The sequence below is a fragment of the Micropepsis pineolensis genome, assembly GCF_055392125.1.
In genome coordinates, this window is the sequence record NZ_AP042408.1 from 2,071,113 (window position 1) to 2,186,455 (window position 115,343).

General features: G+C 57.3%; 101 protein-coding genes, 1 tRNA gene and 2 riboswitches (2 of these 104 cut by a window edge). Of the genes, 56 read left to right on the plus strand and 46 right to left on the minus strand.

Translation table 11 applies throughout. From position 1 onward, the window contains the following. Positions 1-1,466: the 5' portion of a DPP IV N-terminal domain-containing protein gene (locus tag ACZ5RI_RS09210; protein WP_464511635.1), read on the minus strand. It extends 718 nt beyond the left edge of the window; 1,466 of the gene's 2,184 nt are visible here — the first part of the coding sequence; it begins with the start codon at positions 1,464-1,466; its stop codon lies off the left edge, out of view. Between the two features lie 165 nt (positions 1,467-1,631). Next, a complete protein-coding gene (locus ACZ5RI_RS09215; protein WP_464511639.1) occupies positions 1,632-2,444 on the minus strand; it encodes a ChbG/HpnK family deacetylase in 813 nt (270 codons plus the stop codon). 136 nt (positions 2,445-2,580) lie between these two features. Here ACZ5RI_RS09215 and ACZ5RI_RS09220 point away from each other — a divergent pair, with 136 nt between their 5' ends. From ACZ5RI_RS09220 to ACZ5RI_RS09230, 3 genes are all read left to right on the plus strand, one after another. Continuing rightward, positions 2,581-3,585 (plus strand): glycosyltransferase family 2 protein, encoded by a 1,005-nt coding sequence (locus tag ACZ5RI_RS09220; protein WP_464511643.1) that lies wholly within the window; start codon positions 2,581-2,583, stop codon positions 3,583-3,585. A gap of 135 nt (positions 3,586-3,720) precedes the next feature. Further along, on the plus strand, positions 3,721-5,493 hold the full coding sequence (locus ACZ5RI_RS09225) for a DUF6311 domain-containing protein (protein ID WP_464511647.1): 1,773 nt from the start codon (positions 3,721-3,723) through the stop codon (positions 5,491-5,493). A gap of 57 nt (positions 5,494-5,550) precedes the next feature. Beyond that, complete coding sequence (locus ACZ5RI_RS09230; RefSeq protein WP_464511651.1) at positions 5,551-6,846, plus strand: Y-family DNA polymerase; 1,296 nt, start codon at positions 5,551-5,553, stop codon at positions 6,844-6,846. A gap of 25 nt (positions 6,847-6,871) precedes the next feature. On the opposite strand, the gene ACZ5RI_RS09235 is transcribed toward ACZ5RI_RS09230, so the two are convergent. After that, entirely contained in the window at positions 6,872-7,045 is a 174-nt protein-coding gene (locus ACZ5RI_RS09235; RefSeq protein WP_464511656.1) for a hypothetical protein, read from the minus strand. 221 nt (positions 7,046-7,266) lie between these two features. On the opposite strand from ACZ5RI_RS09235, the gene ACZ5RI_RS09240 reads away from it, so the two are divergent. Next, positions 7,267-8,502 carry a sensor histidine kinase gene (locus ACZ5RI_RS09240; RefSeq protein ID WP_464511660.1) on the plus strand — a complete coding sequence of 412 codons (1,236 nt, stop codon included), beginning with the start codon at positions 7,267-7,269 and terminating at the stop codon, positions 8,500-8,502. On the opposite strand, the gene ACZ5RI_RS09245 is transcribed toward ACZ5RI_RS09240, so the two are convergent. Further along, a complete protein-coding gene (locus ACZ5RI_RS09245; protein ID WP_464511664.1) occupies positions 8,496-9,077 on the minus strand; it encodes a nitroreductase family protein in 582 nt (193 codons plus the stop codon). The genes ACZ5RI_RS09240 and ACZ5RI_RS09245 overlap by 7 nt on opposite strands. A 112-nt stretch (positions 9,078-9,189) precedes the next feature. Between ACZ5RI_RS09245 and cysE the strand changes: the two genes are divergently transcribed. The 7 genes from cysE to metE all read left to right on the plus strand — a co-directional run bounded on the left by cysE (position 9,190) and on the right by metE (position 16,605). Then, positions 9,190-10,044: a serine O-acetyltransferase gene (gene cysE, locus ACZ5RI_RS09250; RefSeq protein ID WP_464511667.1), complete on the plus strand. Its 855-nt coding sequence runs from the start codon at positions 9,190-9,192 to the stop codon at positions 10,042-10,044. A 191-nt stretch (positions 10,045-10,235) separates the two neighbouring features. Beyond that, the gene (locus ACZ5RI_RS09255; RefSeq protein ID WP_464511671.1) at positions 10,236-10,466 is read left to right on the plus strand and encodes a DUF3126 family protein; all 231 of its coding nucleotides are present in this window, start codon (positions 10,236-10,238) and stop codon (positions 10,464-10,466) included. 163 nt (positions 10,467-10,629) lie between these two features. Further along, entirely contained in the window at positions 10,630-11,277 is a 648-nt protein-coding gene (locus tag ACZ5RI_RS09260; RefSeq protein WP_464511676.1) for a hypothetical protein, read from the plus strand. Positions 11,278-11,312: 35 nt separating this feature from the next. Beyond that, positions 11,313-12,416, plus strand: a complete 1,104-nt coding sequence (alr, locus tag ACZ5RI_RS09265; RefSeq protein ID WP_464511679.1) for an alanine racemase — start codon at positions 11,313-11,315, stop codon at positions 12,414-12,416. Continuing rightward, positions 12,413-13,180: an MlaE family ABC transporter permease gene (locus ACZ5RI_RS09270; protein WP_464511683.1), complete on the plus strand. Its 768-nt coding sequence runs from the start codon at positions 12,413-12,415 to the stop codon at positions 13,178-13,180. The genes alr and ACZ5RI_RS09270 overlap by 4 nt, the downstream gene beginning before the upstream one ends. A gap of 9 nt (positions 13,181-13,189) precedes the next feature. After that, positions 13,190-13,954, plus strand: a complete 765-nt coding sequence (locus tag ACZ5RI_RS09275) for an ABC transporter ATP-binding protein (RefSeq protein ID WP_464511688.1) — start codon at positions 13,190-13,192, stop codon at positions 13,952-13,954. A 67-nt stretch (positions 13,955-14,021) separates the two neighbouring features. After that, a riboswitch (cobalamin riboswitch) is annotated at positions 14,022-14,218 on the plus strand. Positions 14,219-14,322: 104 nt separating this feature from the next. Beyond that, positions 14,323-16,605, plus strand: a complete 2,283-nt coding sequence (metE, locus tag ACZ5RI_RS09280; protein WP_464511692.1) for a 5-methyltetrahydropteroyltriglutamate--homocysteine S-methyltransferase — start codon at positions 14,323-14,325, stop codon at positions 16,603-16,605. 62 nt (positions 16,606-16,667) lie between these two features. Here the strand turns inward: metE and purF are convergent, their stop codons facing one another. The 5 genes from purF to ACZ5RI_RS09305 all read right to left on the minus strand — a co-directional run bounded on the left by purF (position 16,668) and on the right by ACZ5RI_RS09305 (position 21,873). Beyond that, a complete protein-coding gene (gene purF, locus ACZ5RI_RS09285) occupies positions 16,668-18,131 on the minus strand; it encodes an amidophosphoribosyltransferase (RefSeq protein WP_464511696.1) in 1,464 nt (487 codons plus the stop codon). After that, positions 18,128-19,048 carry a CvpA family protein gene (locus ACZ5RI_RS09290; protein ID WP_464511701.1) on the minus strand — a complete coding sequence of 307 codons (921 nt, stop codon included), beginning with the start codon at positions 19,046-19,048 and terminating at the stop codon, positions 18,128-18,130. Before ACZ5RI_RS09290 ends, purF begins: the two co-directional genes overlap by 4 nt. Positions 19,049-19,081: 33 nt before the next feature. Continuing rightward, positions 19,082-20,509, minus strand: a complete 1,428-nt coding sequence (gene radA, locus ACZ5RI_RS09295) for a DNA repair protein RadA (protein WP_464511704.1) — start codon at positions 20,507-20,509, stop codon at positions 19,082-19,084. Positions 20,510-20,581: 72 nt separating this feature from the next. Next, positions 20,582-21,184 carry a DNA-3-methyladenine glycosylase I gene (locus tag ACZ5RI_RS09300; RefSeq protein ID WP_464515580.1) on the minus strand — a complete coding sequence of 201 codons (603 nt, stop codon included), beginning with the start codon at positions 21,182-21,184 and terminating at the stop codon, positions 20,582-20,584. A 2-nt stretch (positions 21,185-21,186) separates the two neighbouring features. Further along, positions 21,187-21,873, minus strand: a complete 687-nt coding sequence (locus ACZ5RI_RS09305; protein WP_464511708.1) for a VOC family protein — start codon at positions 21,871-21,873, stop codon at positions 21,187-21,189. Between the two features lie 187 nt (positions 21,874-22,060). On the opposite strand from ACZ5RI_RS09305, the gene ACZ5RI_RS09310 reads away from it, so the two are divergent. The 5 genes from ACZ5RI_RS09310 (at position 22,061) to msrB (ending at position 28,350) form a co-directional block, all read left to right on the plus strand. Then, positions 22,061-23,383, plus strand: coding sequence for a dihydroorotase (locus ACZ5RI_RS09310; protein ID WP_464511712.1), 1,323 nt, complete (start codon positions 22,061-22,063; stop codon positions 23,381-23,383). 453 nt (positions 23,384-23,836) lie between these two features. Further along, a complete protein-coding gene (locus ACZ5RI_RS09315) occupies positions 23,837-24,499 on the plus strand; it encodes a LysE family translocator (RefSeq protein ID WP_464511717.1) in 663 nt (220 codons plus the stop codon). Positions 24,500-24,538: 39 nt separating this feature from the next. Further along, complete coding sequence (locus tag ACZ5RI_RS09320; RefSeq protein ID WP_464511721.1) at positions 24,539-25,111, plus strand: FKBP-type peptidyl-prolyl cis-trans isomerase; 573 nt, start codon at positions 24,539-24,541, stop codon at positions 25,109-25,111. An 82-nt stretch (positions 25,112-25,193) separates the two neighbouring features. Next, a complete protein-coding gene (locus ACZ5RI_RS09325; protein ID WP_464511726.1) occupies positions 25,194-27,845 on the plus strand; it encodes a glycosyltransferase family 2 protein in 2,652 nt (883 codons plus the stop codon). A 22-nt stretch (positions 27,846-27,867) separates the two neighbouring features. Then, positions 27,868-28,350 (plus strand): peptide-methionine (R)-S-oxide reductase MsrB, encoded by a 483-nt coding sequence (gene msrB, locus ACZ5RI_RS09330; protein WP_464511730.1) that lies wholly within the window; start codon positions 27,868-27,870, stop codon positions 28,348-28,350. Here msrB and ACZ5RI_RS09335 read toward each other — a convergent pair. Continuing rightward, positions 28,347-28,772 carry an Rrf2 family transcriptional regulator gene (locus ACZ5RI_RS09335; RefSeq protein WP_464511734.1) on the minus strand — a complete coding sequence of 142 codons (426 nt, stop codon included), beginning with the start codon at positions 28,770-28,772 and terminating at the stop codon, positions 28,347-28,349. The two genes, msrB and ACZ5RI_RS09335, sit on opposite strands and share 4 nt — an antisense overlap. A 127-nt stretch (positions 28,773-28,899) precedes the next feature. Here ACZ5RI_RS09335 and ACZ5RI_RS09340 point away from each other — a divergent pair, with 127 nt between their 5' ends. The 3 genes from ACZ5RI_RS09340 to ACZ5RI_RS09350 all read left to right on the plus strand — a co-directional run bounded on the left by ACZ5RI_RS09340 (position 28,900) and on the right by ACZ5RI_RS09350 (position 31,530). Next, on the plus strand, positions 28,900-30,129 hold the full coding sequence (locus ACZ5RI_RS09340) for an argininosuccinate synthase (protein ID WP_464511737.1): 1,230 nt from the start codon (positions 28,900-28,902) through the stop codon (positions 30,127-30,129). 215 nt (positions 30,130-30,344) lie between these two features. After that, positions 30,345-30,707: a ferritin family protein gene (locus ACZ5RI_RS09345; RefSeq protein ID WP_464511742.1), complete on the plus strand. Its 363-nt coding sequence runs from the start codon at positions 30,345-30,347 to the stop codon at positions 30,705-30,707. A 22-nt stretch (positions 30,708-30,729) separates the two neighbouring features. Next, positions 30,730-31,530 carry a family 1 encapsulin nanocompartment shell protein gene (locus ACZ5RI_RS09350; protein ID WP_464511748.1) on the plus strand — a complete coding sequence of 267 codons (801 nt, stop codon included), beginning with the start codon at positions 30,730-30,732 and terminating at the stop codon, positions 31,528-31,530. A gap of 150 nt (positions 31,531-31,680) precedes the next feature. On the opposite strand, the gene greA is transcribed toward ACZ5RI_RS09350, so the two are convergent. The 7 genes from greA to ACZ5RI_RS09385 all read right to left on the minus strand — a co-directional run bounded on the left by greA (position 31,681) and on the right by ACZ5RI_RS09385 (position 41,707). Beyond that, positions 31,681-32,154, minus strand: a complete 474-nt coding sequence (greA, locus tag ACZ5RI_RS09355; RefSeq protein WP_464511752.1) for a transcription elongation factor GreA — start codon at positions 32,152-32,154, stop codon at positions 31,681-31,683. Positions 32,155-32,256: 102 nt separating this feature from the next. Next, positions 32,257-35,625 (minus strand): carbamoyl-phosphate synthase large subunit, encoded by a 3,369-nt coding sequence (carB, locus tag ACZ5RI_RS09360; protein ID WP_464511757.1) that lies wholly within the window; start codon positions 35,623-35,625, stop codon positions 32,257-32,259. A gap of 229 nt (positions 35,626-35,854) precedes the next feature. Continuing rightward, positions 35,855-36,928, minus strand: a complete 1,074-nt coding sequence (locus tag ACZ5RI_RS09365; RefSeq protein WP_464511761.1) for a DUF4340 domain-containing protein — start codon at positions 36,926-36,928, stop codon at positions 35,855-35,857. Then, positions 36,925-38,772: a GldG family protein gene (locus tag ACZ5RI_RS09370; protein WP_464511765.1), complete on the minus strand. Its 1,848-nt coding sequence runs from the start codon at positions 38,770-38,772 to the stop codon at positions 36,925-36,927. Before ACZ5RI_RS09370 ends, ACZ5RI_RS09365 begins: the two co-directional genes overlap by 4 nt. Further along, positions 38,772-39,509, minus strand: coding sequence for an ABC transporter permease (locus ACZ5RI_RS09375; protein ID WP_464511769.1), 738 nt, complete (start codon positions 39,507-39,509; stop codon positions 38,772-38,774). The genes ACZ5RI_RS09370 and ACZ5RI_RS09375 overlap by 1 nt, the downstream gene beginning before the upstream one ends. Further along, positions 39,506-40,450 carry an ABC transporter ATP-binding protein gene (locus tag ACZ5RI_RS09380; RefSeq protein ID WP_464511773.1) on the minus strand — a complete coding sequence of 315 codons (945 nt, stop codon included), beginning with the start codon at positions 40,448-40,450 and terminating at the stop codon, positions 39,506-39,508. Before ACZ5RI_RS09380 ends, ACZ5RI_RS09375 begins: the two co-directional genes overlap by 4 nt. Positions 40,451-40,945: 495 nt before the next feature. Continuing rightward, positions 40,946-41,707: a Bax inhibitor-1/YccA family protein gene (locus ACZ5RI_RS09385; protein ID WP_464511777.1), complete on the minus strand. Its 762-nt coding sequence runs from the start codon at positions 41,705-41,707 to the stop codon at positions 40,946-40,948. A gap of 267 nt (positions 41,708-41,974) precedes the next feature. On the opposite strand from ACZ5RI_RS09385, the gene murJ reads away from it, so the two are divergent. Both murJ and thpR read left to right on the plus strand, forming a co-directional pair. Continuing rightward, positions 41,975-43,501 (plus strand): murein biosynthesis integral membrane protein MurJ, encoded by a 1,527-nt coding sequence (murJ, locus tag ACZ5RI_RS09390; protein WP_464511782.1) that lies wholly within the window; start codon positions 41,975-41,977, stop codon positions 43,499-43,501. Further along, positions 43,501-44,052 carry an RNA 2',3'-cyclic phosphodiesterase gene (thpR, locus tag ACZ5RI_RS09395; RefSeq protein WP_464511786.1) on the plus strand — a complete coding sequence of 184 codons (552 nt, stop codon included), beginning with the start codon at positions 43,501-43,503 and terminating at the stop codon, positions 44,050-44,052. Before murJ ends, thpR begins: the two co-directional genes overlap by 1 nt. Here thpR and ACZ5RI_RS09400 read toward each other — a convergent pair. The 4 genes from ACZ5RI_RS09400 to ACZ5RI_RS09415 all read right to left on the minus strand — a co-directional run bounded on the left by ACZ5RI_RS09400 (position 44,049) and on the right by ACZ5RI_RS09415 (position 50,598). Next, positions 44,049-44,204: a hypothetical protein gene (locus tag ACZ5RI_RS09400; RefSeq protein WP_464511790.1), complete on the minus strand. Its 156-nt coding sequence runs from the start codon at positions 44,202-44,204 to the stop codon at positions 44,049-44,051. The genes thpR and ACZ5RI_RS09400 overlap by 4 nt on opposite strands. A 196-nt stretch (positions 44,205-44,400) precedes the next feature. After that, positions 44,401-45,036, minus strand: a complete 636-nt coding sequence (locus ACZ5RI_RS09405) for an OmpW/AlkL family protein (protein WP_464511794.1) — start codon at positions 45,034-45,036, stop codon at positions 44,401-44,403. Positions 45,037-45,278: 242 nt separating this feature from the next. Next, positions 45,279-47,894 (minus strand): TonB-dependent receptor, encoded by a 2,616-nt coding sequence (locus ACZ5RI_RS09410; protein ID WP_464511798.1) that lies wholly within the window; start codon positions 47,892-47,894, stop codon positions 45,279-45,281. A 187-nt stretch (positions 47,895-48,081) separates the two neighbouring features. After that, positions 48,082-50,598, minus strand: a complete 2,517-nt coding sequence (locus tag ACZ5RI_RS09415; RefSeq protein WP_464511802.1) for a TonB-dependent receptor — start codon at positions 50,596-50,598, stop codon at positions 48,082-48,084. Positions 50,599-50,870: 272 nt separating this feature from the next. Here ACZ5RI_RS09415 and ACZ5RI_RS09420 point away from each other — a divergent pair, with 272 nt between their 5' ends. After that, positions 50,871-52,211, plus strand: a complete 1,341-nt coding sequence (locus tag ACZ5RI_RS09420; protein ID WP_464511806.1) for an alkaline phosphatase family protein — start codon at positions 50,871-50,873, stop codon at positions 52,209-52,211. A gap of 71 nt (positions 52,212-52,282) precedes the next feature. Here ACZ5RI_RS09420 and ACZ5RI_RS09425 read toward each other — a convergent pair whose 3' ends face one another. Continuing rightward, on the minus strand, positions 52,283-52,675 hold the full coding sequence (locus tag ACZ5RI_RS09425) for a hypothetical protein (RefSeq protein ID WP_464511810.1): 393 nt from the start codon (positions 52,673-52,675) through the stop codon (positions 52,283-52,285). Between the two features lie 114 nt (positions 52,676-52,789). Then, a riboswitch (TPP riboswitch) is annotated at positions 52,790-52,899 on the plus strand. Here ACZ5RI_RS09425 and thiC point away from each other — a divergent pair. After that, a complete protein-coding gene (thiC, locus tag ACZ5RI_RS09430) occupies positions 52,890-54,716 on the plus strand; it encodes a phosphomethylpyrimidine synthase ThiC (protein WP_464511814.1) in 1,827 nt (608 codons plus the stop codon). (Overlaps the previous riboswitch by 10 nt.) A 361-nt stretch (positions 54,717-55,077) precedes the next feature. On the opposite strand, the gene ACZ5RI_RS09435 is transcribed toward thiC, so the two are convergent. After that, positions 55,078-56,172, minus strand: coding sequence for an NADH:flavin oxidoreductase/NADH oxidase (locus ACZ5RI_RS09435; RefSeq protein ID WP_464511819.1), 1,095 nt, complete (start codon positions 56,170-56,172; stop codon positions 55,078-55,080). 26 nt (positions 56,173-56,198) lie between these two features. After that, positions 56,199-57,194 carry a zinc-binding dehydrogenase gene (locus tag ACZ5RI_RS09440; RefSeq protein WP_464511823.1) on the minus strand — a complete coding sequence of 332 codons (996 nt, stop codon included), beginning with the start codon at positions 57,192-57,194 and terminating at the stop codon, positions 56,199-56,201. Between the two features lie 315 nt (positions 57,195-57,509). Here ACZ5RI_RS09440 and ACZ5RI_RS09445 point away from each other — a divergent pair, with 315 nt between their 5' ends. From ACZ5RI_RS09445 to ACZ5RI_RS09485, 9 genes are all read left to right on the plus strand, one after another. Further along, positions 57,510-58,394, plus strand: a complete 885-nt coding sequence (locus ACZ5RI_RS09445; RefSeq protein ID WP_464511827.1) for a LysR family transcriptional regulator — start codon at positions 57,510-57,512, stop codon at positions 58,392-58,394. An 86-nt stretch (positions 58,395-58,480) separates the two neighbouring features. Beyond that, positions 58,481-58,786, plus strand: coding sequence for an ArsR/SmtB family transcription factor (locus ACZ5RI_RS09450; protein ID WP_464511832.1), 306 nt, complete (start codon positions 58,481-58,483; stop codon positions 58,784-58,786). A gap of 53 nt (positions 58,787-58,839) precedes the next feature. Further along, positions 58,840-59,826: a permease gene (locus tag ACZ5RI_RS09455; RefSeq protein ID WP_464511836.1), complete on the plus strand. Its 987-nt coding sequence runs from the start codon at positions 58,840-58,842 to the stop codon at positions 59,824-59,826. Positions 59,827-59,837: 11 nt separating this feature from the next. Beyond that, positions 59,838-60,074 carry a thioredoxin family protein gene (locus ACZ5RI_RS09460; RefSeq protein WP_464511840.1) on the plus strand — a complete coding sequence of 79 codons (237 nt, stop codon included), beginning with the start codon at positions 59,838-59,840 and terminating at the stop codon, positions 60,072-60,074. A gap of 4 nt (positions 60,075-60,078) precedes the next feature. Next, positions 60,079-60,453, plus strand: coding sequence for a putative zinc-binding protein (locus ACZ5RI_RS09465; protein ID WP_464511844.1), 375 nt, complete (start codon positions 60,079-60,081; stop codon positions 60,451-60,453). A 40-nt stretch (positions 60,454-60,493) separates the two neighbouring features. Then, a complete protein-coding gene (gene arsN2 / locus ACZ5RI_RS09470; protein ID WP_464511848.1) occupies positions 60,494-61,342 on the plus strand; it encodes an arsenic resistance N-acetyltransferase ArsN2 in 849 nt (282 codons plus the stop codon). An 8-nt stretch (positions 61,343-61,350) separates the two neighbouring features. Continuing rightward, positions 61,351-62,379, plus strand: coding sequence for an ACR3 family arsenite efflux transporter (gene arsB, locus ACZ5RI_RS09475; protein ID WP_464511853.1), 1,029 nt, complete (start codon positions 61,351-61,353; stop codon positions 62,377-62,379). A gap of 49 nt (positions 62,380-62,428) precedes the next feature. Then, positions 62,429-63,355, plus strand: a complete 927-nt coding sequence (locus tag ACZ5RI_RS09480; RefSeq protein ID WP_464511857.1) for a DUF1848 domain-containing protein — start codon at positions 62,429-62,431, stop codon at positions 63,353-63,355. A 192-nt stretch (positions 63,356-63,547) separates the two neighbouring features. Beyond that, positions 63,548-64,672 (plus strand): substrate-binding domain-containing protein, encoded by a 1,125-nt coding sequence (locus tag ACZ5RI_RS09485; RefSeq protein WP_464511861.1) that lies wholly within the window; start codon positions 63,548-63,550, stop codon positions 64,670-64,672. Between the two features lie 44 nt (positions 64,673-64,716). Here the strand turns inward: ACZ5RI_RS09485 and ACZ5RI_RS09490 are convergent, their stop codons facing one another. Continuing rightward, positions 64,717-65,469, minus strand: a complete 753-nt coding sequence (locus ACZ5RI_RS09490; RefSeq protein WP_464511865.1) for a pyridoxamine 5'-phosphate oxidase family protein — start codon at positions 65,467-65,469, stop codon at positions 64,717-64,719. A 178-nt stretch (positions 65,470-65,647) separates the two neighbouring features. On the opposite strand from ACZ5RI_RS09490, the gene ACZ5RI_RS09495 reads away from it, so the two are divergent. The 7 genes from ACZ5RI_RS09495 to ACZ5RI_RS09525 all read left to right on the plus strand — a co-directional run bounded on the left by ACZ5RI_RS09495 (position 65,648) and on the right by ACZ5RI_RS09525 (position 73,233). After that, positions 65,648-67,324 carry a sigma 54-interacting transcriptional regulator gene (locus ACZ5RI_RS09495; RefSeq protein WP_464511870.1) on the plus strand — a complete coding sequence of 559 codons (1,677 nt, stop codon included), beginning with the start codon at positions 65,648-65,650 and terminating at the stop codon, positions 67,322-67,324. A 360-nt stretch (positions 67,325-67,684) separates the two neighbouring features. After that, positions 67,685-68,512, plus strand: a complete 828-nt coding sequence (nifH, locus tag ACZ5RI_RS09500; RefSeq protein WP_464511873.1) for a nitrogenase iron protein — start codon at positions 67,685-67,687, stop codon at positions 68,510-68,512. Between the two features lie 114 nt (positions 68,513-68,626). Then, a complete protein-coding gene (gene anfD / locus ACZ5RI_RS09505) occupies positions 68,627-70,195 on the plus strand; it encodes a nitrogenase iron-iron protein, alpha chain (RefSeq protein WP_464511879.1) in 1,569 nt (522 codons plus the stop codon). A gap of 5 nt (positions 70,196-70,200) precedes the next feature. Further along, positions 70,201-70,551, plus strand: coding sequence for a Fe-only nitrogenase subunit delta (gene anfG / locus ACZ5RI_RS09510; protein ID WP_464511883.1), 351 nt, complete (start codon positions 70,201-70,203; stop codon positions 70,549-70,551). Between the two features lie 11 nt (positions 70,552-70,562). Further along, on the plus strand, positions 70,563-71,951 hold the full coding sequence (gene anfK, locus ACZ5RI_RS09515) for a Fe-only nitrogenase subunit beta (RefSeq protein ID WP_464511887.1): 1,389 nt from the start codon (positions 70,563-70,565) through the stop codon (positions 71,949-71,951). Positions 71,952-71,973: 22 nt separating this feature from the next. Beyond that, the gene (gene anfO / locus ACZ5RI_RS09520; RefSeq protein WP_464511891.1) at positions 71,974-72,666 is read left to right on the plus strand and encodes a Fe-only nitrogenase accessory protein AnfO; all 693 of its coding nucleotides are present in this window, start codon (positions 71,974-71,976) and stop codon (positions 72,664-72,666) included. Between the two features lie 9 nt (positions 72,667-72,675). Next, on the plus strand, positions 72,676-73,233 hold the full coding sequence (locus ACZ5RI_RS09525) for a gamma-glutamylcyclotransferase family protein (protein ID WP_464511896.1): 558 nt from the start codon (positions 72,676-72,678) through the stop codon (positions 73,231-73,233). On the opposite strand, the gene ACZ5RI_RS09530 is transcribed toward ACZ5RI_RS09525, so the two are convergent. Beyond that, positions 73,230-74,051, minus strand: coding sequence for an NAD(+)--dinitrogen-reductase ADP-D-ribosyltransferase (locus ACZ5RI_RS09530; RefSeq protein ID WP_464511900.1), 822 nt, complete (start codon positions 74,049-74,051; stop codon positions 73,230-73,232). The two genes, ACZ5RI_RS09525 and ACZ5RI_RS09530, sit on opposite strands and share 4 nt — an antisense overlap. Positions 74,052-74,235: 184 nt before the next feature. Here ACZ5RI_RS09530 and ACZ5RI_RS09535 point away from each other — a divergent pair, with 184 nt between their 5' ends. Both ACZ5RI_RS09535 and ACZ5RI_RS09540 read left to right on the plus strand, forming a co-directional pair. Further along, a complete protein-coding gene (locus ACZ5RI_RS09535) occupies positions 74,236-74,574 on the plus strand; it encodes a hypothetical protein (RefSeq protein WP_464511904.1) in 339 nt (112 codons plus the stop codon). Between the two features lie 192 nt (positions 74,575-74,766). Next, on the plus strand, positions 74,767-75,402 hold the full coding sequence (locus ACZ5RI_RS09540) for a phosphatase PAP2 family protein (RefSeq protein ID WP_464511910.1): 636 nt from the start codon (positions 74,767-74,769) through the stop codon (positions 75,400-75,402). Between the two features lie 141 nt (positions 75,403-75,543). Here the strand turns inward: ACZ5RI_RS09540 and ACZ5RI_RS09545 are convergent. Continuing rightward, positions 75,544-75,631: transfer RNA gene (locus ACZ5RI_RS09545), tRNA-Ser, on the minus strand. 226 nt (positions 75,632-75,857) lie between these two features. Here ACZ5RI_RS09545 and ACZ5RI_RS09550 point away from each other — a divergent pair. From ACZ5RI_RS09550 to ACZ5RI_RS09575, 6 genes are all read left to right on the plus strand, one after another. Continuing rightward, positions 75,858-76,778, plus strand: coding sequence for a septal ring lytic transglycosylase RlpA family protein (locus tag ACZ5RI_RS09550; RefSeq protein ID WP_464511913.1), 921 nt, complete (start codon positions 75,858-75,860; stop codon positions 76,776-76,778). Between the two features lie 68 nt (positions 76,779-76,846). Then, positions 76,847-78,016: a D-alanyl-D-alanine carboxypeptidase family protein gene (locus ACZ5RI_RS09555; protein ID WP_464511917.1), complete on the plus strand. Its 1,170-nt coding sequence runs from the start codon at positions 76,847-76,849 to the stop codon at positions 78,014-78,016. A gap of 2 nt (positions 78,017-78,018) precedes the next feature. After that, positions 78,019-78,654, plus strand: a complete 636-nt coding sequence (gene tmk / locus ACZ5RI_RS09560) for a dTMP kinase (protein ID WP_464511920.1) — start codon at positions 78,019-78,021, stop codon at positions 78,652-78,654. Positions 78,655-78,681: 27 nt separating this feature from the next. Then, the gene (locus ACZ5RI_RS09565) at positions 78,682-79,737 is read left to right on the plus strand and encodes a DNA polymerase III subunit delta' (protein WP_464511924.1); all 1,056 of its coding nucleotides are present in this window, start codon (positions 78,682-78,684) and stop codon (positions 79,735-79,737) included. Positions 79,738-79,742: 5 nt separating this feature from the next. After that, positions 79,743-80,522, plus strand: a complete 780-nt coding sequence (locus ACZ5RI_RS09570) for a TatD family hydrolase (protein WP_464511927.1) — start codon at positions 79,743-79,745, stop codon at positions 80,520-80,522. Further along, positions 80,519-81,340: an MBL fold metallo-hydrolase gene (locus tag ACZ5RI_RS09575; protein WP_464511931.1), complete on the plus strand. Its 822-nt coding sequence runs from the start codon at positions 80,519-80,521 to the stop codon at positions 81,338-81,340. Before ACZ5RI_RS09570 ends, ACZ5RI_RS09575 begins: the two co-directional genes overlap by 4 nt. A gap of 74 nt (positions 81,341-81,414) precedes the next feature. On the opposite strand, the gene ACZ5RI_RS09580 is transcribed toward ACZ5RI_RS09575, so the two are convergent. After that, positions 81,415-81,948, minus strand: coding sequence for a hypothetical protein (locus tag ACZ5RI_RS09580; RefSeq protein ID WP_464511935.1), 534 nt, complete (start codon positions 81,946-81,948; stop codon positions 81,415-81,417). Positions 81,949-82,461: 513 nt separating this feature from the next. Here ACZ5RI_RS09580 and ACZ5RI_RS09585 point away from each other — a divergent pair. Together ACZ5RI_RS09585 and ACZ5RI_RS09590 are read left to right on the plus strand one after the other, a co-directional pair. After that, complete coding sequence (locus ACZ5RI_RS09585; RefSeq protein ID WP_464511939.1) at positions 82,462-84,471, plus strand: rhamnogalacturonan lyase; 2,010 nt, start codon at positions 82,462-82,464, stop codon at positions 84,469-84,471. A gap of 32 nt (positions 84,472-84,503) precedes the next feature. Then, positions 84,504-85,514, plus strand: coding sequence for a glycoside hydrolase family 43 protein (locus ACZ5RI_RS09590; protein WP_464511943.1), 1,011 nt, complete (start codon positions 84,504-84,506; stop codon positions 85,512-85,514). A gap of 22 nt (positions 85,515-85,536) precedes the next feature. Here ACZ5RI_RS09590 and ACZ5RI_RS09595 read toward each other — a convergent pair whose 3' ends face one another. Continuing rightward, positions 85,537-85,929 carry an RNA polymerase sigma factor gene (locus ACZ5RI_RS09595; protein ID WP_464511947.1) on the minus strand — a complete coding sequence of 131 codons (393 nt, stop codon included), beginning with the start codon at positions 85,927-85,929 and terminating at the stop codon, positions 85,537-85,539. 224 nt (positions 85,930-86,153) lie between these two features. On the opposite strand from ACZ5RI_RS09595, the gene ACZ5RI_RS09600 reads away from it, so the two are divergent. Both ACZ5RI_RS09600 and mazG read left to right on the plus strand, forming a co-directional pair. After that, a complete protein-coding gene (locus tag ACZ5RI_RS09600) occupies positions 86,154-87,452 on the plus strand; it encodes a DUF2264 domain-containing protein (protein WP_464511950.1) in 1,299 nt (432 codons plus the stop codon). Positions 87,453-87,531: 79 nt separating this feature from the next. After that, entirely contained in the window at positions 87,532-88,350 is an 819-nt protein-coding gene (gene mazG / locus ACZ5RI_RS09605) for a nucleoside triphosphate pyrophosphohydrolase (protein WP_464511954.1), read from the plus strand. A 56-nt stretch (positions 88,351-88,406) separates the two neighbouring features. Here the strand turns inward: mazG and hflX are convergent, their stop codons facing one another. The 6 genes from hflX to ACZ5RI_RS09635 form a co-directional block, all read right to left on the minus strand. Further along, the gene (gene hflX / locus ACZ5RI_RS09610; protein WP_464515581.1) at positions 88,407-89,780 is read right to left on the minus strand and encodes a GTPase HflX; all 1,374 of its coding nucleotides are present in this window, start codon (positions 89,778-89,780) and stop codon (positions 88,407-88,409) included. Then, complete coding sequence (gene hfq, locus ACZ5RI_RS09615; protein ID WP_464511959.1) at positions 89,777-90,025, minus strand: RNA chaperone Hfq; 249 nt, start codon at positions 90,023-90,025, stop codon at positions 89,777-89,779. The genes hflX and hfq overlap by 4 nt, the downstream gene beginning before the upstream one ends. Positions 90,026-90,162: 137 nt before the next feature. Next, the gene (gene ntrX / locus ACZ5RI_RS09620) at positions 90,163-91,557 is read right to left on the minus strand and encodes a nitrogen assimilation response regulator NtrX (protein WP_464515582.1); all 1,395 of its coding nucleotides are present in this window, start codon (positions 91,555-91,557) and stop codon (positions 90,163-90,165) included. Further along, positions 91,547-93,787 carry a sensor histidine kinase NtrY-like gene (locus tag ACZ5RI_RS09625; protein WP_464511964.1) on the minus strand — a complete coding sequence of 747 codons (2,241 nt, stop codon included), beginning with the start codon at positions 93,785-93,787 and terminating at the stop codon, positions 91,547-91,549. The genes ntrX and ACZ5RI_RS09625 overlap by 11 nt, the downstream gene beginning before the upstream one ends. A gap of 244 nt (positions 93,788-94,031) precedes the next feature. Continuing rightward, entirely contained in the window at positions 94,032-95,477 is a 1,446-nt protein-coding gene (ntrC, locus tag ACZ5RI_RS09630; RefSeq protein ID WP_464511968.1) for a nitrogen regulation protein NR(I), read from the minus strand. Next, positions 95,470-96,525 carry a two-component system sensor histidine kinase NtrB gene (locus tag ACZ5RI_RS09635; protein WP_464511971.1) on the minus strand — a complete coding sequence of 352 codons (1,056 nt, stop codon included), beginning with the start codon at positions 96,523-96,525 and terminating at the stop codon, positions 95,470-95,472. The genes ntrC and ACZ5RI_RS09635 overlap by 8 nt, the downstream gene beginning before the upstream one ends. Before the next feature lie 311 nt (positions 96,526-96,836). On the opposite strand from ACZ5RI_RS09635, the gene ACZ5RI_RS09640 reads away from it, so the two are divergent. From ACZ5RI_RS09640 to ACZ5RI_RS09655, 4 genes are read left to right on the plus strand one after another with little or no spacing between them, the layout of a single operon-like run. After that, the gene (locus ACZ5RI_RS09640; protein ID WP_464511975.1) at positions 96,837-97,922 is read left to right on the plus strand and encodes a bifunctional 2-C-methyl-D-erythritol 4-phosphate cytidylyltransferase/2-C-methyl-D-erythritol 2,4-cyclodiphosphate synthase; all 1,086 of its coding nucleotides are present in this window, start codon (positions 96,837-96,839) and stop codon (positions 97,920-97,922) included. Further along, on the plus strand, positions 97,919-98,371 hold the full coding sequence (locus ACZ5RI_RS09645; protein ID WP_464511979.1) for a phosphatidylglycerophosphatase A family protein: 453 nt from the start codon (positions 97,919-97,921) through the stop codon (positions 98,369-98,371). The genes ACZ5RI_RS09640 and ACZ5RI_RS09645 overlap by 4 nt, the downstream gene beginning before the upstream one ends. After that, the gene (locus ACZ5RI_RS09650) at positions 98,368-98,865 is read left to right on the plus strand and encodes a CinA family protein (protein ID WP_464511983.1); all 498 of its coding nucleotides are present in this window, start codon (positions 98,368-98,370) and stop codon (positions 98,863-98,865) included. The genes ACZ5RI_RS09645 and ACZ5RI_RS09650 overlap by 4 nt, the downstream gene beginning before the upstream one ends. A 14-nt stretch (positions 98,866-98,879) precedes the next feature. Continuing rightward, on the plus strand, positions 98,880-99,881 hold the full coding sequence (locus ACZ5RI_RS09655) for an alpha/beta hydrolase fold domain-containing protein (protein ID WP_464511987.1): 1,002 nt from the start codon (positions 98,880-98,882) through the stop codon (positions 99,879-99,881). A gap of 54 nt (positions 99,882-99,935) precedes the next feature. On the opposite strand, the gene ACZ5RI_RS09660 is transcribed toward ACZ5RI_RS09655, so the two are convergent. Next, complete coding sequence (locus ACZ5RI_RS09660) at positions 99,936-101,393, minus strand: alpha/beta hydrolase-fold protein (RefSeq protein ID WP_464511990.1); 1,458 nt, start codon at positions 101,391-101,393, stop codon at positions 99,936-99,938. 272 nt (positions 101,394-101,665) lie between these two features. On the opposite strand from ACZ5RI_RS09660, the gene ACZ5RI_RS09665 reads away from it, so the two are divergent. Then, entirely contained in the window at positions 101,666-102,676 is a 1,011-nt protein-coding gene (locus ACZ5RI_RS09665; RefSeq protein ID WP_464511994.1) for a P1 family peptidase, read from the plus strand. Between the two features lie 56 nt (positions 102,677-102,732). Here ACZ5RI_RS09665 and ACZ5RI_RS09670 read toward each other — a convergent pair whose 3' ends face one another. From ACZ5RI_RS09670 to rnr, 10 genes are all read right to left on the minus strand, one after another. After that, a complete protein-coding gene (locus ACZ5RI_RS09670) occupies positions 102,733-104,031 on the minus strand; it encodes an O-acetylhomoserine aminocarboxypropyltransferase/cysteine synthase family protein (protein ID WP_464511998.1) in 1,299 nt (432 codons plus the stop codon). Between the two features lie 23 nt (positions 104,032-104,054). Beyond that, entirely contained in the window at positions 104,055-104,594 is a 540-nt protein-coding gene (locus tag ACZ5RI_RS09675) for a carboxymuconolactone decarboxylase family protein (RefSeq protein ID WP_464512002.1), read from the minus strand. Positions 104,595-104,609: 15 nt separating this feature from the next. Further along, positions 104,610-106,007: an aminotransferase family protein gene (locus ACZ5RI_RS09680; protein WP_464512006.1), complete on the minus strand. Its 1,398-nt coding sequence runs from the start codon at positions 106,005-106,007 to the stop codon at positions 104,610-104,612. A gap of 100 nt (positions 106,008-106,107) precedes the next feature. After that, the gene (locus ACZ5RI_RS09685) at positions 106,108-106,245 is read right to left on the minus strand and encodes a hypothetical protein (RefSeq protein ID WP_464512010.1); all 138 of its coding nucleotides are present in this window, start codon (positions 106,243-106,245) and stop codon (positions 106,108-106,110) included. Positions 106,246-106,370: 125 nt separating this feature from the next. Then, on the minus strand, positions 106,371-107,945 hold the full coding sequence (locus ACZ5RI_RS09690; RefSeq protein WP_464512013.1) for a dipeptide ABC transporter ATP-binding protein: 1,575 nt from the start codon (positions 107,943-107,945) through the stop codon (positions 106,371-106,373). 9 nt (positions 107,946-107,954) lie between these two features. Beyond that, a complete protein-coding gene (locus tag ACZ5RI_RS09695) occupies positions 107,955-108,767 on the minus strand; it encodes an ABC transporter permease (protein ID WP_464512016.1) in 813 nt (270 codons plus the stop codon). After that, positions 108,764-111,319 (minus strand): ABC transporter substrate-binding protein, encoded by a 2,556-nt coding sequence (locus tag ACZ5RI_RS09700; RefSeq protein ID WP_464512019.1) that lies wholly within the window; start codon positions 111,317-111,319, stop codon positions 108,764-108,766. Before ACZ5RI_RS09700 ends, ACZ5RI_RS09695 begins: the two co-directional genes overlap by 4 nt. Positions 111,320-111,332: 13 nt before the next feature. Then, positions 111,333-112,316, minus strand: a complete 984-nt coding sequence (locus ACZ5RI_RS09705; protein ID WP_464512022.1) for an alpha/beta fold hydrolase — start codon at positions 112,314-112,316, stop codon at positions 111,333-111,335. A gap of 61 nt (positions 112,317-112,377) precedes the next feature. Then, on the minus strand, positions 112,378-114,615 hold the full coding sequence (locus ACZ5RI_RS09710; protein ID WP_464512025.1) for a TonB-dependent receptor: 2,238 nt from the start codon (positions 114,613-114,615) through the stop codon (positions 112,378-112,380). 246 nt (positions 114,616-114,861) lie between these two features. Next, positions 114,862-115,343 carry the 3' portion of a ribonuclease R gene (rnr, locus tag ACZ5RI_RS09715; RefSeq protein ID WP_464512029.1) on the minus strand. It continues 1,771 nt past the right edge of the window, so only the last 482 of its 2,253 coding nucleotides appear in the window; its start codon lies off the right edge, out of view; it ends in the stop codon at positions 114,862-114,864.

A 115,343-nucleotide genomic window follows, 5' to 3' on the forward strand; every position in this document is an offset into this window, starting at 1 on the left:
ACCAGCGCATCAAACCCGCGTGCGCCCACGGTCAGATATTCCACGCCCGGAATGAAGGGCGGGGCTTCGGCGGCGCTGGGAACGCGGGCGAGTGTCTTGCCGTCCAGCGTGCGGATGTCGGTGCCGGTGGTGCCGTCGATCAGGTCATAGCTGTGCGCATAAACGCTATGCTGGTCGCCGAATTCGGCACCGTTCAGGCCCCGGTCCGCCGCCAGCGCCACCGGTGTGCCGCCCGTGATGGCAGCGCGGTAAACCCCACGCGAAATCCGTTCGGTTCCGCCCGTGATGACGATGGTGCCGGTGTCTTCGTTGATGTCCTCGATCGCGTCAAAGCGAAATCCCGCCGGGGTTATCGGGCCGATCAGGCTGCCATCGGCGCGATGATGTTCCAGCTGCCAGTCACCCGACCGCTCGCTGGCCCATAGATAGCTGCCATCCTTCAGATAGCGCGGATAGCTGTCGCCCTTGGGTAGCTCGATCCAGGCGGCATCGCGTTCGGTCCATAGCAGTTTGGTCTGACCGGTTTTGGCATCGGCGGCGAGCAGCTTCTGCTCGGTCACCGCGCGGTTCATCACCGACAGGCTCAGCGCCCCGTGTTTGGCCCACACCACCCGGTTCAGATAGGGATAGGCCTTGTTGTCCCACGGCACCCAGACGGTTTTGCCGCCCTTTGCCGCCACAACGCCCAGCCGCACAATGGCGTTGTTGGTGCCGGCGCGCGGATAGCGGAACGCGGCGGGTGGGGCCTCCGGGTGCAGCGGGTCGGCGATATAGTGCATTTCGACCGGCGACAGATCGGCCTCTTCATAGGCGATAAACTGCGAATCCGGCGACCACCAGAAGCCATCGCGGCGGTCCATTTCTTCCTGTGCGGCGAATTCCGCCTCGCCATGGCGCAGGGTTTCGCTCGCCCCATGGGTCACTTGCACCACTTTTGCGGCGGCAAGGTCGATCACAAAAACCTCGCCATCTTTGAGCGCGGCGACCTTTTTGCCATCGGGCGAGAATTTGGGCGCGATCCAGCCTTCGCCGGGCAATTGCTTCGGCTTACCGCTGGCCAGATCAACGGCATAGAGCTTGCCGCTTAATGCCAGCAGCAGGGTTTTGCCGTCATGGGTCAGATCAAAGCCGACAAAGCCGCGCGCGGTGATGCGCATGCGCTCGCGCCGGGCCTTTTCGGCGACGCTTACATGTTCTTCCTGACCGCCCAGCAGCGCAGCGGGGGTAATCAGCTCGCGTTCGGTGCCGGTGGCAATGTCAAAGCGGTAAAGCCGCTGATTAAAATCGCGCGGGCCGCTGCGCAAATAGAGCACCGCTTTGCCATCGGGCAGCGGGGTAACCCGCGTCGGCGCACCCAGCGTGTAATTGCGCGTGGCGGCCAGTTCCTGAAAACAATTTTCTGCGGCGTGTAAGGGCTGCAACAGCATGATTGCTCCGGCAATCAGGGCCAGGACTTTGGCGGACATCAAAAACTCCGTAACGGATTACGCCGGGGCTTCGTCTGCCCCGTTTCGATGCGAGTGTGCTGTCCCCCGCGCCAGAAATCAAATCGGAATATGTGTGTGGGGGGGGGGCTATGAGCCGTTTCCTGCCGTGTAATTATTCGAGGCGTGAAGCCGATAATCGCGGTCTCATTGTGGTCGTCGGGTCAGGGTTAATCCGGCAGGCCAATGTGCGGGATCGGACAAGACGGCGTATTCGTTCTCTCTTGCGTCCGTAACCGCATCGAGACTCTGTAAAACGGAATCAACATGGCCGGGGTGGCACATGATTAGCGCATGCTTATCGAGAGGTTGAGAAAAACGCTCTAGCAGGCGGGCATAATCACTATGCGGAGACAAATTGTACACGCCACGAAAGCTACGGTTACCAGGCCGCCCAAGCCGTCTGCCGGTGCGGGAAAAACGCCATCCTAAAAGGCTGATGACCGATGCTTTGACCGGCGACACACCCCGCCGAGCGATGGACCACAGCGGCTCGTCGCAATATCGTACCCAGCAATCTGGTCGCAAGCGCTCGTTCATTGCTTCGAGGACTATCGGACCAATCCATGGCATTTGATGAACATGTTTATGCCCGTCAACGTAAGACGGTAGCCTGCCAAAAGCCGCAACGAACGCAGTAATCTGACGATGCAATTCATCCCGTATTTCATCTCTTACGACGTGACTGAACTGGGCCTGCCACAATAGTTTCCTTAACGTAGGTAAGCGGCCGGACAGTGCCAGCCGAGGCATCGGGCCCAAAGGTTGCATATCTGTTAGGGTGAGGTGTAGCCCAACTTCAATTCCGTCCGCCAGCGGTATCAGTTTTGCGGCTTCGTCCGGCCAGCTGGCGGAAATCGTCATACAGCTGACGGCACTTAGTCTGGATATCCGAACCAAATCGCGGATTGCAGCCCCGACCCCTGGCGACAGTCCGTAATCATCTGCGCATAAGATCACAGTTTCTATCCTAAATTTAATTGGTTTTTTGTTTTTATGTGTACTGATTAGATATGGCGATGTTCAAGTGGCTAATGACAAAATATACGGAAGCGATATAAGTCTTTAGCTCGTGGAGACTATCTTGGGGAAGATTATGGCTGCCACAGTGACGGTGGATGATTCATGCTGCACGCATCGTGAAGTGGGGGGCGATGCGTTAATTTCAATCGTTATCCCATGCTATAACGAAAGCGCAAATATCGACCCCTTGTTAGGGTGTCTCATTCCGGTACTTGAAGAAACCAGAATGGAATGGGAAATCGTTTTCATCAATGATGGCAGTGAAGATGATACCCTTCTGCGTTTGGTATCAGCCCGCAAAAAAAATCCACGGATTCGGATTATCTCCTTGTCGCGCCGTTTCGGTAAAGAAGTTGCTTTGACCGCCGGGTTGATAAATAGCCAAGGTAATGCGGTTATTCCAATGGACGCAGATCTTCAGCATCCGCCGGAAGTGATACATGATATGCTTGCCAAATGGCGCGCCGGCTACGAGGTCGTTTATGCCGTTCGTCAGCAGCGCCATGAAGGATCTTTGGTAAGGCGCTGGCTGGTTAAGAGTTTTTATTGGTTTTTCGACCGGCTTACAGGGATGCAGTTACCTCATGAAGCCGGCGACTTCCGCTTGATGGATCGTAGTGTCGTTGACATCATTAATCAGATGCCCGAGCGAAATCGATTTATGAAAGGAATCTACGCCTGGGTCGGTTTCCGCCAGACGGGCATTCCTTACGTCCAGGAATCCAGGAGCTTCGGTAAGTCGAAGTGGGGAATAAAACATCTGCTGAATCTGGCGTTTGACGGGCTTACGGCATTTTCAAATATTCCGCTGCGCATAGCCGGTGGTGTAGGCCTTCTGATCGCAGGGGGATCATTTTCTTATATGGTATTCAGATTGGTACGCGCCGCAATCGTCGGCATTGATGTGCCAGGGTATGAATCAACATTGGTGATTATTCTTTTTATGGGCGGCGTTCAGTTAATCACTCTTGGCATTATGGGTGACTATATCGGTCGTGTGTTTGACGAAGTTAAACAGCGGCCGTTATTTATAGTTCGTGAAAAGTACGGGTACGATGACGCTGAGGCAAAGCGATAACTTCTACTTTCGCCTCATGCCAATGGCATTATGTGAGCGTCTCGAAAATAAAATAGTGGCAGGATCGCACAAATCACACTCGTTTTTTTACGTGAGTGCGCGGCTCCCCCCCCCCCCGAACATCTGAGTGTCTTAATGTCTAAACATATCGATTTTTTTCGTAAAAACACCCCGCTGCGGGAGTTCGGAATATTTTTCCTGGTTCTAGCGGCGTTCAGCATAGTAACGGCCGCTTGGTTCCATATTTACATCGGGCATTTATCTACAATGTTGATCGGTCCGCCTGAGGATAATCAACAGGATTTCTGGAACAGCTGGTATGCCGTTATTGCTGCTGACTACAGGCATTTTTTTCAAACCTCGCAGATTCAATTTCCAGAAGGGACCCCTCTGAATTTTCATTCTTTTGCCTATCCGCAAGTGTTTGTTCTGGTGGCGTTAAGCCGCGTATTTGGCACTGACCACGCTACGCTTCTGACAATACAGAATCTGACGCTGCTTTCTTCGTTTCCGCTGACGGGGCTGGCAGGTTTTTATTTGTCGAGGCATTTTACACATAAAAATTGGGCAGCCCTGATTGGGGCCTATATTATTGCCTTTTCTCCCATGCATATTGCGCAAAGCCAGCATCATATAGGCGTAATGCATATCGAATTTATTGTGTTCTTCGTCTTATTCTATCTAAAAAGTTACCAGGGCAGGAATGCCTATTGGCTGCTTGCCGCTATTGGCAGCTATGCGCTGAGTGCGCTCTTCTGCTGGTATTATCTTATTTATTGTGCCTATTTTATTATTTTTCACAGCCTGTACCGCCATTACCGGCAGGGTATACCCTTGCATGGTTGGGAGATCCGTATACCGCTCATTTGTCTGGGAGGGGTATCCCTGATCCTGCTGCCGTTGCTGCTACCAATGCTTTTGCAATCCGGTTCACCCGATACGAGCCTTTGTGGTCATGGCACATTCGTTGCGGATATTGTGGCGCTGTTTTCTTTTCCCCAATATCATTTGTTTGGAGATTGGTTCGGGCAGCTTTATCCCAAAAATACCGCGCGCGCCACAGAGTGCGTTGTTTATCTGGGGTTGATTAATGTTGCGGTATTAACGTGGCTTACCTGGTCGAGATGGCGTTGTAAGGACAGTATTGTAGATTATGTTTTATGGAGTGGTGGGGTGTTTCTTGTCCTGGCAGCGGGTGAAACGCTCCATGCTTTTGGTCATCCACTGATTGTTCCAATGCCTGGTATCGTGCTGTCGCATATTCCATTGTTATCGATTGCCCGTGTGCCCGCACGGCTAATCGTATTCGTCTATATTTTTATGGGTATCGGGGTAGCTCATGCTTTTGTATTGGCGCAGCAGACTTTGCGCGGCCGGTGGGGGATATATCTGCTGTATGGGCTGGCGGGACTTATCGTCCTGGATTTTTGTCCGTCGCATCTGGAAATGACAGATGCCGTTTGTCCGGCTTGGCTTAGCGTCATCGATCAAGATAAAGAAAAAAACTTTGGGATACTCAATCTACCGCATTCCTATGAGGGGGGCGATAACGCGATGCTTTGGGCAACGTGTCATGATCGCCCGATCGTACATGCGGAAGTTTCGCGCTTCATCACGCCGAGCCTAATCGATGTATTAGAAATGCGTGACCTCGAAAAGCAGCACGAACAGTTACGCAAGGCTAACGTCAAGTACATCATTCTGGATAAGCGGGTGGTCTGGAGTAACACGGCACATTTTGGCAAATCCAATAAGTTTAAAACGGATGTGCGTTGGGGGGGGGCATTCCCGTGGGTCAGAATTACCAAAACGCCGATACGGCCACCAGAATCCGCCCCCATGTCTGCGTATATGAAGAATTATTCGGTGATCTACAGTAATGATACTGTAACACTCTTGCGGGTTTGATGTTATGGGCACATTCTGTGCGTTGCCCCGCTCAAATGTTCTTGCTATGTTCGCCCTATGTCAGGCGTGGGTATCATCAAGCTGAGGCCGGGCAAGGGGCAGGACGCCGCTTGTCTCAACTGGCTGTTTCTTGACCTCAACAGCTATTTTGCCTCGGTCGAGCAGCAGCTGGCCCCGCGCCTGCGCGGCAAGCCGATCATCGTCACCCCGGTGGAGTCCGACGCCACCTGTGCCATTGCCGCCTCGTACGAGGCCAAGGCTTTTGGCATCAAAACCGGCACCCGGGTTTACGAGGCCCGACAGATGTGCCCCGGTCTGATCTGCGTTCCGGCCCGCCACAACGTCTATGTCGATTTCCACCACCGCATCATCGACGAAATAGAAAAACACTTACACGTCAACAAGGTATCGTCGATTGATGAAGTGGCGTGCGAGCTGATGGGGCAGGAGCGCCAGACCGAAAACGCCATCGCCATCGCCCGGCGGGTTCAGGCCGACATCCTGAAAAACGTCGGCTGCTGTTTGCGCTCCTCGGTCGGGCTGGCCCCCAGCGTGCTGCTGGCCAAGATCGCCAGCGATATGATGAAGCCCGCCGGGTTGACCGTGCTGGGTGCCGACCGCTTGCCTGAAGCCATTCTGGGGCTGGATCTGATCGATCTGGCGGGCATCGGCAAGAACGTGAAGCTCCGCCTCTATCAGGCTGGAATATTTGATATAAAAAGCTTTTGGGAATTGACCCCGCCCGCGGCGCGGCGGGCCTGGGGCTCGATCAATGGCGAACGCTTCTGGTACGCCCTGCATGGCATCGACCCGCCCGACATTGTGACCGAGACCCAGTCGATCAGCCACAGCCATGTGCTGGGGCCGGAGCTGCGCCATGCACCCACCGCCCACATCGTGGTGCGTAAGCTGACCGCGCGGGCGGCCAGCCGCCTGCGCCGGGCCGGTTACAAGGCCGGGCGGGTTACGGTGTGGCTGAAAACCGAAAGCGGCGAGAAGCGCGAGGCCACCGTCGACATGGCCCATACCGCCGACAGTTTTGCCATTCTGGCCGCGCTGGAATTGGGCTGGGCGCGCATTGTCGCCCCGGACGAGGTGCTGGCCGTGCGTCAGACCGGGCTTTATTTAAGCAATCTGATCGAGACCGACACCATCGCCCCGGATCTGTTCGGCTGGCGCCCGGATGCCGCAGAAAGCCAGAAGCATCTTAAATTGTCGGAAGCGATTGATGCGCTGAACCAGCGCTATGGCCGCGACGCGGTGGCGATCGGTCCGCAGCCCAAATGCATGTCGCCCTATGCCGGGGCCAAAATCGCCTTTAACCGCATCCCCGAGCGCAAAGATTTTTCCTGATCTGTGACCCGAATTCGGGCCCGGATCAGTGCCGCAGGGTCAGCAAGCGGCGCCAGCACATCGCCTCGGTAATGAAGGCGCGCAACTGGGCAAGGGACAGGGTTTCGGAAAAGTCGGTAGCCGCGGCATAAATGCGATCTTCGCTGGCGCGGCAAGCGGCCTGGCGGGTTTGAGGACCTGTCGGCGGTGGGGTCGGCATGGCGTTCTCGATCGCTTTTGAATACGGTTACAGAGTATGCGCCAGTGTCTGGCTTTTTTATGAACTGAGTGGTCCGCATTCTATTCAATTTATGTATCGGGTTATTTCTTTTGCGTGATTTTTCCCTATTCAAAAAAGGTTCGTAAATAATCCGTATAACGATGCTGGTGATTTCGTCATAATTTCTTAAACATGCGTTCGGTTTAGCGGGACATCCTTTCATGAGTTCGATCGGTACGGTGGTGCCGGATTTCCTGCCTGAAGCTGCATCCGACGACGAATGGCGGGCAGGGCATCTGGCTTTAGCAATGCCGGCATTTCCCCTCAGCATGAACTGTGCCGAGGCCTATGAGCGTTTTCGTCTGTCGCCCGATCTGGCTGCGGCGGCGGTGGTGGATGGTGGTCAGCGCGTCGTTGGTCTGGTCAACCGATTGAAATTTCTGGCCCATTACGCCCAGCGCTATGTCCCCGAACTGTATGGCCGCCGCTCGATCCTGCAACTGTCCAATCAGGATGCGTTTCAGGTCGATGAAAACACCACCATCACCGAGCTGGCGACGATGATCACCTTCGATCACCCCGAAGCGCTGCGGGAATGCTTTGTGGTGACGCGCGAGGGGCGCTATCTCGGCATTGGCACCAGCGAGGCGCTGGTGCGCGCCAAGGTCTCGCTGCTGACCATCCGCGAAAAGCAGCTGCACAAGGCGCTGATGGCGGCGCAGGATGCCTATCGCTCCAAAAGCGCCTTTCTGGCCCTGATGAGTCACGAGCTGCGCACCCCGCTGAACGCCATTATCGGCTTTTCCGAGGTGTTATCCTGCGGTCTGTTCGGGCCGCTTGGCTCGACGCGCTACACCGAATACGCCAACGACATTCACAGTGCGGGCAAGCATCTGCTCAATCTGATCAACGATATCCTTGATCTGTCCAAAGCCGAGGCCGGGCGGCTGGAGCTGGGCTGCGAAGATATTGCGTTACCGGGCTTTTTCGAGGATTGCCTGCGCTTTGTCGCCGAGCGGGCGCGGGAAAACACCCTGACCATCAGCCATTATGTGCCGCCGGATTTCCCGGTCATTGATGCCGACCGCTTGCGGCTGAAACAGATCCTGCTCAATCTTTTAAGCAATGCGGTCAAATTTACGCTGCCCGGCGGTAAGGTTACGGTGACGGCGCGCATGGGCGGCGATGGCGGCATCATCATCTGCGTCTCTGACACCGGCATCGGCATGGCGCCCGAGGCGATACCGCAGGCGCTGGAACCGTTCCGCCAGATTGCCTCGCCTTTGTCGCGCAAGGTCGAGGGCACGGGATTGGGCCTGTCGCTGGTCAAAACCCTGATGGAGCTGCATGGCGGGCGGCTGGTCATTCAAAGTGCCCTCAATGTCGGCACCACGGTCGAGCTGCATTTTCCCGCCGTCCGTACCCGCAAGCTGGTGACCAGGCCGACGCTTCAGTAGTGGCTGACGATGGTGGCAAGGTCGGGGCGGGGGCGATCCTGGGGCATTTCGCTCATATGGCCGATGAAGATGAAGCCCGCAACGCGTTCGGCTTCCGCCAGCCCAAGCTTTTGCAGGATTTCCCGGTCATAGGCGTACCATTCGGTTAGCCAGGTCGCGACATAGCCTAGGGCATGCGCCGCCAGAATAAGGTTCTGGCACACCGCGCCAGCGGACAGAATTTGTTCCCATTCCGGCACCGGCACATCGCTTCGCGGGGTACTGATGACGCCGACGATTTCCGGGGCGCGCAGGAAGCGGGCGGCTTCCTGTGCCTGACGGTCGGGGCTTAAAGGTCCGCGGGCTTGCAATGTGTCCACCAGCACCTGGCCGACGCGCCCCCGGGCATCGCCACAAAAACGGATGAAGCGCCAGGGCGCCAGCTTGCCATGGTCGGGCACCCGGGTTGCGGCGGTCAGGATCTGCGTCATTTGCGCGTCGTCCGGGCCGGGGCCGGTCATGGTTTGCGGCTTGACCGATTTACGGCGGAGCAGCAAATCCAGGGTTTGCGGGATGTGGGGATTGAGATTGCTCATGAATTTTCTCCAACCGTTTATGCCACAATCTATCAGGAAAGTGTCGGGGTGATGCACAGGAAGGTTTGGCACGGCCGGTAAATCCTGTACAAGGTGAGTAGGAGACTTTCAAATGTCCGCAACGGTAGAAAAAATCGTCCCTAACGATCCGGCGCACAAGATGGCGTGTGATCCAATCTGGCGTGACCTGTGCAATCAGGCGGCGGAACTGGCGGCGGGCGAACCCGCCCTGGCCAGTTTTGTCCATGCCACCATTCTCAATCACAACCGGCTTGAGGATGCCTTAAGCTATCATCTGGCCAAGAAGATTGGCGGCGAAGACATCGATCAGATGCTGGTGCGCGAAATCTTCGACGAGGCCATGCGGGCCGATCCTGAAATCGGGGCGGCGGTGCGCGCCGATCTGTCGGCGGTATTCGACCGCGACCCGGCCTGCCACGCCTATATCGAGGCGTTTTTGTACTTCAAGGGTTTCCATGCGCTGGAAAGCTATCGCATTGCCCACTGGTTGTGGGGCGTTGGGCGGATCGGCCTGTCGCTGTTCTTCCAGAGCCGGATTTCCCGCATGTTCGACGTCGATATTCACCCGGCCGCCCGTATCGGTCGCGGCATCCTGATCGACCATGCCACGGGCGTGGTGATTGGTGAAACCGCCGTGGTCGAAGACGATGTTTCCATGTTGCACAATGTGACGCTGGGCGGCACTGGCAAGGCCGATGGTGATCGGCACCCCAAGATCCGCCGTGGGGTTCTGTTGTCGATGGGGGCCAAGATTCTGGGCAATATCGAAATCGGCGAATATTCCCGCATTGGTGCCGGTTCGGTGGTGCTGAAGTCGATCCCGTCGCATTGCACGGCGGTCGGCGTGCCGGCCAAAGTGGTCAATTGCATGGGGTGTGACCGGCCATCGCTGGAAATGAACCAGTTGATTGACGACCCTGAACTGGACATCAAAGCTGGTATCTAACTATACCGGCGGCGTAAAGGCGCTTGACCCGGATGCTGGCGGCATGGCAGTTCCAATGCCTTGAAGTTCCCCCGGTTCGGGGGGCGGCATCGGTGCCGTTTTTCTTTTGGTTCTGCGACAGGGCCGCCGTAAGGCGGCAGTTTTTGTGACGGCAGAAACTAACGCCGAAACGTCAGACGATGGAGGCTTTTTTGACGCGTACTGAACTTTGGCAGGTTGAGAAATATCTGCGTAACCTGTTCCGGCTGGACACCATCACGCTGGTCGAGCGGCCCAAGCAGGATGATTCCGTTGAAGTGCATATCGCCGGTGAATTTATCGGCGTCATCTTCAAGGACGAAGAGGACGGGGAGGTGTCTTACGCCTTCAACATGGCCATTCTGGCGATGGACCTGCCCAATCCGCCAGCGAATCGCAAATAAGCGCGCGGTAAGCGTTGCGCCTGCAGTTTCGCGGGGGCGGCCTTAAGGGTAATTCCCCTCTGCTTGCCAATCATGCTATAGCCTGAACCGCTGCCGCTATAAAAATGGTGGCCGTCATTCTTTCAGGCAGCATGATTGACTATAGGTTCGAGGTACAACATCGGTGGCGGGCGCATATCTCATCGATGAGACCAATACGGCAGTTGCCGATATTTTGTCCCGTCTCGAAAAACGTCGTAAGGCCAAGCGCCATCGCTTGCGCCGCTTGTGTGTGGCGCTTTTCGTAACCGCAGTCCATTTCGTGGTGATCTACTATCTGGTGCAGGTACGACTCAGCGCGCCGCCACCACAGAAGGCGCCCCCCCGCACCGAACTGTTGTGGCTTTTGCTGCCCAAGGCGTCGTTCTCGCGCGGAACCCAGAACGATCAGGAAACTGAGAAAATGATCCGCAACGCCTATAAGGCGGTGCAACTCATGCCTGAAGTGATCCGGCCGCAATCGCCCAACGCCATTACCGTCAATCCGGGGCTGGCCATCGGTCAGGCGTTATCGTGCGGTGCGGGTAAATTCGAATATCTCACGCCCGAAGGGCAGCGCCGCTGCCGCTATAAGCCGTGGGATTTTGTTTATGATCGTTATGGCTATGTTATTCTGGACCCCAGTGGGGCCCCGGCCCAGAAACAGCCGGAAAAGAAAGTCCGGCCCAGCGATGCCATGGCGCACGAACGTAACACCCGCCCACATTGCGCCAGTTACATCGATCCCAATGCCCCCTGCCTGGAAAACTACGTTCCGGGTGGTAACAACTAATCATTCGCACTATGTTCTCATCTATGAATACTGACATGACTGCTTCGGCTGCTTCCGCCGCGCATTTGACCGTGCGCCTAGGGGCGATTGCTGAAAATTTCCGCCTTGCTCAGGCGATGGCTGGCCCGGCTACGGCTGCCGCCGTGGTCAAGGCCGATGCCTATGGTCTGGGGGCGGGAACAATCGTTCCGGCTTTGGTTGCCACTGGGGCCGAGAATTTTGTCGTCGCCCGGCTGGAGGAGGCCATTGCGCTGCGCTGCCTGTCGGTGCGGGCGCGGATTTTTGTGCTCGATGGTGTGGCCGATGGTACCGCGGCGGCTTACGCCCGGTATCACCTGATCCCGTGCCTGAATTCGCTGGAACAGATTGCGCGCTATTCCAAGGCGGCGCTGGCGGCGGGCAGTGTTTACGAGGCTGCCATTCACATCGATACCGGCATGAACCGGCTGGGGCTTTCCCAGACCGATGTTTCGCTGCTGGCCGGTGAAAGTGCCAAACGGCTGGCCGGGCTGAATGTTGTGCTGTGGATGAGCCATCTGGCCTGTTCTGACGAGCCGGATTCGCCGATGAATGCGGCGCAGCTCAAACGCTTCAGGGCGGCGCTGGCACTGTTGCCACCGGCCCCCGCCAGTCTGGCGGCTTCGGGTGGTCTTCTTCTGGGTAAGGACTATCATTTTGATCTGGTCCGTCCCGGCATTGCGCTTTATGGCGGTAACCCGATCCCTTGTCGGCCCAATCCCTTTGGCGTGGCGGTGCGCTGCACCGCGCCGATTTTGCAGGTGCGTGAAACCCCGGCGGGCGAAACCGTCGGCTATGGTGCCAGTTTTCAGACCAAGCGGGCGAGCCGTCTGGCCATTGCGGCCTATGGCTATGCCGATGGGCTGATGCGCACCGTTTCCAACCGTGGCTTTGGTGCCGTTGGCGGCGTTAAGGTGCCGGTGGTTGGTCGCATTTCGATGGATCTGGTTATCTTCGATGTGACCGATCTTACCGTGCCCCCCCACGCCGGGATGGACGCGGAACTGTTTGGCGATGTTGTATCGCTGGAAGAACTGGCCGGTGCGTCCGGCACGATTTCGTACGAGATTTTGACACAGGTTTCACCCCGCGCCGCGCGCGTCTATCAGGAGGCCGCATGAACGTCTTTGCCGCCATCGGGAAAATCACGCTTGGCTTTTTGCAGGAGATCGGTCGGCTGTGCATGTTCACCGCCACCGCGGTGATCAGCATCGTGCGACCGCCGATCTATTGGTCGTTGCTGTTCAAACAGTTCATGCGCGTCGGCTATTTCTCGCTGCCGGTGGTTGGGCTGACGGCCTTCTTCACCGGCGGTGCGCTGGCCTTACAGATTTATATCGGCACCGCCCGTTATGGTGCCGAAGTCTACATGCCGGTGGTGGTGCTGATCGGCATCACGCGCGAGCTGGGGCCGGTGATCGCCGGTCTGATGGTGGCGGGGCGCGTTGCGGCGGCCATCGCTGCCGAGCTTGGCACCATGCGGGTGACCGAACAGATTGATGCGCTGACCACGTTGGCCACCAACCCGATGAAATATCTGGTGGTGCCGCGTCTGGTGGCGGCGGTGATCGCCATGCCGCTTCTGGTGGCGGTGGCAGATGCCATCGGCATTTTCGGTGGTTACGTCGTCTCTACCAGCAGTCTGGATTTCACCGGTACGATCTATTTGCAGCACACCATCAATGCCCTCGATTTCAAGGATGTCGCTTCCGGCCTGATCAAGGCGGCGGTGTTCGGTTTTCTCATCGCGCTGATGGGGTGCTATCACGGCTTCCATTCCAAGGGCGGGGCGCAGGGCGTCGGCAGCGCCACCACCAGTGCGGTGGTGTCGGCGTCGATCCTGATTTTGGCTTCCAACTACATCCTGACCAACATCCTGTTCTAAGAGATCGCCATGGCAAAAATCGAACTCAAGGGCGTGAAAAAACGCTTCGGATCCAAGGTGGTTCTGGATGGCGTCGATCTGACCATCGAGCAGGGGGAATCTCTGGTCGTCATCGGTGGCTCGGGCACCGGCAAATCGGTGACGATCAAATGCGTTCTGGGCATTCTGCGCCCCGACGAAGGCGAGATCTTTGTGGATGGCGAGCCGGTGACGCGCCTGCGTGGCCGGGCCCGCGAAGCCTATTTGCGTAAATTTGGCATGCTGTTTCAAAACGCTGCCTTGTTCGACAGTCTGCCGGTCTGGGAAAATGTCGCCTTTGGTCTGATCCAGGGCCATGGCATGGGCCGTAAAAAGGCGAAGGACATCGCCATTGAAACCCTGGCCAAGGTCGGGCTGACGGCGGATGTTGGTGCACTGTCGCCGTCGGAACTGTCGGGCGGCATGCAAAAACGCGTCGGGCTGGCGCGTGCCATTGCCACCAAGCCCGAGATCATCTTCTTTGACGAGCCGACCACGGGCCTCGACCCCATCATGTCGGACGTCATCAACAATCTGATCGTCGATATGGTCAAGGATGTCGGGGCCACTGCGCTGTCGATCACCCATGACATGGTCAGCGCCCGCAAAATCGCCGACCGCATCGCCATGCTCTACAAGGGCAAGATCGTCTGGGCGGGGCCGACGGTCGAAATTGATACTGCCGACAACCCCTATGTCGATCAGTTTATCCATGGTCGCAAGGATGGCCCGATCCAGATGGAAGTGCGCGGGTAAAAACATAATGGATATGCAGACATAAAGATTTCTTTATGTCTTTATTGACACCCATTGAGCCCGCCGATAGTGTCGGTGGGCTTAAGGTTCTTTTGGGCGTGCTTTTTGCTCAAAAGCTAAGAGGGAAGCCGGTGCAAGACCGGCGCTGCCCCCGCAACTGTCAGCGGTGAGCGACTGTTCAAAAGCCACTGGGGTATCCCTGGGAAGGCGGGCAGCCGTGACGACCCGCAAAGCCAGGAGACCTGCCTTACAGCAACAGATCGTCCACGGGCGGGGTGTCCCGGCGGGTTGCGCATGGTGTGCGTGCCGTGAACCGGTACGTCTTGCGCCCGCTTGGCCTTTGCTCCAACCATTTTGGAGTATTGCCGATGTCTTTGTTAGCTGTTGCAAGTCTGGGGGGGCCATCGATCGGCCCCAGACGCGAGCTGAAATTTGCGCTGGAAAGTTACTGGGCCGGAAAAACGGATGCCGAAGCGCTGCTCAAAACCGCTGCCGGTCTTCGTGCCGCGTCCTGGGCGCAGCAACAGGCGGTGGGGGTTGAAATTCTGCCCAGTAATGATTTCTCGCTCTATGATTCCATGCTTGATACCGCGGTCATGGTCGGTGCGGTTCCGGCCCGTTATGGCTGGCAGGGTGGGGCGGTGCCACTCGACACCTATTTTGCCATGGCGCGCGGCACCCATGGCCGGGCGCAGGATGTTGCGGCGCTGGAAATGACCAAATGGTTCGACACCAATTATCACTACATGGTGCCGGAATTTACTGCCGATCAGTCCTTCACGCTGTCCACCTTAAAGCCGGTCGAGGAATATCTCGAAGCCTGTGCGCTGGGGTACAATACGCGCCCGGTGCTGATCGGGCCGGTGAGTTTTCTGCGCCTTGGCAAATGCAGTGGTGCCGATACGCTCAGCCTGTTGCCGCGGCTGCTACCGGTTTATGGCGAGTTGCTACAGCGTCTGGCCAAGGCCGGGGCGAAATGGGTCCAGATCGACGAGCCGGTGCTGGCCACCGATCTGGATGCCGGGGCGCTGGCGGCGCTGGTGCAAAGCTATGCGGCGCTGAGCCATGCCGCCCCCGGTCTGAAAATTCTGCTGGCGAGTTATTTTGGCGATTTCGGCACGGCACTGGATACGGTGGTGCATTTGCCGGTGGCGGGTTTGCATCTTGATCTGGTGCGCGGCCACGAACAGCTGGGCGAAGTGCTGGCCAAAGCGCCCAGGGATCGGGTGCTGTCGCTGGGGGTGATCGACGGGCGCAATATCTGGCGCGCCGATCTGGAAAAGCTGATCTTCGGCTTAAAGCCGGTGCTGGCCGCCTGGGCACCGGAACAGTTGCAACTGGCACCGTCCTGCTCGCTTAAGCATGTGCCGATTGATGTGACGGTGGAAACCGAACTGGCCGAAGATGTCAAAAGTTGGCTGTCTTTTGCCGTGCAGAAAATGGGCGAGCTGGCCAGCTTGCACACCGCGCTCACGGCGGGGGAAAGTGCGGTGGCGGACAAGCTGGCGGCGGCATCGGCTGCGCTGGCGGCACGGCGGCTTTCCGCCACGGTGCACCGCGCGGATGTGGCCGCGCGCATGGCCCATGTCACCCCGGCGATGGCAACGCGCAACAGCCCCTTTGCCGACCGCATTGCCCGGCAGCAGGCGCATCTGAAACTGCCGGCGTTTCCGACCACCACCATCGGCTCGTTCCCGCAAACCGACGAAGTGCGTGCGGCGCGTGCCGCGCATGCCAAGGGAAATGTCAGCGATGCCGATTATGTCGATTTCTTACGGGCAGAAACCGCATTGGCGATCCGCTGGCAGGAGGAGGTTGGTCTTGATGTGCTGGTGCATGGCGAATTTGAACGCAACGACATGGTGCAGTATTTCGGCGAACAGCTCGACGGTTATGCCTTCACCAAACATGGCTGGGTGCAAAGCTATGGCTCGCGTTATGTTCGCCCGCCGGTGATCTATGGTGACGTCGCACGGCCCCGGCCAATGACGGTGGCGTGGGCGCGCTATGCGCAATCGCTGACCGAAAAACCGGTCAAGGGCATGCTGACCGGGCCGGTGACCATGCTGCAATGGTCGTTCGTGCGCGATGATCTGCCCAGATCTGCGGTGTGCCGCCAGATTGCGCTGGCGCTGCGTGACGAGGTGACCGATCTGGAAGCGGCGGGCATCCGCGTCATCCAGATTGACGAGCCGGCGTTACGCGAAGGGCTGCCGCTGCGCTGCGATGACTGGCAGGGCTATCTCAATTGGGCGGTCGAGGCCTTCCGGCTGGCATCCTCGGGCGTGGCGGACGAAACCCAGATCCACACCCATATGTGTTATGCCGAATTTAACGACATTATCGCCGCCATCGGTGCGCTGGATGCCGATGTGATTTCGATTGAGACGGCGCGCTCGCAAATGGAGCTGTTGTCGGCCTTTGCCGAATATCGCTATCCCAATGCGATTGGGCCGGGCGTCTACGATATTCACTCGCCACGGATTCCGGCGGTGACGGAAATCGTAACCCTGCTCAGCAAGGCTTCGGAACGGCTGAGCCCCGGGCAGATCTGGGTCAACCCCGACTGCGGCCTCAAAACCCGTCGCTGGGAGGAGGTCAAACCCGCCCTTTGCGCCATGACCGATGCCGCCAGACAGATGCGCGGTTAAGCCAAAAAAACACCGGATGGTTTGCCATCCGGTGTTTTCTTTAAGTCGCAGTCCTGTGGAACTTACGCCACGCCTGCCAGGAACGAAAGCTGGGCCTTGTCGGCACCGTCTTCCATATCGGTCAGGCGGATGGGGTAGTTGCCCGAGAAGCAGGCGTCGCAGAATTTATGGCCGTTGGGGTCATGAAAGTCCTGACCCATTGCCCGGTACATGCCTTCCATCGATAAGAAGGCCAGACTGTCGGCACCGATATAGTGGCACATCTCGTCGATGCCCATGTCATGGGCCAGCAGCTCATGCTCATTCGGGGTATCAACGCCATAGAAGCAGCTGTGCCGTGTCGGCGGGCTGGCAACGCGGAAATGGACTTCCTTTGCCCCGGCATCGCGCACCATCTGCACAATCTTTTTCGAGGTGGTGCCGCGCACGATGGAATCGTCAATCAGCACCACGCGCTTGCCTTCCAGCGTGGCGCGGTTGGGATTGTGCTTACGGCGCACGCTGAAATGGCGAATACCCGCCGTCGGTTCGATAAAGGTACGACCGACATAGTGATTGCGGATAATGCCAAGCTCGAAGCGGATGCCCGAGGCATGCGAATAACCCAACGCGGCAGGCAGGCCGGAATCCGGCACCGGCACCACAATGTCGGCTTCGATGGGATTTTCGCGGGCCAGTTCTTCGCCGATGCGCTGGCGCGCTTCGTAGACGTTGACGCCTTCCAGTGTCGAATCTGGCCGGGCGAAATAGATATATTCGAAGACGCAGAAACGGCTCTTCTGCGGCGCGAAGGGGAAGAAGGATTCAATACCGTCTTTGGTAATGACCACCACTTCACCCGGTTTAACATCGCGCACCAGTTCGGCCCCGATGATGTCGAGCGCGCAGGTTTCCGACGCCAGAATATAGGCCCCGTCGAGCTGCCCCAGCACCAGCGGGCGCACGCCAAAGGGATCGCGCACGCCGATCATCTTTTTCGCCGTCATGGCGACGACCGAGTAAGCCCCCTCGACCAGCTTCAGCGCATCGGCCAGCTTGTCGACGACATGGCTGCACACGCTGCGGGCGGTGAGGTGGATGATGACTTCGGTATCCGAGGTCGACTGGAAGATCGCGCCTTCCTGTACCAGACGCGCACGCAAGGCGCGGGCATTGGTCAGGTTGCCGTTATGGGCCAGAGCAATGGCACCGCCAGCCAGATCGGCGAACAGCGGCTGAATGTTGCGCGAATCCGAACCGCCTGCGGTGGAGTAGCGATTATGGCCAATGGCGAAGCTGCCGACCAGTTTGTCGGTATTGGCGCCATTGGCGAAAATGTCGCCCACCAGTCCCTGATGCCGTTCGGCGATAAAGCGTTCGCCGTCAAAGGTGACAATGCCAGCGGCTTCCTGACCGCGGTGTTGCAGGGCGTGAAGCCCCAGCACCGTCAGGGCACCTGCGCCGGGATGTCCGAAAACACCAAACACACCACATTCTTCGTGAAGATGATCGTCGTGAAATGAAAAATCGCCGGTCGGGCCTGTCATGGCTTGCCGCTGTTCCTTTTGCCGGATTCTTCGATGAGCTTGTCTAACGCCTCGCGATCCTTTTCGCCATAGCTGGTTTTGCGATGTTTTGTGTCTGTCGCGTCGGTTGCAGATTTATCCTGTTTTTCCGCGCTATGGCTGGGGCGCTTGCGGGGCATAGGTGCCATGTTGTCGGTGCGGTGCGTGCTAGACTCTGTTGTTTCTTTAACCTTTTCAACGGGTTCCGACTTTGGTGCGGGGTGTTTGACCGCTTCGTGCACCGGCTCGGCAGTCTCCGGGGGCGTGGCTCTGGGGCTTGCGACATCGTCGGCGCGTGCCGAACTCTTCTTATGCGTGTGTGATGGCGCGGGCGGGGCGGCAGCCACGACCGGTGGCGTGGCTGCCGCGGGTGCCTTGGCCGACGTGGCGTGATGGCCGGGCAGGGTGATGCCATGTTTCAGGAGCCGGTCAGGGATCAGCCGGTCGAGCATTTCACCCGATTTGCGAATGATCGGGTAAAGCTCGGCTTTGGTCATCCAGTCGGGCTGATCGGGGGGCGGCTCAACCGCGGCAAAGACCAGATAGATAATTCCGGCCACCGCCAGCCCGCGCAAGACCCCGAACAGGCAGCCTAAGATACGGTCAATCGGCCCAACCGGCGAGCGTTTGACGCTGCCCGACAGGTGAAAGGTAACGAACGACAGCAGCAACAGCACCGACACGAAAACCAGCAGATAGCCGGCAATGTCGTTGAGGCCACCGGAAAGATGGGGTTTCAGGGCGTCAGCCAGTGTGGGGCCGAAATACAGGGCCGCCAGCACCGCCACCACCCAGGCGATGATCGACAGGGTTTCGCGCACGAAGCCACGCAGTGTGGCATAAACCGCCGAAACGCCGACGCCGAGAACCAGAACCAAATCGAGCCAGTGAAAGGTCATACCTGTCCTTAAATCCCCCTTGTTTCAGGGGCTTTAGTGCCCGGAATCCGAACGACCAGAATCTGGACGACCAGCATTCGAACGGCTGCTGGGGCGTGGCTCACCACTGCCGGTAATGTCTAGCAGATCGGAAACCTGCCGGACAGTTTGTAACGTGATGCCGTCAATGACGGTTTTGATGCCTTCGGCGACCACAGCCCGAGAAAAACCCAATTTCGCCGCTTCTTTCAAGCGTAATTCACTCTGTGGTGCCGGGCGCACATCGCCTGACAGACCGATCTCGCCAAAAAATACCGTATCGCGCGGCAGGGGCCGCCCGCTGTAGGACGACATCAGGGCCGCCGCCGCCGCCAGATCCGCCGCCGGTTCGGTAACTTTCAAGCCCCCGGCGATGTTGAGATAGACATCATGGGCGCTGACGCCAAGGCCGCAGCGGGCATCGAGCACGGCCAGGATCATCGCCAGCCGCCCGGTGTCCCAACCAACCACGGCGCGGCGCGGTGTGCCGTAACCGGCTTCGGCGACCAGCGCCTGAACCTCGACCAGGATGGGGCGGGTGCCTTCCTGCCCGGCCAGCACCGCCGTGCCGGGGGTGTTGCCGTTACGGTCGCCGAGAAACAGCGCCGAGGGATTTTCCACTTCGCTCAATCCCTTACCGGTCATTTCGAACACGCCGATTTCATCGGTGGGGCCGAAGCGGTTCTTCACGGCACGTAAGATGCGGAACTGATGGCCGCGTTCGCCTTCAAAATAGAGCACAGCATCAACCAGATGCTCGACCGCCTTCGGTCCGGCGATCTGGCCGTCTTTGGTGACATGGCCGATCAGCAGCAGCACCGCGCCGGTCGCCTTGGCATAGCGCACCAGATCATACGAGCCGGTGCGGACCTGTGCGATGGTGCCGGGGGCGGCATCCAGCGCGCCGGTCCAGATCGTTTGAATAGAGTCGATCACCAGAATGCCGGGCGTGTCACCCTTGTCGATGGTGGCCAGAATATCTTCGACGTTGGTTGCAGCCCCCAATGCCACCGGGGCATCCGACAGACCCATGCGCGCGGCACGCAGGCGAACCTGCGCCGCGGCTTCTTCACCCGAGATGTAAACGCAGCGGCCCCCGGCGCGGGCATAGGAGGCAAGAGCCTGCAACACCAATGTCGATTTTCCGACGCCAGGATCGCCGCCAATCAGCAAGGCTGAACCGGCGACCAGACCGCCGCCACAAACCCGGTCAAATTCTTTCACTCCGGTAATGCGCCGTGGTGGTTCCTTATCCAGCGTCTTGAGGTCTTCCAGCTGAAAGGCGCGGCCGCGTTCGCGTTTGCGCGCCCCAGCCCCCAGTGGAGTGGGCGCGGCTTCTTCAACCAGCGTATTCCACGCCCCGCAGGCATCACATTTGCCAGCCCATTTGGGGGCAACCGTACCGCAGGATTGGCAGACAAAGCTGGCAGAAGATTTGGCCATAGCCCATACTCATGTTGAAGCGGCATCTGAACGATGTCTAATAACATATTGATTGGTTTTGAAAATACCAATTTATTTGGTGGTAATCAGCTTCTGACATTCGCCATGCCGGAAGCAGCTGGTCAGATGATCGTTGACCATACCAACCGCCTGCGCAAAGGCATAAACGATAACCGGCCCGCAGAATTTAAAGCCACGGCTTTTGAGGTCTTTTGACAGCGCTTCGCTCATCGGCGAGGAGGCCGGAACCTGCTTTGCGGTTCTGTAACGGTGGACAACGGGCGCGCCGTCGACATGCTTCCAGATCAGTTCGGTAAAACCGCCAGGCTCTTTGGCCTCTATCTCGATCCAGAGGCGAGCGGCGGTAATGGCGGCGGTGATTTTTGCCCGGCTGCGGACGATGCTGGCATCCTTCAGCAGCCGGGCAATATCTTTCTCGCCGTAACGCGCGACGGTTTGAGGGGCAAACCCATCGAAGGCGCGGCGAAAATCCTCACGTTTGCGCAAGATCGTAATCCAGGCCAGCCCGGCCTGAAAACCATCGAGGATAAGCTTTTCGAAAAGGGCGCGGGAATCATATTCCGGCACGCCCCATTCGGTATCGTGATAGGCAAGATAGAGCGGATCTTCGCCCGGCCAAGGACAGCGCCCGCGGCCCAGCGTGTCACCGCTCAAACTCACTTCTTTTTCGCCTTCTTACCGGCCTTTTTGCCAGCCTTAGGGGCGACCTTGGTGATCTTCACCGGTTTGGCCTTCTTCGCCGGCTTTACAGCCTTTGCAGGCTTGGCGGCTTTTTTTGCCAGCTTGACGGCTTTCTTGACCGGCTTTGCCACCTTGGTGGGCTTGGCCGCTTTCGCCGGTTTGGCTTTTTTCGCAGGCTTGGCCGCTTTGGCAGGCTTGGCAACCTTAGCCGGCTTGGCAGCCTTTGCCGCTTTGGCCGCAGCCTTTTTCTTGGCGGGTTTGGCCTTGGCAGGCTTTTCAACCTTAGGAGCTTCGATCAGCACCGCTTCAAGCCGATTGCCATCGGGGTCGATGACAAAGGCCGCATAATATTCCGGGCTGTAATCCGGGCGCGGGCCGGGGGCGCCATCATCCGTGGCGCCATGCGCCAGAGCCGCATCATAGAACGCCTGAATGGCATCCTTGCTACGGGCAACCAGGCTGAGATGGCTGCCGTTGCCAACCACCAGTTCCTGCTGGCCACGCGGCAACTGAATCCACAGGCTCGGGGCCTTGTCGCCATAAGCAATGGCGGTGGGCAGAAAGTCGATTACGCGCTTATAGCCAAGCGGGGCCAGAACGGCATCATAAAACTCGGCGGCACGTGCAACGTCACGCACACCAACAGAGACATGGTTCAGCATATGCGAATCCCTCATATTGCGCATATTTACTCTGCTACGCACACCGCTCGCGTCAAGCGAAAAGCCTGGTTTAGCCGTAATATTCTTCCTTTTTCCGTGCTTATGGATTGTTGGGGCGGTCCGCATGCGTGTGTCCGATTACCAATCCCGATTGCCAAGCCCGTGCAGCTGGCTTAATTCTAGCGCCATGGAAAACGCATTCGATCTGATTTTGCGTGGCGGTATTGCGGTTACGCCAAACGGCACCGCCCCCGCCGATATTGGCATCCGTGGCGGTAAGATCGCGGCCATCGGCAGCCTTGGCACCGCACCGGCCGCATCCGTTTATGACGCGCGCGGTCTTCACGTTTTGCCCGGTGCCATCGACACCCAGGTGCATTTCCGTGAGCCCGGCTGGGAAGCGCGCGAGACGCTGGAAAGCGGCAGCCGCGCGGCGGTTCTGGGCGGCATCACCGGTGTGTTCGAGATGCCGAACACCAGCCCCCCGACCACCACGGCTGAAGCGCTGAACGATAAGCTGGCGCGTGCCGCCGGGCGGATGCATTGCCATTATGCGTTTTATGTCGGCGCGACGGCGGGCAATGTCGGCGAACTGGCGACGCTGGAAAAATTACCCGGTGCGGCCGGGGTAAAAGCCTTTCTTGGCTCGTCCACTGGTACGCTGCTGCTCGCCGATGAAAAGGATATCGATGCCGCGCTAAGAAGTGGCGCGCGCCGCATGGCGGTGCATTCCGAAGATGAAGCCCGCCTGAAAGCCCGCAAAGACGGTTATACTGTGCCGGGTGATCCGCGCAGCCATCCGGTGTGGCGCGATGATGAAGCGGCGCGGCTCTCGACCGAGCGGGTGCTGCGTCTGGCCCGGGCGGCTCGGCGCAAGCTTCATGTGTTGCATGTTTCGACGGCGGTCGAGCTGCCGCTGCTGGCCGGGGCGCGGGATTTTGCCTCGGTCGAGGTGACGCCCCAGCATCTGACCTTAAGCGCGCCGGAGTGTTACGAGCGTCTGGGCACGCTGGCGCAGATGAACCCGCCGGTCCGCGGGGCGGAGGTGCGCGAGGCGTTGTGGCAGGCGGTGCGTGACGGGCTGGTTGATGTGATCGGTTCGGATCACGCCCCCCATCTGCGCGAGGATAAGGCCAAGCCCTATCCGGCATCACCTTCGGGTATGCCGGGGGTACAGACCCTGGTGCCGCTGATGCTTGACCATGTTAATGCCGGGCGGCTGAGTTTAGAGCGCTTTGTCGATCTGACCAGCGCCGGGCCAGCCCGGCTGTTCGGCCTCTGTGCCAAGGGGCGGATTGCGCTGGGCTATGACGCCGACTTCACGGTGGTCGATTTGAAACGTCAGGCGCGGATCGAAAATGCCGCCCAGGCCTCCAATTGCGGCTGGACACCGTTTGACGGTATGACGGTGACCGGTTGGCCGGTTGCCACCATTCTGGATGGTAAAATTGTCATGCAGGACGGGGCGCTGATCCAGTCGGGGCAGGGGCAGGCTTTCCGCTTTCTCTGAAATTGGTCTGATTTGACAACTTGAGGTGGGTGCAGTTTTGTCTTGCATTGCACCGCGGTTTGGGGTGGCTTAGCAGCCTTCTCGTCCACACCCGGTGTAGGGTTGTGGTACAGCCTTTAAGGGGCTATCCGGTTTGTCTGGCCGATTTGCGTCCGGGGCTGAAAAAAGATAGGAGGAATTTCAAGCGTTTGGCGTAGCCGTGCCCATGCTGGCGGCATTCGGGTTTGGGGTTATGCATTAATAATTTGACATTGCCCCCCCATGGGGCAGTGACGTGGTATTTTGTTGGTGATCTATCTTTACTGCCAGCGGATACTTCGGATGGTATGACAATTTGCCGGAAATTGAAGGTCTGGGCTGAAGCCCCAGCGTTCTCGGCGGCAAAATAAAATGGGGAGTAGGTCTGCTTTGCTACGACATCTGGATCGCATGGCCGAAAAAAAACGAGTTTAAATGGTGGGGTATATTCAACTCATTATCTCGGGTGCATTGCTCGGATTTTTTGCGGCGATTCCGATCGGGCCGGTCAATCTGATTTGCATCCGCAGAACACTGCATTTTGGCACATATTATGGTTTCATGTCTGGCCTGGGCGCTGCCCTGGGCGATTGCATGTTTGCCTCGATTACCGCTTTTGGCATCACGGCGCTGTCGCAACTGATTGTCGGTTATTCCTTTCCGATGCAGTTGTTCGGCGGGCTGTTTCTGATGGCTTTCGGTATTCGCACATTCTTTGCGCCGCCACCGCCCAATTTCCGCGAGCGGCTTAGCGCCCCGGTGAAATCGGCGCCGTCGCAGGCCCGCGCCGTGGCTTCCACCTTCATGCTGACGGTGTCGAACCCGGCAACCTTCTTTGCCTATACCGCCCTGATCGCGGGGGTGGGCATTTTCGCTGATGCCCGGACCAATACGAGCTTTCTGACCGCTTCCTTTGTGGTGCTGGGTGTTTTCGTCGGCTCGGCGTTATGGTGGTTAACGCTGACGACGGTTGTCGGGCTTTTGCATGCCCGCATCAACGACGCTATCGTGCGCCGGATCAACGAGGTATCAGGACTTCTGGTTGCCACCTTCGGGGCTATCGTCTTGCTCCATCTGGCCGGTCTCGATATCTTTTGACCCATTACGGTATTTAAGATGCATTCAGGAGAAAAGTTGATGAATCTGCTGCGTTTAGGATTGGTTGTGTCGGCTTTTGTCCTGTTCGGCGCCGGTTCGGCTCTGGCGGCTCCGGCGAAGAAGGCCCCAATCGACCCACAGCTCACGCCGGCGGCTAATCAGGCTTTTCTGGCAGCCAATGCTAAGAAGCCGGGCACAATCATCAAGCCGAGTGGCCTGCAATACCGTATTCTGCACAATGGCTATGGCGCGCGCCCCCATGCCAGCGATTATGTGACGGTCTATTATACCGGCGCGCTGATTAACGGTTCGGTGTTTGATGGTACCGAACCGGGTATGCCCGCCCGCTTCAAGGTCAATTCGCTGATCCCCGGCTGGGCCGAGGCGCTTACCCTGATGCGGGTCGGCGATCACTGGCAGATCGTGATTCCGTCCAACATGGCCTATGGCGAACGTGGCGCGGGCGAAAGCGTTCCGCCCAATCAGACCCTGGTCTTTGATGTCGAGCTGATGAAAGTGGTGCCGCCCAAGAAGCGTCCGGTCGGTCCGAACGACGACCCCGATAAGGTCGACGATAATCAGGATCTTGGTCCCGACGATTCGGGGAACTGATTTTCCCTCTTGGTTTTTACTGCCGCGGTAGCCAAAATCGGTTACCGTGGCTCGGGTGGTTTTAAGCACAGGATGGCGGACGGTGTTGGGCTTCCGGCAGCGTAAGGGGTTGCGCTCGATGCGCAAGGCCGACAAGACACGTCTGCCTGCCGGCGGCGGGGCGTGGCGCATTGCGCTTGCTCTGGTTCTGGTGGTGGGGGCCAGTGCCCTGTTCTGGGCCGGGCGCGATTATACCGTCACCGCCCCGGACTGGGACGGCTATGTCCGCGGTGTCACCTATAATCCCAGCCACGTTTATTCCGAGCGTGAGAATAAGCACATCACGGAAGCCCGTATCGACACCGATATGGCGCAGCTGTCGCGTTTCACCAGCCATGTGCGCACCTATACGGTGGCCGGTGGCATGGACAAGGTGCCCGATGCCGCCCGCCGCTATGGCGTGACAATATCGCTCGGCATCTGGATCAGCGCCGACCTTGAAGAAAACGAAGACGAAATTGCCACCGCTTTAAAGGCGATCCAGTCGAACCGGCGGGTGATCGACCGCGTTATCGTCGGCAACGAAGCGATCATGCGCGGTGATGTCACCACCGATCAGCTCAACGCCTATATCCGGCGCGTGCGCGAGGCGCTGCCCGCCCGCATCAAGGTGACAACGGCGGAAACCTGGTCGACCTGGATGCTGCATCCAGAGCTGGGCCGCTATGTCGATATCATCACCGTGCATCTGTTGCCATTCTGGGAAAGTGTGCCGGTTGGCGATGCGATGGGCTTTGTCGAACGCCATTATGACATGGTGCAGGAGGAGTTTCCCGGCAAGCCCGTGGTGATTGGCGAGGTGGGCTGGCCATCGCAGGGCCGTCCGCGCGGCCCCGCCGATGCAACGGTGGCCAATGAAGCCTTTTTCGTACGTAACTTCGTCAAATTCGCGCTGGATAAGGGCTATGATTATTATCTGATCGAAGCCTATGACCAGCCGTGGAAATCCGGCGTCGAGGGGGCTGTCGGGGCCTATTGGGGGCTTTACAGCGCCGATGGCACGCCGAAATTTGCCTTCACCGGGTTGCTGCGGTCTTTCCCCCAGTGGCGCAGTTATATGGTACTGGCTGCCATCTTCACGCTGGGTTTTGGCCTTTTGATCCTGGGGCGGATGCCCAAGGTGCGCCAGCGCGGCTATTTCGTGATGGGCCTTCTGGTGGCGGCGGTAATCTCCGGCATTCTGATGGTCATCGACGTGGTGTTATTAAGCTATGTCGACTGGATCGATCTTTTACTGATCATCGCCATGATCCCGCTGGTTCTGCTGGCGGCCATCGTCATCCTGACCGAGGGGGTGGAGCTGTCCTCCAGCCTGTGGCGGGTCGAGGCGCGGCGGGTGCCCGCCGCCATCCCGGAACAGGGGGCCCGCGTTAGCGTCCATGTGCCGTGCTATAACGAGCCGCCGGAGATGATGATCGAGACGCTGAATGCGCTATCGCGGCTCGATTATGATGATTTCGAGGTGATCATCCTCGACAATAACACCCCGGATGAAGAAACCTGGAAGCCGGTGGCGGCGCATTGCGAAAAGCTGACCGCTTTGGGCGGGGCACCGTTTCGCTTTTTCCATTTTGCCCCGGTGGCGGGCTTTAAGGCGGGCGCGCTCAACATCGCTTTGGCGCTGACCGATCCAGAAGCCCAATATATCGCCGTCATCGACAGTGATTATCAGGTCGAGCCGAACTGGCTGCGTCTGACGCTGCCGCTGTTTGCCTCGCCACAGATTGCTTTGGTGCAGGGGCCGCAGGATTATTCCGATGCTGGCGAAAGCGCCTTCAAATCGATGGCGTATGAGGAATATCGCGGCTTCTTCCGCATCGGTATGGTCGAGCGTAACGAGCATAACGCCATCATTCAGCACGGCACCATGACCATTGTGCGTAAAGATGCGCTGCAACAGGTTGATGGCTGGGCCACCTGGTGCATCACCGAAGATACCGAGCTGGGCCTCAAGCTGTTCGAGGCTGGCTATGGGGCCGCCTATCTGCCGCAAAGCATGGGCCGCGGTCTGATCCCCGATACGCTGAAGGCGTTTCAAAGCCAGCGTTACCGTTGGGCCTATGGTGCGATGCAGATCTTAAAGCGCCATGCTGCCGAGATTTTTCGTGGTCGGAGCAAGCTGTCGCTGGCCCAGCGCTATCAGTTCATCAGCGGCTGGCTGCCGTGGATTTCCGACAGTCTGGGGCTGATCGTCACCCTGATGGCGCTGATCTGGTCAGCGGCCATGTGGGGCGCGCCACGCTATGTCTATGTGCCGATGCCGGTGTTTTCGCTGGCGGCCATTGCGCTGTTTGCGGTCAAAACCGGCAAGACGCTGCTGTTATACCCCTCCAAGGTCGGCTCTGGCGTGATGGGGGCGGCGATGGCTTCTGTCGCCGGTCTGGCGCTGACCCATACCGTGGCCAAGGCGGTGATCTTCGGCCTGTTCACGAAAAGTCAGGCATTCCTGCGCACGCCAAAACTGGCCGATCAGGCCAAGCTCAGTCAGGCCTTACGCGGCGTCTGGCAAGAGACCATGCTGTTTGTGCTCTGTCTTCTGGCGATTGTGTCGGTCTTCGCCACTGGGCGTTATGACGATCCGGCGGCAATTGTCTGGGCGGTTATGCTGGCGGTGCAAAGTCTGCCTTATGCTGCTACCATCACCACGGCGGTGATCAGCGCCCGGTCAAACCGCAAGGTGGCGACCGCGCAATAAAGCCTTACGATGTGAGGTGCCGATGACGCGTTCTGTATTGGGTTTCGAGCTCACCCCGCCATCGCGGGCCGAAATCGAACAGCTGGCCTTGCGCCTTGATCCCGAAGCCCGGCGCATTTTACTGGGGCAGGGGACCGAGGCACCATTTTGCGGTGGCTTCGTCGATAACGCGGATGATGGCGTTTATGTCTGTGGCCTGTGCGGGCTGCCGCTGTTTGCCTCAGATACCAAATTTCATTCCGGCAGCGGCTGGCCTAGTTTTTATGCGCCGCTTTGCCCCGACCATATCGCCAATATCAAAGATCTCAGCCATGGTATGGTGCGGGTGGAAAATCGCTGTGCCCGCTGCGGCGCGCATCTTGGTCATGTGTTCGAGGATGGGCCACGGCCCACATTCTTGCGTTATTGCCTCAATTCGGCGGCACTGCGCTTTGTGGCGGCGGGGACGGTGTTGCCCGATCTGCTGGCCCGTGGCGCACCGGAAGGGGCTGCGTTTAGCGTTTAAGACGCTTCCAGCTTGACCAGCATATCGGCCAGCGTCTGTTCGGCCAGCACGGCTTCGGCGGCGGTTTGCATCTGATCAATCAGGCCCGAAATCACCTTGGGGGCGGCGCGGCCCACCGGACATTCATGGTTGCAGGCGGGCCGGGTGCCGGGGCCGGCGGGTTCGTCCACCGCAGTATAAATCTCGCTTAAGGTGATCTGGCTGGCCGGGCGGGTCAGCCATGCCCCGCCATAGGAGCCCGAACGGGTCTGCACCAACCCGGCGGCCATCAGCTGGGCCAGAATGCGGCGTACCACCACCGGATTGGCCCCGATGCTGTCGGCCAGCGTGCGCGATGCCTGGGCGCGCAGCGGCGCGTCGGCCTTCAGATGGGCCAGAAGCAGTAACGTATGCAGGGCTGTGGCGAATTTCAGACTGGTCATAGCTATAGGAATAGGGACAGTTACGCATCTTGCAAGGGCCAATCTTCACGGAAGTCCGGGGGCAAGGGGTAGAATTCCTGAACGTAAACCGTATTATGCGGGCACAGTCGATGAAGGGTTGCTAGCTGTGGTTGATAAAAAGATTAAGAAGGTCGTTTTGGCCTATTCCGGCGGTCTGGATACGTCGGTCATTCTCAAATGGTTACAGACGGAATACGGCGCGGAAGTCGTGACGTTCACCGCCGATCTGGGGCAGGGTGCCGAACTGGACGCGGCCCGCGCCAAGGCGGAAATGCTCGGCATCAAGCCGGAGAATATCTTCATCGAGGATTTGCGCGAAGAATTCGTTCGCGATTACGTCTTCCCGATGTTTCGCGCCAACGCGCTTTATGAAGGGATCTATTTGCTGGGCACCTCGATTGCGCGCCCGCTGATCTCCAAGAAGCAGATCGAGATTGCTGAGAAGACCGGGGCCGACGCCGTTTGCCATGGTGCCACCGGCAAGGGGAACGATCAGGTCCGTTTCGAGCTGGCCTATTATGCCCTCAAGCCCGATATCAAGGTGATTGCGCCGTGGCGTGAATGGGCGCTGACCAGCCGCACGAAGTTGCTGGAATTTGCCGAACAGCATCAGATTCCGATTTCCAAGGATAAGCGTGGCGAAGCCCCGTTCTCGGTCGATGCCAACCTGCTGCATTCCTCGTCCGAAGGTAAAGTGCTGGAAGACCCGGCAGTCGAGCCGGAGCCTTACGTCTATCAGCGCACCATCAGCCCGGAAGACGCCCCCGACAAGGCGACCATTATCGAGGTTGGCTTTGAAAAGGGCGATGCCGTCTCGATCGATGGCGTCAAGATGAGCCCGGCCACTATCCTGACCAAGCTGAACGAGCTGGGCCATGATAACGGCATCGGCCGCATCGATCTGGTCGAAAACCGCTTCGTCGGCATGAAGTCGCGTGGCGTCTATGAGACCCCCGGCGGCACCATTCTGCTTGCCGCCCATCGGGCGATTGAAAGCGTCACGCTTGACCGCGGCGCCGGGCATCTCAAAGACGAGCTGATGCCGAAATATGCCGAGCTGGTCTATTTCGGTTTCTGGTTCTCGCCGGAACGCGAAATGCTGCAGGCCCTGATCGACAAGAGCCAGGAATATGTCACCGGTTCGGTGCGTCTCAAGCTCTACAAGGGCAATGTCATCGTCATTGGCCGCTCGTCGCCCTATTCGCTCTATTCGCAGAACCTCGTCACGTTCGAGGACGATCAGGGTGCCTATGACCAGAAGGACGCGGCGGGCTTTATCAAACTGAACGCCCTGCGCCTGCGCACTCTGGCGGTGCGTAACCGCAAGGCGAAGTAACGTTTCGCCATTTTATCATTCTGAGCACGTCGAAGGATGATGTGCCGGGTTACAAAAATCGAAACAGCGCGGAAGATGCCTTCCGCGCTGTTTTTTTTGCGATTTACAGTAGAAAACACAATATCGCAGTTCAAACCGCGTAAAACTGTGGTTTAATGATACTAATAAACGTGTCAGAATTGGACCCGGATGTTTCCTGCTGAGAAGGAGTAAACATGCCTGAATTTTCCAGTCCCTTCAGCGTGTTAAAACACGACCGGCCCCTGACTGAGGCCGAATTGGTCCGCGCTTTGCGCTTTATGGTCTGCGCGGAATACGAAGCGACCCAGCTTTACGAGCAACTGGCGGAATCGACCGATAACGCATTGGCGCAAAAGGTCCTCAAAGACATCGCGGACGAGGAACTCGTCCATGTCGGTGAATTCCAGCGCCTGATCAAAGAACTCAATCCCGGCGAGGCGGAGGTTTACGCCCGTGGCGAGGCTGAGGTGGAGGAGGAATTTCTGGGCGGCCCCGCGCCCAGTGCGCCCCCACCGGCCAATGGTGTTGGTTTGGGTATCGGTAGTCTGAAATCGTGATGATGCGGGACAGGAGATAGTCATGGATATTCTGCGTAGAGCTTTAGCCCCGATCAGTGCCGAAGCCTGGCAGCTGATTGACGCCACCGCGAAAGACGCGCTCAGCACCAATCTGTCCGCGCGCAAATTTGTTGATTTCGACGGGCCGCATGGTCTGGCCTATGCCGCGGTACCGCAAGGCCGCCTGAACGTGGTGCAGGAAACCACGAGTAAGACATTAGGCTATGGCGTGCACAAGGTGCAGCCTTTGGCCGAAACGCGGCTCTATTTCGATTTGCCGCTGTGGGAGCTGGATAATATCGCCCGCGGGGCCAAAGATATTGATCTTGATCCGCTTCTGGAAGCCTGCCGTACGGTGGCTGGGTTTGAAGATGCGGCGGTGTTTAATGGGCTGGAACCGGCAGGGATTGCGGGCCTGCACACCGTGGTGGCGGGGCGGCAGATCCCGTTGCGGCTGGATGCCGACGCCGTCATTGATGCGGTGGGGGCGGCGCAAGGGCAGTTGCTGAAAGCCGGTGTGGCAGGCGGCTATAACTTCGTCGTCAATTTGGCGCTGCTGAAATTCCTCGCCCATCCGGTGGCGGGCGGCACGCTGCGCACACTGATCGAGGCCCAGATCGACGGCAAAGTGCTCTATTCCGCTGCGGTCAAGGATGCTATGCTGGTGGCCGCCCGTGGCGGTGATGCTGTGCTGACGGTTGGGCAGGATCTGGCCATCGGCTATCATACTCAAACCAGCAGCGCGGTGACCTTGTTCCTGACCGAAAGCTTTACCTTCCGCGTGATCACGCCGGAAGCGGTGGTGGGGTTTGTGCTTTCATAAAAGCCTGTTGATATTGGATTTTAAGGCCCGGCGGTTTTGTGCTGCCGGGTCTTTTTTTTCGCCGTGCCGGAAAAAGGGGGGGGGGGCACAAAAAAATACGACGGCAAAGTTATTTGCCGCCGCATTTTCACTGCTTCAGGATGGGATGTTTTAAAGCCACTGCACTTTAAGAATCTCGTAGGAGCGGGCACCGCCGGGGGCCGCGACCTCGACCGTGTCGCCCTCGGCTTTGCCGATCAGCGCGCGCGCAATCGGTGAGGAAATCGAGATGCGGCCAGCTTTGGCATCGGCTTCGAAATCGCCGACAATCTGATATTTTTTCTTGCTGCCGGTATCTTCGTCTTCCAGCGTCACGGTGGCGCCAAACTTGATCGCACTACCGGACAATTTTGACACATCGATCACGTCGGCGCGGCCGATCAGATCTTCCAGTTCAATCACGCGACCTTCAATGAAAGCCTGCTTTTCCTTGGCGGCATGGTATTCAGCATTTTCTGACAGATCGCCATGCGCGCGAGCCTCCGCAATGGCGCGGATGATCGCCGGACGTTCGATATTCTTGAGTTGGTCCAGCTCAGCCTCGGCACTTTTGTAGCCGCCGGCGGTCATCGGTATACGTTCCATGTCCTCAAAACCCTGATAAGAAGAAAACGACCTCCCGCCATAGTGCTATGGCAGAGCGGCTAAGCCCGGATAAGACGCAGCACCACCACGCGAGAGACGGTCTTAATTGTCCAAATGCGACGCGGGCGCTTCTGAACTGTAAGACTGCAGGCTGGCGACTTCAAGGGACCCTTCGCGTAAGGCTGAAATGGCCTCGGTTGCAGCCCGGGCACCCGCAAGGGTTGTGTAGTAGGGCACTTTCATGGTTAGCGCTGTCCGCCGGATCGAGGCAGAGTCGGTCAGTGCCTGCGAACCTTCCGTGGTGTTGATCACCAACTGGACATCGCCATTTTTGATGGCATCGACGATGTGGGGGCGGCCTTCCAGCACCTTGTTGATTGGCTTGACCTGAATTCCGGCCTCGCTCAGCACCTGTGCGGTGCCGCGGGTGGCGATGATCTCAAATCCCATTTTGACCAGGGCTTTGATCGGCGTCACGGCTTCAGGCTTGTCCGATTCTTTGACCGAGATGAAAACCCGGCCGGAAATCGGTAGCTTCTGGCCTGCCGCGATCTGGCTTTTGGCGAAGGCGCGGCCAAAACTGATGTCGGCCCCCATAACCTCGCCGGTGGATTTCATCTCCGGTCCCAGCACCGTGTCAACGCCGGGGAAGCGGGCAAAGGGCAGCACCGCTTCCTTGACGCAGATATGATCCGGCTTTTCCTTGGTCAGCGAGAAGCTGAGCAGGGATTCCCCGGCCATGATGCGCGCGGCAATCGCCGCCACCGGCTTACCAATGGCCTTGGCCACGAAGGGCACCGTGCGCGAGGCGCGCGGATTGACCTCGAGAATGAAGATATCGTCGCCCTGTGCGGCAAACTGCACATTCATCAGCCCGCGCACCTGAAGCGCCTGGGCCAGCGCAATGGTCTGACGCTCGATTTCGGCAATGATTTCAGGCTTGAGCGAATAGGGCGGGATCGAACAGGCAGAATCGCCCGAATGAACCCCGGCTTCTTCGATATGCTCCATAATCCCGGCAACGAAGACATTCCCGGCGGCATCGGCCAGCGCATCAACGTCGATTTCGGTGGCGCTGTTGAGGAAGCTGTCGATCAGCACCGGGTTGTCGCCCGAAATGCGGAACAATTCGCCCGACTGCACCGTGGTCTTCAGCGTGGCTTCATCGTTGACGATGACCATGCCGCGCCCACCCAGCACATAAGACGGCCGCAGGATCACCGGATAACCCAGCTTGGCTGCCGCCGCGACCGCTTCGTCCGGCGTCAGCGCGGTGGCGTTGTGCGGCTGCTTGAGGCCGAGCTTGTTGATCAGTACCTGGAAGCGTTTGCGGTCTTCGGCCAGATCAATGGCATCGGCCGAGGTGCCAAGGATCGGAATTCCGGCTTCGACCAGCTGGCCCGCCAGCTTCAGCGGGGTCTGGCCGCCGAACTGCACGATCACACCGGCCAGCGTGCCATTTTCTTTTTCCTTGGTGACGATTTCCAGCACGTCTTCGGCGGTGAGCGGCTCAAAATAGAGCCGGTCCGACGTGTCATAGTCGGTAGAGACCGTTTCCGGGTTGCAGTTGACCATAATGGTCTCGTATCCGCGCTCGGACAGCGAATAGGCCGCATGGCAGCAGCAATAGTCGAATTCGATACCCTGACCGATACGGTTGGGGCCACCGCCCAGAATGACGATTTTCTTGGCGTCGGTCGGTTTGCTTTCACATTCGACCACACCGCCCACCGGGCTTTCATAGGTCGAATACATATAGGGGGTCAGCGCCGCAAATTCCGCCGCGCAGGTGTCGATCCGTTTATAGACCGGGCGCACCTTGAGCTTAAGCCGGTGGGTGCGCACCGCCTCTTCCGTCTGCCCGGTCAGTTTGGCCAGACGCGCATCGGCAAAGCCCATCGACTTGATGTGGCGCATTTCGGCTTCGTCTTGCGGCAGGCCGTTTTGGCGGATGCGGTCTTCCTCGGCCAGAATGGTGGCGATTTCATCGAGGAACCACGGATCATATTTGGTGATCGCGGCAACTTCCGTCATCGGGAAGCCATAGCGTATTGCTTGTGCGGTCAGACGTAAGCGGTTAGGCGAGGTATGAGCCAGCGCGGCGCGGATGGCGTCTTTTTCGTTGGTCAGCTCGATCTCATCCAGACCGGTCAGACCGGTTTCAAGCGAGCGCAGCGCCTTCTGGAAGGATTCGGCAAAGGTCCGCCCAATCGCCATGGCTTCACCGACCGACTTCATCGAGGTCGTCAGGGTCTGCGAAGCGCCGGGGAATTTTTCAAAGGCAAAACGCGGGATCTTGGTGACGACATAATCGATGGTCGGCTCGAACGAAGCCGGGGTCACCTTGGTGATGTCATTGTTCAGTTCGTCGAGCGTATAGCCAACCGCCAGCTTGGCCGCGATCTTGGCGATGGGGAAGCCCGTCGCCTTGGAGGCCAGTGCCGAGGAGCGCGAGACGCGCGGGTTCATCTCGATTACCACCATGCGGCCGTCTTCGGGATTGACGGCGAACTGCACATTGGAACCGCCGGTCTCGACACCGATTTCGCGCAGTACCGCAATCGAGGCCGAACGCATGCGCTGATATTCTTTGTCGGTCAGCGTCAGAGCCGGGGCCACCGTGATGCTGTCGCCGGTATGCACGCCCATGGCGTCGACATTTTCGATCGAGCAGATGATGATGGCGTTGTCGGCCTTATCGCGCACGACTTCCATCTCGAATTCTTTCCAGCCCAGCACGGATTCTTCAATCAGCACTTCACCGGTGGGCGAGGCATCCAGACCGCTTTCGACGATCTCGAAAAATTCTTCACGGTTATAGGCGATGCCGCCACCGGTGCCGCCCAGCGTGAACGAGGGGCGGATAACCGCCGGCAAGCCAACGGTATCCAGCGCGGCGAGGGCATGCTGAAACGCTTCGGGCGCCAGCTCCATTACCGGGTTGTTCTGATCGTCATAGACGAAGTTGCCCGCAGAATCCTTTTTGTGGCGCAGATAGCCCTTCAGCGTGACGCCGCGCGGGACTTCCAGCCCGATCTTCATCATGGCCTGACGGAACTGTTCGCGGTCTTCGGCCTTGTCGATGGCGGCTGCCGACGCACCGATCAGCTCGACATCATATTTTTCCAGCACCCCGCGCTTGCGCAGCGACAGTGCCGTGTTGAGCGCCGTCTGCCCGCCCATGGTGGGCAGCAACGCGAAGACCCGGCCTTGCGGCACATTAGCCTTTTCCTTGGCGATAATCTTTTCAACGAAGCTTGGGGTGATCGGTTCAATATAGGTGGCATCGGCCAGCCCCGGATCGGTCATGATGGTGGCCGGATTGGAGTTGACCAGAACAACGCGATATCCCTCGGCCCGTAGCGCTTTACAGGCCTGCGCTCCGGAATAGTCGAATTCGCAGGCTTGTCCGATGACAATCGGACCGGCGCCAATGATGAGGACTGTGTGGATATCGGTGCGTTTAGGCATAAGGTTCTCGCGCAAAAAGAGCCGGCATATCTTGCGACATGTCGGGTGGCCAGCCGTATTGCAGGTTAAGGGGATCGTTTAGACGGGGTTTGGTCCAAGGGCAACCCTTATTTAGCTTCCGACGAAAACTTAAGGGTTTGCAAGGTGTGGAATTGCCGATTTATCTGCACAAAACCCGTTTTTGCTAACCGGCGTGACGAATCAAATCCGTGGGTAATAAAATTTGCCGCTACTTTTTCCGGGGGGGCGTTTCCGCCGTTGCCAGGGCAATCCGGCGTTTCAGGCCATCCAGACTGGTTAGGAATATTGCCCCTTGGGCCGGGCGCAGCTTAAAGGCCCAGTCGAAAGCCATGGCGTTGATGGTGGTGGCCTGTTTTTCGGCTTCCGGGCGGCCGGGGGCCGCACTGGCGTCGATGCGGGCCCAGTAATCTGCACCAATGCGAATGACCTCGATATTGACCATCAGGCCGTTAAAGGTGCGGATACGGATTTTGGCCGTCCGACTGGTGAAAACAAACTGGCCTTGTGGACCGGCATCGATGAACGGAATGTTGGTGAGCTTGCCCACATAGTCTGCCAGCGGCTGGGACGGGGCCTTGATGAAATTGGCCCGTACCGTGCCGAACAGATCAAAGGGCTGGCCGGGGGCGGGGCGGCGCAAAATGTAGGGCGGACCATAGAGCGGCATAAATTCGATTTGTGCCACCTGACGTTGATCTAGCGCGATGACATGACGCTCGAACCAGTCATCCAGACCGATATGCAAATCGCTGGGGCTGCGCACCAGCCAGCTTTGCTGTTCATTGGCCTTGCGCACGAACAGGGTAACCGCGCCATTGGCCGGTGTGTCGGTCCGTTTCCCGACGATCACATCGGCCAGTGGGTGGCCCGTGCCGTCAAACACGCTGATGCGGGTGCCTGCGCCATCCGGCGGGGCGTCCAGATCGACATAATGAAACCAGTCGGGCCGCGCGGTTTTCGGCTCAACGGTGGTCATCTGGGTCAGGGCGCTGAGCAGCCGCCGTACCGTATCGAACGAGGCCGGGTAATCACCGTGTTTGGTGAGGACCCAGCCGCGTAACGGCAGAAACGTCACATCGACAATACCGTCGCGTTTGGATTCGATGCGGATCGCGGTAACGGTATGCAGATTGGTGCTGAGGTCGGCAAACAGCAGATGTGGCGCCGTGCGCTGCGCGGCATGGCGGATATGCCATTGCACCGCCAACACCCCAAGCAGCAGCATGATACCGGCGGTTATGGCCAGTACCAGCAGCAGACGGGGGCGCTGAAACCGGGTCATGGCCGTTGTCCGGCGCGCCAGGTACGGCGGGCACGATGACGGCGCCAGCCCGCAACAATCAGTGCGAAGACTATCACGAAAACAGGCATCAGAACGATATTGATGATCGCCAGAACGTCGCCCAGCGCATCGATATCTTTCCGCAGATTATGCTGAACCTGACGCAAGGCCGTGCGGGTACGGATCAGATCATTGCGGAACCGGCTGATTTCGGTTTGCTGTTGTGCCCCGGTCTTGCCCCTGGCGGCTTTTTCGGCGTTCTGCAGATCGCGGATGCGGTTTTGGGTTTCCTGTAAGCGTGCGGCCAGCATTTCGGCTTCGCGACGGTATTGCGCCTCGGCATCGGCCTGCAACGCACGCACCAACGTAAAGGGTCGCTCGCCGCTGGCGCGCGTGCGCAGCGAAATCAGCGCATCCGAGCCGCTTAAATTGTCGATGATGTTGAGCACAAACGCGCCGTTATCGGCAAAAATATGCGGAGCATTCCCGGCGGCACCCGGATCGCGGATCCAGAAACGGTCATCCAGCAGATCGGTGTCGGCAACAATCACCAGATGGATGTTGGCAGCGGATTTGACCTGTGGTGCGCCGCCCACGTCGGGGGCATTTTCAAAGGCGCTGCGGGCCGGGCCGCTGACGCGTGCGGCCAGCACATAATGGTTGCCGCTGGTCGTCATGTTGCCGATCAGATCGTCGGGCATCGTGCTCATATGCACGCTGGCGGTATCGGCCAGTGCAGCACGGTCGGACGAAACGATCAGGGATTTCACCGTGGTCGTGGCGCCTTTGCGGGCAAACAGTGCCCCGGCGCTGGCGAAATTCATCGCCTGCAGATTGGCGCTGACCGGGTCCTCGGGATCAAAACCTTCGGTCACATGCAGCCATGCCGGATACAGTGCAAAGGTGTGGTGGGGATCGTTCGCGGTGCGAACTTTCTGGGCCTCTTTGAGGTCGAGCACTTCCTTGCCCGGATCAAAGCCAACCCCCCACGCCTTTAGCAAGGATGCCATATTCGAAGGGGCCGGCGGGGCCATCATTGGCGAAAGCCCATGCGCGGCGGTGGACCATTCACTGTCGGGATCAAGGAATAAAGCCACGCGGCCGCCTTTGAGCACAAACTGGTCAATGGCGTAGGTCTGCACGTCGGTTAAGGTGCCCGGCTGCACGATCAGTAACACCCGCACCCCGGCCGGAATGGCGGTGAAATCCGCAGGCAGCATCGTGGTATTGAAGGCCTGCGTCAGCTCGCTATAGACCGTCGCCGCCCGCCCGCTGGCCCCGCCATCCAGTGGCAGGCCCGATAAAATCGCCAGTCGCGGTTTTTCCGGATTGGTCAGCCGGTAAATCAGCTGGGTCAGATCATATTCGAGATAGGCTTCGCGTTCCGGCGCGAAATATCCGATGGCGGCGTGGCCGTCGATGCGGTTGATCCCCTCCAGGCCGAAATAGACCGTCTCGCCTGTCTCGGTGGCAACGGGGGTAATTCCGGCGGCGGTGGCCTGATCTTCCTCGGGTGTGAAGGGCTCGGGATCAATCCCTTCGAGCACGATCTTGCCGTGGCTTAAGGCGACATAGCGGGCCAGCAGATCCCGCACCCGCCCGGCATAGGCCCGGGTCTGCGGATAGGCATCTGCCGCCTTCTTGGAATAGAACAGACGCAGACGGATCGGTTCCTGCAAGCCGGTGACGACTTTTCGTGTGCCCGATGACAGGGTGAACTGGCCATTCTCGGTCAGATCGAGCCGCGCATCGGTGACAAAGGCATCAAGTGCAACGTTGAAGCCGACAAAAATCAGGATCGCCAGTAAAATGGCAATAAGTGCGCCACCGCGTCGGGAGGTCATCAGCGCCCCCCCCTTTTCATCTCAAGAATGGCGGTGTTGATCGCCAGGAAAAGCCCGATCTGCGAGACGAAAAACAGCACATCGCGCACATCCAGCACGCCTTCGGCCAGATTGGCAAAGTGGGTCAGGGTGCCGAAGCTGGCAATCGCCTCGGTCATGCCGGGTGGTGCCCAGCTGCGGAAGACATCAAGCACCATCGGCGAACCGGCCACGGTGAACAAAAACGTCACCGCCACAGTCAGCACAAAGGCGATAACCTGATTGGTGGTGGTGGCCGAGAGGCAGGCCCCAATGGCGAGATAGCCGCCTGCCATCAACAGGCTGCCGATATACCCCGCCGCGATGACGCCATTATCGGGATCGCCCAGCAGATTGACCGTCAGCCAGATCGGAAAGGTCAGCGCCAGCGCCAGCGCCGTGACCGCCCAGGCGGCCAGAAATTTGCCGGTCACGCTGGCCCATACCGGCACCGGCAGGGTCAGCAGCAATTCAATGGTGCCATTGCGTCGTTCTTCCGACCACAGACGCATTGCCAGCGCGGGCACCAGAAAAAGATAAAGCCAGGGGTGATAGCCGAAAAACACCGACAGATCGGCAATGCCGTTGTCGTAAAAATGACCGACATAGAAGGTGAAGCTGCCCATCGCAATCAGGAAAATCACGATGAAGACCGTCGCCAGCGGGGTGGCGAAATAGCCCGCCCATTCGCGTTTAAAAATGGTCAGAACCGCCCTCATGCCGCTTCCCCGTCATGGGTGGTGATGGCGCGGAACACTTCATCCAGCCTGCCGGCTTCGGCTGTCAGGCTGTGCAGCGGCCAGTTTTCACGTAATGCCAGCGCACCAATGCTTTCAATCAGCAGCGCGCCAGCTTTGGCAAAGGCGGTAATGTGCACCAAGCCGTCCGGGCTGGTGACGCGCTCCAGTCCGGCGACCTTCTCCAGTCCATGCAGGGCCGCTTCGATGCGTGCGACCGCATCCGCAGATGTCACCAGCGTGACGGCGTTACGATAGCGCGAGCGGGCAATCAGCTCGCCCGGCGTGCCATCGGCCACGACGTGGCCGTGGTCGATAATTACGGCGCGATTACAGATCGCCTCAACCTCTTCGAGAATGTGGGTGGAGATGATGATGGTTTTCTCCGCCGCCATGGTGCGGATCAGGCTGCGCACCGAGTGTTTCTGATTGGGGTCGAGGCCGTCGGTCGGCTCGTCCAGAATCAACACTGCCGGGTCATGCAGGATCGCCTGCGCCAGACCAACCCGGCGCTTGAACCCTTTGGACAGGGTTTCGATCTTGCGCTCCAGCACAGTGGTAAGTCCGGTCTGCTCGATGACCGCATTCAGACGGCTCTTGCGATGGACGCCCATGCCGCGGGCCTCGGCGATAAAGTGTAAGAAGCCCCGCACGGTCATATCGCCATAGGCCGGGGCACCTTCGGGCAGGTAACCGATCAGGCTTTGTGCGGCGCGGGTGCGGGTTTGCACATCCAGTCCGCAAACCCGGATACGCCCGGAATCGGCACGCAGAAACCCCGCCACCATTTTCATGGTGGTCGATTTGCCTGCGCCATTCGGACCGAGGAAGCCCAATACCTCACCTTTGACGGCGGTAAAGGACAGATCGGAAACCGCAGCAATGGCCCCAAACTTTTTGCTGACCTGTTCGATTTCGATCATGGATATGCAAATACAGATAAGCGCCTAACCAGCGCGCTTTCGCCACACGCATGCGTACTTAATGGCAAAGCCCGTATGCTCGCAACCCCACGCAAGGTTACTTATCCGCCATATGGTCCGCATGGCGGCTGTAAATTGGCCGGGATAAAGGGCGCTATATAAGAAAATGGCTCAGGGCAGGAATGCCGCGAGCCACTAAGTATGCAAAGGGAAGTTCAGGGGAAAGTAGTCGGTTGGCCGCGAGCCAGTCCATGACAGGGGGGCTGGGGGGCAAAATTGCCACGGAGGAGGCCCAACATGGCCAACCGACTTATGTAATATCCCAAGTAATCACGGCCAAGCCATGGTTCAAACATGGCACTTTCATGACTTTCGATGTTTTTTTAGGCGATTGAACAAAAACAGATCACGAAATGCTGAGCTTCGTGACACGAACACTAAAAAAAAGCCCCGACAGCGTGTGTCGGGGCTTTGATTCTGCGATGGCGCAAATCTTTAGCGGCGGTCGCCCAACAGCTGCAGCAGCATGATGAACATGTTGATGAAGTCGAGGTAGAGGCGCAGTGCGCCCATGATCGCCAGGCGGCCCACGGAAGCATCGTCACCACTGCCGCTATAATAGGTGTTCTTGATGTCCTGCGTGTCATAGGCGGTCAGGCCAGCAAAAATGCCGACGCCGACAACCGAGATGATCCAGCCCATCATGCCGGAATGCAGGAACATGTTGACGACCGAGGCAATGACAATGCCGATCAGCCCCATGAACAGGAACGAGCCGAAACCGGTCAGATCCTTTTTCGTGGTGTAGCCATAGAGGCTGAGGGTGCCAAACGTCGCCGCCGTGATGAAGAACACCTTGGCCACGCTGGTCTGGGTGTAGACCATCAGCAAGGTGGCAAGCGATGCACCGGTCAGTGCCGCATAAATCCAGAAAGTCGCCTGGGCCGCGCCTACGCTCATCTTGTTAATTCTGGCATAGAGCAGGAAAAACACGCCCAAGGGGGCAAGCGCTACGACCCACCGGAACGGTGTGCCAAAGAGTGTCTGCCCAAGCGAGGTCAGGCCGAGAATTGCCCCACTGGGGTCGGTGACGACCGAGGCGTTGAACAGCGCGTAGGCGGTAAGGCCCGTCAGCGCCAGCCCGATAGCCATGTAGTTATAGACGCGCAGCATATAAGCGCGCAGCCCTGCGTCGTACTGGCCGGCTTCGGCAGCCGCCGTACGGCTGCTGATGGTACGATAGTCATAGTCAGCCATGTCTAATCCTTCCTGCGGTGAAATAGCAGCTAGATCCCTAATATCGTGGTTCCGCGCGCCGGGTTCAAGCACGAGATACTGAAAAATTGCTAATTCACAGAGTTTTCAGCAGGATACGGTCGCTTATCACCGGTTTGGGGCGGATTTGTCGCCCGGATGCCTGTGGCTGGGGACAGCAAATGCCCCGGATACGGGCTGGGTGCTGCACTTAAGGGGCCAAACCGGGTATAGCTCAAGCGGGGATTCTCACAAGGCCTATGCGCTTTCATGTTTAAACGCCTGCTTACCGTTTCCGGCTTTACCGCCCTGTCACGCCTGACCGGCTTTTTGTCCAGCATGGTGATGGCTTATGTGCTGGGGGCCGGGATGGCGTCCGACGCCTTTATGGCGGCGTTTCGTCTGCCCAACACCTTCCGGTCGATCTTCGGCGAGGGGGCTTTCAATAATGCCTTCCTGCCGCGCTATGCCGCCATCAACACCCGTGAGGGGGCTGTGGAGGCCGCACGCTTTGCCGACGAGGTCTATTCGTGGCAGATCGCGGCGCAGCTTTTCCTGCTGATCGTCGCCATGGTGGCGATGCGCTGGATTATCGCCATTCTGGCCCCTGGCTTTTCGGCGCATCCCGGTCAGGCCCAACTGGCAGCCGAGCTGTCGCGCATCACCTTTCCCTATCTGATCATGACGGTGTCGTCGGTGCAGCTGTCGGCAATGCTGAACGCGGTGGGCAAATTCGCGGCGGCGGCGGCCTGGTCGATCCTGCTTAATTTGACCATGATGGTTTGCCTGTTCGGGGCAAGCTGGTTTCCCTCGGCCGCCCATGCGGCGGCCTGTGGCGTGTTCATCGGCGGTGTGGTGCAACTGGCCTTTATCGCGACCGCCGCGGCGCGTCAGGCATTGCGCCTGCATATCCGTCTGCCGCGCTGGACGCCACGGGTGAAGGAATTCCTGCTGGCGCTGGGGTCGGCCACGGTCGGCTCGGCCAGCGTGCAGATCAGCGTCTTTATCGATACTGTGATTGCCAGCTTTCTGCCAATTGGCGGGCTGACGGCATTGTATTATGCCGACCGCATCAACCAGCTTCCCACCGGCACACTGGCCATTGCGCTGGGCACCGTGCTGCTGCCGGAAATGGCGAACCTGCTGGCCAAGGGCGACCGGGCCGGGGCTGATGCGGCCCAGAACCGTTCCGCCGCCCTGGGGCTGTTGCTGACCTTGCCCTTTGTGGCGGTGTTCTTCCTGATCCCGGATGTCATCATGCGGGCGCTGTTTGCCCATGGCCATTTTGATGCTGCGGCGGCCGGGTTATCCGCGATGGCGCTGGCTGGCTATGGGGTCGGTCTGCCCGCCTTTGTGATGATCCGTTCGGTTTCGGCGACCTTCTATGCCCGTGGTGATACCAACAGTCCGATGCGGGCCACGCTGCTGGCGTTTGCCATCAATATTGCGCTGAAATTCGTCTTTGTCTGGGGCTTTGGTCTGGGCGTGGCCGGGATTGCACTGGGTACTGCAATTGGGGCCTGGATCAACGTGACCAGTCTTGTTGTTATGGCGCGGCGGCAGAGCCTGATCACCATTGGGCCGGTGTTTACCCGCTCGCTGATCCCGTCGGTACTGGCGGCGGTGGTGGCCGGGGCCGGGGCGTGGGTCGGGGCGTTGCTTGGCCACCACGTGGTGGCGGCGGGGCTGTGGCACGATCTGACGGCGCTGTTTGGTGCGATTGTTTTAAGTGTTGCCGGGTATCTTATGGTGGTGGCGGTGTTCCGCCATCGTCTGCCATTGCCCCGGAGGCGCTGATGCGTCTGTTCGTCGGTCTGTCTTTACCGCAAGATGTGGCGGATGCCGTTCTGGCGCTTGAAGGTGGGGTGCCCGGCGCGCGCTGGCAACACCGTGAACAGTTGCATATGACGGTACGTTTTATTGGCGAGACAGATGGCGCGACCGCCAATCTGATTGACGATACGCTTGGCAGTATCGTAGCTGCAGCCTTCCCCCTGCAGCTGAAGGGCGTCGGGTTCTTCGGCGGGCGCATGCCCCATTCGCTGTGGGCCGGGGTGGCGGACGAAGCGCCGCTACAGCATCTGAACCGCAAGGTGGAAATTGCTCTGCAGCATATCGGGCTGGCACCGCAAGGGCGCAAATACATTCCGCATGTCACGATTGCCCGGCTGACCGCCAGCCCGCGCAGGGCCGTTATGGCCTTTGCCAGCGAAAATGGTCTGTTTGCCAGTCCGGCGTATACGGTTTCAGCTTTTACGTTGTTTTCCAGTCTGCCCGGCGATCATGGCAGCCAGTATCAGGTGGAACGGGTCTATCCGTTGGCCCCGGCGCGAGTGTCTGGCACTTAGACCAGAAAATACAACACGCTGCCGAACACCACCCAGAACGCCACAACACCGATCATCGACAGCAAAAAGCCATGGCTGTATGCCCAGCGACCAAGCGAAAGCTTGCTGCAATTGGTACGGCCATTGTCGCAGGTGTCGTCGGCAATGCTCATTGTGGCGCTCCCATCGGGGCCGGCCTATCCGGTCCCCCTTCAATATGGGAGCTGATATCATCGCGTTCCAGCGTACGCCACAAAGAGGTCAAACTTGACTTAAGTGGCCATCAAAAGAATAGGAAAAAGGCCGTGCTTATCGTTAATACACGGCCTTTGAGGATCGTCTTTTTCGCGGCAGGCGTGTACAGAACAGTTAAAATTTAATCCCGACGCCAGCACCAATAAGCCAGGGATTGATATTGACGTGTGCGGTAACCGTGTCGGCTGCGCCGAACGATGCGGTGGTCTGCAGAAAGACCTTTTTGACGTCGATATTGAGGAAGGCACCGGAATCCCCCAGCGGAATATCCGTACCGGCCTGCAAGGCAAAGCCAAAGCCATCGGTGAGATGGAGTTTGCCCAGCGCGCCGTCCTTCGATTTGTTGTAAAAGAACGTGTATTGCGGCCCGGCGCCGAGATAGGGCTTCAGGAAGCCGATCTGGTCAAAATGGTATTGCAGCGCGACAACCGGCGGCAACAGATAGCTGCTGCCCAGATAGGTGCCATCCTTAAGATAGATCGAATGTTTATCGGTTCCGGCGATAACTTCGACCGCCCAGTGCGACGTGAAAAAATAGCTGATGTCGATTTCCGGGATGGTGGTGTCGGTGATGTTGACCAGCCCGGTGCTGCTGCCGACATGCGAGCTGACATCAGGGACAATTTCCAGGGCGCGTAACCGCACAAAAATGGTGCCGGGGGCTTCTTCCGCCGCTGCTGGTGTTGCCAGCGTTACGAGGGCTGTGGCGGCGCTTAAAGCCGTCGCTAACAGAATTTGCGTGTGCTTCATTACAATCTCCACATTCAACAATATCTTATGCAACTATGTATTTATTGACGTTAATGTAAATGTAAATTGATGATATATATCAAATTACGAATGTGGAATAAGTAGTTTTACCACTCTGTGTTGCGTTATAAACTCCATGGTTGTGCTGTAAAAGTTAGGGCTGCAGCCTACGCCACAGCCCCTAAAAATTCGTTTTTGAAAGTCTTACTGGAATTTACCGGCCTTACTGGAATTTACCAGTCTTACTGGAATTTAAACGAGACGTTGGCCCCGACAAAGCGTGGTGCCCCGGCGATAAATGTGGGAATGCCAAGGCTGTCGCCGGTGTTGCCAGCATCCTTGATGTATTTCTGGCTGAAGGCGTTGTCGATAAACAGCCCGATGCTCCATGGCTTGTCGTTGGGCTGGAAGGTAAGGCGGAAATTGAACAGGCCATATTGTTTCTGCACTTCATCGCGTGTGGTATCGGCCAGCAGATTATTCTGTTCCGAAGAGATATCGTTATCGTCGTCAAAATAGATTTTTGACTGCCAGGTATAGGTCGGCAGCATGGTGACGGTGCCGTCAAAAATCTTACGCCGCAGCGACGCACCGACCGATAACTTGTGGTCTGGATTCAGGCGCATCTGATTGCCGTGATAGAGGCTGTCGCCCATAAACCGCGCCCGGTTATAGGTGTAGGTGACGAACATATCAGCCCAGTTGGTCAGCACGATATCGGCGCTGGTTTCGATGCCATAGGCTTCGGCCTTGCCGGCATCAAAGCTGACGAAGGATTGGGTGGAACCGCTGCGGTCAACCTTGGTCGACTGGAAGTGGGTGTAGTCATAGATATAGGCCGCCACATCCAGACGCAGATGATTATCGAGCGTCAGGGTCTTGTAGCCGATTTCGTAAGAATCGACCTGTTCGGCGTGCACGCTGGAAAAATCCGGATCCGCATAGGGCGTGTCCGGCGAGGAGGCGCTTAACAGCTTGGGCCGACGACCGCGGGCATAGGTGGCATAAATGCTGCTGTTATCAGCCACGCTGTAGCGCAGCGCCAGACGCCAGGCTAAGCCGTTATCACTGTAATTGCGGGCGATCTTGTTACCGTTGCCGACGGTCGGCTGGGTCATGATACCGTAATCCAGCGCGCTGTCCGGGCTGGTGGCGCTGACGGCGGTCGATGACAACAGCTTGGCCAGTTCTGTGCTGGAGCCCATGACACTGCTCAAACCACCATTGAGGATGAGGCCGAGCACTGAACGGTCCCCGATCTTCGAGGCATAGGCGCTTTGCTTGTCGTCATGGGTATAGCGCAAGCCGACATCAAGTTCGAGATCTTCGGTCAGCTTGGCCGTGGCATCGCCATAAAGGTCAACGGATTTGGTTTTGCCGAAAAGCGTATATTCTTCCCAGTGGTTGGTTTTCATCTCGCTAGCCAGCGCCGAACCATAGGATGATGACAGGCTGGTAGCATAGCTTTTGGCATAAGCGCTGGCGACGGTGCTGCCATAGCTGCCGACCAGCGCATTGTAATAGGCCGAATAATAGCTCGAATAGAGCGAGCTGGCCAGATAGCTGGTCGCCACGGTTTTCATCGCCGTGTCATAGGCCGTGGTGGAATAGTTCTGCAGATAATTGCCCAGCGCCGCCTTGGTGGTCGAGGTCGAGTTGCCCCACATATAAAGGCCCAGCATCCCAAACTCGTCGAACTGTAGCGGCACCCGCTGCGAGGTGTTGTTATAGAAATAATCAACACCGGCAAAGGCCGTGATGCGTCCGCCATTATCAAAGTTGAGGCGCATTTCATGGCTGAACTGATCGCTGCGTTCATCTTCTGCCGCTTCCAGAATCGGTTTGGAGAAACCATCCGGGTCGAAGACTTCTTCAGAATCAAAGCGGCGATAGGCCGTGGTGGTCGACAGGGTCAGGGCATCATTGATTTTATAGCTGAGGAGCGCCTTGCCATCCCATACCGTGCGGTCAAGCCCGAGCCGCTTGCCATTTTCAAAGCTGGAAAGCTGATTAAGCGTGGCACCGCTGTTGTGCGCGGTTGTACCCTCGACAGTGCCGGTGGTGGGATCTGATGGCGCAAAGGTGCCGGATTTAAACGAGGTGCCGCTGGGGGAATCTTCTTCAAAATTGAAGATGAAATCCGCGCGGAAGGCTTCGCTGGGTTTCCACACCATGGCCAGCCGCGCCGCACCGGTATTGACCGAATTATAATTGGTGCCGTGGTTGAGGTTCTGGACATAACCATCGCGGCTTTTATAGCGGCCGGAAATACGCACGGCGAATTCGTCGGAAACCGGAATGTTGATGGCGCCGCCAGCCAGACGATAGTCGTAATCACCGATTTCGCCATTAAAATCGGCGGTAAATTTCTCGGTGTTGGCTTTGTTCTGAATGACGTTGACGCCACCGATCAGGGCCGCACGGCCAAACAGCGTCGATTGCGGCCCCTTGGCCGCTTCGACACGTTCCAGATCAAACAGTTCGATATAAGAACCACGCGTGGCGGTGATCGAAACCCCGTCCTCAAACACAGCAACGCGGGGTTCCTGGGTCGGATCACCCGAATCCGAGGTGATGCCGCGCATGACGAAGCCAGGGTTGTTGGGCGACTGGTTTTGCACCTGAAATCCCGGCACGAATAGCGACAGCTTATCGAATTCCTGAATGCCGACATTCTTCATGAAATCACTGGAATAGGCGGTGATGGCCAGCGGAACCTCGATCGGATTCTGTTCGCGCTTCTGCGCGGTAACGACAACGGTTTCCATTACCGTGGCGGCATCGGTATCGGCATAAGCGGCCGATACGGCCAGCGCGGCCAGAACGGCATAGGATACAAGGTGAAACCTTACGGACATGTGACTCCCCTTCAAGCGCAAAGCGCAAAAATCAGCGTTGCCATCGCTAGGGGAGGGCTGTGACACTATCGTGTAGCGGTTGTGTCACTCGCGTGACAACCAGAATTGAGGTGGCGTTGTGGTATTAAAAAAACACGCCCGTGGGGGCGTGTTTTTCAAATGCGCAAGCTGTCGGTGGTGAAAAGCTTTAAGGGAATTTCACCGTCAGGCTGGTGCCGACAAATCGCGGCTCGCCTGCAATGAAGGTGGGTATGCCGAAAGCATCACCCGTGTTGCCGGCGTCTTTAATGAATTTGCGGTTAAACAGATTACTGACGAAGAAGCGCAGCGACCAGGGCATCGTATCGGGCTGATAGCTTAAGCTCAGACCGAACAGGCCGTAATCACCCTGGAATTCATCGCGCTTGGTGTCGGGCAGATAATGCGAGGTCTGCTCCGAGGCAATGTCATTATCATCGTCGAAATAGATCTTCGACTGCCAGGTATAGGTCGGCATCAAGGAGAAGGTGCCATCAAGCGCCTTCTGGCGCAGCGTGGCACCGATCGACAGTTTGTGGTCCGGGGTCAGCCGGAAGCGGTTGCCGCGATAAATGCTGTCGCCGCCAAAGCGGGCATGACTGAAGGTGTAGGTGACAAACAGATCGGCCCAACTGGTGGCAACCCAATCGGCCGACGCCTCAACGCCATAGGCGCTGGCCTTACCGGCATTGGTGGTGACCTGCTGGGCATTTTGAATGACGGTGGTCTGGAAGTTGTCGTAACTATAGTAGTAGACCGCCATATCGGCACGAAGGTGACCGTCGAGCGTTATGGTCTTGTAACCGGCTTCATAGGAATCCACCGTTTCGCTTTTCAGCTTGGTGAAGGTTGGATCGCCATACGGGGTCGATGGCGAACTGGCCGCCAGCACATCGGGCCGCCGCCCGCGGGCATAGGTGGCATAGAGGCTGCTGGTCTCGCTTGCGGCATAGCGCAGGGTGGCGCGCCAGGCGAGCCCGTTATCGTGATAATTCTGGCTGATCTTATCGCCATTATTCGCCGTCGGCTGGGTAACGATGCCAAAATTCGGCAGAACCGAAGTCGGAATGGCGGCTTCATAACTCTGCGATAAATAATAGAGCAGGGCGTCGCGCACCGACGCACTCTGGCTCAGCGATCCCAACATGCCACCCAGAACCGAGCGGCCATCGGTCATTGCGGCATAGGCGCTTTGCTTGTCGTCGTGCGAGAAGCGTAAACCCGCCTGCGCTTCGATCTTGTCGGTCAGCCGCACGGTGACATCGCCATACAGATCAACCGATTTGGTCTTGCCATAGGTGGTGTATTGCTCCCAATGGGCACTGTCGAGGTTGCTGGCCAGCCCCGCAGCGGTCGTACTGTCGATGCTGCCGCCATAGGCCCCCGCCAGCGCCTGTAATTCAACCGGCGTATATCCCGCCACATAGGCGGCGGAGTTGTAATAGGCGGTCGGCTGCGGGTGGGCATAGGAAACCTGCCCGGTGAACAGTGCCAGCAGCAGCGGCTCGTCGATCTGAATCGGGATGCGCGAGGAATCGTTTTCGTAGAAATAGCTGACGCCGCCGAACCAGCTGACGCGACCGCCATGGTCATAATTGACCCGGATATCCTGACTGAACTGATCGCCGCGGGCGTCTTCAGCCATGGCGACGATGGGCAGCGCGGTGCCATCGGGATCGAACACTTCTTCGGATTCATACCGCCGATAGGCGGTGTTCGAACTGACGCTGTAGCTGTTGTTCAGATGGTAATTGAGAATAACCGTACCGCTGTACAAATTGCGGTCAAGGCCGAGTTTTTTGTTATGCTCGAAGCCTTCGGGGCTGGCCAGCGCGGCGCCGGTGTTGTGATCGGTGGTGCCCAGTACCGTGCCGGTGGTGGGATCAAACGGCACGATCTCGCCCGATTTGAAGCCCGTACCGCTGGGGGTATCGCGTTCAAAATTGAAAATGACATCGGCGCTGAAATCCTGCGACGGACGCCAGGCGATCGAGGCACGCGCCGCCCCGGTTTCAACCGAATTGAAGTTTTCGCCGCCGAGCAGGTTCTTGGTATAGCCGTCGCGGCTTTTGTAACGGCCCGAAAGCCGCACCGCCAGCGTATCGGACAGCGGAATATTCACCATGGCGTCGACCATGTGATAATCATAATTGCCGATTTCGCCGGTGGCCTCGGCCTCAAACTTGTCTGGATTGGCTTTGTTGGTGATGACGTTGACGCCACCGATCAGGGCCGAACGGCCGAACAGGGTCGATTGTGGCCCCTTGGCCACCTCCACACGCTCGACATCGAACAGCTCGAAATAGGCCCCGCGGGATTGCGAAGCCGAAACCCCGTCCTCGAACACCGAAACGCGGGCCTCCTGGGTGGAGTCGTTGGAATCCGAGGTGATGCCGCGCATGACAAAACCGGGATTGTTGGGGGACTGGTCCTGCACCTCGAAACCGGGCACGAACTGCGAAAGCTTGCTAAAATCCTGTAACCGGGCGTTTGCAAGGAAATCGCCGCTATAGGCGGTGAGAGCAAAAGGCACCTCAACCGGGCTTTGGGCGCGTTTTTGCGCCGTCACCACCACGGTTTCGATCTTGCCAAAATCTGCCCCGGCAGTGTCGGCCGTCTCGGCCCCGGCCGGAACCAGCAAAGATGCCAGTACGGCATAGGACACCCATTGAAACTTTCGCGACATATATCCCCCGCAAACAGATGCTGATTTCAGCAGCCAATGATGATGGTTCCGTGACAGCACTGCCTTGGGTGTTCTGTCAATCCTGTTTGGGGCGATCTTGTGGAGAAAGAAGCTATTAAAGTCAGAGTGTTGCAGGCACTCCATGGTCATATCGGTCACCACTGTGCAGGAAAAGTTCAAAGCGCCTGCCAGCGTGCATGTAACTGTCACAATTTTGAACGATTTTGCAGCCAACAAATCGCAAACGGTATTTATCACAAAAGGGCTGGTTTATGAAGTTTCGGATATGGGCTGCGGCGGCTGCCGCGTTGATGGTGAGCGTATCGGCCGATGCCCGGCCGGTGCTGATGGTATCGATTGACGGGTTGCGTCCGCTTGACATTATCGAGGCGGATAAGCGGGGCCTTAAGGTGCCCAACCTGAAAAGCTTCCTCAGCGATGGGGCCTATGCTTCGGGCGTGAAGAATGTGTTGCCGACGGTGACCTATCCAGACCACACCACGCTGGTCACCGGCGTGTGGCCTGCGGTCCATGGCATTGCCAACAACACCACATTTGATCCCGAAGACAAGAACATGGGCGGCTGGTACTGGTATTCGTCAGATATCAAGGTGCCGACCTTATGGGATGTGGTGCATGCCAAACATGAGGTGGTCGCCAGTCTGGGCTGGCCGGTCAGTGTAGGCAATCCTTCGATCGACTATAACATTCCCGAATATTGGCGCGCTGCCAATGCAGAAGACCTTAAGCTGATCGATGCCTTGTCAGTGCCGTTTGGTATTGGTGCGGTGGTTGGCAAGGCGGCCGGGGTTCCGGTTGCGGCGGCGTTTGGCGAAAAGCCCCAGCATGATGTGGCCAAGGCCAAACTGGCGGCGGCAATGATTGCCGAGGAAAAGCCGGAATTTTTCACCCTGCATTTAAGCAGTGTCGATGGCGAACAGCATGAATTCGGTCCCGGCTCGCCCGAGGCCCATACCGCCATTGAAACGGTCGATAGTGCGGTTGGCGCTTTGATAGCGGCGGCGCAAAAGGCCGAGCCGGATGTGGTTGTTGCCATTGTTTCCGATCACGGTTTTGCCGCCGTGGACAAGGAAGTCAATCTGGTCCGCCCGTTTGTTGATGCCGGGCTGGTCAAACTGGATGCAGACGGCAAGAAGGTCGTTTCCTGGCAGGTAATGCCGTGGAATGCCGGTGGTTCCTCGCTGATCGTGCTGGCCAACCCCGCGGATGAAGCGGTGAAGGCCAAGGTCAAAGCCGTGCTGGATAAACTGGCGGCAGACCCCAAAAGCGGTGTGGCCAAGGTGATTGACGCCAAGGGCATCGCAGCCTTGGGCGGTAATGCCAAGGCGAGTTTCTTTGTCGATTATACGCTGGGCTATTATGGCGGCGACAGCATCGTGGTGCCGATGGTGTCAAAATCCAGCCTTAAAGGGACGCACGGCTATTTCCCGACCCATCCGGAAATGCGCGCCACTTTTATGATCAAAGGCCCCGGCATCGCCCACAAAGCGCTGGGCGAGATCGATATGCGCGATATCGCCCCGACGCTGGCGCAGATCATGGATGTGTCGCTTCCCACCGCAATGGGTAAGCCCCTGCAGGTCGAGAAATAGGCTATATAGCTACTGTTTTATAGTTTATTGGTTTGAGCAGACGGGGCAGGCAGGTATGCCCCGTCTGTATTTTACTTTTTGTCTGCATGATGCTGCGGCGGGATTGTCAGCCCGTGTTCAAGTTTAATTTCAGGAAAAGATTGCAAACGCACCTGATGGCCGGATTGTGTACTGGACACTGCGGCCGCCAGCTTCTGCACAGCTATAGTCGTTTGTTGTGATGACTGGGGGCGTGGTGCAGCCTGTTTTTCAGATGATGTGAGCTGATTGGTACGATACTGTTTTGCCCAGCAAATCAGCCACACGGGTGGGATGGCAAGAGCAAAGAAAATTCGCGGCGATATGAATTGGGATCTGGCAGAATATATCATCAGCCAGAGAATAAAGATCACGCATCCCCCGAGCCATAACCAGCCAATTATGCCAGCGCATTTTGTTACTATATTTGCATGGGGAACTGTCATGCCCATCTCCTGCTACTACGGTATATTTTGACAAGTTTTGTATGGTCTTCCAATGCGACATCTTCTGATTGCATTTGTCATACCCTTGACACAGTTCACAACTCGGTCAATATCGGCCCAGTCCGGGGGCGCCCTGAAGTAACAGGGCTGAGATCGCAATGGCGCGGGTCCCTTTGAACCTGATGCGGTTAATCCCGCCGTAGGAAGAGGCGCTATGAACAAGCACGCTCCCATTGCACCCGAAGTCCAGCAGTCGATCACCCGTGGCAGCTTTCCCGGCTCCCAAAAAATCTATGTGAACGGGGTGCCGTTTCGCGAGGTGGCGCTGTCCGGGGGCGAGCCTGCCGTGCGGCTTTACGATTCCTCGGGGCCGTATACCGATGCCGCCGCCGAGATCGACATTGAAAAGGGCTTAAAACCCCTGCGGCGGGACTGGATTCTGGCCCGTGGTGATGTCGAGGAATATGACGGACGCCCCCCCCATCATCTTGATAACGGCCTGAAAGAGGGCGAGGCGGTGGCGGTGCCGCAGTTTGACCGCCATGGTTTGAAACCCTTGCGGGCCAAGGCAGGCCGCCGCGTCACCCAGATGCATTATGCCCGCGCCGGTATCATTACCGAAGAAATGAAATTCGTTGCCGTCCGCGAAAATCTCGGCCGCAGCGCCTTGCGTGACGGCCAGTCATTCGGCGCCGCCATCCCGGACGAGGTGACGCCAGAATTCGTGCGGTCGGAAATTGCCCGTGGTCGCGCCATTATTGCCGCCAACATCAACCACCCGGAAACCGAGCCGATGATTATCGGCCGCAACTTCCTGACCAAGATCAATGCCAATATCGGCAATTCGGCGGTCGCGTCTGGTGTGGCTGAAGAAGTCGAAAAAATGGTGTGGTCGATCCGCTGGGGCGCGGATACCGTGATGGACCTTTCCACCGGGCGCAACATCCACGCCATCCGCGAATGGCTGATCCGTAATGCCCCGGTGCCGATTGGTACGGTGCCGATCTATCAGGCACTGGAAAAATGCGGTGGTATCGCCGAAGAACTGACGTGGGAGCTGTATCGCGACACGCTGATCGAGCAGTGCGAGCAGGGCGTGGATTATTTCACCATCCATGCCGGTGTGCGTCTGGCGCATATTCCGCTGACCATCAACCGCACCACGGGCATTGTTTCGCGCGGTGGTTCGATCCTGGCCAAGTGGTGTCTGGCCCATCATAAGGAAAATTTCCTCTACACGCATTTTGAGGAAATCAGTGAAATTCTGGCTGCGTATGATGTGGCGTTTTCACTGGGTGATGGTCTGCGCCCCGGCTCGACTGCGGACGCCAATGACGCGGCGCAGTTTGCCGAACTCGATACGCTGGGCGAGCTGAACAAAATCGCACAGAAATACGATGTGCAGGTCATGATCGAAGGCCCCGGCCATGTGCCGATGCATAAGATCAAGGAAAATATGGATCGCCAGCTTGCCGCCTGTGACGAGGCACCGTTCTATACCCTCGGCCCGCTCGTCACTGATGTGGCGGCGGGGTATGACCATATTTCCTCGGCCATCGGTGCGGCGATGATCGGCTGGTTCGGTACCGCCATGCTGTGCTACGTCACCCCGAAGGAACATCTCGGCCTGCCGGATCGTGATGATGTCCGTGCCGGTGTGGTGGCCTATCGCATTGCTGCCCATGCGGCCGATATGGCAAAGGGCCATCCGGCGGCACGGATCTGGGACGACGCCATGAGCAAAGCGCGGTTCGAGTTCCGCTGGCGCGATCAGTTTGCCCTGTCTATTGACCCGGAAATGGCGGAAAGTTTCCACGACGAAACGCTGCCCGCCGAAGGGGCCAAGATTGCCCATTTCTGTTCGATGTGCGGGCCGAAATTCTGCTCGATGCGGATTTCCAAGGAAGTGCAGGACGAAGCCCGCAAGACGAATGACCTTTTGTCTACCGATCAGATCCGCGCGGCGATGGAAAAGAAGTCGGAAGAATTTAAAGATAAAGGCAGCGAGATTTACAGTCAGGATTACCTGAACAAAGTGTAAGCTGCAGATTATTGTCACCCACCGCTGCCGGGCGTAACCTTGCGGGCAGCGGAGGGGTGACATGATACCAAAATGGCAATGGTGGGCAATCGGCTGCCTGATTGCTATCGCGCTGATGCTGGATGTGCTGACAACACCGAACAGTTCTGTCTATTTTATGCTCAGCGGCAAATGTCGTGCCTGTCCGGTGCCTGCACCTTGTGCCGTCGGACGCGGTGTGCGGTTCCGGTGGTACAGATCTGACTGCCCGCCTGATGGGAACGGCTCCGCAACCTCGGTATGGTAAGACGGATAATCCGAAAAAAAAACGGCGTCAGCTTTTAAGGCCGACGCCGCAAGGTGGAGTTAGACGTTAAATCGGTTATTCTTTGTAACGCTCAAGCCAATGGGCATAGGGGGCGGGTAGCACCCAGCTCGGCTTATCGATCTTGAGTTCGCGCGCGGCAAAATAGGGCCAGAACGGGTTGGCCAGATGGGCCTTGCCCACCATGACGACATCAAGCTGTTCGTTGGCAATGCTGGCCTCGGCAGCATGCGGCGTACCAAAGCCCCAGGCGGAGGCCACCGGGATCTGCACTTCATCGCGCACGCGCTTGGCGACCGGGGCGAGGAACGAGGGGCCCCATGGGATTTTGGCCGTTGGGGTGTTGAAGCCGATGCTGACGCTGATCAGATCAAGGCCGGTCTGCTTGAACTTTTTGACCAGATTAATCGATTCCGTCAGGGTTTCTTCGTCGCGACCGTCATATTCAATAACACCGAAACGGGCCGTGAAGGGCAGGTTCTCCGGCCACACTTTACGAATGTCTGCCATGCTTTCAATCAGGAAACGGCCACGGTTTTCCGCGCTGCCGCCATATTGATCCGTACGCTGATTGGAATAGGGTGAGAAAAAACTCTGCGCCAGATAGCCATGGGCGAAGTGCAGCTCAAGCCATTCATACCCCGCGGCGCGGGCGCGCTTGGCAGCGGCAACAAAATCAGCCTTGATCCGGGTAATGTCATCCAAAGTCATTGCCTTGGGCACTTTGGGCAGATTGGCGCCAAAGGCCACCGCCGATGGGGCGATGGTCTGCCAGCCGCGCGGGTCCACCTCGGCAATATGGTCGTCACCTTCCCACGGCAGATTAGCCGATGCCTTGCGACCGGCATGGCCGATCTGAATGCCCGGCACGGCACCGGCAGCTTTGATCGCCTTGACGATCTTAGCATGGCCTTCAATTTGGGCGTCGTTCCACAGGCCAAGGCAGCCGGGGGTGATGCGGCCTTCCGGCGCCACGGCCGTGGCTTCAAGGATAACCAGACCGGCCCCGCCACGAGCGAGGCTGGCGTAGTGGACCTGATGCCAGTCATTGGTCAGGCCGTCGGTGGCCATATATTGGCACATGGGCGGCACCGCTATGCGGTTGCGTAACGTGACGTCCTTCAGTTTAAACGGCGTGAATACTGCCGACATACTCTACTCCTTCGGGGGGGGCTTAATCACAATCGGATCAGGGCTTTACCGCTGAAGCTGCGGTGCTTGAGGGCTTGCAGCAGTTCAGGCAATTCGGCAAAAGATCGTATTTCCAGCGTTTCCGGTTCTAGGCGGTCTACGGCGATATAGGCCAGCAAGGTTTCACCATCGGCGGTCAGCTGGGCCCAGGCGGCGCTGTCACCATGCTGATGGAGCGCGCCCAGTGCCACCTCATGTGCCGATATGGCCCGTTCAAAGGGGGGGCAGGGCCATCCACTGACACGGCCCTGAATGCAAACCAGCTGACCATTGGCTTTCAGCGCCGGGGCAAGGCGGGCCGCATGGTCTTCGCTTACGCAGTCGATGACGGCATAAAAAAGACCATCCTCGGGCTGCCAAGATTGCCCCTGTGGCAGCGGACCGGCAATGCAGGCCGATGCCCCCAGCGCACCAAGCCGTTCCCAATGCCGTGGGTTGCACATCACCGTAACGGTAAAGCCCCGCGCCATGGCATACTGCACCAGATAATTACCCACGCCACCACCCGCCCCACTGATCAGCAGCGCAGCCCCATCGGGGGCCGGTATCTTTTCGATGGCCTGCCAGGCGGTCAGGCCGGGGCAGGGAAAGCTGGCGGCGGCGGTAAAGTCGAGCGGCTTTGGCAGCCGCATCAACACCTCGGCCCGGATCGGGGTATAGGCGGCATAACTGCCGTGTGCCGTCAGGCTTTGGTGGTAGGCCACACGCTGGCCCAACCATTTCGTGGGAACACCGTCGGCCACCGCCACCACCGTACCGGCACCATCAACACCGGGAACGTGACCCGGCTGCCAGCCAAGGGCTGGGCCAAGCACTTTCCAGTCGACGGGGTTTAAACCGATGACGGCGTTCTTCACCCAAACTTCGCCGGGGTTCAGCGGTCGTGGGGCAATTTCCTGACAGCGCAGATCGCGCACCTCGGCACCGTTGTGCCAAGTCCAGGCCGGATAGGTTTGCGGTACAGTTTCGTTCGATGGCGGCATTGGGCGTCCCGTTCGCGTAAGCGTGTTGTGACACGTCGGTTATTGGGCGAGCAAAAGCCCGTAACGCGTGAGCAGTGCTTCGTCCGCGAACGGATTTTGTCCCGTAATCCGTTCGCGGTCCACAATAAGATGGGGCTGCCAGTGAGGGGCCTTATTCCTGTTTTCGCCAGCGAATGTCATTGCTGCCTGCATGTAATTGTGTCGTGCCATTGAGGGACTGTCTGAATACCCGTAATCTTGTAACCGTGACAAATATACGTACTGTGCGCTATAATAAGAAGTATCTGTAAGTTATGGTGTCTATAAGATATCGTTATGATAAACCCGCAGTGGCTTAAAACCTTCATCACGCTGGCGGAAGTGGGCAATTTTACCCGCGCCGGGCAACGGCTGGGCCTGACCCAGGCGGCGGTTAGTCAGCAAATTCGCCATCTGGAGGCGGAGTTCGGTGCGCTTTTCATCCGTCGCCCACGCCAGATCGAGCTGACCCCGGCGGGGCAAGCGCTACTGGTCTATGGCAGCGAGGTCGATCAGGCCACCCGTCGCCTGCACTGCCGCCTGACAGATGAAAGTGCCGATTATGGCGAGGTAAGTCTGATCACGCCGGGCAGCATCGGTCTGTATCTCTATCCTTTATTGCTGACCTGGCAGAAATCTAATCCGGAACTGATCATGCGCCATCGTTTCGCCCCCGATCAGGAGGTAATCGAGGCTGTGCTGGGCAAGAACTATACGTTCGGTCTGGTCACACATAAGCCGGAGGATGAACGGCTGGCTGCCCGGCCATTCTGTAAAGAGCCGTTGGAGCTGGTAGCGCCGGCCCACGAAAAGCCCTGTACATGGCAGGACCTCGCTAGGCTTGGCTTTATTGACCATCCTGACGGACAGGCCATGGCTGCGCGACTGTTCCGTCGCCGCTATCCCGGCAATCCGGGGGTGCACAGTTTGCCATGTCACGGTTTCAGCAATCAGATTGGATTGCTGCTGGAGCCGGTGGCACTTGGGTTGGGGTTCACGGTGATCCCGCGTTATGCCCGGCAGGCTTTTGGTAAGCCAGATGCCATTCGGGTGGTCGAATGTGGTAAGCCGGTGGTCGATACGCTGTGGCTTATTCACCGTTCCGAATGGCCGCTGCCGCAAAGGGCCGAACGCACCATTGCTTATCTGTCGCGGTGCTTAAAGGCTGTTGTGGCAGAGTAGGTGGTTCACTTAAATATACCATTGAACGTATTGCGCAGCTGGTTCAGATGCAGTATATGCGTTTATGCGCATAGGCAGTAATAAGCATGGATGAGATTGTAAACCTGATGTCGGCGCTGTCCGATCCAACCCGGCTGGGGGCGTTACTGCTGGTCTGGGATGGAGAGGAGCATTGCGTTTGCGAGCTGATGGAAAAATTGAATGCCACTCAGTCGCGCATGTCGCGCCATATGCTGGTGCTTAAACAGGCTGGGCTGGTGACTGACCGGCGCGATGCGCAGTGGGTGCGCTATCGCAAGAATTCACAATTGCCGACGCAGATTCGCAAAATCGTCGATGCCGTTATCTATGCTGCAGCGGCAGGTAGCGTTGGGAGGAAAAAAGTGACATGAGTGCGATCCGCCTTTATTGCAGCAGAATACCTAATGTCTGGTTATGGGGAGCCATGACGGCGGTCCTGTTGTGGGTTGTGGTTTATCTGTTACTGGAGCCGGTTGCACAATGGTTCGCATCCTTATTGCCGTTGTCCCATGCGGGGCCTCTTTATGCGGCGGTGGCATTTTTCCTGTTTGAAGTCCCCAAGGTTTTATTACTGCTGTCGTTGATTGTTTTTGCCATGGGGGTGGTGCGCAGCTTTTTTACGGCAGAACGCACACGAGCTTTACTGTCTGGTAAGCGCGAAGGTGTCGGCAATATTGCTGCGGCAGGATTAGGCATCGTGACGCCGTTCTGTTCCTGCTCGGCAATTCCTTTATTCCTTGGTTTTGTTTCTGCCGGTGTGCCATTGGGCGTGACCTTTTCCTTTCTGATTGCGTCGCCCATGGTCAACGAAGTGGCGCTTGGGCTTCTGCTGGCACTGGTTGGCTGGAAAGTGGCGCTGATCTATCTGGTCTTTGGCTTGGCGGTTGCGATTGTGTCCGGCTGGGTAATCGGGCGGCTGAAGCTGGAAGGCTGGCTGCAGGATTGGGTGCGTAATTTGCGAAGTGCCGAAGTGCCGATCCCCCGGCAACACTACAGTGTCGAGGACCGTATCCATGCAGGGATAACGGCATTGCATGACATTGTCGGAAAAGTCTGGTTTTGGGTTGTGTTGGGTATCGCCGTTGGGGCTTTCATCCACGGCTATGTGCCGTCCGGCGTGCTCGCGGCTATTATCGGGCGTCAGGCCTGGTGGTCGGTTCCGGCAGCTGTGGTCCTTGGTATTCCGATGTATTCCAGTGCAGCCGGGATTATTCCGGTGGTTGAAGCCCTGATCGAAAAGGGGGCGGCGCTGGGTACGGTTTTGGCTTTCATGATGAGTGTGACTGCGATGTCGCTGCCGGAAATTATTATCCTGCGCAAAGTCCTCAGTCTGCGTCTGATTGCCGTGTTTGTCAGTGTTGTTGGTGTCGGAATTCTGTTCGTCGGTTATCTGTTCAACATATTGTTCTGAGGGGTGGAATTATGAAACAGGTCAAAGTGCTTGGCTCGGGCTGCTGCCGGTGTTCGCAGACTGCGGACATGATCAAAGCTCAGGCAGAGACGTTGGGCATTGCGATTACACTGGAAAAGATCACCGACTATGCCGCCATTGCGTCATACGGTATCGCATCTACGCCGGGCATTATCATTGATGGTAAGGTGGTGCATGCCGGTGGGCTGCCAAAGGTAGATGATGTCGATAGCTGGCTGAAAGGATAATCCAATGTCTGAAGCAAAGTCTTGTGCATGCGCGAGATCATCAAAACTTATATTTTCTTGTTCTGGTGCTGCCGATGTTGGTGAAATTTCTGACCGGGTAGCTCGTGGATTGAATATGGAGGGGGTTGGAAAGATGTACTGCCTTTCTGGTCTGGGTGGAATGGTTGCCTCGATTATTCACAACACCAGAGCTGCGGAAAAGATTCTTGCGATTGATGGGTGCCCGCTGAATTGTGCCAGCAAAACACTTCAAACAGCGGGATTTGTGAACTTTCTCACACTCCGTCTGGCAGATATTGGTATGAATAAAGGAATGTCGCCTGCTTCGGATGCAGCGATCACTACGGTAGTTGAAAAGGCAAAAATATTATTAGCTTAAGCCATTAGGCTGGTGTGCATAACGATCTGGAGGGAACTATATGATTGAGCAAAAAAATATAAAGTCGATGACTATCTATCATAATCCGGCCTGTGGTACGTCGCGCAATGTGCTGGCATTGATCCGCCGCGCGGGGGGCGAGCCGACCATCATTTCTTATCTGCAAACCCCACCTTCGACGGATGTGTTGCGTTCGCTGATTACCCGCGCCGGGCTTACGCCGCGTGATGTTCTACGTAAAAAAGAAGCACCGTATAAAGAGCTTGGTCTGGATAAACCTGATGTCAGCGATGCGGATATTATCAGCGCAATGCTGGCTCATCCTATTCTGATCAACCGCCCGCTGGTTGATACGGGGAATGCGGTGCGCTTGTGCCGCCCATCCGATGTGGTGCTCGATCTTTTGCCGAAACTGCCGGGCGTTGATTTCAGTAAAGAAGATGGTGCGCCTTTCCTGCGTGATCGCCTGATTGGGGGAAGTGATGCCGGTTTTACCGCTGCATTACAACAGGCTGCATTGCCGATTGATGATCTTGGCGAGGCTGGGCGCTCTTTTTATGCCTATCATACACTGGGTGGTACATTGGCCGGGTATGGTGGATTTGAAGGCTATGGTGACGATGCTCTGATCCGCTCCATTGTCGTACCCGAAGCGTTGCGTGGCAAGGCGGTTGGCCGCAATCTTGTCGCGTTGCTGCTCTATCGGGCGTTTCTGGCCGGGGCGCGGCGGGCATGGTTGCTTACCATTTCGGCTGCCGATTACTTTGAGATGATCGGCTTTAAACCCGTTGCACGCGATGCGGCGCCACAAAGTATCCTTTCGACCCGGCAGGCGCAAGGGCTATGCCCGGTCAGTGCGAAATTGCTTTGCCGCAATATCGGATTTTAGGAACCATCATGTCAAAATTTGAGCGCTATCTTACCCTTTGGGTCGCCCTGTGTATTGGGGCCGGAATCGTACTTGGCCAGCTTCTACCAAGTGTTTTTCGACTGATCGGTGCGGCCGAACTGGCGCGGGTCAATTTGCCGGTTGCGGTATTAATCTGGCTAATGATCATTCCGATGTTGCTGAAAATTGACTTTGCCGCTTTGCGCACTGTCGGGCAGTATTGGCGCGGTATCGGGGTAACGCTAATCGTCAACTGGGCGATTAAGCCGTTTTCTATGGCGCTGATGGGGTGGCTGTTTATCGGCTATCTGTTTCGCCCTCTGCTGCCTGCCGCACAAATTGACAGCTATATTGCGGGTCTTATTCTGCTGGCGGCGGCACCCTGCACCGCGATGGTATTCGTCTGGTCAAATCTGTGTAAGGGCGAGCCGCATTTCACCCTGTCACAGGTGGCACTGAATGACAGCATCATGGTGGTGGCTTTTGCGCCGATCGTCGGATTGTTGTTGGGGCTGTCGAGCATCCGTGTCCCGTGGGATACTTTGGCCCTGTCGGTCTTGCTCTACATTGTTATTCCGGTGCTGGTGGCACAAATTCTGCGCCGTCTGATGCTGACAACGGGTGGGGCGGGGGCTTTAACCCGCTTGCAACATGCGCTGGGGCCGGTATCGCTGGTTGCCCTTTTGGCCACGCTGGTGCTGTTGTTTGGCTTTCAGGGCGAACAGATACTCGCACAGCCCATGGTTATTGCGCTTCTGGCCGTACCGATCCTGATCCAGGTTTATGGCAATGCCGGTATCGCCTATCTGCTCAACCGTGCGGTGGGTGAAAAACATTGTGTGGCGGGGCCTTCCAGCCTGATCGGGGCCTCAAATTTCTTCGAGCTGGCAGTAGCCGCCGCTATCAGTCTGTTTGGCTTTCATTCCGGCGCGGCGCTGGCCACAGTTGTCGGTGTGCTGATCGAAGTGCCGGTGATGCTCACCGTCGTCTGGATTGTGAACCGCAGTCGTCGTTGGTATGAGGCGGGATATCACTGATCCCTCCAGCGTGTAACAGGGCTGGTGTGACACAAAATGCTGATGACGGATGCTGATTAATTCTGGTGCAAGAACCGATATTCCGGCTTTTTTCAGCCCTTGGTTTCTGAGCCGCATCCATCAGGGATCGGTTTGCGTGCGCAATCCCTATTATCCCAGTCAGATCACACGGTATCGGCTGGCCCCAGATGTTGTCGATTGTTTGTTATTCTGCACCAAGAACCCACGACCGATGTTACCCCATCTGGCCGAGCTTGATGCGTTTTCGAGTTATTGGTTTGTCACCATCACGCCTTATGGTCGGGATATCGAACCCCATGTACCGCACCCTGATCAGGTGATCCGGGATTTTCGAATTCTTTCGGAAAAATACGGCGCGCATCGGGTTTGCTGGCGCTATGATCCGATCTTTTTCCATGGCCGCTACGATTTTAACGCTCATCTGGCAGCGTTTGAAAAGATGGCACAAGCCTTATCGGGTTACACCGATGTCTGTGTTATCAGCTTTATCAGCCTCTATCAGAAGACCAAGCGGAACTTTCCCGGTATTCTTGCAGTCAGTGCAGAGGATAAGATCCGCCTGGCCGAGGCTCTGGTGGCAATCGCTGCGCGTTACCACATTGCCATCAAAACGTGCGCCGAAGCTGCCGATCTGCGCGGTTATGGTGTCGATATGTCCGGCTGTCTTGCAAAGTCGGTGTTGGAAAAAGCCGTGGGCGCCGGATTAAAAAACATCCACGCAAAAGCCAATCGTGCCGAATGCGCCTGTTATCCCAGCCGCGATATCGGTGCTTACAACACATGTCTGCACGGCTGTTTGTACTGCTATGCCAATTACAATCAGGAAGCTGTCCGGCGAAACTGGGCTCTGCATGATCCGAATTCACCTTTGCTGATTGGAACAATCGGAAAGGCGGATGTTGTGCGTGATGCCGACCTGGCGTGCTATGCCGACACGCAGCCGCTGTTATTTTAGGCGTTTAGGAGGTGTTTTGCTGGCATGCAGGATAAATCTATGCCGTACAACGTGGCAAAATGGCATAGGGTGGATAGCAATACTTGACGTATTTAAAAGACATATCATACTGATAAGCGACAAATTGGTGTGTGGTCCACTTGCTGTTTGTGGTAAGGGCTACGGTTCGGTATACGACAGCTGGATAGATTCATGAAAGTTCAGAATAATCTTTCTTTTATACGCAAGCAGCGTGGTTTGACCGTTTCCCAGACGGCCGCATTGATCGGGGTAACCCGCCAGACGGTCTATGCCATAGAAGCCGGTAGCTATATCCCCAACACGTTGGTGGCATTGAAGCTGTCTGCAGCATTCTGTGTTGCCGTAGAAGATTTGTTTTTCCTGAACAGCCTAGAAGACGAGCTCAGTAATTGTGATACAGCCCATGTTCTGCCTGGGGCGGCAATGGCAGAGGTGGGGCAGCCGGTTCATCTGGTGAAAGTTGGCAAGCGCCTTATTGCTACGGATTTGGCAACATCGCGTGATTTCCGTCATCCCCCGGACGGTGTCGTGGTTGGTATGGAGCCCGCAAAAAAAGCAACGGTAAAGGTGCAGACCTTTCCGCAGACGGATCGCACACGCAAGCGATTGTTGGTTTCTGGCGACGATCCGGCCTTTCAGGTGCTTGGTCACCATCTGCAACTGTCGGGGATTGATCTTATTACAATCGATAAGCTGAACAGTAATCCGTTTGATCTGCTGCGTCACGGTCTTACCCATATTGCATATCATTGCGTATCTTCTGAGCGTGACCAGATGGAGGGGGCAAAGCTTAGTCGGACCGACTTACGCAACATGTCGATTATCGGATTTTATTCGGCGCAGGAAGGCATTGCCGTTGCGGCAGGAAACCCTAAGCATATCGCAACAATCGATGACTTCATCCGTTCTGATGTAATGATTATTAATCGTGAGCCGGGAACGCGGTGCCGTATGCTACTTGATGAAGCCCTTAATAGTGTGAAAAAGCGCGACCGTATTAATGGTTATAATCATGTTATACAGGGCCATATGCCGGCGGCCTGGCATGTTCATATGCGTAAGGCTGATGGCTGCATTACGACGCGGCAGGCCGCGAAAGCCTTCGGGTTGGATTTTATCCCATTATCACAGCGGCATTGTTCGCTTGTTATGCAGAAAACGACCGTCAATTTGCCGGAAATCATCGAGATGATAGACATTCTTCATCGGGCAAGTTTTCGGCGTGAGCTGGAGCTGTGTAACGGATGCGAAGCCGTATCGGCGGGACAAATATTATCGGCAATGCCAACATTATAAGTTATGCTGGCATTGTCCGTGCGATGTAAATACTGCTGTGTCGTTTATCCAATCCGATATTTGAGTATATCATCGGGCATAGGGACTTCAGGCAGATTGCGCGGGTCCGGCTCTGGCAGCAAAACCAGGTTTTGGATTGGAATAACCCCGGCCCAGGTCGGGAAGTTATAGTCTTCCTCATCATCAAGTGGTGGGCCGACGCGGACTTTACAGGAGGCCTCCGCAATAGAAAGTGATGCAACGGCGGTTGCCTTAATCTCATGCTTATGAACCGGGCGCAGGCGTTCCCATTGGTTAGGGATTAAGCCGTTGACAAAACGCCGCAGCTTTTCCTCTTTTACAGTATCGTCCTCGATCAGCTCTGCCCGGCCCAGCAGCATGACCGAGCGGTAATTACAGTTGAAGTTATAGGCCGAACGCGCCACCACAAGCCCGTCATACGATGCCACAGTGAAACAGATGTCTTGTTGAGGCAGCGCTTTAAACATTCGTCCGTCTTTGGAACCATGCCAGTAAACCCGATCTCCTTCGCGCCAGAAGAAAGTTGGGGTTACAAATGGTACCCCGTTCATATTGCAGCCGATGTAGGCCATCGGTATAGCATCGAGAATGGCGGTAACTGTCGCCCGATCATATTGTGCCTGCCAGGCATATCGCTGGCAACGGGTGCGTTCGCTGGGGGCTTCGGCATTTAGTCTGTCAGAGGACATAATAAAACCATCCTGATTGTTTTTTCGATCTGTCTGCCGCAAGAAAAGTGCCAAAATGATTGGTGAACGGGCTATTATTTCACGCAATTTGAAATTTTGAAAATTGCTATCAAAATAACTTTTGGTTGTTTGGGTAAATTCTACGCGCCATTGCCTGATAAATAATCAAGACGCATATAAACGACAATGTCGCTTATAACGCGCTATGTGCTTGATATACCTACAAACATTTCGAAGCGGGTAAGGTAAATTGTACTAATGGTAAATGGCCTTGAATTTGCAAGTGTGCAGATGGGCAATTCGCCCGGAAGCGAAAGGTGGTGGTGAGATTTCTACCCCCGTCTACGACATCGGCAATATAGGCGAATTCGATAGCGAGTTCGGTCATTGTTTCACGGGAGAGTGCCGTGTCAATGTCCTGCCGATACTCTATCGTATCAGCCAGATTATCATCGACAATGCAGATCTTGCGGCATCTTTGCCCGTAATCCTCAGTGTCATGCAACAGCAGATGAAGATGCTGTGTGGCATGGTTACGCTGTACGATCGCGGCAGTGGCACAATCTTCATCCATGACAGTTTTGGCCTAACCGAGGAGGAGAAAAGTCGCGGCATCTATGCTCCCGGTGAGGGTATTACTGGCCGGGTTGTTGAAACCGGCAGCACGATCATTGTGCATGAGCCACGCGATAATGCCTATTTTGCTGATAAAACTGGGTCCCTGGCCCGCAAAGGACATCGCAAAGCAGCGTTCTTCTGCATTCCCATCATGCATGCCCATAAGGTGCTTGGAACAATTGGGGCCGAACGCCACTATATGAATCCACGGCTGCTTAAACAGGATGTCGAAATCCTATCGATGATCGCTGCGATTATCGCGCCGGCTGCCGAACTCTATATGATGGAAAATCTCGAAAAAGTCCGGTTAGAAAATGAAAACCGCCGTTTGAAAAACGTTTTGAAGGAGCGTTTTCGACCCTCCAATATCATGGGCAATTCTAAGCCGATGCAGGATGTTTATGATCTTGTATATAAAGTAGCCGGGGCCAAAACCACTGTACTTGTTCTGGGCGAGAGCGGTGTCGGCAAAGAGCTGGTTGCCAACGCCATACATTATAACGGCAGCAATGCAGATGGTCCGTTCGTCAGTTTCAACTGTGCCGCTCTGCCGGAAAGTATTGCAGAAAGCGAGCTGTTCGGTCACGAAAAAGGTGCCTTTACTGGCGCGGTCATTATGCGTAAGGGCCGGTTTGAGATGGCTGATGGCGGCACGATATTCCTTGATGAAATTGGGGAATTATCACTTTCGATGCAGGCAAAGTTACTGCGTGTGCTCCAGCTTAAAACGTTCGAACGTGTCGGTGGTAACAAGCCGGTCAAGGTTGATGTTCGCATTATCGCGGCAACCAATCGAAACCTGGCTGAAATGGTTGATAAAGGCACCTTCCGCGAGGACCTGTATTACCGCTTGAATGTTTTTCCCATTATCGTGCCGCCACTTCGTGAGCGTGGCAGTGATGTGATTACGCTGGCGGACTATTTCGTTACAGCTTTTGCTAAGGAAAATAACAAATCTGTCAAGCGTATATCAACACCGGCAATTAATATGCTGATGAGCTATCATTGGCCGGGAAATGTCCGCGAACTGGAAAATGTTATTGAGCGTTCGGTGCTGCTAGCGGATGATGATGTTATTCATAGCTACAATTTACCGCCATCGCTACAAACATCAGCCGAAAGTGGTACGGCCTTTGGTGTTAGTCTGGAATCCAAGCTGCGCTCGGTCGAGTATGAAATGATTGTTGAGGCTTTGAAAAATACCAACGGCCATATTGGCGAGGCCGCCCGTGAACTTGGCCTTACCCGTCGATCACTGGGCGTGCGGATGGATCGTTATAATATTACCTATAAATCTTTTCGCACTGCAGACATTAGCAAATAATCTCGTGCATAAGAAACGCCCCGGCCACGTCGGGGCGTTTCTGGTTATTTATGCCGTCGCCAGAATTTTCATTTGCGGTAAAAAAACATCGGAATTTCATTATCTGTTAAATTTATCCATCATCCGAATGGGGCATTCCTTATCTCGGATGTAGCAGGTCCCGCAACCGTCTTTTTACCTTCTACGGCAAAAACGATATTATAATCTGACGATAGATACAGCCTGCGTATATTTCGGTGACTACAGAGCACAATAATCGTGACCATATAGCCGCGTCACAATCTGGCATGGCCTTTGCGATCAGATAGTCAGGATGATGGATCATCCCGTCGTCGTCAGTATCGCAAGGGAGATCGAAGAATGACTCGTAAAGTTGCTATTTATGGAAAGGGCGGGATCGGCAAATCCACCACAACCCAGAACACCGCTGCCGCCTTAGCCCATTTCCATGGCAAGCATGTTTTTATCCATGGCTGCGACCCCAAGGCGGATTCGACCCGCCTTATTCTGGGCGGTAAGCCGCAGGAAACCGTAATGGATACATTACGGGTGTACGGGGCTGAGAAAGTTACCCTCGAGAAGGTCGTCAAGACCGGGTATGAAAATATCCGCTGTGTTGAATCCGGCGGCCCGGAACCGGGTGTCGGTTGCGCAGGGCGCGGGGTGATCACCGCTATTGATCTGATGGAAGGCAATGGTGCCTACACGGATGACCTCGACTTTATCTTCTTTGATGTGCTTGGTGACGTTGTCTGTGGTGGCTTTGCTATGCCAATCCGCGATGGCAAGGCACAGGAAGTCTACATTGTTGCCTCGGGCGAAATGATGGCTGTCTATGCAGCCAACAATATTTGTAAGGGGCTGGTGAAATACGCCAAACAGAGTGGTGTGCGCCTGGGCGGTATCATCTGCAACAGCCGCAATGTGGATGGAGAAAGAGAATTCCTCGATGAGTTCACCGCGGCCATTGGTACCCAAATGATTCATTTCGTACCACGCGATAACATCGTACAAAAAGCCGAATTTAATAAAAAAACCGTTGCTGAATATGACGAAAACGTCAATCAGGCTAACGAGTATAAAATTCTGGCGCAAAAGATCATCGAAAACGAAAACTTCGTTATTCCAAAGCCAATGGCGATGGACGAACTCGAAAAGATGGTTGTCAAGTACGGCATCGCTGACTGACCAGGTTAGAGCGTCAGTTTGATCTGTCAGGCTGGCGCTCGCAACCGATGAAATGCTGATTGGTATTTGATTTTGATGACCGGTTCCGCATGGACTGCCGGGTGGAGGAGAATTATGCCTTATCATTTGTTTGACTGCAGTAAGGTTATTCCGGAACGAAAACAACATGCGGTAATCAAGGGTGCCGATGAGGATCTGACGTCTTGTTTACCGAAGGGGTATCTTAATACCATTCCGGGAACGATTTCGGAACGTGGCTGCGCGTATTGCGGTGCCAAGCACGTCATCGGCACGCCGATGAAAGACGTTATTCACATGAGCCATGGACCGGTTGGCTGCACCTATGACACATGGCAGACCAAACGCTACATCAGCGATAACAATAATTTTCAGCTGAAATACACGTTTGCCACTGACGTAAAAGAAAAAAATATCGTCTTTGGCGCTGAAAAAATGCTGAAACAAAACATCATTGAAGCGTTTAAATCATTTCCCGAAATTAAGCGCATGACAATTTATCAAACCTGTGCCACGGCGCTGATCGGTGATGATATTGAAGCTATTGCTCAGGAAGTCATGGAGGAGATGCCGGAGGTCGACATCTTTGTTTGTAACTCGCCGGGGTTTGCCGGGCCAAGCCAGTCGGGCGGTCACCATAAAATCAATATTGCCTGGCTGACACAGAAGGTTGGTACGGTAGAACCTGAGATCACCAGCGATTACGTTATCAATTATGTTGGTGAATATAATATTCAGGGCGATCAGGAAATCATGATCGATTTCTTCAGCCGCATGGGTATTCAGGTTCTGTCAACATTCACCGGTAATGGCAAATATGATGACCTGCGTGGTATGCACCGGGCCAAGCTTAATGTGCTCGAATGTGCCCGTTCTGCTGAATATATTTGTGACGAACTGCGTAAGCGCTATGGCATTCCGCGCCTTGATATCGACGGGTTCGGTTTTGAAAACCTAAGCAATTCGCTACGCAAGATTGGGCTATTTTTCGGTATCGAAGACCGAGCAGAGAAAATTATTGCCGAGGAAACGGCACGCTGGAAGCCCGAACTGGATTGGTACAAAGAGCGTCTTAAAGGCAAACGCGTTTGCTTATGGCCGGGTGGTTCCAAGCTATGGCACTGGGCCCATGCCATTGAAGCTGAAATGGGTGTTAAGGTCGTTTCGGTATATACTAAGTTTGGCCATCAGGGGGATATGGAAAAGGGGATCTCGCGTTGTAGCGAAGGCGCATTGGCGATTGACGATCCTAATGAACTCGAAGGCCAGGAAGCCTTACGGATGCTGAAACCGGATGTGATTTTTACCGGTAAGCGTCCCGGTGAAATCGCCAAGAAGATGCGTGTACCCTATCTGAATGCCCATGCCTATCATAATGGCCCTTATAAGGGCTACGAAGGCTGGGTACGCTTTGCCCGAGATATTTACAATGCGGTGTATTCGCCACTGCATCAATTGTCCGGGCTTGATATCAGCCAGGATGAGATTTCCACCGATCAGGGTTTTGTCACCCGTCGGATGCTATCGGATGTCAACCTGCCGGATGAAATCAGAAACGACCCGACACGGCATGAATATAGTGGCAAGCTAGACTGCGTCACCCATCTGCGTGAGAAAACCTATCCGGCATTCGATCTTACCGTAACAACCGAGGCGGCGGAGTAAGTGCCATGGATGAAGATACAAAAGATAAAATGGACCAGTTGGTCGATTACATCATGAAAAACTGTCTGTGGCAGTTCAATTCCCGTAGCTGGGACCGGCGAAACCAAAACGCCGGAATTTTGGGCAAGGCGACACAGATTTTGTGTGAGGAGCCGGTAGAAAACCCGACCTTGCAGGAGCGCTGCTATTGGGTTGATGCGGTCTGTCTGGTGCGCGCGTATCAACTACGTTTCCCGTGGCTTGCCCAGATGAGTAAGGATGCGGTCAAGGCTTTGATGGCGGAAGTGCATAAGCGCATGGATTGGCTCACCATCGACGGATCGCTCAACGAAGAACTGACTGTGCAACATTACTAAGGAATATTTCCATGTCCTGCGAAGTAAAAGGAAAAGACCGGGTCGGTGTCATTAATCCGATCTTCACCTGCCAGCCGGCAGGGGCGCAGTATGCCAGCATTGGCATCAAGGACTGCACCGGTATTGTGCATGGTGGTCAGGGCTGCGTGATGTTTGTTCGCTTGCTGATCTCGCAGCATTTGAAAGAAAGCTTTGAAATTGCCTCATCTTCGGTACACGAAGATGGTGCGGTGTTCGGGGCCTGCGGTCGGGTCGAGGAGGGCATTGATGTTCTGCTCGCCCGTTACCCCCATATCCGGCTAATTCCGATCATCACCACCTGTTCAACCGAGGTGATCGGTGATGATGTTGATGGTGTGGTCACCAAGCTGGAAGAGGGGCTGCTGAAAGAAAAGTATCCCAATCGTGAAGTATACCTGATGGCAATTCATACCCCCAGCTTCGTTGGCTCGATGGTTTCGGGTTACGACGTTGCGGTGCGTGATTTCGTCAAACGCTTCGCCGAAAAGACTGAGCCAAACAATAAGATCAATCTGATTACCGGTTGGGTCAATCCTGGCGATGTCAAGGAACTGAAATCTCTGCTTGCTGAGATGGAAGTCGACGCCACCGTGCTGTTTGAGATTGAAGAGTTTGACTCGCCGATTATGCCGGAAGGCGAAGCCTTCTCTCATGGCGGCACCACGATCGAAGACCTTAAAGATACCGGAAATGCTTCCGGTACCATTGCGCTTAACCGTTATGAGGGTGGCAAGGCGGCGCAGTATCTTGAGAAAACCTTCAAAATGCCGACTATCATCGGGCCTACCCCTATTGGCATTCGCAATACGGATACTTTCCTGCAAAACTTGAAGAAAATGACGGGCAAGCCTATTCCGGCGTCGTTGGTCAAGAAACGTGGTATTGCACTCGATGCGTTGACCGATCTGTCTCATATGTTTCTGGCGGATAAAAAGGTTGCGATCTATGGCAATCCGGATCTGGCGATTGGTCTGGCGGAATTTTGCCTGGATCTGGAAATGAAGCCGATGCTGGTGCTGCTTGGGGATGATAACCCCAACTATGGCGATGATCCCCGCGTCAAAGCGCTAAAAGAAAATGTCGATTACGACATGGAAGTCATCACCAATGCTGACTTCTGGGAACTGGAAGATCGGATCAAGAACAAGGGGCTCGAGTTGGATCTGATCCTGGGCCATTCCAAAGGACGTTTCATCTCGATCGACTATAACATTCCGATGGTGCGGGTTGGTTTCCCCACGTATGACCGTGCTGGCATGTTCCGTCATCCTGTTGTCGGTTATGGCGGGGCAATCTGGCTGGCCGAGCAGATGGCCAATGCGCTGTTCACCGACATGGAATACAAAAAAGATCGCGAATGGCTGCTGAACGTCTGGTAGGGCTGAAGTTAGGGGTGGCGAGATGAAAATCGCGGTTTATGTTGATAGCAACGGCATGGTCGCCTCGCCCTATGGTGAAGGGGCAGTGGTTCTCTTCACCCAAACGCCTGAGGGGTGGCAGAGCCATAAAGTTTTTGACTTTGCCATTACCTCGGACATGTCTTTGGCAGATGTGAAGCGTGCGGTGCAATCACTGGCACTGCGGTTAGAAGATTGCCGCGTTTTCCTGGCCAGTGAATCGCGCGGCTTATTGTATTCCATTCTGGAAGACGAGTTGGGTTTTCACAGCTGGCGCTCGCATGGGTTGGCAAAAGCACTGCTCGATGAAATTGCCGCGCTGGAGATTAAGCGGCAGGCCGCTGCCAATGTACAAGCCACGGTGCCGCAGGCGACGTTCTGTGGTTCGGGGTGTGGTGGTGGTCGCCGCACTATTGGTATGGCGGATGAGTGCACACCCGTGGTGCCCGTGGCGGCGGACCCGGTCGGGGATGGTGGCTGGCGCATTGATCTGTCCGGGGCATTGGCAGCACATCCGGCGCTAAATTCCCGGGAAATTCTGATTCCGCTGCTTGAAGCTGGCAACTTCGCCTGGCTGGAAATTCTATGTGATCACTTGCCGCGCTGGTTTTCTCAAAAGCTTACTGATCTTAATCTGCGGGCAGATATTGACGCAACCGGCACGGGGCTGCGGGTACAGATCTTTCCTAATCAATAGGAGTGGAATATGGCTCAGGGTCGCATCCATCTTGCCAAACCAATTCTCTATTTTGCCTATGGCAGCAATATGAATCCGGCGCAGATGGCTATTCGCTGTCGGGGATGCAAAAAGGTAGCTGTCGCCCGACTTTCAGGGTATCGGCTGGATTTCTTCGGTCATAGCCAACGTTGGGATGGTGGCGAGGAAACCGTGATTATCGCCCCCGGCGAGCGTGTCCTTGGGGTGGTTTATGAATTATCTCACTCGGCACTAGACCGGCTTGATGCCTGGCAGGGGGTGCGGCTGGATGGCTCCGGGCGGTATTTTCATTCGCCTGCCGAGGTGATCGGATTAGACGGCAAGGTTTATCCGGTGTTGATCTACCGCAAAGATATTCTGGGCGAACCGCGCCCACCCAGCACTGAATATCTTGCATATATTTTGGCCGGGGCCGAGGAACAGGCGTTACCGACGGAGTATATTGCACGGTTGCGGGCAGTCCCGTCTCAGTTGGCACGCTATGTCGTTCCGAAGACCGAGGATGCGGATCGTCTGCTCATGTCGGCGGCAAGCTGTGCCTGCTAAATACGGTTGATATGGACGCGATAATTGCCGCCGATGACGAGATATTCGCCTTCGCCTTTGAGCGGATAAAATGGCAGTAGCGTGTTGAAGAAGGCGATCTTGGCAACCGGCACTTCAACCGTCAGCACGGTTTCGCCGAAGCAATCCGCCATCTCGCGGTCGGCGGTGAACGAGACCAGATTGTTGAGCCTTGCCACGGCAGTCTGTCGGTCGATATGTTCGACAACCTGATGGCCATCAAAGCTGTTGACGCCGCGATAAAGCGTCAGATGGCTTTGCCCGTTTGTGACATATTGCGCCATCGCCCATTGGCAATATTCATAAAGCAGGTCGAGCTGGCTTAAGATCGAATTGCCATGGAAGGGCGTCATCATCTTTTCGGCGACATAGTCCATCCAGGCGGTGTCGGCAAAATCGCAGATCATGTCCTTGTGGAAAGTGGGCACCAGGCCGAAACGGCTTTCAACCCAGCTTTTCAGTACTGCCCCTTCAGGCCCATTGGAGTCATAGCCCCAGCCGACCAGCAGGCGTAAGAAGCTCGAGCGGAACGGTTTGGTCTGGCGTTCTTTGCTGTGCGCCTGCGCATCCTCGGCAGCCTGTTCCGCCTCAAGGCCATACACCGCCGACATATATTTGTAGAACGCCTCGGCGGCATCGCTTAGGCTGTCGGAAAAATCCAGCATCTCAAAAAGCTTGCTGTTGGTCTCGCGCGTGCTGGCAATGTGCATGGCGCTGGGCACGGCATTGAAATCCGGGCTGCCAAGATGATTGGTCGCAATGCCAACCTGATTGACTCTGTGTCCAAGCGGTAAAACCATACGCCATCGTGCCACGCGAAGGCGAAGCCATCAACGGTACACCGTGACGCGAGGTAAGGGCACTTTAAGGTCACTATGTGGTGGAAACCGAGAGCCCTATGCCAAAGTCACGCTTGGTATGGTATGGTCTGCGCCTAACACGCTGGCAGACGAATACCGGCTGGCGTGAACCAAAGGAAAGTTTATGGACAAAATTAATCTGACTGCGATCGCTAGCCCCTTGTGGTGGGAAACCTTACCGACAGGCGAAGTGAGGGGGTATTACGGTGCAAAGCCTGGGGCGAAAACCTCAAATGGCTTGGATTGTTTTGCCAAAACAGTCATGGGCGAGGTCAAATCCGTCCGTTCGGGCAGCGGCAAAGTGCGGTGGGGCTGGCAGCTGGCAGAGGTTACACCGGATCTTTTGGGTACGTTGCCTAAATTATCCGGTGATTGTGCCCGGAAACCCAATGCGGTGCGGGCCGCCAAGCGCGCCTGGACTAAGTATCTTGAGGAAATCATTTTGTCAGAAGTCCCTGCTTGACACCGGGGTGGCTACACCGCATCCGTTTGCGATGATTATGTTTGCGCCTGGATGGCACTACCATCCGGGCGCTTTTTGTAAGGATCGGCTGATTAGGCAGATATGCAGGAAGGTTAATTTGATCCCGTGGCGAAAGAATGCCAGATTTGTTGCCTGCAACAGAATGAAAGTCGTGGTTAGCGCGTGTTTCATATGAACGGACTATTTCAAAGCGCCCGAAACTTTCTGCTGTGGGCTGTGGTCTGCGCCTGTTCCGGGGTGCTGTTTTTCCTGAAATTTGATACCACCATCGCGCGGGTGGTTTTCCCCTATACAAGGCATCTCGGCACGGTGTCGGCCGGGTTAGGCGGTATGGTCCTTGTGTCGGCAGAAGCCTTTATTGCTTTGGTGCTGTGGTGCATATATGCGGTCCGTGGGCGCCTTCCCCTTTTAGGGAAGGCTGTCGCACTTGCCTGCATTAGCTCCGTTTGTGCGTATGCGGTCAATTCACTGGTTCTGAAGATGTTTTTCGGCGTGCCGACACCGACTGAGGTGGTGGGCGGTGCTGTGCATGCATTTCATTTTCTGCAAGGCTCACCCAAGAGCAGCTTTCCATCCGGGCATATGGCTCTGGCGGGAGCTTTTGCCGGTGTTTTAATGCAGCTCTACCGCAAGAGCCGCGGACCGTTATCGACGTTACTTGCCATCGCAGCGGCTTTGCTGGTGCTGGGTGACTGGCATTTCGTCAGTGATGTTATCGGCGGTGCATTCGTCGGCATTTCAACAGGCGTCATCACGGGAAAAGTGTGGCTTCCCCGTAATAGGAACCTTCCCCGTGAGGGGCTTTAGTCCTGCGATTATGTCCGGTATTTCCAGTAAGCCGGGGTGCCGAAGTTCATCCTGAGTGGTGGTAACCTGATAGTCGGGCAGGGCCGTACCAGCTTTTCCTCAAGCAGATGTTCGCCGAATCAATACGTTATTATAAAATAATGGCGGATGGGGTGGGATTCGAACCCACGGAAGGTTTCCCTTCGCCGGTTTTCAAGACCGGTGCCTTAAACCGCTCGGCCACCCATCCGCGTTAACGGTGCAATGCCCGATAGTGTGAATGTCGTCAAGCGTCTTTACAGTTTTGGGTGACACTCTTCGTAATTGGTGTGGCTTGCCTGGGAAGTTCGGGGGCAAATACGGGGCGGGCTTGCGGCTTTTTGGGCCTTGGTTCGGTTCCAAAACAGGCACTTACACGTTTTTGCGCTTTGCGCTCGCAGCTGCCATCGTTTAGCAATAGGGCCATGGTGGAAGATATGAGTCGCGCGCGACAGCAATTAGCAGTTGTCTCATTTGTCTGTGCTCTGGTGGCGGGTTGCCAGACGGCTCCGCCCCCTGCGCCGCCGGTGCATGCGCCCAAACCTGCTGCGGTGTACAAGGTCGGTGCGCCCTATCAGATCGGCGGCACCTGGTACTACCCGCAAGAGCAGCCGGATTACGATGAAACCGGCGTGGCCTCGTGGTACGGGCCGGGCTTCTACGGCAAAACCACGGCCAATGGCGAAGTTTATGATGCTGGCGATCTGACCGCGGCTCATCGCACCTTACCGATGCCGGTCAATGTTCGGGTGACCAATCTGGAGAACGGCAAATCAATGGTGCTGCGTGTCAACGACCGCGGCCCCTTTGCCAAAGGGCGCATCATCGACGTTTCTGAACATGCTGCCCAACTTTTGGGGTTCCATCAGCAGGGCGTGACCAGGGTACGTGTCACCTATCTTGATGTGGCCGACATCAACGGTAAACCGGCCGATACCACGCCGGTCGGCGTTGCGACCGCTGCCAAGGCTGCCCCGCAAGGTAAGATCGAAAGCAGTGGGCTGGATGCTGTGCCGGGGGCCAAAGTTGCCCCCAGCCATCAGGCCCCGCCCAAAGTCGTGGCACAGGCTGCGCCGCCGCCCCCCGCGCCCCATCCGACCGGGCAGGTGAGTGAGGTGCCGGTGCCTGCTACGACCCATTTGTATGTGCAGGTTGGTGCCTTCGCCAATCATGAAAACGCCCGCCGTCTGATGTTTAAACTGGGCGCCGGGGTGCAGATTTATCCTGTCATGCATGGCAATACGACGATCTATCGCCTGCGTCTTGGCCCCTTTGATCAGGATAGCGATGCTGAAGCTGCGTTGAGCCGTGTGATGGCTTCCGGCAGTCAGGACGCACAGATTGTTGTTGATCAATAAGTCTTAACAATCATTCGTCGGGGCATTGGGGTAATCTTTCTTCTGGTCGTGATCTTTTGGAGTACGTAATGCGACGTTGGTTTTTGCTTTTCCTGTCGGTTTTTGCCCTTTTGGCGGCCCCTGCGGCTGCCCAAATAGACACGGTTGCCGAACATGCCGTGCTGATGGATGCCGATACCGGTCAGGTGCTGTGGCAGAAGGACGGCTTTGCCCCGATGCCACCGGCATCGATGAGCAAGCTGATGACGCTGGAGCTTTTGTTCCAACGCCTCAAAGATGGTCGGGTCAAACTGAACGATACCTTCCTGGTTTCGGAACGGGCGTGGCGCACCCAGGGTTCGCGCATGTTTGTGCAGGTCGGCAGCCGGGTGACGGTGGAAAACCTGATCCGCGGTATTATCATTCAGTCTGGTAACGACGCCTGTATGACGGTGGCCGAGGCTTTGGGCGGCACCATGGAAAATTTCGCCACCATGATGAACCAGCGCGCCAAAGAGCTGGGTCTGAAAAACTCGCATTTTGTCAATCCCGACGGGTTGCCTGATCCGGCTGGCCAGATGATGTCGGCCTATGATCTGGCGGTACTGGCGCGGCATCTGAACCAGGATTATCCGGCCTACTACCACTTCTTCAGTGAGCCGAGCTTCACCTGGAACAATATTCAGCAGCATAACCGCAATATGTTCCTGTTTAAGTTTCATGGCGCAGATGGCCTGAAAACCGGTCATACCGATGCGGCGGGCTATGGCGTGGTGGCCTCGGCCAATGTGAATGGCGAACGGCTCATTCTGGTGCTGAACGGCCTGCGCTATCCTGATCTCGATAAGATGGACCCGCGCAAAGGCGATCTGCTGGCCGAAAACCGCCGTGGCGAAGAAGCCGCCAAGGTGATGAACTTGGCCTATATGGAGTTTCGCCGTTATCCGCTGTTCAAGCAGGGCGAGGTGATCGACAATCTCGAGGTATGGGGCGGCTCGGAAAGCAAGGTGCCGGTCACGGCGGGCAAGGCGCTCAGTGTGATGCTGCCAGTCGAAAACCGGTCGCAGATGAAAGTGGCCTTGCACTATAACAAGCCGCTGATGGCGCCGATTACCAAGGGGCAGCAGGTTGGCACATTGGTGGTAACTGCACCGGGCTCCTCGCTTGAGGTGCCGGTCTATGCCGCTGAAGATGTTTCGCATGGCGGTATTTTTAGCCGGATCCGGATGGGTTTCACCGGTCTGTTTGGCAAGCATTGATCATGGCAATTCCGGGCCATTTCATCACCTTCGAAGGCGGCGACGGATCGGGTAAAACGACCCAGATCAAAGCGTTAGCCGCCGCCCTTGAAGCACGTGGCGTCGCCGTGACGCTGACGCGTGAGCCCGGTGGTTCGCCCGGGGCCGAGGATATCCGTAACCTGCTGGTCACCGGAGCGCCGGGCCGCTGGGATCCGCTGAGCGAGACTTTGCTGCTCTATGCCGCCCGGCACGATCATGTCGAACGGGTGATCAAACCGGCGCTGGCCGAAGGACAATGGGTGCTGTGCGACCGTTTTTCGGACTCGACCTATGCCTATCAGGGGGCGGGTGGCGGCCTTAATCGCGAAACCATCCGGCGCATTGAATCGGTTTCGATCGCGGATTTTAAACCGGAATTGACCCTGGTGCTGGATCTGCCGGTCGAAGTCGGCCTTGGGCGCACCCAGAAGCGCGGCGATGACGAAACCCGGTTCGAGCAATTCGACGTCGCTTTTCATGAGAAACTGCGGCAGGGTTATCTCGAATTGGCCCGCCGCGGTCGCGAACGCTATGTTGTTATCCCGGCAGACCCGGCGGTGGACGAGGTATCGGCCTCTATATGGCAAGCCGTGGCCGATAAGTTCGGGCTGCAATAAGCGTTTTACAGGCGGATTTCTGACGATATGGCCAAAAAGGCGGTACAGCAACCGGTACACCTCGATTGTGTCGAGGAAGCGCTGCATCCGCGTCTGACACACCGCCTGATTGGTCAGGACGGGCCGCTGTCGGTGATGGCGCGGGCGATCCGGGCTGGTCTGCCGCCCGGTGGCTGGCTGATCAGTGGTCCGCCCGGTGTTGGCAAAGCGACGCTGGCGTACCGCGTCGCGCGCTATCTGCTGGCCTATGGCGCTACGGATAAAGGCCCGGCGGATTTGTCGGTGCCGCCAAATCTTCATGATGCCCAATTGATTGCAGCGGGATCACATCCCGGCCTTCTGGTGCTGCGCCGGGGTGTCAACCCGGATACCGGCAAGCCAATGACGGTCTTGTCGGTTGACGAGGTGCGTAAGCTGGGCAGTTTCTTCGGCATGACGGCAGGGGCAGGGGGCTGGCGCGTGGCGCTGATCGACACCGCCGACGATATGAATGATGCCGCCGCCAATGCCTTGCTCAAATTGCTGGAAGAACCCCCGGCCCGCGCCATGATCCTGGTGCTGGCCCATGCGCCGGGGCGGATGCTGCCCACCATTCGGTCGCGTTGTCAGAAGATAGCCTTGCGGCCCTTAAGTGATGCCGCGATGGATGCCGAGCTGAAAAATCTCGCCCCTGATATTCCGGCCGAGGAACGCGGTGGTCTGATCGCGCTGTCCGGTGGCTCGCTGGGTGCCGCGTTGCGGCTGGCGGGCAGCGATGGGTTGATGCTGGCCGATGCCGCCAATCGTCTGATCGACGAAGCCAAGGTGCCCAACGTGTCGGCACTTTATACGCTGGCCGAGAAGGTTGGCCGCATTGCTGATGGCCAGACCATGCTGGGCGATTTTCTGTTGCAATCGTTGAGCCGCCGTATTCGTAGCCGGGCGCTGACCGATACATCGGATTTGCGCCCGTGGCTTAAAGCCCATGAAGAGATTGCCGCCCGATTTGCCCGATCCGGGGCGCTGCATCTTGATCCACGCCAGTTGCTGCTGGGTACGGCGCGGCATTTGAGCGGGGCTTCGCGGCGGGCTGGGATGTTGTGAGGATTATGCCGAAGATTATAGACAGCCACTGCCATCTGGATTCCGAACAGTTTGCCGATGATGTCGATGATGTGGTGGCCCGTGCCCGTGCGGCTGGGGTTGGCGGTATGCTGGCCATTGCCACTAAGCTCACCACGTTTCCGCCAGTTCTGGCCATTGCCGAAAAGCATGACCTGTGGTGCTCGGTCGGTATCCACCCCGAATATGCCCTGACGGATACCTTAAGCGGGCCGCAAGAGATCGAAGCTTTTTGCGATCATCCGCGTGTGATTGGGATTGGCGAGACCGGGCTGGACTATTTCTACAGCCCCGAAACGGCCGACGATCAGATGAAGAACTTCCGCCATCATATTGCGGCGGCACGTAAAACCGGATTACCGCTGATCATCCATACCCGTGCTGCCGACGAAGCAACTGCGGACGTGCTGCGGGCGGAAATGGCTGCCGGGCCGTTCACCGGCGTGCTGCATTGCTTCTCCAGCGGGCGGGCTTTGGCCGAGGCGGCGCTGGAGCTGGGCTTCTATATCTCGGTCTCGGGTATCGCCACCTTCAAGAAAGCCGACGCGCTGGTGGAGATTTTGCGTGATGTGCCGCTCGACCGGCTGCTGGTCGAGACCGATGCGCCTTATCTGGCACCAATCCCCAAGCGCGGCGGGCGCAACGAACCGGCTTTCGTGGTGCATACGGCGGCCAAACTGGCCGAAATCAAGGGGGTTACGCCGGAGGTGCTGGCGCTGACCACAAATGATAATTTCTTCCGGCTGTTCCGTAAGGCGGTAGCATGAGTGCGGTGTTGAAAACGACGATTTTAGGTTCTGGCTCCTCTGGCGGTGTGCCACGGCTGGGCGGGCCTGATGGTGCGGGGATGTGGGGGGCGTGCGATCCGAACAATCCGAAAAACCGCCGTCATCGTTGTTCGGCCTTGTTCGAGCTAGGTGGGGCAGGTGGCACCAGTATGTTGGTCGATACCTCGCCGGATATGCGCGAGCAGCTTCTGATGGCGCGGGTGACCAATCTGGATGGCGTGGTCTTAAGCCACGAGCATGCCGACCAGCTGCACGGAATCGACGATCTTCGTCTGGTCTATCATCTGACCAAGCAGCCGGTGGATGTTTACACGGACCGCATAACTGCTGATGGTGTGGCGGCGCGCTTTGCTTATTGCTTCACCCAGCTGCCCGGCAGCTACTATCCGCCGATTGCACGGCTGCATGTGCTGCCGGAACCTTTCGAAGATTTCGTTATAAACGGGGCAGGGGGTGCCCTTCCCGTTCGGACCTTTGCCCAAAGCCATGGCGCGATCCGGTCGCTTGGCGTTCGGGTTGGCCCCGTAGCTTATTCCAGTGATGTCAACGCATTGGACGAGGATGCTTTCGCAGCGCTTCAGGGCGTGGAATGCTGGATTGTCGATGCGTTGCGCTATACGCCGCATGTCAGCCACGCCAATGTCGAGACAGCGCTGAAATGGATTGCCCGGGTCAAACCAAAGCGTGCGGTGCTGACCAATCTACACGTCGATCTGGATTACGAAACGCTACGGCGTGAACTGCCTGAGGGCATTGAGCCAGCCTATGACGGTATGGTGATTGAGACCGCACTGTAATTGGCTGTTTAAAAAAGAAAAAGCCTCATGCCGATATCACTGCATGAGGCTTCTGTTCGCGGCTATATATAATGTCAGGGCTGATCAGCGACAAAGTCCGGGTTGGACAGGATGATTTTATTGTCGCCGACATCCAGCAGCACTTCCTGAAACAGCGTGCCGCCTTTATCTTCTTTGCTTCCGAACGAGGTTAAGCCACCAGCTTCCTGCCAGGAAAGATGGATCATGACGATCCAGTTCTGGTTGGGGAGTTTCTCAAAGGAAAAACGGCCACTGCCATCACACAGGGTCGTGTGGCTGAACTTCAGGGCCGAGCGATTGTAATTTTCCGGCAGCCCTTTGCCCAGACCGATACTGGTTTCGGATTCGACATTGTAGCCGTTGGCTGGCAGCAGCGTGACCTTGCTGCCGGCACAGGAAATCAGCCGGCCGCTGGGCATTTTGTAAAACGCTTGCCCCATGAGGTTAGATGGACCCGTGCCTTGCCAGACCCGAAAGGTGTCTTCGATGTAGGGTGAAAACACTTGAGGCTCATCCGCGGCACAGCCCGCCAGGAATTGTACGGCACCCAGCACCGCAGCAGCGGCCCAAAGACGACAAGCTTTCATGGTAAACACCTTACGAATATCGAACCTTGCTCTTATCCCTAAAACGGTAATGTTTAGGTTAAGAAAGTGATTTTTCGATACGATATAGCCCTAAAAAGACATCCACCTGTGTCACAGGTCCGGATTTTGGGCTTGAAAAAGCGCAATTGAATTGAAGATCCTGTGAAGAATGGCTGATTTTTCTGGTTGGCAGCGCCTGAAACCAGTCATCCGGCTTGTAATAATTTCCCATAATATATCTTATACGTAATTTATGACTACGGAACGCCATACAGTTATGTTCAACTGCAGGTGCATATATTGAAATTGGTGGTAACCCTATTTGACTGTTATCGCGCAAATAAATGAAATTACTTATTCATTAGTGCGCATTATCAATCACGATATTGTCAATTGTAATACTTTTCGGTTGACGCGAGTGCAGCGCCCGGCACTATCTAATCCCCGACAGGAATATGGGCAAAGTCGCATAAGTGTGACGGCAGGCCCGATCTACTGAAGGATTGATTTTCTATGGTGCGTTTTCCCCTTCGAGCCGCCCTCGCCGTTTCCTTGATCGCCGTGTATGCGGGGTGTGCGGATGCAGCACCGCGCTGGATGGAGGCGCTCGACCGTGGCGCGGTGGCCGTACCGGCCATAGATGGCGGCAATCTGGTGAGCTGGCGCCTGCTGGCGACGGACGCGCCAAGTACTCAGTTCGATGTCTATCGGGATGGTCAGAAGCTCAATGCCAAACCGCTGACCGGTGGCACGAACCTTGTCGACAAAAATGGGACGCCGCAGTCGGTTTATGTGATCCGAACCCGCCTCAAGGGGAAGGATATCGAGACCAGCAAGCCTGTTCCGGTCTGGGCCGAGGGGTATCTCAGCATCCCCATTCAGCAACCACCTGCGGGCATTACGCCGGCTGGCGAGGCCTATACCTATACCGCGCACGAGGCCAGTGTCGCTGATCTGGATGGTGATGGTCGCTATGAAATTATCCTGAAATGGGATCCTGTCGATCCGACGAAACAGCCCGTCACCGTCCCGTCCAATGCCCGGGATAATGCCTTCGATGGTTATACCGGGCCGGTCTATATCGATGCCTATACACTGGACGGCAAGCGCCTGTGGCGGATCAATCTTGGGCGCAATATCCGCGCCGGTGCCCATTACACGCAATTTCAGGTCTATGACTATGATGGTGACGGGCGTGCGGAATTGGCGGTGCGGACCAGCGACGGGACGGTTGACGGCACTGGCAAGGTACTTGGCGACCCGAATGCCGACTGGCGTGAAGCCGGTGGTGAAGTCTCGTCTACGGACCGTACCGGTGGCCGGGTCAATCCAGATGGAAAGATGGTTGCCCCTTTACAAGGACGTATTCTGAAAGGCCCGGAATATCTGACGGTGTTCGACGGCCAGACCGGCAAGGTGCTGGCGAGCGAACCTTACTGGCCGGCGCGTGATCCGCGCACCGATGCGCCAACCCCCGCTCAGATGAAAGAGATCTGGGGCGATGGCTATGGCAACCGATCTGACCGGTTTCTGGCGGGCACCGCCTATCTCGACGGGCAGCGTCCCAGCATCATCATGGGGCGCGGCTATTATGCCCGCAGCACCATCGCGGCCTGGGACTTTCGGGACGGCAAGCTGACACAGCGCTGGGGTTTCGACAGTTCGGCGCCGGGTAACGAGAAATTCGCCGGTCAGGGTAATCATCAGCTCAGCATCGCCGATGTAGATGGCGATGGCCGGGACGAGATTATCTATGGTTCAATGGCCGTGGACGACAATGGCAAGGGCTTATGGAGTTCGGGGCTGGGGCACGGCGATGCGATGGCGGTCGGGGATCTTGACCCTACCCGTCCTGGGTTGGAGAAATTCGGCTCTCATGAGGATTTGCGCCATAATGGCGGCATCGGTTCGGCCATGCTCGATGCCCGTACCGGCAAAATCCTATGGAGCACTCCGTCGGATAGCGATACCGGGCGGGCGGTGACCGCGGACATCGATCCGAGATTTCCGGGCTCCGAAGCGTGGGCCAGCAACAGCGACATTCTCTATACGGCTCAGGGCAAACCCATTGAAGGTGTTGTGCGCCCAAAGGAATTGAGTTTTGCGGTCTGGTGGGATGGCGACGACCTGCGCGAACTGTACGACCGGAACAAGATCACAAAGTGGGACTGGACGACCGGTAAATCGCATGTGCTGCTTGAGGCAACCGGCGCGCTGGCAACCACCGGAACGAAAAACGTGCCTGTGGTTTCGGCGGATATTTTTGGTGACTGGCGCGAAGAAGTCGTGTGGCACACGCCGGACGAAAAATTCTTACGCATCTACACCACGCCCTACCCCACGCCCCGGCGTCTGGTGACGTTGATGCAGGATGCACAATACCGCGTCGCCATTGCCTGGCAGAACACCGCGTACAATCAGCCGCCCTATCCGAGCTTCTATCTTGGTGCAGGTATGAAGACGCCACCGGTTCCTGAGATCATCACCCGCAAGGTAGTTTCGAGCCGTGCTGACAGTAAGTAACGCGGCTTTTTTCCAGCCGTATGGGTAAGGAAATGGACGTTCGAAAAATCATCTTTGTGATTACCGCCATCCAGTCCCTGGCTGCGGCGTCATCAGCGGCGCTGGCGGAAACTATGGATACCGCCCCCGGCGCACCCAGTGCGGCGCTTCTGGCGACCATGACGCCCGCCTCGGTTCCGCATCCGTTTAAGGATGTTCCGGTTGCGCCCGCAGAAGCCCCACCCGCGACGCAGTCGGCCTATGTCATGACGGCGTTCACCAACGCCAGCCAGTCGGCTATGAACGTCTATGACAGTGCGGATGGTGCACATTTCTTTATGCGAAAAGCGCCAGCCTATAGTCCACCTAAGGGGGACCTCATCCGTGACCCGAGCGTGATGAAGCATACGGATGGCTGGTATTATGTCACCTACACCACCGGCTGGTCAGGACAAACCATCGGGCTTGCCCGCAGCCGTGATCTTCTGGACTGGCGTTTCGTCTGCAATATTGATGTTCCGGTTCCCGGCGTGACCCAGGTATGGGCGCCCGAATGGTTTATCGACAGCGATGGGACCGTCAATATCATCCTGACAATCGGCAAGTCGGGACCACAAGGTACATTTGAACCCTATCGTATCACGGCGACCGATGCGGGGCTGGGCGCATGGACCGCGCCGAAACCGCTCGGGATTGGTCCCAATTATATTGACAGTTTTGTGGTCAAGGTCGGTGCGACCTATCACAGCTTCATCAAGAACGAGACGACCAAGTTCATCGAGCATGCGACCGCGACATCGCTCGACGGTCCATGGACCATGGTCGGTGTTGGCGATTGGGCCGGCTGGGGGCAGTTTTTCGAAGGCCCCGCTTTGACCCGTCTGCCTGATGGCGGCTGGCGGATCTATTTCGACGCCTACATGGTCAAACAGAACTGGTATTCGGACAGCCATGACGGTTTCAGGACCTGGTCGCCGAAAACAGAACTTGTCGGTTCTGGCACGTTGCGCCACTTCACGGTCCTGAACCAGCGCGTTGGTCCCGCCCCATCCGTAGTTCCCTAATTCTAATGGGGCGACAAATCCATCACCATGGCGGCAGCGTTTCTAAGGCTTTACGCAACTGGTTTAATTCATCCCGCGCCAGTGCCTGCATTTCCGGAGACGGGTTTTCATCTTCAACAATCAGGTTATCAAAATCTGCAACAGCTTCGATGGAAACCACATTCATATGCCGAACCCGATCAATCATCAGATTCCGTGCTGCAGCAAATAAAAAGGGTTTTACTGCATTGGGGCGTTTCTGCGTCGCGGCCTCGTAAATGCGTACATACACCTCCTGCAAAATGTCTGGCACCTCATCTGCCGCCCGCCAGTTTCGTAACAAAAATCTGGTCCGTACGGTTTCGTGCGGCAGAACCTGCCGGACAAACCAGTTGTCCAGATCCGCTTTTTCGGCGGTTGAAACCTGCCCTCCCATTCCCCCTCCAGGCAGAAAATCCGGCAATAGCTCTTTTGAGCTTTATGACGGCCTGATTGACGTTTCCCCTGCCCTGCGGCTGGCCGAGCCATCCGTTCCGCAAAGCTTGTCTATTAAAAGACGTTTTGACAGAAATAATCCTAGGATATTTGCGGTCTTTTAAATTTGTATAAATCGCAGGATAGCCACAGTCGATCCGTCTTATGTAGCGGGGAGGAAAAATAATGTCACAAAGTACCATGCCAAGACGGCAGTTTCTGAAAACCGGTGCGATGGGGGGATTGGCCCTCGCCGGGGCCATGACCGAGGCTTCCGCACGAGACCGCTCCGACACCAAGCCTGTGCTGACAGCGCATGACTGCCCGGATACACGGGCATACTGGTCTGATCTGCTGTATCGCTTCGCCAGCCCGGTTTTGTCGCAGATTGCGGTTGGAAAACTCAAACAGACCATGGTGGTGGAAACCAGCCCGATATGGGATGGCCGCAACCGGGATGTGGCTTACCTTGAATGCTTCGGGCGGCTGATGTCGTCCCTTGCGCCGTGGCTGAGCTTGCCGGATACCGCCGATGCGGAAGGAAAGCGCCGGCACACACTGCGTCAGTGGGCGCTGGCCGGATATGCCAACAGCGTCAATCCCAAAAGCCCGGATTACTTTCTGTGGCGCAAGGAAGGGCAGCCGCTGGTCGACTCCGCCTATTTTTCCAATGCCTTGCTGCGGGCACCGGACGCGCTGTGGCATCCACTCGACAGCACGACCAAGAAACACATTGTGACCGAGCTGAAGGGGCTGCGCCGGGTGGACCCGCCATACACCAACTGGCTTTTGTTTGCGGCAATGAATGAAGCGTTTCTGCTGTCCATCGGCGAGGATTACGACCCGATGCGCATCAACCTTGCTGTGCGCAAGATCAACGAATGGTATGTCGGCGATGGCTGGTACAGTGACGGGGAACGCTTTCACACAGACTATTATAATGCCTATGTTATTCAGCCGATGCTGATCGAAATTCTGTCGGTGCTGGTTAAAACGCATACCAGCATCAACGGGGTACGAACCAAGGATCTTTATGATCTTGCGGTTCAGCGTTGCCAGCGTTTCTCTGAAGTTCTTGAGAGAATGGTTTCACCGGAGGGCACATTCCCGCCGCTGGGGCGGTCAACGACCTATCGCACGGCTGTGTTTCAGCCGCTGGCACTTCTGAGCTGGCGTAAGGAGCTCCCGCCCAGCCTGCCCGAGGGGCAGGTGCGTGCCGCGCTGTCCGCCGTACACCACAGGATTTTTTCCGCGGCCGACAACTTCACCCCGGATGGTTTCCTGACCCTGGGGTTCGTCGGGCACCGGCCGGAAATTGCCGACAGCTACAGCAACAGCGGCAGCATGTATGTGACCGGGGAAAGTTTCCTGCCTCTTGGGTTGGCGGCTGACGACAGTTTCTGGACCGCGCCCCCACAGCCATGGACAGGCAAACGCGCCTACGCCAACACCCCGTTCCCGCGGGATCATGCCCTAAAAGATTAACCAGAGATTCCCCCAATATCGCATAGATCGGGGCGCTGAAGCTCTTGCGTTACGCTAATGCACCCCGTTGAATGCGGCTATGACGAATCCTGAAAAGCCCCAAAACATTCATCCCTCGCAGGATATCGAAGCCTTGCTGGCCCTGATGCGGGCTTTGCGTAATCCAGAGACCGGCTGCCCGTGGGACCGCGAGCAGACCTTTGCCACCGTGGCGCCCTTCACCATTGAAGAAGCCTATGAGGTTGCCGGTGCGATTGAGGATGGCGACACCGACCATCTCAAAGAAGAGCTGGGCGATCTGCTGTTTCAGGTCGTCTTCCACGCCCGCATGGCCGAGGAGCTCGGGCTGTTTTCTTTTGGGGATGTGGTCGAAGGACTGGTCACCAAAATGATCGCCCGCCATCCCCATGTTTTCGGCACGGAAGACAAACCCGAAGATTCCGCCGCCCAGACCGAAGCCTGGGAAGCGCTCAAAAAACGCGAGCGTCAGGCCCGCGAGATGAGCATTCTGGACGATGTGCCCCGTGCCCTGCCCGCGCTGTTGCGCGCTGCCAAGCTGCAGAAGCGTGCCTCAGCCGTTGGATTCGATTGGCATAATGCCCGCAAGGTGCTCGACAAGGTCGCCGAGGAAGCCGCCGAGGTGGTCGAGGCCGCCGACAATGGCACCGATCAGGCCCATATCGAGGAAGAGGTCGGCGATCTGCTCTTCGTCATGGCCAATCTGGCCCGGCACTTGAAGGTCGATCCGGAAAAGGCCCTGCGTAGCGCAAATGCAAAATTCATTCGTCGTTTCAATTACATAGAACGGAATATTAAAGCACAGGATCGCCGTCTGGAGCAGGCTTCCCTGGATGAAATGGAAGCCTTGTGGCAAGAAGCCAAGCTGACGGAGAAATAACCGGCGGCCTCATAAGGGAAAGATGCTTCCCCTTATGAGGTACAGCCCGCAATCCCTTATACCCGTTCGATCTTTCCGAGGAACTTGCGTTCGAAGCGCTCGGCTTCCTGCGGATGGGCGCCAAGGCGCAGGATCGTCTCGCCCGAGGCACCAAACGCGCGCTCCAACACCTGGCCATGGCGATACGCCCAGGCTAACCCCTCGCCATCACCGGAATCGAGGTTGAGACGGAAGTTGATGTTGCTGCTGGTAAGTATCGCTTCGAGCTGACGCAGGAAGGCGTCCAATCCATCGCTTGTACGGGCAGAAACCGGCACGGGATCATCGCCCAAAGCACCCTTATTGTCCTTCTGGCCGTCGCTGCGGGCCAATAAACCATTACGAACGTCGGGCTCTAACAGGTCGATTTTGTTGAGAACTTCGACAAAGGGGCGCCCCTGTCCCGGCTCAACACCAAGCTCAGCCAGAACGTCGAGCACATCGGTCTTCTGTGCCTCGCTTTCGGGGTGCGAGCAGTCGCGGACATGGACAATGATGTCGGCTTCCAGCACCTCTTCCAGGGTGGCGCGGAAGGCTGCCACCAGTTCATGCGGCAGGTCTGCAATAAAGCCCACCGTATCGGACAGCACGGCGCGGGTTCCCCCGGGTAGCTTCAAGCCCCGCATGGTGGGATCAAGCGTGGCAAACAGCTGGTCCTTGGCGAAGACCTCGGCAGCCGTCAACGTATTGAACAAAGTCGATTTGCCAGCGTTGGTGTAACCGACCAGCGCAATCACCGGGAATGGCACGCGCTTGCGCGCCTTGCGTTGCAGATGGCGGGTACGTTTAACCCCTTCCAGCTCGCGCCGGATCTTGGCCAACCGTTCGCCAATCAGGCGACGGTCGGTTTCAATCTGGGTTTCACCGGGGCCGCCCAGAAAGCCGAAGCCGCCACGCTGACGTTCCAGATGGGTCCAGGACCGCACCAGACGCGAACGCTGATAGCTTAAATGCGCCAGTTCGACCTGCAAACGGCCCTCCCGGGTTCGGGCACGCTCGCCGAAGATTTCCAGGATCAGCGCGGTGCGGTCGAGCACCTTGGTGTTCCAGGCTTTTTCGAGATTGCGTTGCTGCACCGGCGATAGCTGGGCGTTGACCACCACCAGCTCGGGTCCCAGGCCACGCACTGCGGCGGCGATTTCGTCTACCTTACCCGACCCCATCAGGGTTGCGGGTACTGCGCGGGCCAGCGGTACAATGAAGTCAGCGCTGACTGTTACGCCAACGGCAGCCGTCAGGCTGACAGCTTCTGCCAGCCGTTGCGCTGCATCGCGTTCGGCGGTTTCGCCTGATTTTTGGTTTTTCGGTTCGATGTGTACGACGAAGGCCGTGCTAAGTTTAATTTCAATGGCATCTACGGCCTTGTCGTCTTCGTCAGTTTCGGAACTTATGCGATATCTCCCGCGATTTCCTGTTCCTGCAACTGGACCGGGCCCATCGGCATGACGGTCGAAATCGCATGCTTATAGACCAGCTGGGCCTGCCCATCGCGGCGCAGTAGAACGCAAAAATTGTCAAACCACGTTACATTGCCCTGCAACTTGACACCATTAACCAGAAAGATGGTGACCGGCAGCTTGGCCTTGCGAATGGCATTCAGAAAGGTGTCTTGCAGGTTTTGTTGTTTTTCGCTCATTGATTTTTACCCGTCTCATTTTTGGCCGCCATTGAAAATATAGGGGGCTGGCGGCAGTGCCCCGCAGCATAGAGCATTATCCTGCCGATAGGAAACCACTTTTCGATCTGGCTGGATGATCGCTTGCGCTGATAAACCTATGGAATAAAGCTGTCCCGGCCGGTACCGGTTGGGCCAACCCCCAACGACTTCAACTTACGGTGCAGGGCCGAGCGCTCCATTCCGATAAAGGCCGCCGTGCGGGAAATGTTCCCGCCAAAACGGTTGATCTGAGCAATCAGATAATCCCGTTCGAAGATTTCGCGGGCTTCGCGAAGCGGCAGTGAAATCACCAGATCGCCCTTACCTGCCCCACTCAATGCTGAGCCGGAGCCCAGATCCGAGGGCAGCAGGTCTGCCGAGATTGCCTGGGCCGGATCGTCGGTGGCCAGGATCAGCAACCGCTCGACCACATTGCGCAGCTGGCGGACATTGCCCGGCCAGTTATGGGCCTGCAGTACCGCCATGGCGTCATCGCCAATTTCACGCGTCGGCAGGCCGGACGCTGCCGACAGCCGTTTCATGAAATGAGCGACCAGCTGAGGAATATCATCGCGCCGTTCGGACAAAGACGGCACGCGCAGCGGCACGACATTCAGGCGGTGATAGAGATCCTCGCGGAACTGCCCCGAAGCGATCAGCTGGCGTAAGTCCGATGCGGTGGCGCTGATCACGCGGGCATCAACCTGCACCCGGATGGTGCCGCCGACACGGGTAAAGGTCTGATCAATCAACACGCGCAGGACTTTGCCCTGGGTCTCCAGCGGCATATCACTGATTTCATCGAGGAATAACGTGCCGTTATGGGCCAGTTCCAGCAAGCCGGTCTTGCGCGGCCCTTCGGCAGGTTCGGTGCCGAACAGTTCGGCCTCGATGCGATCCGGCTCCATTGTGGCGCAGTTGATGGCTACAAACGCGTTACCGGCACGGCGTGAATGGGCGTGGATCAGGCGCGCGAGCATTTCCTTGCCCGAACCTGGCGGGCCGGAGATGAAAACCCGGCTGTTGGTCGGGGCAATCTTTTCGACTGCCTGTTTCAGCTGTGACATCACGGTCGAGGCCCCGATCATCTCGGTCTCGTCACCTGCCTTCAGCTTCAGTTCCTGAACCTCGCGCTTGAGGCGGGCCGCTTCGAGTGCACGCCCCACGACATGGATCAGCCGGTCGGCCTTGAACGGCTTTTCAATGAAGTCGTAAGCGCCCTTTTTGATCGACGAAACCGCGGTTTCGATGGTGCCATGGCCCGAGATCATCACCACGGGCAGATCGGGCTGTTCGCGTTTGATGGCGTCGAGCACCTGAATGCCGTCGAGCTTGGAACCTTGCAGCCAGATATCTAGCACCACCAATTGCGGACGGCGCTTGCGGATCGCGGCCAGGGCCCCATCGCTGTCACCGGCGGTGCGGGTTTCAAAGCCTTCGTCGCTCAAAATCCCGGCGATCAGATCACGGATATCCTCCTCGTCATCGATGACAAGAATTTCAGACGCGATCGGTGGATTTTGCTTGTTCATCCGCAACTCCTTCAATCATGGCTTCTGTCTTCATTACGGCCAACGGAAACGCCAGAATAACGCGTGCGCCGCCATCCTCGCCGGCATCTTCGAGTAAAATCTCGCCGCCATGGTCTTCCATAATCTTGCGCACGATGGCGAGGCCAAGACCTGTTCCTTTAACCCGGGTGGTGACATAGGGTTCGGTCAGGCGATGCCGTTGTTCCGCCGGTAAGCCGATGCCGTTATCGGTCACCCGAAATTGCAAATGCTTGTCGGTGACCTCGATGGCGGCATGAATGCGCCCCGGCGTATCGTCTTCGCCCTTGTCAAGGCGGGCCTCAATGCCCTCGGTCGCATTTTTGACGATGTTGGTCAGTGCCTGCGCCACCAACCGACCATCACCCTCGAAATAGAGCATTTTCTTGGGCATATCGGTTTCGAAATGTATCGCCTGATGGGCCTCACGCTGCAGGATCACCGCCTGCTGCATCAGTTCCTGGGCACATTCGCGCCGCATCACCGGCTTTGGCATGCGGGCAAAGGACGAGAACTCGTCCACCATGCGGCCAATATCACCAACCTGACGGATGATGGTGTCGGTGCATTGCTCGAAAATCTCACGATCAGTTTCGATCTGGCGACCATAGCGGCGTTTCAGCCGTTCGGCTGAAAGCTGGATCGGGGTCAGCGGATTCTTGATTTCGTGGGCAATGCGGCGGGCGACATCGGCCCAGGCCGCCGTGCGTTGCGCGGAAACCAGATCGGTGATGTCGTCAAAGGTGGCGACATAGCCACTGCCATCGGCACCGCGTTCACTGACCACCTGCGCATTAAGGGCGCGTGCCGTGCCATCGCGTTTGACGCTGACCTCGCCACCGGCCCGGCCCGAGGGTTCCTGCATGGCGCGACGGATCAGTGCGGCCATTTCCGGAATGGCTTCCGAATAATGCTGGCCTTCCAACTCGTCAGGGGCGGCATTGAGCAGCCGTGCGGCTGCGCGGTTGACGATGGTCAGATTGCCGTCGGCATCCAGACCGATCACCCCGGCGGAAACGCCCGCCAGTACGGTTTCGGTAAACCGGCGCCGTTCGTCGATTTGCCGGCTGGCATCAACCAGCGCGTTATGCTGGCTGTCGAGTTGTTCGGTCATGCGGTTAAAGGCTTTGCCCAGCATGGCAATTTCATCGTCGCCATTTTCGACCTCGACCTGGGCTTTGAGGTCGCCTTCCGACACCCGGCCTGCCGCATCGATCAGGCGCGAGATCGGCCTTACCAGCCGGTTGGCGGCGGTAAGGCCCAGCCAGATTGCCGCCAGCAGAATGACCAGCGAAACCACACCATAGAAGGCCGCGAACAATAACTGGAAGCGGGAACGATCCCCCTCCAGCCGGCGATATTCGCTGACCGCGTCCTTGGTGCGCAGGTAATAATTGAACACCTTGGGATCGACATAGCGCTGGATCAGCAGATTGGCGTCTTTTAAGGCGCGCAAATGGATCAGCGCCCAGACGATGCCGGTTTCCGGGTCAACCCCGATGACGGTCACGCCCTGCTCGGCCTGCTGGATATCTTCTGGTTTGGGCGGCTTGGGATCGTCGAGCTTTTTGGGTTTTGATTTGGCCAGAATAACGCCGTTACTGTCGACAATGAAGGATGCCAGCAGACCATGGTCCTTAGTCATTTCCTCCAGTCGCAGCATCATCAGCGGCACGTCAACCCGCTGCGCCTTCAGATCGATGATGCGCGTGTCGTTCTGCAAGCCGGTCGAAATATCGTCGGCGTCTTTATAGATGCCGTTGGCGCGCTCCAGCATATAGAGCCGGGCGACATTGGCCGCACCGTCCAGTGCCGTGCGCACATGCGAGGAGAACCAGGCTTCAACGCCCCGGTTCAGTGTAACGGCGGCAAAAATGGCGACCAGAATAGCCGGTAATACCGCAATGGTACTGAAGGTGCCGACCAGTCGGGCATGCAGCCGCGCCCCGGCCCGGCCAGAACGGCGTTCCCGCCACAACAGCAAAAAACGCCAGCCGATCATGCCCAGCAGAATGAGGACCAGACTGACATTGACCATCAACAGGCTGATCAGGACGGCCGGTGTTGGCGTAAAGGGCAGTTGCCCGGTAATTACGCCATAGGTCAGCACCCCGGACAGCACCACCAGCAGAGCTACCAGCAGCGCAAGCCACGAAGGGCCGGCAATACCCTGCCCCACCTGTTGGTTCAATTTAGCCAGAAGCCTTGAGTGCTTTTTAAAGACCATGCCACTCGCTGTCGTGCAGAGGTAACACTCTGCAAACTCTGTTTCGATTTTGATCGAGTGTAGCTATATAGCTACTTGTTGCAAGAATGCAGCGGTGCATTTTTACAATAATGTTTTGACACATGTGTCAATATCATACAAAAGCCGCTTTTTTGCCCTTTAAGGCGGCAATATAGCGGCTTTTGCAGTAAAAATGTGCGTTTTAGGACTATTCCGATTTCAGTCCCTTGATCACTTCCAGACCAAGATCGCGAATCTTCTTGCGCAAGGTGTTGCGGTTAAGCCCCAACAAGTGGGCGGCCCGAATCTGATTACCCCGCGTGGCCCCCAGGCAGATCGATAACAGCGGGCGCTCGACCTCTTCCAGAATCCGGTCATAGATGCCGGGCGGCGGCAGCCGATCGCCATATTCGGCAAAATATTTGATCAGATGGCGTTCAACCGAGGCACTTAAGGTCAGCGGCCCTTCTTCATCCTTGGTCGAGGTCGATTGGGCAGGCTCTTTCAGCTCCACCGCAACGGCTTCGCCGGTGATCGTATCACCAGACTGCAAAACGGCCAGGCGACGGATGAGGTTTTCCAGCTCGCGCACATTGCCGGGCCAGCGATGATGGCGCAGCAGATCGAGCGCTTCGGGTTCGAGATGTTTACTCGGCAGGCCTTCGTCTTCGGCCTTGCGCAGGAAGTGGCGGGCCAGATCGGCGATGTCGTCACCACGTTCCCGTAAGGGCGGCAGGCGCAGCGGCACGACATTGAGGCGGTAATACAAATCCTCGCGGAACAGGCCCTGCTGAATCAGTTGGCGCAAATCCCGGTTGGTGGCGGCGATGATGCGCACATCGGTGCGGATCGGCACCCGCCCCCCCACCGTGGTGTATTCACCCTGCTGCAACACGCGCAGCAGACGGGTCTGGGCTTCCAGCGGCATATCGCCGATTTCGTCGAGGAACAGCGTGCCGCCCTCGGCCTGTTCAAACCGGCCAATGCCGCGGTTGGTGGCCCCGGTGAAGGCGCCGCGCTCATGACCAAACAGCTCGCTCTCGACCAGCTCTTTCGGAATGGCGGCCATATTCACGGCAACAAAGGTGCCGTGACGGCGCTTACCGTAATCATGCAGAGCTTTTGCGACCAGCTCTTTGCCGGTGCCGCTTTCCCCCATGATCATCACGGTCAGATCGGTCTGGGTCAGCCGGGCGATGACGCGATAGATTTCCTGCATCGCCGCCGAACGGCCAATCAGCGGCAGCCGGTCTTCGCCGGGTTCGGCGGTCATGTCGACCCGCCCCTGCGGGCTGGCCAGTGCCCGCTGCACCACCGCGGTTAATTCCTTTAAGTCGAACGGCTTAGGCAGGTAATCAAAAGCGCCACGTTCGGCAGCCGTAATGGCGGTGAGGATGGTGTTCTGTGCGCTCATCACCACCACGGGCAGATCAGGACGGGCCCGCTTGATGCGTGGGATCAGGTCAAAACCGTTTTCGTCGGGCAGCACCACATCGGTGATGACCAGATTGCCATCGCCAGCAGCAACCCAGCGCCACAGCCCGGCCGCGGTGCCGGTGGTGCGCACATTATATCCGGCACGGCCCAAAGCTTGGTTGAGCACCGTGCGAACAGCAGAATCGTCATCGGCAATCAGAATGGTGCTCTCAAGCATGGGTCGGTCCTTGGTCTTCAGCCGCTTGCGCGGCCATGGGCAACAATATGCGGAAAACGGTTCGGCGCGGCACGGATTCACATTCGATCACGCCGCCATGGTCACCGATAATCTTGGCCACCAATGCCAGCCCCAGCCCGGAGCCGGTGCGCTTGGTGGTGACAAAGGGATCGAAAATATAGGGCTGGGTATCGGGCGGAATGCCGGAACCGTTATCGCGCACAGTAACTTCGAGCGGCAGGCTTAACCGCTCGCCCGAAACCGCCGAACCTAAGCGGACGCCGGGGCGATATGCCGTGGTCAGCGTGATCTCGCCGCCGGTTTCGGGCAGGGCATCAACGGCATTGCGTACCAGATTGAGAAAGACCTGAATAAGCTGATCGCGGTCACCCGCCACCCGCGGCAAGGAGGGGTCAAACGCCTCGATAAAGCTGACATCCTTGGCAAAGCCGGTTTCGGCGATGCGGCGCACGCGGCCCAGCACCTCGTGAATATTGACCGGATTGCGCGGCAAGGCGCGGGTGTCACCAAAGGTTTCCATGCGGTCGATCAGGGCACGGATACGATCAGTTTCTTCGCAAATTAATTGGGTCAGATCGCGTTCGTTCGGCGGCAGGTGTTCTTCAATCAATTGCGCCGCACCACGAATACCCGCCAGCGGATTCTTGATTTCATGCGCCAGCACCGCCGCCATGCCATGCATTGAGCGCACCGCACCGCGATGCATCAGCTGGCGGTCGATGCGCTGGGCCAGACTGCGTTCCTGCAGTGTGATCAGGATCGCCCCGTCACTGTCTGGCAGGGGGGTGATGGTCAGATCGGCATGGCGTTCGCCGTGACGCGGGGTCGACAGATCGACATTGCGCTCAGCGATCGAGCCGCCGCGTTCCCGTGCCTGTTCGATCAGGGAAAACATCGGGCTGCCGAAAGGAATGACGTCCGCCAGCTTCTGGCGCGTCAAAAGGCCAGCCCCCATGTCGAAAAACTGTTCTGCAGCCTGGTTGACAAAGGCAAATTTCTGGTCCGAGCTGATAACAAGTATCGGCATCGGCAGAGACCCTACAATTTGCCCGGGTGCTGGACTATCTAATTGCTTTTTTAAAAAATCAGCCACGAACGCCTCATGCACAATACTTAGGCATCATATATCTATGATGAGAATGTGTGCAACAGCCATTGGCTGCGTTTCCCAGAAAAAAACGTCACTGCGGCGAAAATACATAGGCAAATATTCTTATTGTCTGGCGCGGGCAGCTCTACGACAAAGCTCGCAACACAAAACCCAACGAGTCGGGAGTGGCAATGCGTATAGCCGTCTTAATTGTGGCCGCGGGAAAAGGCGAAAGAGCCGGCGGGATCGTGCCCAAACAATATGCCCTGCTGAAAGGTGCACCGATTCTGACCCGTTCGATTGCCGCCTTTGCGGGCATCGATGACGCCGTTATCCAGGTTATGATCGGCCCCGATCAGGAAGCGCTGTATCAGGATGTAACAGCGGGGCTGGCCCTGCCCACCCCGCTGACCGGCGGCAAGACCCGTCAGGAAACCGTGCGGCTGGGGCTGGAGGCTTTGGCCGCATCTGCCCCCGATATCGTTCTGATCCATGATGCCGCCCGCCCGCTGGTGCCGCAGGCTGTGATCGACGGCGTGATCGACGCGCTGAAAAGCCACGACGCCGCCGTGCCGTTGCTGCCAGTGGCTGATACGTTACGCAAGCTCGACGGCGGCAAATGGGTGACGGTGCCGCGTGACGGGCTATTGCGCGCCCAGACACCGCAGGGGTTTCATTTCGACAAGATCCTTGCGGCGCACCGGCGCTTTGCCGACACCGAAGTGACCGATGATATGGCGCTGGCCGAGCTGGCGGGGCTGGAAGTGGTCGCGGTCGATGGCGACGAAATCAATATGAAAGTAACCCAACCGAAGGACTTTATTGTGGCCGAAAATCTGCTCGCCGGGAAGGAAATGTCTGAATATCGCACCGGCACCGGCTATGACGTGCACAAATTCACCGATGGCAATCAGGTCTGGCTGTGTGGCGTTTCGGTGCCCCATACCGAAGGCTTGCTGGGCCATTCCGATGCCGATGTGGCACTGCATGCGCTGACCGATGCCGTGCTGGGCGCGATTTCTGATGGCGACATTGGTTCGCATTTTCCGCCCACGGATGAACGCTGGCGCGGTGCGCCGTCATGGAAGTTCCTCGATTACGCCAACGAGCGGGTCAAGGCTAAGGGCGGTGCCATCGTCCATTGCGATGTGACCATTATTTGCGAGCGCCCCAAGGTTGGCCCGCACCGCGAGGCCATGCGGGCCAGACTGGCAGAAATCCTGCATATCGATATCGACCGCGTTTCGGTCAAAGGCACCACCACCGAAGGGCTTGGTTTTACCGGGCGGCGTGAAGGCATTGCCGCTATCGCCAGTGCAACGGTGCGGTTGTGAGCATCAACGCCTTTCTGGCCACGCTGGTTGTCGGTAAAAGCCCCTATGCCCCCGGTACAGCGGGCAGCCTGCTGGCGGCACTGATCGCGTGGCCGATTGCGGTGCATTACGGTGCCTGGGTGCTGGCCCCGGCGGGGCTGATTGTCGGCCTGATCGGAATCTACTTTGCCGGTGCCTATGCCAAAGAATGCGGTATTGAAGATCCGAAATCCTGCATCATTGACGAAGTGGCCGGGCAATGGATTGCCTTGTCGGTGGCACCGGTGACGTTGCTGGGTTTTGTCGCGGGCTTTGCACTGTTTCGCTTTTTCGACATCCGCAAAGTCTGGCCGGTTGATGTGGCCGAGCATTTGCCCGGCGGCCTTGGCATCATTGCCGATGATATTGTTGCCGGGATCATGGCGGCGATGGCGGTGTTCATCTTCACGCAAGCGGGGTTCGTGAAATGATCTTCTCTCCGGCGCTTGAGCATATGGCGGAAACCGTGCTGGCCGAGGCCCGCGCACACGGCCTTAAAATTGCCACGGCGGAAAGCTGCACGGGCGGGCTGATCGCCGGGCTGCTGACCGAGATTGCCGGTTCGTCTGATGTGGTCGAACGCGGCTTTGTCACCTATGCCAACGAGGCGAAGGTGGAGATGATCGGCGTGCCGCAGGACACACTGACCCGCTTCGGTGCGGTGTCGGAAGAAACCGCACGTGCCATGGTGGCCGGGGCGCTGATGCATTCCCGCGCTGATGTAGCGGTTGCAGTGACCGGTATTGCTGGCCCCGGTGGTGGCAGCGATGAAAAACCCGTTGGGCTGGTGCATATCGCGGCCGGGCGTAAAGGTTTTGCCATCAGCCACCGTGAATGTCGCTTTGGCAATCAAAGCCGAAGCGCTATAAGGCTAGCCACGGTGGAGGCCGCGCTAGCGATGTTACGGGATGCGTTATTCCCGTAACTGGGAGAATAACGGTGCGTACACGGATTTTCACCCGTCTTTTCGCCGCAAGCTTTGCCCTGATGACCGCCCCGATATGGGGCCAGTCCCTTCCCCCCGCCAATGTAAAGGGTGCGGATGTTGCCCCGATGGGCAAGCCACAACCGATCAATACGCAGGGTGTTAAGCAGCAATGGCTGGACGTTGTTTATGCCAACGCCTCGCCGGCACAAAAGCTCGACATCTATCTGCCCGATACCGGAACCGGGCCATTTCCGGTTATCATCGCCATTCATGGCGGCGGTTTCGATAGCGGCGACAAACGCACGGGCGAGGTTAATCCGCAGCTGACCGGCCTTAGCCGTGGCTATGCCGTGGTCAGCGTCAATTATCGCTTAAGCCGCGAGGCGGTGTTTCCTGCCGCGATCTATGACATCAAGGCCGCGGTGCGTTTCCTGCGCGCCAACGCGCAGCAATATCATCTGAAAGCCTCACGCATGGCCGCCTGGGGCGATTCCGCCGGTGGCAATCTGGCGGCATTATTGGGCACGTCTGCCGGGGTTGAAGCGCTGGAAAACCGCGCCATGGGCAATGCCGCCCAGCCCAGTGATGTGCAGGCCGTGGTCGATTTTTATGGGCCGACCGATTTTGCCGCGATGGACGATCAGTTTGAACAGGCGGGCATAACCCAGCATATGCAGCATGGCTCAAAAGATTCATCCGAGTCCCGCTATATGGGCTTTGCGGTTTCGTCCTATCCCGACAAAGCCAAGCTGGCCGATCCGACAGGATATATTTCGTCACACACCTGCCCGTTCTTCATCGAGAACGGCACGGCGGACCCCGTTGTGCCCGCGCAGCAACATGTCGATCTGACACTGGCGCTGAAAAAGGTCGTCGGCACCGGCAATGTTACCCATATGGTGCTCTATGGCGCGGGCCATGGCGGACCACAGTTTGAAGACCCTGCCAACCTTGACCGAGTTTTCACATTTTTGGATCGTAACCTGAAATATACCGCAAGCGAGATGCCGTAAGGCGTGCAGGAACGGATGCGTCAGGGGCAGAAGTTTTATGCCCCTGACGATGGTTTAAGTCCGGGCTTGACGCAGCAGCCAGTCACGGGCGGATTTGATGTAGAAAAACTTTCGCGCCGATCCCATGTGATCGACACCTTTGAAGGTTAGGAAGGTGATGTTACCCCCCTGCCCGAGATAGTGATCAACCTCGGATGTCAGCTTCTTTTGATCTCCCACGGGAAAGATCAGCGCCGGGTCCAGCAGTGTGCCTGGACGCGTGACCTTTGCACCGGCCTTTTCCCACACCGGCACGCATTTTTCGTTCCACGGAGTGGCCTTAGCATCCTCGGAACCGGTGATGATCAGTAGCTTCTGATCGGCCAGGGTAACGACATCCTCGGGCCGCTGCTGGCCCGCGATGATCAGACCGGCGGCAAAGGTTTCGGGATGTCTGGCCATCAGCCAGAGCGAGGTCATCGCCCCCATCGACCAGCCGGTGCAATAGACGCGCTTCGGGTCAATCTTCAGCACCTTGTCGCGGCGGTCAGCAAGGTTCGGGTTGGCGTAATTCCACGTATTTTTCAGCAGGGACTGCACCAGCCGGTAGGTGTTCTCGACATCGGCGGTGTGCTCCCAATAGTCGTTCATCGTCGTGCGTTCGTAGCGCGGAGTGATGACAACACATTCTTCCTGCGCCTGCTGCTCGGGCATACCCCAGATGCTGGCAATACAGGTCTCGGTCAGGGTCTCTTCGCAGGTGCCGTCATAGCTTGTGCCGGAATGGGTGATGGCCAGGATCAGCGGGTAGGATTTCTTCTCGCCACCCGGTGCGAGGAAGGATTTCGGCAGATAGATGCTGTATTCCAGCCAGGCCGCGCGGCTGTCATCCCACCACCAATGGTTCTGTTCCCAACCATCGATGTCGGGGATGCTCACGGCATTGCCGCGGCGCCCGGCGTTGCTCCACACCTTGTCGGTGGCAGCATAAACTGCGCCCTTTGCGGTGCGCACGTCCTTCACCTGTGTAAGCGTGACCTTGTCGCTGTCGGTGGTGGGGATACTGAGATCCTCGCTATGGGCGAATTCGGCGATCACGTAAGGGCCGGGAACGCTGGTGCGGTCACTGCGCCGGGCCGCAGACGAATTGGTGTAGACCGCTACGGCAGCGCGCGGCACGGCAGGCTTAGACGTGCCATCCTTGCTCGGCCCCGCAGGCATGCCGGGGAAATAGCCGTCAGCGGCGGGGACGACAGCCGCAGCATAGCTATCCAGCGACAGACTGGCGGGGGCGATATTGGTATCGTAGCGCGCCGCGATGGCATAGATCTTCTCGCCGCCGCCGGTCACTTCGCTGACCGCTGTTATGCCTTGCAGGCCCGGTCTCATCGGTTTGTCAAACGCGCCCGGCATGGTCGATGCCGCCATGAAGCCAGTGCCACCCTGGGCGCTTGCCGCTTGCCAACAAAGCCCCGTCACCGAAGCTAGGGCAACACCTGATGACAGGAAATTGCGTCTGGAGTAGTGGGGCATGTCTGGGTCCTCATCCGCTGGTGAAACAGAAGCGGTCCGTGAGCAAAACGCTATCGGGCCTTATTTGTAGATATGGTACCGAATACAGGCCGTGTGTCCAGCCAGCAAAAACGCGACGTGGGGCTGGCGGCCACTTTCGCGTGATGAGACGCAAATATGCGCCATTCAAAGGATCGCAATACTTCAGAAACCTGTGCCAATTCTGTATCAAAAGGTACTATACAGCCTGTATGGCATACGGCATTGTGTAATCGCATATAATGGCACCACATATGATTATCCCCGGACCGAAGAACAGCATCACCGATATTCCCGGCTTAAAAGTCGGCAACGCTGAAGACGCATCCATCCGCACTGGCGTAACGGTGCTGATGGGCGATGCGGCGTTTGATGCGGTGGTCGATGTGCGCGGTGCGGCGCCCGGCACCCGCGATTGCGATACCTTGCGTGGCCCCGGTATGGGCTTGCCGGTCGAGGCGATCACGCTGTCGGGTGGGTCAATCTATGGTCTTGATGCGCCCGGTGGTGTCATTGCGCATCTCAATGAAATGGGCCGTGGTGTCGCCTATGACGAAGGCGTAGCGCCATTGCCGCTGGTGCCGGGGGCCATCCTCTATGACCTTGGCAATGGCGGCAATAAAACATGGGGCGATACCCCGCCCTATCGCCATCTGGGCCGGATGGCGGCGCAAAACGCGGCAGTGGATTTTTCCCTTGGTAATGCCGGTGCGGGCTATGGCGCACGCGCCGGGGCCTATAAGGGCGGTTTGGGCAGCGCTTCGGCCGTGACCGGTGACGGCATTACGGTGGGCGCGCTGGTGGCGGTGAACGCTGTGGGCTCGCCCATCATTCCGGGTACGGATTGCTTCTGGGCCCATCTGTTCGAACAAAACGGCGAATTCGGTGGCCAGAGGCCCGATGGCCGCCAGATCGAGCTTGATCTGCCGACCGACTTAAAATCCTCGCCCACCATTGCGGCCAACACCACCATTGCCATTGTTGCCACCGATGCGGCGCTGTCGCGCAACGCGTTGCAGCAACTGGCCGTAATGGCAACCGACGGTTTTGCCCACGCCCTGCGCCCGGTGCATACACCGTTTGATGGTGATCTGGTGTTTGCGGCCAGTACCGGGGCCAGGTCGGTGGCGGAATCCGAAGCCAATGCGATTATGCGCCTTGGCATGATCGCCGCCGACACGCTGGCCCGCGCCATTGCCCGTGGGGTGTATGAAGCGCAGACCCTGGCCCATCTGACCAGTTATCGCGACCGGTTCGGCGTTTAAGCCTTGAAACACAAAAGCCCACCGCTGGATGCGATGGGCTTTTGTGTTTTATGTTTTTATAGTGCGGCAAAAGCCTGATCGAGATCCCACAACAGATCCTCAATCGCCTCGGTTCCGATGGAAACCCGTAAACTTCCGGGTGTGATCCCGGCGGCCAACTGCTCTTGCGGTGAAAGCTGCGGATGGGTCACCGAGGCCGGATGCACGATCAGCGATTTGGAATCGCCGACATTGGCCAGGAACGAAAACACCTTGACGGCTTCGGTGAATTTGCGCGCGGCATCATCACCGCCCTTCAGATCGAACGAGAAAATCGCCCCCGGTCCTTTGGGGTAATATTTCTGCGCCAGACCATAATAGGGGCTGGTGGACAGGCCAGCATATTGCACCCGCTCGACATGCTCGTTTGCGGCCAGATGGCTCGCAACCCGGGCGGCATTGTCGATCTGGCGCTGCATCCTGAGCGACAGGGTTTCAATGCCCTGCAACAGCAAAAAGGCGTTGAACGGGCTTAAGGCCGCGCCCATGTCGCGCAAATATTGCAGCCGTGTCTTCATGACAAAAGCGAAGTTGCCGATACCAGGAAAATCGTGCCACTTGTCCCAATGGGTGATGCCAGCACAGGCCCCGTCCGGCGTGGTGAAGCCGGGGAATTTGCCATTGCTCCAGTCGAAATTGCCACCGTCGACAATCAGCCCACCGATGGTGGTGCCATGGCCGCCGATATATTTGGTGGCCGAATGGACAACGATATTGGCACCATGCTCGAACGGTCGAAACAGATAAGGCGTAGCAAAGGTGTTATCGACGATCAGCGGAATGCCCGCCTGTTTGGCAATGGCCGCCAGTGCCGGAATGTCGATGATATTGCCGCCGGGGTTGCCGATGCTTTCGGCAAACAGCGCCTTGGTCTTCGGGCCGATGGCGCGCATAAAGCTGGCCGGATCGTCAGGGTCGACAAGGTGAACCGTGATACCGTGGCGCGGCAGCGTATGGGCGAACAGACCGAAGGTGCCGCCATATAAGGTACGGGCCGCAACGATCTCGTCGCCCGCCGCACAGATGTTGAGGATGGCATAGGTGATCGCCGCCATACCGGAGGAGACCGCCAGCGCCGCCGTGCCGCCTTCAAGGGCAGCAATGCGCGCCTCCAGCACCGAGCAGGTCGGGTTGCCTGTGCGGGAGTATTCGTAATCCATACTGTCGAACGTATTGATTGCTTTGGCGGTGTCAAAGTCGCGAAAGGTGAAAGAAGTACTTTGATAAATCGGCACCGCCCGCGCGCGGAAATCGCCGTCCGGCGTCTGGCCGGCATGCAGTTGCTGGGTGTCGAAGGCGAATTTCCGGTTACTCATGAATAATCCTCGTTACGGCGGTATTACGCGAAGTACTTTTCCGGATCGATCCGGTACTGGTCAAGTGATGTATCAAGGTCAATGCGCAGTGCGCTGTTGAACAGGTTGTTGACGATCATCAGAGTGCCGAACACGGTCAGATCGACGATCTGAGCCGGGGTAAAGAACTTTTGCAACTTGGCGTATAAATCGTCGTTAATGCGATTGGCATCCTTGGCGAGCTGACGGCCAAAGGCGATGACGGTTTCATCCCGTTCGTCGAGCTTCAGGTTATCGGGGTCTTCGCCCCAGCCGACGATCTCGCGGTGCATGAAGGTGGCGCACAGCTCGCAGGCATTGGCGCGCGAAATCGCATCGCAATAGAGCACGGCCAGCCGTTCGCTTAAGAAGGGCTTCACTTTGGCGAACAGCTTATACCATTCCAGCACCGCATGCAGCGCTTCGGGCGAATGCAGCAGCGCCGCCTTCATGTTGCTGACTTCGTGATGCTTGGACAACTCGTCGTAAGCGGCTTTGAGGGTGGGGTCTTTGGTGTCGGCGGTAACCGGCGGAATACGGGACATGGCAGTGACTTCCCTTTAGTGGTGATTGATAAAATCGGCTTCGGTGGCAAACTCTTCATTCAGGGTTTCCACCACAATGGCGGCAATGCGGTCGATTTCAGCCTCGCTCGCCGTCAAAGGCGGGGCCAGACAGATGATGTCGGTCAGCACGCGGGTGCACAGCCCCCGCTTCATGAACTCGGCTTTCAGGCGGCCGGAAAAATCGGCTTTGTCGTCAAAACGCTGCTTGCTGGTACGGTCGGCCACCAGCTCGATCCCGGCCAAGAGGCCAAGCCCGCGCACCTCGCCTAAGTGCGGATGCTGGGCCAGACCATCGCGGATCGCCCCGCGCAGACGGTCACCCAAAATGGCCGAACGCTCGACCAGATTTTCTTTGACCAGCACATTGATGGTCGCCAGCGCCACGGCGGCGGCCACCGGGTGCCCGGAATAGGTATAGCCGTGCCACCAGCGCTTAGCCTGATCGGCATGGTCGAGCACATCCTTGATGCGGCCCGAAACGCCGATGCCACCCAGCGGGATATAACCGCTGGTGATGCCCTTGGCGAATTGCACAATGTCGGGTTCGACGTTCCAGTGTTGCAGGCCGAACCACCGCCCGCTGCGCCCGAAGCCGGTAATGACGTCATCGCTGATCAGCAGCACATCATAGCGGTCGCAGATTTCGCGGATGCGGGGGAAATAATCGTCCTGCGGCACGATGATGCCACCGCCACCGCCCTGAATGGGTTCAGCAATGAACGCGGCAACGGTTTCCGGGCCTTCGCGTAAGATCGCTTCTTCCAGCAGATCGGCGGCCGCCTGCCCTTGCGTTTTGCCATTGGTATTATCGCCAAAGCGGTACGGGTATGGTGATGGAATATGCGAGAAGCCCGGCAGGCGCGGTCCGAATGGATCAGAGAATTCCGTCACCCCGGTGGCGCTGGCCGAGCCAACGGTCGAGCCGTGATAGGACAGTTCGCGGGCGATGATCTTGGTCTTTTCCGGCTTGCCCAGTGTGCGCCAATAAAAGCGCGCCGTGCGGATCGAGGTGTCGGTAGCATCCGATCCGCCATTGGTGAAATAGAAGGCCTGGATCGAGGGATAGACGTAATGGGTCAACAGCTCGGCCAGCTCGACCACCGGCCGGTGGCTGGTGCCGGCATAGGCGGTGGCAAATTCCAGGGTGTTTAACTGCTTGGTCGCCGCCTCAATCAGCTCGCGCCGTTTGTGGCCGAGATTGACGTTCCACATCGAACTTAAGCCATCGAGATAGCGTTTGCCGTCGGCGGCAATCAGATAGCTGCCCTCGCCGCCCACCCAATATTGCGGGTCACTGTGGTCGTTGGGGTGATGTTGCGGATGAATCAGATGGGCCCGGTCGGCCGCAATCAGGCGGGCAAGGTCTTCGGGTGCAATGGTCGCGTTGGTCATGAGGCAATCCCACATACACGATGCGTCTGGGCGCACCGGCGGATATGTTTTTTAAGGAATGGAAAAGGGATCGTTGGGGCGGCGACGCCTGAAAAACGCTTCAGGCCATCGCCTGGCTTCGAGGGTCCGCCGCACCGGCAACCGCCGTGCGGAAAAGGGCAAAGCCTGCCATGCCATCAACCGCATCCCAGCAGGCTGCAAAGCAGCGCTTCATGGCGTCGGCGGACATTGGGGACATCGCTTTAATACCCACGGCTACATCACCGGCTGGATGGTAATCAGTTTATACATACGAAGCAAGGCGTATTATACATTAAACACTTCATATTGGTGTTAAATGCGCAGGTGGCGTGTTTTGTGTGTTCAAACCGCTTTGCCCAGGGCCCGGTTCAGGTTGGGGGCCGCCGCAACCAGCCCCGCCGTATAGGCCTGGGTTGGCGCCGACAGCAGCTTGTTGGTCGGGCCGCTTTCGATGATATGGCCACCCTGCATGACAATCAGCCGGTCGGTCACCGCGCGGGCCTGATCCAGATCATGGGTGACGAACAGATATGACAGTTGAAGTTCCTGCGATAACCGGTTCAGAAGGCTGATAATTTCACTTCTGGCGGTGGCGTCGAGCGCTGACAGTGCTTCGTCAAACACGATCAGCGCCGGCGAAATGATCAGGGCGCGGGCAATGGCAATGCGCTGGCGCTGACCACCGGAGAACTCCTGCGGAAAACGCCCCGCAGCGTCTGCGGGCAGACCAACCAGCTTCAGTACGGTGGCGACCTTTTCCGCTTTGCGTTTTGCGGGCATGTGCCGGTCGATAAGATAAAGCGGCTCGGCAACAATCCGGCCAACCCGGTGGCGGGGATTAAAGCTCGACATCGGGTCTTGAAACACCGCCTGAATCTGGCGGCGCAAATCTGCCAGATCGGATCCCCGGGCGTGGTGAATGGCTCGGCCGGTTAGGCGCACCTCGCCTTTGCCCGGTGCCAAAAGCCCGAGCAGGATACGCAAAAGCGTGGATTTGCCACTGCCGGATTCGCCGACCACGCCAAGGCTTTCGCCGCGATACAGATCAAAGCCAACACCATCGACCGCTTTGGGCACATCAGCACGATAGCGGTGGCAGACATTATCGACGACCAGCAGCCGTTCTCCGGCAGGCTGGCTGTGGCGCACCGGCGGGGTGGCCGCCTCGGCAATCAGGCGGCGGGTGACATCGCTTTTGGGGGCTGAGAAAACGCTACGGGGCGGGCCGCTTTCGACAATGCGGCCATCTTCAAGCAAGGCAACGCGGTCGGCATATTGGGCGACAACACCAAGATCATGAGTGATCAGCAGCAGGCCGCAATGATCCTCGCGCACCAGACTGTGCAGCAGCTCAAGAATTTGCGCCTGAATGGTGACATCCAGCGCGGTGGTCGGCTCGTCGGCGATAATCAGCGCGGGCGATGCCACAATAGCCAGCGCAATGGCGACGCGCTGGCGCTGACCACCTGACAGTTCATGCGGATAACGTTCGGGGCCGACGCCCGCCTCGGTCAGCCCGACGCGGGCCAGAATGGTGGCAACGCGTTCACGCGCGTCTTTGCGGCTTGGTGTGCCATGGGCAAACAGGGTTTCGGCAATCTGATCGCCGATGCGCATCACCGGATTAAGGGCGGTCATCGGCTCCTGAAACACCATGCCGATCTTACCGCCACGCACTGCGCACATCGCTTTTTCGCTGATGGTGCAGAGGTTCTCGCCATTCAGAACGATCTGGCCGGACAAACTGGTATGCTCGGGTAACAGCCGTGCAATCGCCAGCGCGGTGGAAGATTTTCCTGAACCGGATGTTCCGGCCAAAGCCAGAATCTCGCCCCGCTCCAGTGTAAAGTCGAGCCCGTCGAGCACGGTGCGCGGGCCATAGGTCAGGGTCAGATTTTCGACGCTCAGTAAGCGCATCTCTGCCCCCTATCGTTGCCGACGCGGGGCAAAGCGTTCGGATAGCCCCTCGCCCAGCAGATTAAAGCCCAGTACAGCGGCAAAGATCGCCAGCCCCGGAAACAGCGCCAGATGCGGGGCAATATCGATCAGGGTTTGCGCCTCGCTCAGCATGCGGCCCCAGCTTGGGGCGGGCGGCTGTACGCCAAGGCCGATATAACTGAGGCCCGCCTCGGCCACGATGGCCATCGAGAACTGGATCGCCGCCTGTGCGCCAACCCCAACGGCGATATTGGGCAGGATATGCTCCCACGAGATCCGCAAGGCATTCTTACCCGCTACCCGTGCGGCCAGCACATAGGGCTGCTGCCACTGCACCAGCGCCAATCCGCGCGCCACCTTGGCAAAAACCGGAATGTTGAACAGACCAATGGCGAGCACCGCATTGATCGCGCCCGGCCCCAGACTGGCCGACAGCAGCACGGCCAGCAGCACGGCAGGAAAGGCAAAGACAATATCGCTGGCGCGCATCAAAATCTGATCGATAAAACCGCCATGGGCGGCGGCCCACAAGCCGATGGGAAGGCCGATCAGCGCGCCACAGGCCACCGCGCTCAAAGCAACGAACAGCGAATTGCGCCCGCCCCACATTAAAAGCGACAGCACATCGCGCCCCAGCACATCGGTGCCAAAGGGATGGGTCCGCGACAGGCCCATCAGCCGCTGTGCGATATCAATGTTGTGCACGTCATAGGGCGTCCAGACAAAGGAGAGCAGCGCCAGCGCCGCGACCAGCACGGCCAATGCGGTCCCGCTATATAATTTGACTGTACCGGGTTTCATACGCGCCCTCCCCGCCGGGCAATGCGCGGATCGACCACGGCATAGGCAATATCCACCACAAACGACACCAGCACCGTGGCCGTCACCAGAACCAGACTGGCCCCTTCAACCACGATGAGATCGCGCTGGGCGACACCTTGTGAAATCAACCGGCCCAGACCGGGTAACGCAAAGACATTCTCGACAATGATGGCACCTGCAATCAGAAACGAGAACTGCATCCCCATCACGGTCAGCGCCGGCACCATGGCATTGGGCAACCCGTGGCGCCACAGCGCGGCAAAGGCGCTGAGCCCCTTGGCCCGCGCTGTGCGGATATAATCGGCCTGCAGCGCCTCCTTCAGCGCGTTACTGATGACACGGGCCAGAATAGCCCCTTGCGGAATGGCCAGTGCCAGCGCCGGTAAGCTGAGCGCCTTTGCCGCGGCCCCGCCATTGCTCCAACCGGGGAAGCCACCCGCCGGAAACCAGTGCAGGCCGACCGCGAAGACCAGCACCAGCAAAAGCCCCAGCCAGAAATCCGGCAGCACCACACCAATCTGGATCAGGCTAGCGCTGATGATGCGGCTCGGGCGTGCGCGCCAGGCGGCCAGCACCCCCAGCGGCACCGCAATGACAAATGCCAGCAACATGGCGTACAGCGTCAGTGGCAGTGACAGCGATAACCGCTCGCCGATCAGGGTAGCGACTGGCACGCGGTAGGTATAGCTCTGGCCAAGATCGCCTTGAGCGACCGCTACAATCCAATGGAAATAGCGGGGCCAGAAAGGCTGATCGAGCCCCATACTGCCCCGCAACGCAGCAAGCGCCTCGGGCGTGGCCCCGGTGCCCAGCATGTAGCTGGCCGGATCCCCCGGCAGCACCTGCAAGGCGAGGAAAATGACCAGACTGGCGATCAGCAAGGTGATCAGCATCAGGCCGATGCGGCTGGCAACATAAAACACACCAGCCCGCCACCACGCCCATAGCGCCAGTATCAGCACCAGCGCGGCCAGCAGCGTGGTGCTCCACGCCAGCGGGCGATGGCCTGCTGCCGATGCCGCACCCAAAGTCGCTGACGTAAAGTGCAGCGCCGTCAGATCATTTGAAGGCACCATGACATTGGTTTGAAAACCGCTTAAGCCCGCCTTGTGTACGGTAAGGCGCGGCAGTTCAAACAGAAAGCCGTTGACCGCATCATCGGCGATTTTGCGCTGGATCGCCTGTAACAGGACAAAGCGCTTGTCAGGGTGGGTTTCGTTTTTGAGTGATGCCAGCAGGCGGTTAAAATCGGCATTGTCATAACCGAAATAATAGCCCGGCTTGCCATAGATATCGTAATCCATCGGCTCGATATGATTGATCACGGTCAGATCAAAATCATGATCGGTGTAAACCTGAGCGAGCCAGCTCGCCCATTCAATATCCTCGATCTTCACCCTGATGCCGATAGCACCGAGTTCTGCTGCGATGATTTCGCCTGAGCGCCGGGAATAGGCCTGCGGCGGCAGCTTGATCGTTACGGTAAAGCCATGGGGAAAACCGGCTTCGGCCAGCAGCGCTTTAGCTTTGGCAGGGTTGTACGGATACCGCCCGGTCAGATCGACATACCCGGCATCCTGCGGCGCGTAATGGCTGCCGATCGGCGTGCCATAGCCGTAATAGGCCCCATTGATGATGTCGCGCCGGTTCAGGGCATAGGAAATCGCGCGGCGCACACGGATGTCGGTAAAGGGGGCGCGTTTGTTGTTGATGGCGAGGATCACCTGCCCCTCGGTAGTACCAACGGTCACCGCCAGTTTCGGGTCCTGACGGAAGCTGGCGATATTCTCCGGGGCCGGATAGTCGGGAAACAGATCGACATCGCCCGAGCGGATGGCGGCATAGGCCCCACCGGCATCGGCGATGAATTTGAACAGCGCCTCTCCAATGGTCGGTTTCGTGCCCCAATACTCGGCAAAGGCAGTAAGGCGCACCGATGCGCCGCGGCGCCAGTCGGCAAAGACATAGGGGCCGGTGCCAACCGGATGGGTGGCGTTGGTTGCCGCCGTCTGTGGCGCAACCATGCTGAGGGCGGGCAGCGACAGGGTAAACAGCAGATCACCGTCCGGCTTATTCAAAATCATATCGACGGTATAGGGATCGACGATGCGCACCACCTGCACCGCCGCCAGCGCCGGTTTTAAGGGGTTGAGCGAACCGGCAGCCAATGCCCGTTCAAGGGAAAACCGCACCGTGCTGGCATCAAACAGGGTGCCATCGTGAAAGCGCACGCCATGGCGCAGAAAGAAGCGATAGTGCAGCCCGTCTGGCGCGATCTGCCAGCTTTCGGCCAGCAGCGGCTTTACCGTGCCGTCAGACGCCGTATCGGTTAAGCCCTGAAAAACATTCTTATAGACGATTTCACCAATGGCGGAATCGACGCTTGCGGTGGGGTCAAGCCCCGGCGGCTCCAGCTGCAGCCCGATGACAACACGTGCCGCCGGATTGTCAGCTTTATACGTCGCTGCGGCGGGTTGCACCGCCGCAGCGACAATCAGAAACCAGAATACGGCGTGAAATAATCGGCTCAAAACAGATGCCTTACTATTTATGCGGTGACAAAGCCGTCGTCTGGGGTGCGGCAAGTGCCGACAGGAAGGCCGTCACATCGGTGGCGGTCTGATCCGGTATTTCGATCTGCGGCAGATGTCCGGTACCGGGATAGACAATCAGCTTAGACCCAGCGATGGCATCATGGAAGCCGTGACCGTTTGCTACCGGCGTCAACGGATCCACCGCCCCCCACAGGATCAGCGTCGGGGTCTTGATGGTTTTAAGCTGCGCCAGGATAACCGCCTTGTCGGGCGGGGCAATCCCGCGCGCCAGTCCCGAAATCAGGATATGGCGGTGGCCCGGTGCACGCTGCAATTCCGCCCAGCGGTCAACCAATTCGGGGGTGATCGCTTCCTTATGGCCCAGCTCGGTTTTCAACGAGTCAATAATCAGCGGCTTGTTGTCGATATTTTCGAGGAATGTCCGCCCCCACGAATACCGTAAGATGCGGAACGCCAGTGGGGCCTTGCCGGTTTTGGCCGTATCGGGCAACCCGGCGGAATCGACCAGGATCAGCCCGCGCACATGTTCGGGATGTGCCACGGCATAGTTCCACGACGCCAGACCACCCAGCGAACTGCCACCAATGACAAAGCGTTGCAGATGGAGTTTTTCAACCAGCTGGCTGATGACATCCCCACCGAAGACATAGTCTTCCGGCGCGCGGGTCAGCCCGTGGCCCGGCAGGTCAATCCGGATGATATGATAGTCTTTGCCCAGCTTTTTGACCCAGCCGTCCCAGGTCCACAAATTATCACCGCCGCCATGAACCAGCAGCAGCAGCGGGGCACTTTTACGGCCTTCATCGCGGTAATGCAGGCGCACGCCATCGGCCAGATCAACATAGCGGGAATCCGCATTGGCGTATTTGGCTTCGAGCTTTTCAAACGGGATTTCCGGTCCGCGCAGATAGAGCCAACCGCCAACAATAACGACCAGGAGCAGTACGAGTGCCCCGATAAGAACTTTGAGCATAGCATCCTCGGCAAAAGCAAAGGTGGGGGATTTCTTGACTCCCCCCACTGGTTATTGTGTATCAATATTTATAGGCAAGGCGGATGCCGGCGGTGGCAGGTTCCCCGGCCGCAGCAATATTGATATTACTGATGAAGAAGTTGCGCTCCAGATCATATTTCTGATTGAAGATATTGCGGCCATAGATGCTGACCTCCCATGGTCCCGACTTCGGCGTCAGCGTCAGGCTGGCATTGGCCAGCCAATAGGACGCGATGTTATAGGTCGAGCCCAGCAGCAGCGGTTTGCGCTTGTCGTGGAAGCTGTAGTTGACTTCCGGCTGCAGGCTGTAGGCCCCAAGATCGAAGGTATAGGCCACGCTGCCCGAATAGCTCAGCGGCGGGAAACCGACCGACTGCCCCTTCTGGCTCTTATAGACCGAGGTGTTGGCCGCCGTGCTGGCGGTAATGTCGAGGAAGTTATCGAACTTATCAAACTTACCGGTTTTATAGCCAAAGCTCTGGTTGATCAGAAGCTCGGGAATGGGCCGCCAGGTTGCTTCCAGTTCGCCGCCATAGATATGGGATTTTTCAGCATTGACGATAGCGCCGATCGCGCCATAGGCCGTGGTGTAAATCGCCGACTGGATCTGCTGGTTGCGGTAATCGTAATAGAACACCGAACCGTTCAGCTGCAGCGTATCGTCGAGCAGGTTGGTTTTGAAACCGCCTTCATAGGACCACAGGGTTTCGGGCTTGAAGGCCGAAACCGCACCGGAAGATGGTACGTTATAGGCGGTAAAGCCGCCTGACTTCACGCCCTTGCTGGCACTGATATAGAGCAGCCCGGTATCGAACGGCTTATATTCGAGCGAGACCTTGCCGGTGACGGGTTTGCTGCGCAGTGATTTGTCGGCCGGGGCGCTGAAATCAATCGGATCACCGCCCACCGCAACCACTTCGGCGGTGACATAATTCTTCTGCTTGCGCACCTCGTCTTCAACCCGCACGCCGCCGATCAGTTTCAGCGTATCGGTGAAGCGGTATTCGGCCTGCGCAAAGCCGGAAATCGACTGCACATACTGCTTATACGATGTCACCGTATCGAAGGCCCACAGATCCCAGAAATCCGAAATGAAGTGATCGTCGAGCTTTTCGTTGGAATAATAGACCCCGGCCAGCCAGGAGAATGCTCCCTCGCTTTTGGATGACAGGCGGACCTCCTGCGAGAACACGCCGGACTTGGTGTTGAAATAGATTCCGGCATAGGCGTAGGACGACGCATCCCAGTCATTATATTCCCGCCGATGCAGCGCATTATAGGCCGAAATGCTGGTCAGATCGGCAAAGCCGAGATCAACAGTGGCATGTAGGCTGACACCCTGATTGATCGAATTGTGGAACGGCTTTTTATCCTGCGCAATGCCGACCAGATTGGCGAAGGTGGCCGAGCTGCCCCAGCCTGTCGCCGTGCGGCTGGTATCGGCAGTCAGGCCATAGCTGGGATAGCTGCTGAACAGATAGAGGCCGTTGGGCTGGGATTTGTCATAGCCCCAGTTGCCTTCCAGCAGCACATTGATCCGGCTGTTCGGGGTCCATTCCAGCTGACCGCGCAGGCCCAGCGTATTCTTGTTGTCCAGTTCGTCACCCGTGGTGCGGTTTTTTTGCCAGGCCCCGCCCTGATCGGTTACCGCCGCCAGACGGAATTTCAGCCCATCGGCCACGGGGCCCGCGACATAGCCTTCGGCTTTGAATTCGCCGTGGCTGCCATAATCGGCACTGATGCCCGCGCTTAAGTCGTCCGTCGGCCGGTTGGTGATGAAGTTGATCGCGCCACCCGTAGTGTTGCGGCCGTAGAGCGTACCCTGCGGCCCGCGCAAGACTTCAACGCGCGAGACATCGAACAAGAGGCCCTGTGTCGAGGCTGGCACCGGATAGGCCACGTCGTCGACATAGACGCCAACCGTCGAGGAGTTGTTGGAGCCGTAATCGTCAAAGCCAACACCACGCAGACGAAACTCGGGCTGACCACTACCAAAGGCGGGCACGGCCTCGAAGCTCGGGATGGCATATTGCAGGGCGTTCACATTATCGATGTGGTGCTTGGCCAGATCACCCGAGGTGAGCACACTCAAGGCAATACCGATATCTTGCGCCACCTGCTCACGGCGCTGGGCCGTGACGGTCACGGTTTCGATCTTGTCGTTGCTGCCATCAAGAACCTCGGCCTCGGCAACCTGAGTATAGTTCTGGGCGGAGGCTTGGCCTGCTGCCAGTAACGTCAAAGCCAGAGCTGTAGACCCCAGAAGAATACGCTTCATCACACCACCCCTTTAATTAACACAACAAATACGTTGTTGTGGTGAAATGTATTAATTACCATTTCGGCACGCAACAACAATTACAATTACACATTTAAATGTGTAATTAATGTGTGTTATTTGCGTAACAGACAGGCATGCCTATACAATTCGCAAAATAGCGGGGGCTTATTACACAGATCCTAACGCAAGTGCAGCGTAAACTTTACGCTAGGTCAATTTTTATAAATACTGTGACCCGGCGGTTCACTTGCGACGTTTTACGCGTTTTTTGTCGCCTACACGCGATACGGGCCTGCCACGATGATAGCGTGGCTTTTCGCCCTCGCCACCCCTGGCACCGGCCTGAGTACCAGCCTCAGCCAGATCAAAACGCATTCCGCCGGTCAGCGCACTGGCCTCGGCCAGCTTCACCATCACCATATTGCCAATGGCATAGGTCTTACCAGTACGATCCCCGATCAGCGCCTGCGCGGGTTCGTCATAGCGGAAATATTCCGCGCCCAGCATGCGGGCTGGCAGCAACCCCTCGGCCCCGGTCTCGCTCAGACGCACAAACAGACCAAACCGTGTGGCACTGACGATACGGGCCTCGAATTCAGCCCCGACCCGGTCGGCCATATAGGACGCAACATAGCGGTCGGCGCTATCGCGTTCGGCCATCATTGCCCGCCGTTCGGTCACCGAAATATGCTCGGCAATACCGGCCAGCTGATGGCTTTCGCCCT

What these genes read in the sequence shown, in the direction of transcription:
- ACZ5RI_RS09220 (WP_464511643.1), top strand. Translation starts at nt 2,581, where the DNA reads ATGGCTGCCACAGTGACGGTGGATGATTCATGCTGCACGCATCGTGAA.
- ACZ5RI_RS09225 (WP_464511647.1), top strand. Translation starts at nt 3,721, where the DNA reads ATGTCTAAACATATCGATTTTTTTCGTAAAAACACCCCGCTGCGGGAG.
- ACZ5RI_RS09230 (WP_464511651.1), top strand. Translation starts at nt 5,551, where the DNA reads ATGTCAGGCGTGGGTATCATCAAGCTGAGGCCGGGCAAGGGGCAGGAC.
- ACZ5RI_RS09235 (WP_464511656.1), bottom strand. Translation starts at nt 7,045, where the DNA reads ATGCCGACCCCACCGCCGACAGGTCCTCAAACCCGCCAGGCCGCTTGC.
- ACZ5RI_RS09240 (WP_464511660.1), top strand. Translation starts at nt 7,267, where the DNA reads ATGAGTTCGATCGGTACGGTGGTGCCGGATTTCCTGCCTGAAGCTGCA.
- ACZ5RI_RS09245 (WP_464511664.1), bottom strand. Translation starts at nt 9,077, where the DNA reads ATGAGCAATCTCAATCCCCACATCCCGCAAACCCTGGATTTGCTGCTC.
- cysE (WP_464511667.1), top strand. Translation starts at nt 9,190, where the DNA reads ATGTCCGCAACGGTAGAAAAAATCGTCCCTAACGATCCGGCGCACAAG.
- alr (WP_464511679.1), top strand. Translation starts at nt 11,313, where the DNA reads ATGACTGCTTCGGCTGCTTCCGCCGCGCATTTGACCGTGCGCCTAGGG.
- ACZ5RI_RS09270 (WP_464511683.1), top strand. Translation starts at nt 12,413, where the DNA reads ATGAACGTCTTTGCCGCCATCGGGAAAATCACGCTTGGCTTTTTGCAG.
- ACZ5RI_RS09275 (WP_464511688.1), top strand. Translation starts at nt 13,190, where the DNA reads ATGGCAAAAATCGAACTCAAGGGCGTGAAAAAACGCTTCGGATCCAAG.
- metE (WP_464511692.1), top strand. Translation starts at nt 14,323, where the DNA reads ATGTCTTTGTTAGCTGTTGCAAGTCTGGGGGGGCCATCGATCGGCCCC.
- purF (WP_464511696.1), bottom strand. Translation starts at nt 18,131, where the DNA reads ATGACAGGCCCGACCGGCGATTTTTCATTTCACGACGATCATCTTCAC.
- ACZ5RI_RS09290 (WP_464511701.1), bottom strand. Translation starts at nt 19,048, where the DNA reads ATGACCTTTCACTGGCTCGATTTGGTTCTGGTTCTCGGCGTCGGCGTT.
- radA (WP_464511704.1), bottom strand. Translation starts at nt 20,509, where the DNA reads ATGGCCAAATCTTCTGCCAGCTTTGTCTGCCAATCCTGCGGTACGGTT.
- ACZ5RI_RS09305 (WP_464511708.1), bottom strand. Translation starts at nt 21,873, where the DNA reads ATGCTGAACCATGTCTCTGTTGGTGTGCGTGACGTTGCACGTGCCGCC.
- ACZ5RI_RS09310 (WP_464511712.1), top strand. Translation starts at nt 22,061, where the DNA reads ATGGAAAACGCATTCGATCTGATTTTGCGTGGCGGTATTGCGGTTACG.
- ACZ5RI_RS09315 (WP_464511717.1), top strand. Translation starts at nt 23,837, where the DNA reads ATGGTGGGGTATATTCAACTCATTATCTCGGGTGCATTGCTCGGATTT.
- ACZ5RI_RS09320 (WP_464511721.1), top strand. Translation starts at nt 24,539, where the DNA reads ATGAATCTGCTGCGTTTAGGATTGGTTGTGTCGGCTTTTGTCCTGTTC.
- msrB (WP_464511730.1), top strand. Translation starts at nt 27,868, where the DNA reads ATGACGCGTTCTGTATTGGGTTTCGAGCTCACCCCGCCATCGCGGGCC.
- ACZ5RI_RS09335 (WP_464511734.1), bottom strand. Translation starts at nt 28,772, where the DNA reads ATGACCAGTCTGAAATTCGCCACAGCCCTGCATACGTTACTGCTTCTG.
- ACZ5RI_RS09345 (WP_464511742.1), top strand. Translation starts at nt 30,345, where the DNA reads ATGCCTGAATTTTCCAGTCCCTTCAGCGTGTTAAAACACGACCGGCCC.
- ACZ5RI_RS09350 (WP_464511748.1), top strand. Translation starts at nt 30,730, where the DNA reads ATGGATATTCTGCGTAGAGCTTTAGCCCCGATCAGTGCCGAAGCCTGG.
- greA (WP_464511752.1), bottom strand. Translation starts at nt 32,154, where the DNA reads ATGGAACGTATACCGATGACCGCCGGCGGCTACAAAAGTGCCGAGGCT.
- carB (WP_464511757.1), bottom strand. Translation starts at nt 35,625, where the DNA reads ATGCCTAAACGCACCGATATCCACACAGTCCTCATCATTGGCGCCGGT.
- ACZ5RI_RS09365 (WP_464511761.1), bottom strand. Translation starts at nt 36,928, where the DNA reads ATGACCCGGTTTCAGCGCCCCCGTCTGCTGCTGGTACTGGCCATAACC.
- ACZ5RI_RS09370 (WP_464511765.1), bottom strand. Translation starts at nt 38,772, where the DNA reads ATGACCTCCCGACGCGGTGGCGCACTTATTGCCATTTTACTGGCGATC.
- ACZ5RI_RS09375 (WP_464511769.1), bottom strand. Translation starts at nt 39,509, where the DNA reads ATGAGGGCGGTTCTGACCATTTTTAAACGCGAATGGGCGGGCTATTTC.
- ACZ5RI_RS09380 (WP_464511773.1), bottom strand. Translation starts at nt 40,450, where the DNA reads ATGATCGAAATCGAACAGGTCAGCAAAAAGTTTGGGGCCATTGCTGCG.
- ACZ5RI_RS09385 (WP_464511777.1), bottom strand. Translation starts at nt 41,707, where the DNA reads ATGGCTGACTATGACTATCGTACCATCAGCAGCCGTACGGCGGCTGCC.
- murJ (WP_464511782.1), top strand. Translation starts at nt 41,975, where the DNA reads ATGTTTAAACGCCTGCTTACCGTTTCCGGCTTTACCGCCCTGTCACGC.
- thpR (WP_464511786.1), top strand. Translation starts at nt 43,501, where the DNA reads ATGCGTCTGTTCGTCGGTCTGTCTTTACCGCAAGATGTGGCGGATGCC.
- ACZ5RI_RS09400 (WP_464511790.1), bottom strand. Translation starts at nt 44,204, where the DNA reads ATGAGCATTGCCGACGACACCTGCGACAATGGCCGTACCAATTGCAGC.
- ACZ5RI_RS09405 (WP_464511794.1), bottom strand. Translation starts at nt 45,036, where the DNA reads ATGAAGCACACGCAAATTCTGTTAGCGACGGCTTTAAGCGCCGCCACA.
- ACZ5RI_RS09410 (WP_464511798.1), bottom strand. Translation starts at nt 47,894, where the DNA reads ATGTCCGTAAGGTTTCACCTTGTATCCTATGCCGTTCTGGCCGCGCTG.
- ACZ5RI_RS09415 (WP_464511802.1), bottom strand. Translation starts at nt 50,598, where the DNA reads ATGTCGCGAAAGTTTCAATGGGTGTCCTATGCCGTACTGGCATCTTTG.
- ACZ5RI_RS09420 (WP_464511806.1), top strand. Translation starts at nt 50,871, where the DNA reads ATGAAGTTTCGGATATGGGCTGCGGCGGCTGCCGCGTTGATGGTGAGC.
- ACZ5RI_RS09425 (WP_464511810.1), bottom strand. Translation starts at nt 52,675, where the DNA reads ATGACAGTTCCCCATGCAAATATAGTAACAAAATGCGCTGGCATAATT.
- thiC (WP_464511814.1), top strand. Translation starts at nt 52,890, where the DNA reads ATGAACAAGCACGCTCCCATTGCACCCGAAGTCCAGCAGTCGATCACC.
- ACZ5RI_RS09435 (WP_464511819.1), bottom strand. Translation starts at nt 56,172, where the DNA reads ATGTCGGCAGTATTCACGCCGTTTAAACTGAAGGACGTCACGTTACGC.
- ACZ5RI_RS09440 (WP_464511823.1), bottom strand. Translation starts at nt 57,194, where the DNA reads ATGCCGCCATCGAACGAAACTGTACCGCAAACCTATCCGGCCTGGACT.
- ACZ5RI_RS09445 (WP_464511827.1), top strand. Translation starts at nt 57,510, where the DNA reads ATGATAAACCCGCAGTGGCTTAAAACCTTCATCACGCTGGCGGAAGTG.
- ACZ5RI_RS09450 (WP_464511832.1), top strand. Translation starts at nt 58,481, where the DNA reads ATGGATGAGATTGTAAACCTGATGTCGGCGCTGTCCGATCCAACCCGG.
- ACZ5RI_RS09455 (WP_464511836.1), top strand. Translation starts at nt 58,840, where the DNA reads ATGACGGCGGTCCTGTTGTGGGTTGTGGTTTATCTGTTACTGGAGCCG.
- ACZ5RI_RS09460 (WP_464511840.1), top strand. Translation starts at nt 59,838, where the DNA reads ATGAAACAGGTCAAAGTGCTTGGCTCGGGCTGCTGCCGGTGTTCGCAG.
- ACZ5RI_RS09465 (WP_464511844.1), top strand. Translation starts at nt 60,079, where the DNA reads ATGTCTGAAGCAAAGTCTTGTGCATGCGCGAGATCATCAAAACTTATA.
- arsN2 (WP_464511848.1), top strand. Translation starts at nt 60,494, where the DNA reads ATGATTGAGCAAAAAAATATAAAGTCGATGACTATCTATCATAATCCG.
- arsB (WP_464511853.1), top strand. Translation starts at nt 61,351, where the DNA reads ATGTCAAAATTTGAGCGCTATCTTACCCTTTGGGTCGCCCTGTGTATT.
- ACZ5RI_RS09480 (WP_464511857.1), top strand. Translation starts at nt 62,429, where the DNA reads ATGCTGATTAATTCTGGTGCAAGAACCGATATTCCGGCTTTTTTCAGC.
- ACZ5RI_RS09485 (WP_464511861.1), top strand. Translation starts at nt 63,548, where the DNA reads ATGAAAGTTCAGAATAATCTTTCTTTTATACGCAAGCAGCGTGGTTTG.
- ACZ5RI_RS09495 (WP_464511870.1), top strand. Translation starts at nt 65,648, where the DNA reads ATGGCCTTGAATTTGCAAGTGTGCAGATGGGCAATTCGCCCGGAAGCG.
- nifH (WP_464511873.1), top strand. Translation starts at nt 67,685, where the DNA reads ATGACTCGTAAAGTTGCTATTTATGGAAAGGGCGGGATCGGCAAATCC.
- anfD (WP_464511879.1), top strand. Translation starts at nt 68,627, where the DNA reads ATGCCTTATCATTTGTTTGACTGCAGTAAGGTTATTCCGGAACGAAAA.
- anfG (WP_464511883.1), top strand. Translation starts at nt 70,201, where the DNA reads ATGGATGAAGATACAAAAGATAAAATGGACCAGTTGGTCGATTACATC.
- anfK (WP_464511887.1), top strand. Translation starts at nt 70,563, where the DNA reads ATGTCCTGCGAAGTAAAAGGAAAAGACCGGGTCGGTGTCATTAATCCG.
- anfO (WP_464511891.1), top strand. Translation starts at nt 71,974, where the DNA reads ATGAAAATCGCGGTTTATGTTGATAGCAACGGCATGGTCGCCTCGCCC.
- ACZ5RI_RS09525 (WP_464511896.1), top strand. Translation starts at nt 72,676, where the DNA reads ATGGCTCAGGGTCGCATCCATCTTGCCAAACCAATTCTCTATTTTGCC.
- ACZ5RI_RS09530 (WP_464511900.1), bottom strand. Translation starts at nt 74,051, where the DNA reads ATGGTTTTACCGCTTGGACACAGAGTCAATCAGGTTGGCATTGCGACC.
- ACZ5RI_RS09535 (WP_464511904.1), top strand. Translation starts at nt 74,236, where the DNA reads ATGGACAAAATTAATCTGACTGCGATCGCTAGCCCCTTGTGGTGGGAA.
- ACZ5RI_RS09540 (WP_464511910.1), top strand. Translation starts at nt 74,767, where the DNA reads ATGAACGGACTATTTCAAAGCGCCCGAAACTTTCTGCTGTGGGCTGTG.
- ACZ5RI_RS09550 (WP_464511913.1), top strand. Translation starts at nt 75,858, where the DNA reads ATGAGTCGCGCGCGACAGCAATTAGCAGTTGTCTCATTTGTCTGTGCT.
- ACZ5RI_RS09555 (WP_464511917.1), top strand. Translation starts at nt 76,847, where the DNA reads ATGCGACGTTGGTTTTTGCTTTTCCTGTCGGTTTTTGCCCTTTTGGCG.
- tmk (WP_464511920.1), top strand. Translation starts at nt 78,019, where the DNA reads ATGGCAATTCCGGGCCATTTCATCACCTTCGAAGGCGGCGACGGATCG.
- ACZ5RI_RS09565 (WP_464511924.1), top strand. Translation starts at nt 78,682, where the DNA reads ATGGCCAAAAAGGCGGTACAGCAACCGGTACACCTCGATTGTGTCGAG.
- ACZ5RI_RS09570 (WP_464511927.1), top strand. Translation starts at nt 79,743, where the DNA reads ATGCCGAAGATTATAGACAGCCACTGCCATCTGGATTCCGAACAGTTT.
- ACZ5RI_RS09575 (WP_464511931.1), top strand. Translation starts at nt 80,519, where the DNA reads ATGAGTGCGGTGTTGAAAACGACGATTTTAGGTTCTGGCTCCTCTGGC.
- ACZ5RI_RS09580 (WP_464511935.1), bottom strand. Translation starts at nt 81,948, where the DNA reads ATGAAAGCTTGTCGTCTTTGGGCCGCTGCTGCGGTGCTGGGTGCCGTA.
- ACZ5RI_RS09585 (WP_464511939.1), top strand. Translation starts at nt 82,462, where the DNA reads ATGGTGCGTTTTCCCCTTCGAGCCGCCCTCGCCGTTTCCTTGATCGCC.
- ACZ5RI_RS09590 (WP_464511943.1), top strand. Translation starts at nt 84,504, where the DNA reads ATGGACGTTCGAAAAATCATCTTTGTGATTACCGCCATCCAGTCCCTG.
- ACZ5RI_RS09595 (WP_464511947.1), bottom strand. Translation starts at nt 85,929, where the DNA reads ATGGGAGGGCAGGTTTCAACCGCCGAAAAAGCGGATCTGGACAACTGG.
- ACZ5RI_RS09600 (WP_464511950.1), top strand. Translation starts at nt 86,154, where the DNA reads ATGTCACAAAGTACCATGCCAAGACGGCAGTTTCTGAAAACCGGTGCG.
- mazG (WP_464511954.1), top strand. Translation starts at nt 87,532, where the DNA reads ATGACGAATCCTGAAAAGCCCCAAAACATTCATCCCTCGCAGGATATC.
- hfq (WP_464511959.1), bottom strand. Translation starts at nt 90,025, where the DNA reads ATGAGCGAAAAACAACAAAACCTGCAAGACACCTTTCTGAATGCCATT.
- ntrC (WP_464511968.1), bottom strand. Translation starts at nt 95,477, where the DNA reads ATGCTTGAGAGCACCATTCTGATTGCCGATGACGATTCTGCTGTTCGC.
- ACZ5RI_RS09635 (WP_464511971.1), bottom strand. Translation starts at nt 96,525, where the DNA reads ATGCCGATACTTGTTATCAGCTCGGACCAGAAATTTGCCTTTGTCAAC.
- ACZ5RI_RS09650 (WP_464511983.1), top strand. Translation starts at nt 98,368, where the DNA reads ATGATCTTCTCTCCGGCGCTTGAGCATATGGCGGAAACCGTGCTGGCC.
- ACZ5RI_RS09660 (WP_464511990.1), bottom strand. Translation starts at nt 101,393, where the DNA reads ATGCCCCACTACTCCAGACGCAATTTCCTGTCATCAGGTGTTGCCCTA.
- ACZ5RI_RS09665 (WP_464511994.1), top strand. Translation starts at nt 101,666, where the DNA reads ATGATTATCCCCGGACCGAAGAACAGCATCACCGATATTCCCGGCTTA.
- ACZ5RI_RS09670 (WP_464511998.1), bottom strand. Translation starts at nt 104,031, where the DNA reads ATGAGTAACCGGAAATTCGCCTTCGACACCCAGCAACTGCATGCCGGC.
- ACZ5RI_RS09675 (WP_464512002.1), bottom strand. Translation starts at nt 104,594, where the DNA reads ATGTCCCGTATTCCGCCGGTTACCGCCGACACCAAAGACCCCACCCTC.
- ACZ5RI_RS09680 (WP_464512006.1), bottom strand. Translation starts at nt 106,007, where the DNA reads ATGACCAACGCGACCATTGCACCCGAAGACCTTGCCCGCCTGATTGCG.
- ACZ5RI_RS09685 (WP_464512010.1), bottom strand. Translation starts at nt 106,245, where the DNA reads ATGTCCCCAATGTCCGCCGACGCCATGAAGCGCTGCTTTGCAGCCTGC.
- ACZ5RI_RS09690 (WP_464512013.1), bottom strand. Translation starts at nt 107,945, where the DNA reads ATGCGCTTACTGAGCGTCGAAAATCTGACCCTGACCTATGGCCCGCGC.
- ACZ5RI_RS09695 (WP_464512016.1), bottom strand. Translation starts at nt 108,767, where the DNA reads ATGAAACCCGGTACAGTCAAATTATATAGCGGGACCGCATTGGCCGTG.
- ACZ5RI_RS09705 (WP_464512022.1), bottom strand. Translation starts at nt 112,316, where the DNA reads ATGCTCAAAGTTCTTATCGGGGCACTCGTACTGCTCCTGGTCGTTATT.
- ACZ5RI_RS09710 (WP_464512025.1), bottom strand. Translation starts at nt 114,615, where the DNA reads ATGAAGCGTATTCTTCTGGGGTCTACAGCTCTGGCTTTGACGTTACTG.